The 105,729-nt window shown below is 69.3% G+C and carries 99 protein-coding genes; 45 read left to right on the top strand and 54 right to left on the bottom strand.

The window, feature by feature from the left end; all coding sequences use genetic code 11:
* The 4 genes from kstD to ACFOWZ_RS15575 all read right to left on the bottom strand — a co-directional run.
* On the bottom strand, positions 1-1,692 hold a 1,692-nt coding region (kstD, locus tag ACFOWZ_RS15560), incomplete at its 3' end, for a 3-oxosteroid 1-dehydrogenase (protein ID WP_382372963.1).
* A complete protein-coding gene (locus ACFOWZ_RS15565) occupies positions 1,689-2,144 on the bottom strand; it encodes a pyridoxamine 5'-phosphate oxidase family protein (protein ID WP_382372965.1) in 456 nt (151 codons plus the stop codon). The genes kstD and ACFOWZ_RS15565, both read right to left, overlap by 4 nt.
* Positions 2,137-3,651: an acyl-CoA synthetase gene (locus tag ACFOWZ_RS15570; RefSeq protein WP_382372967.1), complete on the bottom strand. Its 1,515-nt coding sequence runs from the start codon at positions 3,649-3,651 to the stop codon at positions 2,137-2,139. Before ACFOWZ_RS15570 ends, ACFOWZ_RS15565 begins: the two co-directional genes overlap by 8 nt.
* A gap of 25 nt (positions 3,652-3,676) precedes the next feature.
* A complete protein-coding gene (locus ACFOWZ_RS15575) occupies positions 3,677-4,705 on the bottom strand; it encodes an LLM class F420-dependent oxidoreductase (protein ID WP_382372969.1) in 1,029 nt (342 codons plus the stop codon).
* 45 nt (positions 4,706-4,750) lie between these two features.
* On the opposite strand from ACFOWZ_RS15575, the gene ACFOWZ_RS15580 reads away from it, so the two are divergent.
* The 5 genes from ACFOWZ_RS15580 to ACFOWZ_RS15600 are packed head-to-tail and all read left to right on the top strand — an operon-like array spanning position 4,751 to position 9,225.
* Positions 4,751-5,725 (top strand): Zn-ribbon domain-containing OB-fold protein, encoded by a 975-nt coding sequence (locus ACFOWZ_RS15580; protein WP_382372971.1) that lies wholly within the window; start codon positions 4,751-4,753, stop codon positions 5,723-5,725.
* Between the two features lie 7 nt (positions 5,726-5,732).
* Positions 5,733-6,788 (top strand): thiolase domain-containing protein, encoded by a 1,056-nt coding sequence (locus ACFOWZ_RS15585; RefSeq protein ID WP_382372973.1) that lies wholly within the window; start codon positions 5,733-5,735, stop codon positions 6,786-6,788.
* The gene (locus tag ACFOWZ_RS15590; RefSeq protein ID WP_382372975.1) at positions 6,789-7,931 is read left to right on the top strand and encodes a thiolase domain-containing protein; all 1,143 of its coding nucleotides are present in this window, start codon (positions 6,789-6,791) and stop codon (positions 7,929-7,931) included.
* Complete coding sequence (locus ACFOWZ_RS15595) at positions 7,928-8,788, top strand: TIGR03619 family F420-dependent LLM class oxidoreductase (protein WP_382372977.1); 861 nt, start codon at positions 7,928-7,930, stop codon at positions 8,786-8,788. The genes ACFOWZ_RS15590 and ACFOWZ_RS15595 overlap by 4 nt, the downstream gene beginning before the upstream one ends.
* Entirely contained in the window at positions 8,785-9,225 is a 441-nt protein-coding gene (locus ACFOWZ_RS15600) for a nuclear transport factor 2 family protein (RefSeq protein WP_382372979.1), read from the top strand. Before ACFOWZ_RS15595 ends, ACFOWZ_RS15600 begins: the two co-directional genes overlap by 4 nt.
* 50 nt (positions 9,226-9,275) lie before the next feature.
* On the opposite strand, the gene ACFOWZ_RS15605 is transcribed toward ACFOWZ_RS15600, so the two are convergent.
* A complete protein-coding gene (locus ACFOWZ_RS15605; protein ID WP_382372981.1) occupies positions 9,276-9,662 on the bottom strand; it encodes a hypothetical protein in 387 nt (128 codons plus the stop codon).
* Positions 9,663-9,791: 129 nt separating this feature from the next.
* On the opposite strand from ACFOWZ_RS15605, the gene ACFOWZ_RS15610 reads away from it, so the two are divergent.
* Entirely contained in the window at positions 9,792-12,527 is a 2,736-nt protein-coding gene (locus tag ACFOWZ_RS15610; protein ID WP_382372983.1) for an AfsR/SARP family transcriptional regulator, read from the top strand.
* Here ACFOWZ_RS15610 and ACFOWZ_RS15615 read toward each other — a convergent pair.
* Positions 12,514-13,740: a cytochrome P450 gene (locus ACFOWZ_RS15615; RefSeq protein ID WP_382372985.1), complete on the bottom strand. Its 1,227-nt coding sequence runs from the start codon at positions 13,738-13,740 to the stop codon at positions 12,514-12,516. The two genes, ACFOWZ_RS15610 and ACFOWZ_RS15615, sit on opposite strands and share 14 nt — an antisense overlap.
* 127 nt (positions 13,741-13,867) lie before the next feature.
* Between ACFOWZ_RS15615 and ACFOWZ_RS15620 the strand changes: the two genes are divergently transcribed.
* Positions 13,868-14,995 (top strand): steroid 3-ketoacyl-CoA thiolase, encoded by a 1,128-nt coding sequence (locus ACFOWZ_RS15620; protein ID WP_382372987.1) that lies wholly within the window; start codon positions 13,868-13,870, stop codon positions 14,993-14,995.
* Here ACFOWZ_RS15620 and ACFOWZ_RS15625 read toward each other — a convergent pair.
* Genes ACFOWZ_RS15625 through ACFOWZ_RS15635 form a run of 3 tightly spaced genes read right to left on the bottom strand, consistent with a single transcriptional unit; the run spans position 14,979 to position 17,552 of the window.
* On the bottom strand, positions 14,979-15,929 hold the full coding sequence (locus ACFOWZ_RS15625) for a hypothetical protein (protein ID WP_382372989.1): 951 nt from the start codon (positions 15,927-15,929) through the stop codon (positions 14,979-14,981). The two genes, ACFOWZ_RS15620 and ACFOWZ_RS15625, sit on opposite strands and share 17 nt — an antisense overlap.
* Positions 15,930-15,939: 10 nt before the next feature.
* Positions 15,940-16,794 (bottom strand): SDR family oxidoreductase, encoded by an 855-nt coding sequence (locus tag ACFOWZ_RS15630; RefSeq protein WP_382372991.1) that lies wholly within the window; start codon positions 16,792-16,794, stop codon positions 15,940-15,942.
* Complete coding sequence (locus ACFOWZ_RS15635; protein WP_382372992.1) at positions 16,791-17,552, bottom strand: SDR family oxidoreductase; 762 nt, start codon at positions 17,550-17,552, stop codon at positions 16,791-16,793. The genes ACFOWZ_RS15630 and ACFOWZ_RS15635 overlap by 4 nt, the downstream gene beginning before the upstream one ends.
* A 63-nt stretch (positions 17,553-17,615) precedes the next feature.
* Between ACFOWZ_RS15635 and ACFOWZ_RS15640 the strand changes: the two genes are divergently transcribed.
* The 4 genes from ACFOWZ_RS15640 to ACFOWZ_RS15655 are packed head-to-tail and all read left to right on the top strand — an operon-like array spanning position 17,616 to position 20,923.
* Entirely contained in the window at positions 17,616-18,383 is a 768-nt protein-coding gene (locus tag ACFOWZ_RS15640) for an enoyl-CoA hydratase family protein (protein ID WP_382372994.1), read from the top strand.
* Positions 18,358-19,155, top strand: a complete 798-nt coding sequence (locus ACFOWZ_RS15645; RefSeq protein ID WP_382372997.1) for a CoA transferase subunit A — start codon at positions 18,358-18,360, stop codon at positions 19,153-19,155. Before ACFOWZ_RS15640 ends, ACFOWZ_RS15645 begins: the two co-directional genes overlap by 26 nt.
* Positions 19,152-19,865 carry a CoA-transferase subunit beta gene (locus tag ACFOWZ_RS15650; RefSeq protein ID WP_382372999.1) on the top strand — a complete coding sequence of 238 codons (714 nt, stop codon included), beginning with the start codon at positions 19,152-19,154 and terminating at the stop codon, positions 19,863-19,865. Before ACFOWZ_RS15645 ends, ACFOWZ_RS15650 begins: the two co-directional genes overlap by 4 nt.
* Positions 19,862-20,923, top strand: coding sequence for an NAD(P)H-dependent flavin oxidoreductase (locus ACFOWZ_RS15655; protein WP_382373001.1), 1,062 nt, complete (start codon positions 19,862-19,864; stop codon positions 20,921-20,923). Before ACFOWZ_RS15650 ends, ACFOWZ_RS15655 begins: the two co-directional genes overlap by 4 nt.
* Here the strand turns inward: ACFOWZ_RS15655 and ACFOWZ_RS15660 are convergent.
* The 4 genes from ACFOWZ_RS15660 to ACFOWZ_RS15675 are packed head-to-tail and all read right to left on the bottom strand — an operon-like array spanning position 20,907 to position 24,490.
* The gene (locus ACFOWZ_RS15660) at positions 20,907-22,052 is read right to left on the bottom strand and encodes an acetyl-CoA C-acetyltransferase (protein WP_382373003.1); all 1,146 of its coding nucleotides are present in this window, start codon (positions 22,050-22,052) and stop codon (positions 20,907-20,909) included. The two genes, ACFOWZ_RS15655 and ACFOWZ_RS15660, sit on opposite strands and share 17 nt — an antisense overlap.
* 13 nt (positions 22,053-22,065) lie before the next feature.
* A complete protein-coding gene (locus ACFOWZ_RS15665; RefSeq protein ID WP_382373005.1) occupies positions 22,066-22,680 on the bottom strand; it encodes a TetR/AcrR family transcriptional regulator in 615 nt (204 codons plus the stop codon).
* Entirely contained in the window at positions 22,677-23,420 is a 744-nt protein-coding gene (locus ACFOWZ_RS15670) for an SDR family oxidoreductase (protein ID WP_382373007.1), read from the bottom strand. Before ACFOWZ_RS15670 ends, ACFOWZ_RS15665 begins: the two co-directional genes overlap by 4 nt.
* The gene (locus tag ACFOWZ_RS15675) at positions 23,417-24,490 is read right to left on the bottom strand and encodes an acyl-CoA dehydrogenase family protein (RefSeq protein WP_382373009.1); all 1,074 of its coding nucleotides are present in this window, start codon (positions 24,488-24,490) and stop codon (positions 23,417-23,419) included. Before ACFOWZ_RS15675 ends, ACFOWZ_RS15670 begins: the two co-directional genes overlap by 4 nt.
* A 55-nt stretch (positions 24,491-24,545) precedes the next feature.
* Here ACFOWZ_RS15675 and ACFOWZ_RS15680 point away from each other — a divergent pair, with 55 nt between their 5' ends.
* The 6 genes from ACFOWZ_RS15680 (at position 24,546) to ACFOWZ_RS15705 (ending at position 30,420) form a co-directional block, all read left to right on the top strand.
* The gene (locus ACFOWZ_RS15680) at positions 24,546-26,024 is read left to right on the top strand and encodes a FadD3 family acyl-CoA ligase (RefSeq protein ID WP_382373011.1); all 1,479 of its coding nucleotides are present in this window, start codon (positions 24,546-24,548) and stop codon (positions 26,022-26,024) included.
* On the top strand, positions 26,021-26,851 hold the full coding sequence (locus ACFOWZ_RS15685) for an enoyl-CoA hydratase (protein WP_382373013.1): 831 nt from the start codon (positions 26,021-26,023) through the stop codon (positions 26,849-26,851). The genes ACFOWZ_RS15680 and ACFOWZ_RS15685 overlap by 4 nt, the downstream gene beginning before the upstream one ends.
* Positions 26,851-27,942: an acyl-CoA dehydrogenase family protein gene (locus ACFOWZ_RS15690; protein ID WP_382373015.1), complete on the top strand. Its 1,092-nt coding sequence runs from the start codon at positions 26,851-26,853 to the stop codon at positions 27,940-27,942. Before ACFOWZ_RS15685 ends, ACFOWZ_RS15690 begins: the two co-directional genes overlap by 1 nt.
* On the top strand, positions 27,939-28,748 hold the full coding sequence (locus ACFOWZ_RS15695) for an acyl-CoA dehydrogenase family protein (protein WP_382373017.1): 810 nt from the start codon (positions 27,939-27,941) through the stop codon (positions 28,746-28,748). The genes ACFOWZ_RS15690 and ACFOWZ_RS15695 overlap by 4 nt, the downstream gene beginning before the upstream one ends.
* The gene (locus ACFOWZ_RS15700) at positions 28,745-29,689 is read left to right on the top strand and encodes an acyl-CoA dehydrogenase family protein (RefSeq protein ID WP_382373019.1); all 945 of its coding nucleotides are present in this window, start codon (positions 28,745-28,747) and stop codon (positions 29,687-29,689) included. Before ACFOWZ_RS15695 ends, ACFOWZ_RS15700 begins: the two co-directional genes overlap by 4 nt.
* 113 nt (positions 29,690-29,802) lie before the next feature.
* Positions 29,803-30,420: a hypothetical protein gene (locus ACFOWZ_RS15705; RefSeq protein WP_382373021.1), complete on the top strand. Its 618-nt coding sequence runs from the start codon at positions 29,803-29,805 to the stop codon at positions 30,418-30,420.
* A 72-nt stretch (positions 30,421-30,492) separates the two neighbouring features.
* Here ACFOWZ_RS15705 and ACFOWZ_RS15710 read toward each other — a convergent pair whose 3' ends face one another.
* On the bottom strand, positions 30,493-30,879 hold the full coding sequence (locus ACFOWZ_RS15710; RefSeq protein WP_382373023.1) for a helix-turn-helix domain-containing protein: 387 nt from the start codon (positions 30,877-30,879) through the stop codon (positions 30,493-30,495).
* A 42-nt stretch (positions 30,880-30,921) separates the two neighbouring features.
* On the opposite strand from ACFOWZ_RS15710, the gene ACFOWZ_RS15715 reads away from it, so the two are divergent.
* A complete protein-coding gene (locus ACFOWZ_RS15715; protein WP_382373025.1) occupies positions 30,922-31,743 on the top strand; it encodes a class I SAM-dependent methyltransferase in 822 nt (273 codons plus the stop codon).
* On the opposite strand, the gene hsaB is transcribed toward ACFOWZ_RS15715, so the two are convergent.
* The 8 genes from hsaB to ACFOWZ_RS15755 are packed head-to-tail and all read right to left on the bottom strand — an operon-like array spanning position 31,729 to position 39,284.
* Positions 31,729-32,280 carry a 3-hydroxy-9,10-secoandrosta-1,3,5(10)-triene-9,17-dione monooxygenase reductase subunit gene (gene hsaB, locus ACFOWZ_RS15720; protein ID WP_382373026.1) on the bottom strand — a complete coding sequence of 184 codons (552 nt, stop codon included), beginning with the start codon at positions 32,278-32,280 and terminating at the stop codon, positions 31,729-31,731. The two genes, ACFOWZ_RS15715 and hsaB, sit on opposite strands and share 15 nt — an antisense overlap.
* On the bottom strand, positions 32,280-33,182 hold the full coding sequence (gene hsaC / locus ACFOWZ_RS15725; protein WP_382373028.1) for an iron-dependent extradiol dioxygenase HsaC: 903 nt from the start codon (positions 33,180-33,182) through the stop codon (positions 32,280-32,282). The genes hsaB and hsaC overlap by 1 nt, the downstream gene beginning before the upstream one ends.
* The gene (hsaD, locus tag ACFOWZ_RS15730; protein WP_382373030.1) at positions 33,182-33,991 is read right to left on the bottom strand and encodes a 4,5:9,10-diseco-3-hydroxy-5,9,17-trioxoandrosta-1(10),2-diene-4-oate hydrolase; all 810 of its coding nucleotides are present in this window, start codon (positions 33,989-33,991) and stop codon (positions 33,182-33,184) included. Before hsaD ends, hsaC begins: the two co-directional genes overlap by 1 nt.
* Positions 33,992-34,001: 10 nt before the next feature.
* Positions 34,002-35,168, bottom strand: coding sequence for a 3-hydroxy-9,10-secoandrosta-1,3,5(10)-triene-9,17-dione monooxygenase oxygenase subunit (gene hsaA, locus ACFOWZ_RS15735; RefSeq protein WP_382373032.1), 1,167 nt, complete (start codon positions 35,166-35,168; stop codon positions 34,002-34,004).
* Entirely contained in the window at positions 35,165-36,190 is a 1,026-nt protein-coding gene (gene dmpG / locus ACFOWZ_RS15740; protein WP_382373034.1) for a 4-hydroxy-2-oxovalerate aldolase, read from the bottom strand. The genes hsaA and dmpG overlap by 4 nt, the downstream gene beginning before the upstream one ends.
* Complete coding sequence (locus tag ACFOWZ_RS15745) at positions 36,141-37,034, bottom strand: acetaldehyde dehydrogenase (acetylating) (protein ID WP_382373036.1); 894 nt, start codon at positions 37,032-37,034, stop codon at positions 36,141-36,143. The genes dmpG and ACFOWZ_RS15745 overlap by 50 nt, the downstream gene beginning before the upstream one ends.
* Positions 37,035-37,044: 10 nt before the next feature.
* A complete protein-coding gene (locus ACFOWZ_RS15750) occupies positions 37,045-37,815 on the bottom strand; it encodes a 2-keto-4-pentenoate hydratase (protein ID WP_030469790.1) in 771 nt (256 codons plus the stop codon).
* Entirely contained in the window at positions 37,809-39,284 is a 1,476-nt protein-coding gene (locus tag ACFOWZ_RS15755) for an FAD-binding protein (protein ID WP_382373038.1), read from the bottom strand. The genes ACFOWZ_RS15750 and ACFOWZ_RS15755 overlap by 7 nt, the downstream gene beginning before the upstream one ends.
* A 128-nt stretch (positions 39,285-39,412) precedes the next feature.
* Between ACFOWZ_RS15755 and ACFOWZ_RS15760 the strand changes: the two genes are divergently transcribed.
* The 5 genes from ACFOWZ_RS15760 to ACFOWZ_RS15780 are packed head-to-tail and all read left to right on the top strand — an operon-like array spanning position 39,413 to position 44,164.
* Positions 39,413-40,984: an FAD-dependent oxidoreductase gene (locus tag ACFOWZ_RS15760; protein ID WP_382373040.1), complete on the top strand. Its 1,572-nt coding sequence runs from the start codon at positions 39,413-39,415 to the stop codon at positions 40,982-40,984.
* Positions 40,981-42,123, top strand: a complete 1,143-nt coding sequence (locus ACFOWZ_RS15765; RefSeq protein WP_382373042.1) for a Rieske 2Fe-2S domain-containing protein — start codon at positions 40,981-40,983, stop codon at positions 42,121-42,123. Before ACFOWZ_RS15760 ends, ACFOWZ_RS15765 begins: the two co-directional genes overlap by 4 nt.
* Positions 42,120-42,359 (top strand): hypothetical protein, encoded by a 240-nt coding sequence (locus tag ACFOWZ_RS15770; RefSeq protein ID WP_030469794.1) that lies wholly within the window; start codon positions 42,120-42,122, stop codon positions 42,357-42,359. The genes ACFOWZ_RS15765 and ACFOWZ_RS15770 overlap by 4 nt, the downstream gene beginning before the upstream one ends.
* Positions 42,352-43,320, top strand: a complete 969-nt coding sequence (locus ACFOWZ_RS15775; RefSeq protein ID WP_382373044.1) for a 2Fe-2S iron-sulfur cluster-binding protein — start codon at positions 42,352-42,354, stop codon at positions 43,318-43,320. The genes ACFOWZ_RS15770 and ACFOWZ_RS15775 overlap by 8 nt, the downstream gene beginning before the upstream one ends.
* A 10-nt stretch (positions 43,321-43,330) precedes the next feature.
* Positions 43,331-44,164, top strand: a complete 834-nt coding sequence (locus ACFOWZ_RS15780; RefSeq protein ID WP_382373046.1) for a MaoC/PaaZ C-terminal domain-containing protein — start codon at positions 43,331-43,333, stop codon at positions 44,162-44,164.
* A 626-nt stretch (positions 44,165-44,790) separates the two neighbouring features.
* Here ACFOWZ_RS15780 and ACFOWZ_RS15785 read toward each other — a convergent pair.
* From ACFOWZ_RS15785 to ACFOWZ_RS15820, 8 genes are all read right to left on the bottom strand, one after another.
* Entirely contained in the window at positions 44,791-45,954 is a 1,164-nt protein-coding gene (locus tag ACFOWZ_RS15785) for an HNH endonuclease signature motif containing protein (RefSeq protein ID WP_382373048.1), read from the bottom strand.
* A 548-nt stretch (positions 45,955-46,502) separates the two neighbouring features.
* Positions 46,503-47,951 (bottom strand): arabinofuranosidase catalytic domain-containing protein, encoded by a 1,449-nt coding sequence (locus ACFOWZ_RS15790; RefSeq protein WP_382373050.1) that lies wholly within the window; start codon positions 47,949-47,951, stop codon positions 46,503-46,505.
* A gap of 158 nt (positions 47,952-48,109) precedes the next feature.
* On the bottom strand, positions 48,110-49,249 hold the full coding sequence (locus tag ACFOWZ_RS15795; RefSeq protein ID WP_382373052.1) for a lipid-transfer protein: 1,140 nt from the start codon (positions 49,247-49,249) through the stop codon (positions 48,110-48,112).
* Positions 49,246-49,629 carry a MaoC family dehydratase gene (locus ACFOWZ_RS15800; RefSeq protein ID WP_382373054.1) on the bottom strand — a complete coding sequence of 128 codons (384 nt, stop codon included), beginning with the start codon at positions 49,627-49,629 and terminating at the stop codon, positions 49,246-49,248. Before ACFOWZ_RS15800 ends, ACFOWZ_RS15795 begins: the two co-directional genes overlap by 4 nt.
* Entirely contained in the window at positions 49,616-50,500 is an 885-nt protein-coding gene (locus ACFOWZ_RS15805; RefSeq protein WP_382373152.1) for a Zn-ribbon domain-containing OB-fold protein, read from the bottom strand. Before ACFOWZ_RS15805 ends, ACFOWZ_RS15800 begins: the two co-directional genes overlap by 14 nt.
* Positions 50,500-51,627 carry an acyl-CoA dehydrogenase family protein gene (locus ACFOWZ_RS15810; protein ID WP_382373056.1) on the bottom strand — a complete coding sequence of 376 codons (1,128 nt, stop codon included), beginning with the start codon at positions 51,625-51,627 and terminating at the stop codon, positions 50,500-50,502. Before ACFOWZ_RS15810 ends, ACFOWZ_RS15805 begins: the two co-directional genes overlap by 1 nt.
* Positions 51,617-52,579 (bottom strand): acyl-CoA dehydrogenase family protein, encoded by a 963-nt coding sequence (locus tag ACFOWZ_RS15815; RefSeq protein ID WP_382373058.1) that lies wholly within the window; start codon positions 52,577-52,579, stop codon positions 51,617-51,619. Before ACFOWZ_RS15815 ends, ACFOWZ_RS15810 begins: the two co-directional genes overlap by 11 nt.
* Positions 52,579-54,480 carry an acyl-CoA dehydrogenase family protein gene (locus tag ACFOWZ_RS15820; RefSeq protein WP_382373060.1) on the bottom strand — a complete coding sequence of 634 codons (1,902 nt, stop codon included), beginning with the start codon at positions 54,478-54,480 and terminating at the stop codon, positions 52,579-52,581. The genes ACFOWZ_RS15815 and ACFOWZ_RS15820 overlap by 1 nt, the downstream gene beginning before the upstream one ends.
* Positions 54,481-54,639: 159 nt before the next feature.
* Here ACFOWZ_RS15820 and kstR point away from each other — a divergent pair, with 159 nt between their 5' ends.
* Positions 54,640-55,215, top strand: coding sequence for a cholesterol catabolism transcriptional regulator KstR (gene kstR, locus ACFOWZ_RS15825; protein WP_382373154.1), 576 nt, complete (start codon positions 54,640-54,642; stop codon positions 55,213-55,215).
* 85 nt (positions 55,216-55,300) lie between these two features.
* Complete coding sequence (locus ACFOWZ_RS15830; protein ID WP_382373062.1) at positions 55,301-58,615, top strand: nSTAND1 domain-containing NTPase; 3,315 nt, start codon at positions 55,301-55,303, stop codon at positions 58,613-58,615.
* Here the strand turns inward: ACFOWZ_RS15830 and ACFOWZ_RS15835 are convergent.
* Entirely contained in the window at positions 58,603-59,736 is a 1,134-nt protein-coding gene (locus ACFOWZ_RS15835; protein WP_382373064.1) for a phage tail sheath family protein, read from the bottom strand. The two genes, ACFOWZ_RS15830 and ACFOWZ_RS15835, sit on opposite strands and share 13 nt — an antisense overlap.
* A 161-nt stretch (positions 59,737-59,897) precedes the next feature.
* Between ACFOWZ_RS15835 and ACFOWZ_RS15840 the strand changes: the two genes are divergently transcribed.
* Positions 59,898-60,299, top strand: a complete 402-nt coding sequence (locus ACFOWZ_RS15840; RefSeq protein ID WP_382373066.1) for a hypothetical protein — start codon at positions 59,898-59,900, stop codon at positions 60,297-60,299.
* On the opposite strand, the gene ACFOWZ_RS15845 is transcribed toward ACFOWZ_RS15840, so the two are convergent.
* The 4 genes from ACFOWZ_RS15845 to ACFOWZ_RS15860 form a co-directional block, all read right to left on the bottom strand.
* Positions 60,300-61,871 (bottom strand): SPFH domain-containing protein, encoded by a 1,572-nt coding sequence (locus tag ACFOWZ_RS15845; RefSeq protein ID WP_382373068.1) that lies wholly within the window; start codon positions 61,869-61,871, stop codon positions 60,300-60,302.
* Complete coding sequence (locus tag ACFOWZ_RS15850) at positions 61,871-62,806, bottom strand: TIR domain-containing protein (RefSeq protein WP_382373070.1); 936 nt, start codon at positions 62,804-62,806, stop codon at positions 61,871-61,873. The genes ACFOWZ_RS15845 and ACFOWZ_RS15850 overlap by 1 nt, the downstream gene beginning before the upstream one ends.
* A 115-nt stretch (positions 62,807-62,921) precedes the next feature.
* Positions 62,922-63,251, bottom strand: a complete 330-nt coding sequence (locus ACFOWZ_RS15855) for a DUF3303 domain-containing protein (RefSeq protein WP_382373072.1) — start codon at positions 63,249-63,251, stop codon at positions 62,922-62,924.
* Positions 63,252-63,336: 85 nt separating this feature from the next.
* On the bottom strand, positions 63,337-64,944 hold the full coding sequence (locus tag ACFOWZ_RS15860) for a helix-turn-helix transcriptional regulator (protein ID WP_382373074.1): 1,608 nt from the start codon (positions 64,942-64,944) through the stop codon (positions 63,337-63,339).
* Between the two features lie 204 nt (positions 64,945-65,148).
* On the opposite strand from ACFOWZ_RS15860, the gene ACFOWZ_RS15865 reads away from it, so the two are divergent.
* From ACFOWZ_RS15865 to ACFOWZ_RS15875, 3 genes are read left to right on the top strand one after another with little or no spacing between them, the layout of a single operon-like run.
* A complete protein-coding gene (locus ACFOWZ_RS15865; RefSeq protein ID WP_382373076.1) occupies positions 65,149-65,724 on the top strand; it encodes a (2Fe-2S)-binding protein in 576 nt (191 codons plus the stop codon).
* Positions 65,724-66,701, top strand: coding sequence for an FAD binding domain-containing protein (locus ACFOWZ_RS15870; protein WP_382373078.1), 978 nt, complete (start codon positions 65,724-65,726; stop codon positions 66,699-66,701). The genes ACFOWZ_RS15865 and ACFOWZ_RS15870 overlap by 1 nt, the downstream gene beginning before the upstream one ends.
* The gene (locus ACFOWZ_RS15875) at positions 66,698-68,830 is read left to right on the top strand and encodes a xanthine dehydrogenase family protein molybdopterin-binding subunit (protein ID WP_382373080.1); all 2,133 of its coding nucleotides are present in this window, start codon (positions 66,698-66,700) and stop codon (positions 68,828-68,830) included. The genes ACFOWZ_RS15870 and ACFOWZ_RS15875 overlap by 4 nt, the downstream gene beginning before the upstream one ends.
* On the opposite strand, the gene ACFOWZ_RS15880 is transcribed toward ACFOWZ_RS15875, so the two are convergent.
* From ACFOWZ_RS15880 to ACFOWZ_RS15900, 5 genes are read right to left on the bottom strand one after another with little or no spacing between them, the layout of a single operon-like run.
* The gene (locus ACFOWZ_RS15880; protein ID WP_382373082.1) at positions 68,831-70,198 is read right to left on the bottom strand and encodes a cellulose binding domain-containing protein; all 1,368 of its coding nucleotides are present in this window, start codon (positions 70,196-70,198) and stop codon (positions 68,831-68,833) included.
* On the bottom strand, positions 70,183-71,586 hold the full coding sequence (locus ACFOWZ_RS15885; protein WP_382373084.1) for a beta-N-acetylhexosaminidase: 1,404 nt from the start codon (positions 71,584-71,586) through the stop codon (positions 70,183-70,185). The genes ACFOWZ_RS15880 and ACFOWZ_RS15885 overlap by 16 nt, the downstream gene beginning before the upstream one ends.
* The gene (locus tag ACFOWZ_RS15890) at positions 71,583-72,404 is read right to left on the bottom strand and encodes a carbohydrate ABC transporter permease (RefSeq protein WP_382373086.1); all 822 of its coding nucleotides are present in this window, start codon (positions 72,402-72,404) and stop codon (positions 71,583-71,585) included. Before ACFOWZ_RS15890 ends, ACFOWZ_RS15885 begins: the two co-directional genes overlap by 4 nt.
* A complete protein-coding gene (locus tag ACFOWZ_RS15895; RefSeq protein WP_382373088.1) occupies positions 72,401-73,348 on the bottom strand; it encodes a carbohydrate ABC transporter permease in 948 nt (315 codons plus the stop codon). Before ACFOWZ_RS15895 ends, ACFOWZ_RS15890 begins: the two co-directional genes overlap by 4 nt.
* A complete protein-coding gene (locus ACFOWZ_RS15900) occupies positions 73,345-74,580 on the bottom strand; it encodes an extracellular solute-binding protein (protein WP_382373090.1) in 1,236 nt (411 codons plus the stop codon). The genes ACFOWZ_RS15895 and ACFOWZ_RS15900 overlap by 4 nt, the downstream gene beginning before the upstream one ends.
* Positions 74,581-74,760: 180 nt before the next feature.
* Here ACFOWZ_RS15900 and ACFOWZ_RS15905 point away from each other — a divergent pair, with 180 nt between their 5' ends.
* A complete protein-coding gene (locus ACFOWZ_RS15905) occupies positions 74,761-75,522 on the top strand; it encodes a GntR family transcriptional regulator (RefSeq protein WP_382373092.1) in 762 nt (253 codons plus the stop codon).
* Here the strand turns inward: ACFOWZ_RS15905 and ACFOWZ_RS15910 are convergent, their stop codons facing one another.
* Complete coding sequence (locus ACFOWZ_RS15910; RefSeq protein WP_382373094.1) at positions 75,523-77,223, bottom strand: cation:proton antiporter; 1,701 nt, start codon at positions 77,221-77,223, stop codon at positions 75,523-75,525. It abuts the gene before it with no gap.
* A 362-nt stretch (positions 77,224-77,585) separates the two neighbouring features.
* Here ACFOWZ_RS15910 and ACFOWZ_RS15915 point away from each other — a divergent pair, with 362 nt between their 5' ends.
* Positions 77,586-78,185, top strand: a complete 600-nt coding sequence (locus ACFOWZ_RS15915) for a YdcF family protein (protein WP_382373096.1) — start codon at positions 77,586-77,588, stop codon at positions 78,183-78,185.
* 9 nt (positions 78,186-78,194) lie between these two features.
* Here the strand turns inward: ACFOWZ_RS15915 and ACFOWZ_RS15920 are convergent, their stop codons facing one another.
* Together ACFOWZ_RS15920 and ACFOWZ_RS15925 are read right to left on the bottom strand one after the other, a co-directional pair.
* Positions 78,195-80,156 carry a WD40 repeat domain-containing serine/threonine protein kinase gene (locus ACFOWZ_RS15920; protein WP_382373098.1) on the bottom strand — a complete coding sequence of 654 codons (1,962 nt, stop codon included), beginning with the start codon at positions 80,154-80,156 and terminating at the stop codon, positions 78,195-78,197.
* A 123-nt stretch (positions 80,157-80,279) separates the two neighbouring features.
* The gene (locus ACFOWZ_RS15925; protein ID WP_382373100.1) at positions 80,280-80,921 is read right to left on the bottom strand and encodes a class I SAM-dependent methyltransferase; all 642 of its coding nucleotides are present in this window, start codon (positions 80,919-80,921) and stop codon (positions 80,280-80,282) included.
* 70 nt (positions 80,922-80,991) lie between these two features.
* On the opposite strand from ACFOWZ_RS15925, the gene ACFOWZ_RS15930 reads away from it, so the two are divergent.
* Complete coding sequence (locus ACFOWZ_RS15930) at positions 80,992-81,912, top strand: helix-turn-helix domain-containing protein (RefSeq protein ID WP_382373102.1); 921 nt, start codon at positions 80,992-80,994, stop codon at positions 81,910-81,912.
* Positions 81,913-81,976: 64 nt separating this feature from the next.
* Positions 81,977-82,453 carry a GtrA family protein gene (locus tag ACFOWZ_RS15935; protein ID WP_382373104.1) on the top strand — a complete coding sequence of 159 codons (477 nt, stop codon included), beginning with the start codon at positions 81,977-81,979 and terminating at the stop codon, positions 82,451-82,453.
* Here ACFOWZ_RS15935 and ACFOWZ_RS15940 read toward each other — a convergent pair whose 3' ends face one another.
* The gene (locus tag ACFOWZ_RS15940; protein ID WP_382373106.1) at positions 82,454-82,699 is read right to left on the bottom strand and encodes a DUF2630 family protein; all 246 of its coding nucleotides are present in this window, start codon (positions 82,697-82,699) and stop codon (positions 82,454-82,456) included.
* 256 nt (positions 82,700-82,955) lie between these two features.
* On the opposite strand from ACFOWZ_RS15940, the gene ACFOWZ_RS15945 reads away from it, so the two are divergent.
* A complete protein-coding gene (locus ACFOWZ_RS15945) occupies positions 82,956-83,360 on the top strand; it encodes a PRC-barrel domain containing protein (protein ID WP_382373108.1) in 405 nt (134 codons plus the stop codon).
* On the opposite strand, the gene ACFOWZ_RS15950 is transcribed toward ACFOWZ_RS15945, so the two are convergent.
* A complete protein-coding gene (locus ACFOWZ_RS15950) occupies positions 83,357-84,925 on the bottom strand; it encodes an ArnT family glycosyltransferase (protein WP_382373110.1) in 1,569 nt (522 codons plus the stop codon). The genes ACFOWZ_RS15945 and ACFOWZ_RS15950 overlap by 4 nt on opposite strands.
* 136 nt (positions 84,926-85,061) lie before the next feature.
* Here ACFOWZ_RS15950 and ACFOWZ_RS15955 point away from each other — a divergent pair, with 136 nt between their 5' ends.
* The 5 genes from ACFOWZ_RS15955 to ACFOWZ_RS15975 are packed head-to-tail and all read left to right on the top strand — an operon-like array spanning position 85,062 to position 89,597.
* The gene (locus tag ACFOWZ_RS15955) at positions 85,062-86,027 is read left to right on the top strand and encodes a serine hydrolase domain-containing protein (RefSeq protein WP_382373112.1); all 966 of its coding nucleotides are present in this window, start codon (positions 85,062-85,064) and stop codon (positions 86,025-86,027) included.
* A gap of 30 nt (positions 86,028-86,057) precedes the next feature.
* A complete protein-coding gene (dinB, locus tag ACFOWZ_RS15960; protein ID WP_382373114.1) occupies positions 86,058-87,248 on the top strand; it encodes a DNA polymerase IV in 1,191 nt (396 codons plus the stop codon).
* A gap of 19 nt (positions 87,249-87,267) precedes the next feature.
* Positions 87,268-88,032 carry an alpha/beta fold hydrolase gene (locus tag ACFOWZ_RS15965; RefSeq protein ID WP_382373116.1) on the top strand — a complete coding sequence of 255 codons (765 nt, stop codon included), beginning with the start codon at positions 87,268-87,270 and terminating at the stop codon, positions 88,030-88,032.
* Positions 88,033-88,041: 9 nt separating this feature from the next.
* A complete protein-coding gene (locus ACFOWZ_RS15970) occupies positions 88,042-89,121 on the top strand; it encodes an NAD(P)H-dependent amine dehydrogenase family protein (RefSeq protein ID WP_382373118.1) in 1,080 nt (359 codons plus the stop codon).
* On the top strand, positions 89,118-89,597 hold the full coding sequence (locus ACFOWZ_RS15975) for a carboxymuconolactone decarboxylase family protein (protein WP_382373120.1): 480 nt from the start codon (positions 89,118-89,120) through the stop codon (positions 89,595-89,597). The genes ACFOWZ_RS15970 and ACFOWZ_RS15975 overlap by 4 nt, the downstream gene beginning before the upstream one ends.
* A 5-nt stretch (positions 89,598-89,602) precedes the next feature.
* Here ACFOWZ_RS15975 and ACFOWZ_RS15980 read toward each other — a convergent pair whose 3' ends face one another.
* Positions 89,603-91,126, bottom strand: coding sequence for a GMC oxidoreductase (locus ACFOWZ_RS15980; protein ID WP_449280282.1), 1,524 nt, complete (start codon positions 91,124-91,126; stop codon positions 89,603-89,605).
* 517 nt (positions 91,127-91,643) lie between these two features.
* Between ACFOWZ_RS15980 and ACFOWZ_RS15985 the strand changes: the two genes are divergently transcribed.
* On the top strand, positions 91,644-94,610 hold the full coding sequence (locus tag ACFOWZ_RS15985) for a TIM-barrel domain-containing protein (RefSeq protein ID WP_382373124.1): 2,967 nt from the start codon (positions 91,644-91,646) through the stop codon (positions 94,608-94,610).
* On the opposite strand, the gene ACFOWZ_RS15990 is transcribed toward ACFOWZ_RS15985, so the two are convergent.
* Positions 94,588-95,289, bottom strand: a complete 702-nt coding sequence (locus tag ACFOWZ_RS15990; protein WP_382373126.1) for a FadR/GntR family transcriptional regulator — start codon at positions 95,287-95,289, stop codon at positions 94,588-94,590. The genes ACFOWZ_RS15985 and ACFOWZ_RS15990 overlap by 23 nt on opposite strands.
* A 123-nt stretch (positions 95,290-95,412) precedes the next feature.
* Between ACFOWZ_RS15990 and ACFOWZ_RS15995 the strand changes: the two genes are divergently transcribed.
* The 3 genes from ACFOWZ_RS15995 to ACFOWZ_RS16005 are packed head-to-tail and all read left to right on the top strand — an operon-like array spanning position 95,413 to position 99,521.
* Positions 95,413-96,735 carry an SLC13 family permease gene (locus tag ACFOWZ_RS15995; protein WP_382373128.1) on the top strand — a complete coding sequence of 441 codons (1,323 nt, stop codon included), beginning with the start codon at positions 95,413-95,415 and terminating at the stop codon, positions 96,733-96,735.
* Between the two features lie 4 nt (positions 96,736-96,739).
* Positions 96,740-98,146, top strand: coding sequence for an acyl-CoA synthetase (locus tag ACFOWZ_RS16000; protein WP_382373130.1), 1,407 nt, complete (start codon positions 96,740-96,742; stop codon positions 98,144-98,146).
* Positions 98,130-99,521 (top strand): carboxyl transferase domain-containing protein, encoded by a 1,392-nt coding sequence (locus ACFOWZ_RS16005; RefSeq protein WP_382373132.1) that lies wholly within the window; start codon positions 98,130-98,132, stop codon positions 99,519-99,521. The genes ACFOWZ_RS16000 and ACFOWZ_RS16005 overlap by 17 nt, the downstream gene beginning before the upstream one ends.
* Here ACFOWZ_RS16005 and ACFOWZ_RS16010 read toward each other — a convergent pair.
* The 6 genes from ACFOWZ_RS16010 to ACFOWZ_RS16035 are packed head-to-tail and all read right to left on the bottom strand — an operon-like array spanning position 99,446 to position 103,193.
* On the bottom strand, positions 99,446-99,610 hold the full coding sequence (locus tag ACFOWZ_RS16010) for a hypothetical protein (RefSeq protein ID WP_382373134.1): 165 nt from the start codon (positions 99,608-99,610) through the stop codon (positions 99,446-99,448). The genes ACFOWZ_RS16005 and ACFOWZ_RS16010 overlap by 76 nt on opposite strands.
* 16 nt (positions 99,611-99,626) lie before the next feature.
* On the bottom strand, positions 99,627-99,929 hold the full coding sequence (locus ACFOWZ_RS16015) for a hypothetical protein (RefSeq protein ID WP_382373136.1): 303 nt from the start codon (positions 99,927-99,929) through the stop codon (positions 99,627-99,629).
* Positions 99,926-101,101 (bottom strand): cation:proton antiporter, encoded by a 1,176-nt coding sequence (locus ACFOWZ_RS16020; RefSeq protein ID WP_382373138.1) that lies wholly within the window; start codon positions 101,099-101,101, stop codon positions 99,926-99,928. Before ACFOWZ_RS16020 ends, ACFOWZ_RS16015 begins: the two co-directional genes overlap by 4 nt.
* Before the next feature lie 4 nt (positions 101,102-101,105).
* Positions 101,106-101,579, bottom strand: coding sequence for a cation:proton antiporter regulatory subunit (locus ACFOWZ_RS16025; RefSeq protein WP_382373140.1), 474 nt, complete (start codon positions 101,577-101,579; stop codon positions 101,106-101,108).
* Between the two features lie 10 nt (positions 101,580-101,589).
* On the bottom strand, positions 101,590-102,222 hold the full coding sequence (locus ACFOWZ_RS16030) for a response regulator (protein ID WP_382373142.1): 633 nt from the start codon (positions 102,220-102,222) through the stop codon (positions 101,590-101,592).
* Positions 102,219-103,193: a sensor histidine kinase gene (locus ACFOWZ_RS16035; RefSeq protein WP_382373144.1), complete on the bottom strand. Its 975-nt coding sequence runs from the start codon at positions 103,191-103,193 to the stop codon at positions 102,219-102,221. The genes ACFOWZ_RS16030 and ACFOWZ_RS16035 overlap by 4 nt, the downstream gene beginning before the upstream one ends.
* A gap of 144 nt (positions 103,194-103,337) precedes the next feature.
* Here ACFOWZ_RS16035 and ACFOWZ_RS16040 point away from each other — a divergent pair, with 144 nt between their 5' ends.
* Entirely contained in the window at positions 103,338-103,475 is a 138-nt protein-coding gene (locus tag ACFOWZ_RS16040) for a hypothetical protein (RefSeq protein WP_382373146.1), read from the top strand.
* On the opposite strand, the gene ACFOWZ_RS16045 is transcribed toward ACFOWZ_RS16040, so the two are convergent.
* Entirely contained in the window at positions 103,453-104,106 is a 654-nt protein-coding gene (locus ACFOWZ_RS16045) for a winged helix-turn-helix transcriptional regulator (protein ID WP_382373148.1), read from the bottom strand. The two genes, ACFOWZ_RS16040 and ACFOWZ_RS16045, sit on opposite strands and share 23 nt — an antisense overlap.
* A gap of 122 nt (positions 104,107-104,228) precedes the next feature.
* Here ACFOWZ_RS16045 and ACFOWZ_RS16050 point away from each other — a divergent pair, with 122 nt between their 5' ends.
* Positions 104,229-105,434 (top strand): MFS transporter, encoded by a 1,206-nt coding sequence (locus tag ACFOWZ_RS16050; RefSeq protein ID WP_382373150.1) that lies wholly within the window; start codon positions 104,229-104,231, stop codon positions 105,432-105,434.
* Positions 105,435-105,729: the final 295 nt, after the last annotated feature.

The raw sequence follows: 105,729 nt of genomic DNA on the forward strand, positions 1-105,729 counted from the left end.
GATGTACCCGAACGTCATGGCCGGCCCGATCGTCGATCCCGCACCGGCGTAGCTGTGTCCCATCACGGCCGAACTGACGTTGCCCGCCGCGTACAGGCCCGGGATCACCGAGCCGTCCGGCCGCAGCACGCGCGCACGCGCGTCCGTCACCAGGCCGCCCTTCGTCCCGAGGTCGCCCGGCACGATCTTGAACGCGTAGTACGGCGCCACCCACAGCGGCGCGAGGCACGAGTTCGGGAACACGGCCGGGTCCGTGTAGTAGTGGTCGTAGGCGCTGTCGCCGCGCTTGAAGTCCGCGTCCCTGCCGGTGAACGCCTGGTTGTTGAAGCGGCTCACGGTGTTCTTCAGGGCGGCGCCGGGGACGCCGATGGCCGACGCCAGGCCGTCGAGCGACCAATTCTTCACCACGGCACCGGACTGGTACCAGCCGTCGGGCAGCGGCAGGGTCGGGGCGATGTCGGCGAACAGGTACCTGTTGCGGTAGTTCTGGTCGACGATCAGCCACGCCGGGATGCACGGGTCGGTGGGATTCTTGTCGTACATGACGTGCACGACGTCGCTGTACGGCGCGGCCTCGTTGACGAACCGCTTACCCGCCGCGTTGATCATCAGGCCGCCGGGAAGCGTGCGTTCGGCGAGGCAGAAGTAGGGCGAGCCGGGCGTCGGGATCGCCGGACCCCACCAGGCGTCGTCCATCAGGTCCAACGCGGCGCCGGCGCGCTGGCCCGCGCGGTGGCCGTCGCCGGTGTTCTCCTTGGCGCCGACCGTCCACTGCGTACCGATCGGCTGGCGCTGGTACTGGGCGCGCATGGCCGCGTTGTGCTCGAAGCCTCCGGAACCCATGATCACGCCACGCCGTGCGCGCACGAGTCCGCGTGAGGTCACCACTCCCTTGACGGCGCCGTTCTCCACGAGCAGGTCTTCCAGCCCGGTGTTGAGCCACACCGGCACGTTCGCCTGCATCAGGCCCGCGCGCAGGCCACCGGCCAGCGCCTGGCCCATCGTCAACGGTTTCTGGCCCGCCAGCGCCGCTGCCGTGCCCCGCGCCAGCGCTGCTGCCGCCGTGGCCGCGCCCTTCGCGTTGACCAGGGCCAGCGCCAGCCACTTGTAGTCGGCGCCGTAGATGACCATGCCCGCGGGCGTGGCGAGGTACGGCGGGTTCAGGTTGGCGAGCTCGGCGCCGAGGACGCGGCCGTCGAGCATCTCCGGTTCGATCGACCGGCCCTTCGCGATGCCACCGGGGTACTCCGGGTAGTAGTCGCTGTAGCCGTCCATGTGCCGGAAGCGCAGCGGGCTGTTGCGCATGACGAACGAGATCATCTGCGGCCCGTGGGCCAGGTACGCCTGCTGTCGCGCCACGGGGATGTCGCCGACGACGGCCGCGAGGTACTGCCGGGCCTTCTCCGGGGTGTCGGGCACGCCGGCCGCGAGGATGATCTCGTTGTTGGGGATCCAGATGCCCGCGCCGGATCTGGCGGCCGAACCACCGAAGGTCGGCGCCTTCTCCAGCACCACGCAGCTCAGGCCGCGCTTGGCCGCGGTGAGGGCGGCGGTCATGCCGGCCGCGCCCGAACCGACCACCACGACGTCGAACTCGCCGAGGGGGTCCGCGGAGGCGGCGGAGGTCTTGACGAATCCAGAGGCCAGCGCGAGACCGGCTCCGGCGAGCACCTGACGGCGGTTCAGGTTCATCTTGTCGCTCCCGACATCGTCTTCCGGTGGTCCCAGCTGGCCGTCCTCGTCGGACGGAAGATCACGGCGACGCGCCTGGCCATCGCCTTCCGCAAGGCCTCACGCGCGGTCTCGTCGTCACCGACCTCACCGAAGTTGCGCGCCACCACGGCGTCCACGACCCGGCCGAGGTCCGGGGTGAACTCCGCGACGCCCTCCATGTGCACGCCGCGCAGCTGGTCGTAGGTCTCCCCCGCCTCGGCGAGCACGCTGCACCGCGGGTCGCGCCGCAGGTTGACGATCTTCTGCGACTTGCGGTCGGTGCAGAACACGATGTCGCCGTCCAGCACGGCGAACCACATCGGGGCGAGGTGCGGGAGGCCGTTGCGGCCGATCGTGGCGACGATCAACGTCTTCTGCTCACCCAGGAACGCCTCGACCTCGGCGTCCGTCATCCTGATGAGGTCACGCACGGTCGCGCAGCTTTCGCTTGTACAGCTTGCCGTTCGGATCCCGGGGCAGCTCGGCCAGGTACTCGATCGTGCGCGGCAGCTTGAACTTCGCGAGCCGGGTGCGCGCGAACTCGAGCAACTCCTCGGTCAGCGCGTCGTCCGGGACGACCCCGTCCGCGGGCTGCACGACCGCCTTGATCTCCTCGCCCCAGTCCGCGTGCGGCACGCCGAACACGGCCACGTCCGCCACCTTGGGGTGGCACACGAGCTCCCCCTCGATCTCCGCCGGGTAGACGTTCACGCCACCGGTGATGATCATGTCGTTCTTGCGGTCGCACAGGAACAGGTAGCCGTCCTCGTCCAGGTAACCGATGTCCTGCAACGTGAACAGCTTGCCCACGCGGGCGGCACGCGTCTTCTCCGCGTCCTTGTGGTACTCGAAGGTCGCGTCGCCCATCCGCATGTAGACCAGGCCGCGTTCGCCCACTGGCAGTTCGCTGCCGTCCTCGCCGAGGATCTTGATCTCCGACGTGGGCCACGGCAGGCCGACCGAGCCCGGTTTCCGCAGCCACTCCTGGGCGCTGATCGCGGTGCCGCCGCCCTCGGTGGCCGCGTAGTACTCGATCACGACCGGCCCCCACCAGTCGAGCATGCGGCGCTTCACTTCGAGCGGGCAGGGCGCGGCACCGTGGATCATCGCCCGCAACGACGACAGGTCGTACTTGGACTTCACGTCGTCGGGCAGCGCGAGCAACCGGTGGAACTGGGTCGGCACCATGTGGCTGTGGGTGACCCGGTACCGCTCGATCAGCCGCAGCATCTCCTCTGGCGACCAGTGGTCCATCAGCACGGCGGTGTGGCCGAGCTGGATGGAGATGACGACGAAGTTGAGCACGGCGGTGTGGTAGAGCGGCGACCCGCACAGGTGCACGTGCCCGTCGTGCGGCTTGATGCCGAAGATCCCGAAGAACCACGGCGCCGACGGCGGGACGACGTCCGGATCGTTGCCGGTCAACGGCCTGCGCACGCCCTTGGGCCGGCCCGTCGTGCCGGACGTGTAGAGCATCGGCGAGCCCGCGGTGCGCACGTCCGGCCGCCCCTCCGCGCCCGCGCCGAGTTCGCGCAGCGGCAGGAATCCGGGGACGTCGCCGACGGAGTACTTCGCGTTGGCGGGCAGGCTGGCCGCGGCTTCGGTCGCGGCGGCGACGAACCGTTCGTGCCCCACGAAGGCCTTCGCGCCACTGTCCTGCACGAGGTACGCGACCTCGGCGCCGGTCAGGTGCCAGTTCGCCATGACGACGTAGAGGCCGGTCTGGTAGGCGGCGAAGTACACCGCCACCAGTTCGGCGCTGTTCGGCAGCATCAGCACGATGCTGTCGCCGGGTTCCAGCCCCAAGGCCTGGAACCCGCGCCCGTAGCGGTCGGCGTCCGCCGCCAGCTCTCGGTAGGTGATCTCGCGACCGCTCGGATCGACCAGCGCGGTCAGGTCCGGCTGGTCGGCAGCGATGTTCCAGAGTCCAGTGACCACACCCTCAAATTAGAACGCGTTTCACCTACTGGCAAGCCTCCGCGACGCACCTGATCGAGGCAACGTCGCGGCAGCCGACGAGCAGCATCGTGACGCCGGCCTCCTCCCACCGCTTCACCTCGTCGCGCACGTGTTCCGCACTGCCGACGATGGTGATCTCCGAGACCAGCTCGTCCGGAACCACCTGTGCCGCCTCGTCTTTGCGCCCGGAGAGGTACAGCCTGCCGATGTCCTGCACGACCTCGCCGTATCCCATGCGGGTGAACACCTCGGCGTGGAAGTTCATGCCTGGCGCACCCATTCCGCCGATGTACAAAGCGACGAACGGCTTGAGCATGGCCCTGACGGCGACCGGATCGTCCGTCACGACGACCTGACAGGTGGCCGCGACCTCGAAGTTCTCCCTGCTGCGACCCGACTTCGCGAACCCCTCGGCCAGCCACTCGTCGTACATGCCGGCGAGCCTGGGCGCGTAGTAGATCGCGAGCCAGCCGTCCGCGATCTCCGAGGTCAGCGCCACGTTCTTCGGCCCCTCGGCGCCGAGCCAGATCGGCAGGTCGGCGCGCAACGGGTGCGTGATGGGCTTGAGCGGCTTGCCCAGACCGAGCGCGCCGGGGCCCTGGTACGGCAACGGGTAGTGCGGACCGTCGTTGGTGACCGGCGCCTCCCGCGCCATCACCTGGCGCAGGATCGACACGTACTCCCTGGTCCTGGCAAGGGGTTTCGCGAACGGGCGGCCGTACCAGCCCTCCACGACCTGCGGCCCGGACACGCCGAGCCCGAGCACGAACCGTCCACCCGAGAGGTGGTCCAGTGTCAGGGCGTGCATCGCGCAGGCGGCCGGCGTGCGCGCCGACATCTGCACCACGGAGGTGCCGAGCCGCACCCGTTGCGTCCCGGATCCCCACCACGCCAACGGAGTGAACGCATCGGAGCCCCACGCCTCGGCCGCGAACACCGCGTCGAAGCCAGATTCTTCCGCCGCCGCCACGAGTTCGGCGGCGTTCGAGGGCGGACCGGCGCCCCAGTAACCGAGCTGCAGACCGAGCTTCATGCAGCCATCTTGCCACCATTTCGAGAACCTGTTTCACTTTGATCTGTGACCAAGCCGCTGAGTGCTCCACTTGACGTCGGCTTCGACTACACGCGCTCGACCGGCCCCACGCTGGGCCGGTTCCTGTCGGATCTGCGCCGCCGGAAGGTGACCGGGATCCGCGGTTCCGACGGCCGCGTGCACGTGCCGCCGCTCGAGTACGACCCGGTGACCGCCGAGCGGTTGTCGGAGTTCGTGGACGTGGCGTCGACCGGTGTCGTGCGCGGGTGGTCGTGGATCCCCGAGCCGTTGGAGGCACAGCCGCTCGACCGGCCGTTCGCGTGGGCGCTGATCCAGCTCGACGGCGCGGACACCTCTCTGCTGCACGCCGTCGACGCCGGCTCTGCTGACCGGATGTCGACCGGTGCGCGCGTGCGGGCCCGGTGGCGTTCGGAACGCGTCGGCGCCATCACGGACATCGAGTGCTTCGAGCTCACCGACTCGGCTGAGGCGTCTGCAAGTACCACCAACTCGGTGTTGGTGGTACTTGCAGACGCCGAAGAGGTCACGATGGTGACCACGCCGGTGCACCTGCACTACACGCATTCGGCGTCCCCGACCGAGGACCCGTTCCTGCGCGGCCTCATGGACGGGCGGCTCATCGCCCAGCGCTGCCCGGCGTGCGAGAAGGTCTACTTCCCGCCACGACCGGCCTGCCCCACCGACGGCGTGCCGACGACGGACCAGATCGAGCTGTCGGACCGCGGCACGATCACGACGTTCTGCGTGGTCAACGTGCCGTTCCTCGGCCAGCGCATCCCACCGCCGTACGTCTCGGCCTACGTGCTGCTCGACGGCGCGGACATCCCGTTCCTGCACCTGCTGCTCGGCGTCGCACCCGAGGACGTGCGGATGGGCATGCGGGTGGAGGCGGTGTGGAAGCCGCGCGAGGAGTGGGGCCCGACGATGCAGAACATCGACCACTTCAGGCCTTCCGGCGAGCCGGACGCGCCCTTCGACTCCTACTCCCAGCACCTGTGAGGCTCGCATGCGTGACGTCGCGGTAGTGGGGTTCGCGCAGACGCCCTGCGTGCGCGAGACCGACGGCACCACCAACGGTGTCGAGATGCTGGTGCCGATCTTCCACGAGGTGCTCGGTTCGCTGGGACTGACGAAGTCCGACATCGGGTTCTGGTGCTCGGGCTCCTCGGACTACCTGGCGGGGCGGGCGTTCTCGTTCGTGTCGGCGGTCGACGCCATCGGCGCGTTCCCGCCGATCATGGAGTCGCACGTCGAGATGGACGCGGCGTGGGCGCTGTACGAGGCGTGGGTGAAGCTGCTGTGCGGCGAGGTCGACACCGCACTGGTCTACGGCTTCGGCAAGTCGTCGGCGGGGCAGCTGCGGCGGGTCATGGCGATGCAGCTCGACCCGTACGTCGTCACGCCGTTGTGGCCGGACTCGCTCGGCCTGGCGGGCATCCAGGCCCGGATGGGGATCGAGGCCGGGCTCTGGGACGAACGTGCGATGGCCTCGGTGGCCGCGCAGAGCCGTGCTGCCGCTCTCTCGAACCCGTTGGCACAGCTGTCCGGATCGTTCGAGGTGGACGATCTGCTGGCCGCCGAGTACGTCGTGGATCCGTTGCGGCGCCACGACTGCGCGCCGATCACCGACGGCGCCGCGACGATCGTGCTCGCCGCGGGTGATCGCGCACGGGAGCTGTGCGAGCGTCCGGCGTGGATCACCGGGTTCGAGCACCGCGTGGACTCGCCGTCGTTCGGCACGCGCGACCTGACGACGTCTCCCTCCGCGGTGGCCGCGGGCAAGGCGGCCGGAGCCGACGGGGTCGAGGTGGCGGAGCTGCACGCGCCGTTCACGCACCAGGAGATCCTGCTGCGCCAGGCGCTCGGACTCGGTGACGACGTTGTCGTGAACCCGTCCGGCGGAGTGCTGGCGGGCAACCCCATGTTCGCTGCCGGACTGGCCCGCATCGGTGAAGCCGCACGCCGGGTGCACAACGGAACGGCGTCGAAGGTGCTGGGACACGCCACGAGCGGACCGCTGCTGCAACAGAACCTCGTTTGCGTGATGGAAGGGCGGGCATAGATGCGACCGGCAGCTGTGGTCGGCACCGGCCAGACGCACCACGCCGCGAAACGCCTCGACGTGTCGATGGCGGGCCTGTGCCGCGAGGCGATCGACCGCGCGATGGCCGACGCCGGCGTGGACTGGCCGGACATCGACGCCGTGGTGCTCGGCAAGGCGCCCGACCTGTTCGAAGGCGTGATGATGCCCGAGCTCTTCCTCGCGGACGCGCTGGGAGCGGTCGGCAAACCGTTGCTGCGCGTGCACACCGCGGGCTCGGTCGGCGGCAGCACCGGCAACGTGGCGGCCTCGCTCGTCCAGTCCGGCGTGCACGACCGCGTGCTGGCGGTGGCGTTCGAGAAGCAGTCCGAGTCCAACGCGATGTGGGCGCTGTCCGTGCCGACTCCGTTCACCATGCCGGTGCACGCGGGCGCCGGTGGCTACTTCGCACCGCACGTGCGCGCGTACATCCGCCGTGCGGGCGCGCCGGAGCACGTGGGTGCGATGGTCGCCGCCAAGGACCGGCGCAACGGCGCGCTGAACCCGTACGCGCACCTGAAGCAGCCCGACATCACGGTCGAGTCGGTGCGCGCGTCGACGATGTTGTGGGACCCGATCCGTTACGACGAGACCTGTCCTTCCTCGGACGGCGCGTGTGCGGTGGTGATCTCCGCCGCGGAGACCTCCGGCCGTGCCGCGTGGATCCGGGCGACCGCGATGCGCACCGAGCCGACGACGTTCGCCGGACGCGACCAGGTCAACCCGCAGGCCGGACGTGACGCCGCCCGTGCGTTGTGGAAGCAGGCGGGGATCACCGACCCGCTGTCCGAAGTGGACGCCGCCGAGATCTACGTGCCGTTCTCGTGGTTCGAGCCGATGTGGCTCGAGAACCTCGGTTTCACCGACGCCGGGCAGGGCTGGAAGCTCACCGAGGCCGGCGAGACCGAGATCGGCGGACGGCTGCCGGTGAACCCGAGCGGCGGCGTGCTCTCGTCGAACCCGATCGGCGCCTCCGGGCTGTTGCGGTTCGCCGAGGCCGCCATGCAGGTCATGGGCACCGCCGGGGAACACCAGGTCGACGGCGTGCGGACCGCTCTGGGTCACGCGTACGGCGGCGGTTCGCAGTTCTTCGCCATGTGGGTCGTCGGATCGGAGAAACCGTGAAGTTCACCGTTGGCATCGCCATGAGCCCACTCGACCAGCTGACCGAGCTGGCGAAGTGCGCCGAGGAGTGCGGTTACGCCTCGATCGCCCTGCCGGACTCGCTCTTCTTCTCCGAGAAGGTGTCCGCCGACTACCCGTACACGCCCGACGGCTCCCGCATGTGGAACGCGGACACCCCATGGGTCGACCCGTTCGTCGCCGCCGCCGCGATGGGCGCCGTGACGTCCCGGATCCACTTCTACACGCAGGTGCTCAAACTGGGCTCCCGCAACCCGTTGCTGCTGGCGCGGCAGGTCGGTTCGGTCGCGCACATGACCGGCAACCGCTTCGGTCTCGGCGTCGGGCTCGGCTGGTCGCCGGAGGAGTTCGAGTGGTGCGGCGCGCCGTTCCGCAACCGCGGCCCGCGGGTCGACGAGATGATCGACGTGCTGAAGCTCGTGCTGGGCGGCGGAATGGTCGAGTACCACGGCGAGTACTTCGACTTCGACCGCCTGCAGATGTCGCCTGCTCCTTCCGCGCCCGTGCCGTTCTACGTCGGCGGCCACTCCCCCGCGGCGTTGAAGCGGGCCGCCCGCGTCGGTGACGGGTGGACGTCCGCGATGATCAAGTTCGCGGACCTGAAGTCGGTGATCGCGCAGCTGGAGGACCTGGGGGCGTTCGAGCGGCCGTTCGAGATCCAGGCGGTGTGCGTCGACAGGTTCGGGCTCGACGGCTACCGGCAGCTCGACGAGATCGGCGTGACGGACGTGATCGTGGTGCCCTGGTTGTTCTACGGCGTCGGGTTCGACGGCAGCCTGGAGGCCAAGAAGGACGGACTTCGGCGCTTCGCCGACGAGGTGATCGGAGAGTTCGCATGACCGCGGTGACCTGGAAGGCTTCGAAGACCGAGACCCCGGCCCGCGTGGCGTCGTGGCGCTCGATGGACGCGGTGACGCGGGGCGCGAAGGACGAGTGGCTGGCGCTGTTCGCCGAGGACGCCGTCGTCGAGGACCCGGTGGGCCCGTCGATGTTCGACGCGGAAGGCAAGGGACACCACGGCAAGGAGGCGATCGGCGCCTTCTGGGACCTCGCGATCGCGAACGTCGAACGGTTCGAGTTCGCGATGCACGACTCGTTCGCGGCCGGGTCGGAGTGCGCGAACGTCGGGACCATTTCCGCGTTCCTGCCGGGCGGGATGCGCGTGGACACCGAGGGCGTGTTCGTCTATCGCGTCGGCGAGGACGGGCTCATCCGGTCCGTGCGGGCGTTCTGGGAAACCGAACGCGCGATGGCCACCCTTCGTCAGGACGGCTGAAAGGGACTGGCACGACCCCCCAGACGTGCCAGTCCCCCGCTCGACGGTCGTCAGTCGTTGTCGAGCAGACCTTCCGCCGAGACGCTGCAACCTCGCAGCTCCAGCTGGTAGTAGCCGTACAGGCCGGGCACCCTCCCGGCGGTGAGGCCGCTGACGCCGACCGTGCCGGAGCGCACCACTGCCCTCGTGTTCACGTCGCGCACGCGGAACGGGCAGCGGGACGGGCGGCCGACGTTGTTGATCCAGTAGTCGATCCAGTGCCCGGACGGGTGGGCACCGACCACGGCGGTGGTGCAGTCGCCGCTCCACCCGACGAGGCAGCGAGAGCTGGCGGTGATCTGGATCGGGTCGGCAGCCGCTGAGGCCGGGACGGCCGTACTGGCTGTGGCAGCGGTCAGTGCGACGGCCAGGCCGGCCTTCTTGAGCGTTGAGAACATGTGGATCCCCCTCCGATGTGATCCGGTGCGTCCCCTCGACTGTGTGCCGCCGTCTCCGTGAATCTTCAGCGATTCTCAACAATCCGCTGCTCAGTGCTGATATGACCGATCGCACACGCGGAGCTGGTCATGGAACTTGTTCTTCTGGGTGGAATAGCAGCGCTCGCCGGCGACACCGCACTCGATCTGGGGCCGGCGCGGCAGCGGTGCGTGCTGGCTGCGCTCGCGGTGGACGCGGGCCGTGTGGTGTCGGTGGACCGGTTGATGCAGCGGGTGTGGGGCGACGAGCCGCCGCTGCGGGCCAGGGCGACGTTGCTGAACTACCTGTCCCGCCTGCGGTTGCTGCTCGATGGAGCCGTGGTCCGAAGACCTGGGGGCTACACGCTGGAAGTCGAGCGCTCCGACATCGATCTGCTGCGGTTCCGCGAGCTGTGCGTGCGGGCTCGCGCTGCCGACGACCGGCAGGCGGAAGCGCTGCTGAGGCAGGCGTTGGACCTGTGGCAGGGAGAAGCCCTGACCGGCGTCGAGAGCGAGTGGGCGGCAGCCGAACGCAACCGGCTGCACCAGCAGCTCCTCGACGCCGAGTGCGACCTGACCGAGGTTCAGCTGCGCCTCGGCCACGGCGAGGATCTCGTGGCCGCACTGACCGCCCGCAGCGGGCAGTGGCCGTTGGACGAACGCGTGGCAGCCCACTTCATGCTCGCCCTGCACCGGGCAGGCCGCACGGCTGACGCGCTGGCCCACTTCCGGCAACTGCGCGAGCGGCTGGTCGACGAGCTGGGCACGGATCCCGGTGCTGCACTGCAGGAGGTGCACCAACGAATCCTGGACAACGACCCTGCGCACACCCGGTCCTCGCCGGAAACGCCCGCACCCAGGCAGTTGCCGGGACGGCCGCGGTGGTTCACCGGCCGGGGCACCGAACTGGCTCGTCTGGACGAAGCGCTGGCGGACGGGAGCACCGTGGTGATCTCCGCGATCGGCGGTGCGGGTGGGATCGGCAAGACGTGGCTGGCACTCCACTGGGCACACCAGCACGCCGGACGGTTCCCCGACGGGCAGCTGTTCATCGACCTGCGCGGCTTCAACCCCACCGAACAACCCGTCGCTCCCGAGACGGCGTTGTTCGGCTTCCTCACCGCGCTGGGTGTGGCTCCGAACCGCGTACCGCCCGATCTCGACGCCAGGTCCGCGCTGTACCGCAGCCTGATCGCCGACCGGCGGCTGCTCGTGGTGCTCGACAACGCCGCCACCGCCGACCAGGTGGCGCCGCTGCTGCCCGGCGGCCCGGGCTGCACCGTGCTCGTCACCGGCCGCAGCGTGCTCGCTTCGCTGATCGACCGGCACGGCGCCCGCCACCTCCGGCTGGACGCCTTGGCCCGCACCGAGGCGCGGGCGCTGCTCGCCGCACGTCTGGGCACACGCCGCGTCGCCGCTGAAAGCGATGCCGTCGACGAGCTGATCGACCTGTGCGGCGGCTACCCGTTGGCGCTGGCGATCACCGCTCGCCACGCCGCCGACCACACTCTCGCCGAGGTGGCTGCCGAGCTTCGGGACCTGGGCCTGGAGATGCTCGACCACAGCACGGATCCCGGCGCCAGCCTGTCCGCCGTGCTGTCCTGGTCCCTGCGCCGGCTCACCGGTGAACACCGCACGGTGTTCGGACTGCTGGGCATCACGCCCGGTCCCGACACGACCCTGCCGGCCGTGGCCGCCCTCACCGGTCTGCCCTCAGCCCGCGCCCGCAAGGCGTTGTCGGCGTTGGAGGAGGCATCTCTGGTCGAGCGGCGGGACGACCGCTACGCGATGCACGACCTGATCCGCGCCTACGCCGCTACCACCGCTCACGATCTGCCCGACGACGTGCGGCAGGCGGCTCTTGTCCGGGTGATGGACTTCTACCTGCACACCGCCCAGACCGCCGACCGCCTCCTGGACCCCCACCGCCGGCTCCTGCCACCCGATCCGCCCGCGGACAGCGTCCGTCCACACCCGCTGCCCGACGCCGCAGCCGCGCTGGACTGGTTGCAGGCCGAGCACGCCACCCTCCTGGCCACCCAGCGCGCAGCCCTCGTACTCGGCCGCCACCACGTCGTCTGGTACCTGGCCTGGGCACTGGACAACTTCCACCAACGGCGGGGTCACCGGCTCGATGCGCTCGCCGCGTGGCAAGCCGCCCTGGACGCCGCCGCACACCTGCCCGACCCCGCCACCCGCAGTCGCGCGCACCGGAACCTCGGCAACGCCTGGTCCCAGCTGAATCTGCACGAGGAAGCCACCAGGCACCTGAACCAGGCCCTGGCCCAGGCCGTGCGCCACCACGACCTCGTCGAACAGGCACACACCCACCGAGCACTTGCGGCCGCCTGGGGACGTCGGGGCGACGACCAGCGGGCAATGGACCACGCCCGGCACGCCCTCGACCTCCACCGCACGCTCGACCAGCCGGTGCTGGAAGCCGAGGCGCTCAACGCGGTGGGCTGGTTCGCCGCGCGCACGGGTGACGCCGACACGGCCCGCGACCACTGCCACGCGGCCCTCGCCCTGCACCGGCAGCACCACAATCCCGCTGGTGAGGCCAACACCCTGGACAGCCTCGGGTTCATCGAGCACCTCACCGGCGATCACCACCAGGCCGTGAACCACTACCACCAGGCCCTCACCCTGCGCCGCGCCCTCGGCTACGCCTACCGGGTCGCGGACACGCTCGACAGCATGGGCCGTCCCCATCTGGCCCTCGGACAGCACGAGCGGGCCCGCGAGGTGTGGGAGGAGGCCTTGGAGCTGTACCGGGAACAGGGGCGCGACGAGGACGCCGCTCGGGTGCGGCGCCGGCTCGACGCCCTGCCGCCTACCCGTACTTGACCTGGAACTCCTTGATCCCGTTCAGCCACCCCGACCGCAGCCGCCGCGGTTCCGCCACCTGCCGGATGTTCGGCATGGCGTCGGCGATCGCGTTGAAGATCAGGTCGATCTCCAACCGGGCGAGGTTCGCGCCGATGCAGAAGTGCGCGCCGCTGCCGCCGAATCCGAGGTGCGGGTTGGGGTCGCGGGTGATGTCGAACTGCTCGGGCCGGTCGAAGACCTCCTCGTCGAAGTTCGCGGACGAGTAGAACAGCCCGACCCGCTGCCCTTCCTTGATCTCGACGCCGCTCAGCACGGTGTCCTGCATGGCGGTGCGCTGGAAGACGACCACGGGCGTGGCGAACCGGACGATCTCGTCGGCGGCCGTGGCGGGGCGTTCCGCCTTGAAGAGTTCCCACTGGTCGGGGTGGTCGAAGAACGCCTTCATGCCGTGCGTGATGGCGTTGCGCGTGGTCTCGTTGCCGGCGACGGCGAGCAGGAGCACGAAGAAGCCGAACTCCTCCGACGCGAGGCCTGCGCCGTCCACATCGGCCTCGACGAGTTTGGTGACGATGTCGTGGCGCGGGCACTTGCGGCGGTCCTCCGCCATCGTCCACGCGTAGCCGAGCAGTTCGGTGGCCGCGGCCAGCGGTTCGATCTCGAACTCGGGGTCGTCGTAGGCGATCATCTGGTTGGACCAGTCGAAGATCTTGCGGCGGTCCTCCTGCGGGATGCCGATGAGCTCGGCGATCGCCTGCAACGGCAGTTCGCACGCCACGTCCGTCACGAAGTCGCCGGTGCCCTTGGCCAGCGCCTCCGCCACGATGCGTTCCGCCCGGTCGTGCAGGGCGTCCTTCAGCGCGTTGATCGCCCTCGGGGTGAACCCTCGGGAGATGATGCCGCGCTGCTTCGTGTGCGTCGGCGGGTCCATGTTCAGCAGGAGCAACCGCTGCATCTCGATGTTGTCGCGCGGCATGTCGTCGCGGAACCGGATGATCGCGGTGTTCTCCCGGGTCGAGAACACCTCGCTGTTGCGCGAGACCTCCTTGACGTCGTGGTGCCTGGTCACCACCCAGTAACCCTCGTCGGGGAACCCGCCCTGGCCGAACGGTTTGGAGTTCCACCAGATCGGCGCGGTCCGCCGCAGCTCGGCGAGCTCCTCCACGGGCAGGCGACTCGCGTACATGTCGGGGTCGGTGAAGTCGAAGCCTTCCGGGATGCGCGGACTGCCCACAGGGACCTCCTAGATGGAACGCGTTCTATCTGATTCAAACACGCTTGCGCCTTGTGTTGAAGCCCCCAGGCCGCCAATCTGGAGCCGTACAGGAACGTGTTCTAGTTTCTAGGTGGAGGAGGCTCGCGTGGGCAGTCCGGTGATCGTGGGAGCGGTGCGCACGCCCATCGGCAGGCGCAACGGCTGGTTGTCGGGCCTGCACGCCGCCGAGCTCCTCGGTGCGGCACAACGAGGTCTGCTCGACAGGACGGGTGTAGATCCGTCCACTGTCGAACAGGTCATCGGTGGCACGGTGACGCAGGCGGGCGAGCAGTCGAACAACATCACCCGCACGTCGTGGCTGCACGCGGGCCTGCCGCAGACCACCGGCTGCACGACCGTGGACGCGCAGTGCGGCTCGGCCCAGCAGTCCACGCACCTCATCGCCGGACTGATCGCGGCAGGGGCGATCGACGCCGGCATCGCGTGCGGGGTCGAGGCGATGAGCCGGGTGCCGTTGCGGTCGAACATCGGCGAGACCGGCATGCCCCGCCCCGAGTCGTGGACGATCGACCTGCCCAACCAGTTCGTCGCCGCCGAACGGGTCGCGGCACGGCGCGGCATCGGGCGCGAGGAGGTCGACAGGTTCGGCGTCCAGTCGCAGAACCGCGCGCGGGCGGCGTGGGCGGCGGGACGGTTCACCGCCGAGGTCGTGCCGGTGAAGGTCGGCGAGGACCTGGTGGACACCGACCAGGGCCTGCGCGAGACCTCACTGGAGGCGCTGGCGGCATTGAAGCCCGTGGTGCCCGACGGGGTGCACACGGCAGGGACGTCGTCGCAGATCTCCGACGGCGCGTCGGCCGTGATGGTGGTGGACGAGGAGTTCGCGAAGGCGCACGGGTTGCGGCCGCGGGCGCGGATCGTGACGCAGTGCCTGGTCGGATCCGATCCGTACTACCACCTGGACGGACCGGTCGACGCCACCGCGCGGCTGCTGGAGCGCAGCGGCATGAAGATGGCCGACATCGACCTGTTCGAGGTCAACGAGGCCTTCGCGTCCGTCGTGCTGTCGTGGGCGGCGGTGCACCGGCCGAACCTGGACCGGGTCAACGTCAACGGCGGTGCGATCGCGATCGGTCACCCGGTGGGCAGCACCGGCACGCGGCTGATCACCACCGCGCTGCACGAGCTGGAGCGCCGCGACGCGACCACGGCGTTGATCACGATGTGCGCGGGCGGGGCCTTGGCCACCGGCACGATCATCGAACGGATCTGAGGTCTGCCGCCGGGTACGGCGTTCGCCTGCTCTCGTGCTGGAAACGGCGGTAGAAGTCCTTCATCACCGCGGCGGCCTCGTTGTGGCGGTTCAGAACGGCGGCGACCCGCGGCGGAACTCCCTGTGAGCGCAGCGCGTACGCGAACCACATGACCAGGTGCGTCGCGGTGTAGTGGCGGTCGTAGTCCTGGTTCTCGGCGAAGAACGCGATCTCCTCCTCGGACAGGTCGAACTCGGAGGAGATCGCGAGGCCGAAGTCGGCGAAGTACAGCCGTTCGCCGTCGGTCAGGACGTTCTGGAAGTGGCCGTCGAAGTGCAGGAGTCCGCGGGAGTTCATGAACTCCACGCCGGTGCGCAGCTCCCGTTCGACCATCTCACAGGCCGGTTCGAGGTCGTCCTGGCCGTTCAGCCAGTCGTGCAGGTTCTGCGGGAGGTACTCCAGGAACAGCGCGATGCTCGACGTCGACGCGCGCAGTGCCTCGAGCCGGGGACTGATCGCCGGGCCCCAGTAGCCGACCGCCCGGTGCAGTTCCTCGGGAAGTGTCTGCCCGGGGTGGGGCAGCACCCGCCAGTGGTACATCAACGGGAAGCCCTCGTGCTCGCCGGCGAGCACCCAGTTCGTCGTCATGATCTGCGCGGCGAGTTCGCGCCAGGCGCCGAAGCCCGCCGCTCCGACCAGCCCGACGCCGTAGTGCGCGTACATGGGCAGGTCGAACAGGTTCGCCGTGGACCCGACGTTCTCGGGCCTGAGCTCCAGTTCGGTCAACGGCACCCGCTTCACGAACACCGGGATGCCCTCGACCTCCAGCAACGCCGTCGGCCCGCCGATGCCCGCTCCACTCGGCCGGGCACGCTCCACCAGGTCACGGAGTTCGTGGTCGCTGAGCAACGACAGCGCGGCCGAGACGGCGGCGTGGGAGGCCAGACGGGTCACATGATCGAAGTTACTCGGCTCCGTACACCGGGACCGGGTGGTCGGCGGCGACCAGCTTGCGGACCACCTCGCCCAGCTCGTCCGGTGACCAGCGTTCGCCCTTGTCGATCTCCGGCCCGCGCTGCCAGCCGTGCACCACGCACACGCGGCCACCGTCGACCTCGAACATCCGCCCGGTCACGTCGCCGGCCTCCTCGCTGCCGAGCCACACCACCAGCGGCGAGATGTTCTCCGGCGCCATCGCGTCGAACCCCTCCTCCGGCGCCGCCATCATGTCCGCGAACGTCGCCTCGGTCATCCTCGTGCGGGCCGCCGGGGCGATGGCGTTGACCGTGACCCCGTAGCGGGCCAGTTCGGCGGCCGCGACCAGCGTCATCGAGGCGATGCCCGCCTTCGCGGCCGAGTAGTTCGCCTGTCCGACGCTGCCGAAGAGTCCCGCACCGGACGACGTGTTGATCACCCGCCCGCTCACCGCGCCACCGGCCTTGTGCACGGCACGCCAGTGCGCGGCGGCGTGGTGCAGCGTCGCGAAGTGGCCCTTCAGGTGAACGCGGACGACCTCGTCCCACTCTTCCTCGCCGCAGCCGACGATCATGCGGTCACGCACGATGCCGGCGTTGTTCACGAGCACGTCCAGCCCGCCGAACTCGGACACCGCGGTCTCGACCACCCGCTGCGCGCCTGCCCACGTGCCCACGTCGTCGGTGTTGACGACCGCCCGTGGCCCGATCAGCTCGGCGACCTCGCCCGCGACCTCCGCGGACAGGTCGTTCACCACGACCCGTGCCCCGGCGGCACCGAACGCCAGTGCGTGGGCACGACCGATGCCACGCCCGGCCCCCGTCACGATCACGACCCGGTTCATGAGGAACCCCCATCGGCTGCGGTCAGGAACGCGGGTGCTTCTCCCCCGCCATGAACGACCAAAGTCGCGCCACTCACGTAGGACGCCAACGGCGAAGCCAAGAACACCGCACACGCGCCGACCTCGTCCGGTGATGCGAGCCTGCCCAATGGCACGGTCTTCTCGACGGCGGCGATCCCGGCCTCGGAGCCGTAGTGCAGGTGCGACTGCTCGGTGCGCACCATGCCCACCGCCAACGCGTTGACCCGCACCTTCGGGGCCCACTCGACGGCCAGCGAAGCGGTCAGGTTGTCGAGTCCGGCCTTCGCGGCGCCGTAAGCAGCGGTTCCCGGTGAAGGCCGGCGGCCGGAAACACTGCTGACGTTCACGATCACACCACCCGACGGCTGGGACTGCATCACCGTGTTCGCCACCTGCGACACCAGTAGCGGTGCCAGCAGGTTCAGCTCCACGATCTTCTGGTGGAACCGCGGAGAAGCCTTGTCCGCCAACGCGAACGGCGCTCCACCCGCGTTGTTGACGACCACGTCCAACCGGCCGTGTTCTGCCACGATCCCGTTCACGAGCTGGGCGACCTGGTCCGCATCACGGACGTCACACGGCACGAACGACGCGCCCTCGACCTCAGCGGGACGCCGGGCGCAGGTCACCACCACCGCACCCGCCGAGAGGAACGCAAGGGTGATCCCGAGACCGACTCCCCGCACCCCGCCCGTCACGAGGACGACTGCTCCGTCGAGGTCCAGTTCCACAAGCACCTACCCCGGTCGCTCCGGCACTGCTAAATTACCAAGCAATCGCTTGGTTCGGAAGGCGGCGCGATGGGAATCTCCAGCAGCCACACCGAAAACGGCATCATCGAAGTCACCATCGACTATCCCCCGGTCAACGCCATCGGATCCCGCGGCTGGTTCGAGCTGGCCAAGACGATCACGTACGCGGGCGAGGACCCCGAGGCGCGGGTGGTGATCCTCAGGGCGGAGAACCGCGGCTTCTGCGCGGGCGTCGACCTGAAGGAGATCCAGCGGTCCACGGGGTACGACGCGCTCGTGGCCGCGAACAGGGGATGTGCCAAGGCTTTCGCGGCCGTCTACGACTGCGAGGTGCCGGTGATCGCCGCGGTGAACGGCTTCTGCCTCGGCGGTGGTGTCGGGCTGGTCGGCAACGCGGACGTCATCGTGGCGTCCGACGACGCCACGTTCGGACTGCCCGAGGTCGACCGCGGGGCACTCGGCGCGGCCACCCACCTGGCCCGGCTCGTGCCGCAGCACCTCATGCGGACGCTGTACTACACGGCCCGCAACGTCAGCGCGCAGACCCTGCACCACCACGGCAGCGTCATCGAGGTCGTGCCCCGCGCACAGCTCGACGACGCGGCCCGCGAGCTGGCCAAGGAGATCGCGAAGAAGGACCCCGCGGTGATCCGCGCGGCCAAGGAGGCGATCAACGGCATCGACCCGCAGCGCGTGCACACCAGCTACCGCTACGAGCAGGGCTTCACCTTCGAGCTGAACCTCACCGGTGTGTCGGACCACGCCCGGCAGGCCTTCCTGGACGGAAACCATGCGCGACAAGCGAATGACAGCTGACGAGGTCGTCGGCGAGATCAAGGACGGCATGACCGTCGGCATCGGCGGCTGGGGCTCGCGGCGCAAGCCGATGGCCCTGGTCAAGGCGATTCTGCGGTCCGCGATCAAGGACCTCACCGTCGTCACCTACGGCGGCCCGGACGCCGGGCTGCTGTGCGCGGCGGGCAAGGTGCGCAAGCTCGTCTACGGCTTCGTCTCGCTCGACTCCATCCCGTACGACCCGTGGTTCAAGCGGGCGCGCGAGACCGGCGCGATCGAGGTGCTGGAGCTCGACGAGGGCATGTTCCAGACGGGCCTGCGCGCCGCCGGGCACCGGCTGCCGTTCCTGCCGATCAGGGCAGGACTCGGTTCCGACGTGCTGAAGTACGCGCCCGAGCTCAAGACCGTTCGCTCGCCCTACGACGACGGCGAAGAGCTGGTCGCCATGCCCGCGTTGAAGCTCGACGTGGCGCTGGTGCACCTCAACCGCGCGGACAGGCACGGCAACGCCCAGTACCTCGGGCCGGACCCGTACTTCGACGACCTGTTCTGCCTGGCCGCGGACCGGCGGTACGTCTCGTGCGAGCAGATCGTCGAGACGTTCGACGGGCCGCCGCAAACCCTGCTGCTCAACCGGATGATGGTCGACGGCGTGGTGGAGGCACCGGGTGGAGCGGCGTTCACCAGCTGCGTCCCGGACTACGGCCGCGACGAGGCCCTCCAGCGCGAGTACGCCAACGCGGCCACCGATCTGGAGCAGTGGCCGGCCTTCTACGAGAGGTTCCTCGGATGAGCGACATCACGCGAGCGGAGGTCTGCGTCGCCGCCTGCGCCGACCTGTTCGCCGGTGCCGGTGAGACGCTGGCCAGCCCGATGGGTCTCATCCCGTCCCTCGGCGCGAAACTCGCCCGTCTGACGACCGAGCCCGACCTGCTGCTCAGCGACGGCGAGGCGTTCCTGCTCACCCCGGAGTCCACTGTGGAGGGCTGGCTGCCGTACCGGAAGGTGTTCGACGTCGTCGCGCACGGCCGCCGGCACGTCGTGATGGGCGCGAACCAGGTCGACAGGTTCGGCAACCAGAACATCTCCGCGATCGGCGATCACGCGAAGCCGACGCGGCAGCTGCTCGGGTTCCGCGGCGCGCCGGGCAACACCGTCAACCACCGCACCAGCTACTGGGTGCCGCGGCACAGCCCGCGCGTGCTGGTCGAGGCGGTCGACGTGGTCTCCGGCGTCGGCTACGACCGCGCCGCAGGCCCGTTCCACGACGTGCACCGGGTCGTCACGAACCTGGCCGTGCTCGACTTCGACACCCCTGACCACTCGATGCGCCTGGTCTCGACCCATCCCGGGGTGTCGGTCGACGAGGTGCAGAAGCAGACGTCGTTCCCGCTCGTGGTCGGCGAGGTCACCGAGACCCGGTTGCCGACCGACGAGGAGCTGGAGCTGATCAGGACCCGGCTCGATCCGCAGGGCAAGCGGGACAAGGAAGTCCCGTCGTGAGGACCGCGCTCACCGACCTGGTCGGGGTGAGACACCCGATCATCCAGACCGGCATGGGCTGGGTCGCCGGGCCACGCCTGGTGTCCGCGACCGCCGAGGCCGGTGGGCTCGGCATCCTCGCCTCCGCCACCATGACCTACTCCGAGCTCGAAGCCGCGATCAAGGAAACCCGAGCCCGCACGACACAACCGTTCGGCGTGAACCTCCGAGCGGACGCCCACGACGCGCCCGAACGGATCGACCTGCTGATCCGCGAGCAGGTGAAGGTCGCTTCCTTCGCACTGGCCCCGAAACCCGACATGATCGCGAAGCTCAACGACGCCGGTGTCGTCGTGATCCCGTCGATCGGCGCGGCCAGGCACGCGGAGAAGGTCGCGAAGTGGGGCGCGCACGCCGTGATCGTCCAAGGCGGCGAGGGCGGCGGCCACACCGGTGGCGTGGCAACGACGTTGCTGCTGCCGAGCGTGCTGGACGCCGTCGACATCCCGGTCGTGGCGGCCGGCGGGTTCTTCGACGGACGGGGACTCGCCGCCGCGCTCGCGTACGGCGCGGCCGGGATCGCGATGGGCACGAGGTTCCTGCTCACCCGGGAGAGCACGGTGCCGGACGCGGTGAAACAGGCTTACCTGCAACGGGATCTGAACGGCACGGTCGTGACGACCCGCGTCGACGGCCTGCCGCACCGGGTGCTGCGCAGCGATCTCGTCGAGCACCTCGAACGGTCCGGGAGGCTCAGCAGCCTCGTCCGCGCCGTCACGAACGCGGCCAGGTTCCGCGAGCACACCGGGCTGTCGTGGCGCGCGATGATCCGCGAGGGCCTGGCCATGAAGCACGGCAAGGACCTCACCTGGTCACAGGTGATCATGGCCGCGAACACGCCGATGCTGCTGCGCGCCGGACTGGTCGAGGGCAGGACCGACGCGGGCGTGCTCGCGTCGGGTCAGGTCGCCGGTCTGCTCAGCGACCTGCCGACGTGCGAGGAACTGATCAACGGCATCGTCACCGACGCCGAGAAGATCCTCGCCAGAATGGGACAGAGTCTCAGAGACGTTCGATGATCGTCACGTTCGCCTGACCGCCGCCCTCGCACATGGTCTGCAACCCGTACCGGCCACCGGTCCGCTCCAACTCGTGCAGCAACGTCGTGAACAGCTTCGTGCCGGTCGCGCCGATCGGGTGTCCGAGCGCGAGCGCTCCCCCGTTGACGTTCACGCGCGCAAGATCCACCTTGAGCTCCTTGGCCCAGGCCAGCACCACGGACGCGAACGCCTCGTTGATCTCGAACAGGTCGATGTCCGAGATCGACATCCCGGCCCGCTCCAGCGCGTGCTTCGTGGCACGGATCGGCGCGGTCAGCATGTAGATCGGGTCGGAGCCGCGGGCGGAGATGTGGTGCACCCGAGCCCGAGGCGTCAGCTTGTGCTCGCGCACCACCCGTTCCGACACGACCAGCACCGCCGAGGCACCGTCGGAGATCTGCGACGACAACGCAGCCGTCGTGCGCCCGCCCGGCCGCAACGGTTGCAGCGCCGCCATCTTCTCCGCACTGGTGTCCGGGCGCGGGCACTCGTCGGCAGCTACACCGTTGACCGGCGCGATCTCGCGGTCGAACCGGCCCTCCTTGATGGCGGTGATCGCCCGCAGGTGGCTCTGCAGCGCGTACTCCTCCATCTCGCGCCGCGACAGGTCCCACCGCACCGCGATCAGGTCGGCCGCGCGGAACTGGTTGACCTCCTCGTCGCCGTAGCGGTGCTGCCAGCCCTCACACCCCTCGAACGGGCTGGCCACCTGTGGCATGGCGGTCATGGCCGATCCGATCGGCACCTGCGACATGTTCTGCACGCCGCCCGCAACGATCACGTCGGCCGTGCCGCTCATCACCGCCTGCGCCGCGAAGTGCAGCGCCTGCTGACTCGACCCGCACTGCCGGTCGACGGTCACGCCCGGCACCTGCTCCGGGAAACCCGCGGCCAGCCACGAGGTCCGCGCGATGTCGCCCGCCTGCGGACCGACCGTGTCGACGCAGCCGAAGATCACGTCGTCCACGTCCGTCGGGTCGACGTCCACGCGGTTGAGCAGCGCCGTGATCACGTGCGCGCCGAGATCGGCGGGGTGCACGCGGCTGAGCTCCCCACCGCGCCTGCCCGCCGGAGTCCGCACAGCCTCGATGATGTACGCCTCGGCCACGAGGGCCCTCCTTCTACGTCTTCGAGTTCGTCCGGCGTCCCGTGGCGATGCCGTCGAGCAGGATTGCGAGGTACTGGTCGGCGACCGCGTCCGGGGACAGGCCGCCGTCCGGCCGATACCACCGCACCGCCACCCACACCGTGTCGCGGATGAACCGGTACGCGAGATCCACGTCGAGATCGGCGCGGAACACGCCCGCGCCCATGCCGTCCTCCAGCAGCACCGTCCAGAGCTTGCGGAACTCCACGTTGCGGTCGTCGAGGTAGGAGAACCGCTCCAGCGGCATGAGGTGCTTGGACTCGTTCTGGTAGATCGCGACCTCGGCGTGCCGGGTGTCGATCGCCTCGAACGACGCCACGACCAGCGCCTTCAGCGTCTGCTTCGGGCCGAGGCCGGCGTCGACGATCTCCCGGTACCGCGTGAACAGCTCGTCGAGGAAGCCACGCAGGATCTCGTCCACCATCGACTCCTTCGAGTCGAAGTGGTGGTAGAGGCTGCCGGACAGGATGCCCGCCGCGTCCGCGATGTCGCGCACGGTCGTCTGCCCGTACCCGCGTTCGGCGAACATCTTCGCCGCCAACGCGAGCAGCTCCGCCCTTCGGTTGCTCACCGGTCGTTCCTTCCTCATGGGTGCTGACTGCTCACCGAGACGACCTCGCCCGTCAGGTACGACGAGTAGTCGCTCGCGAGGAACACGATCACATTCGCGACCTCCCAGGGCTCGGCGGCGCGCCCGAAAGCCTCACGGGACGCCAGCTCCGTCAGCAACTCCTCACTGGTGACCTTGGCGAGGAACGGGTGCGCCGCCAAGCTCGGGGCGACCGCGTTCACCCGGATGCCGTGCTCGGCGACGTCCATCGCCGCGCACCTGGTCAACGCCATCACGCCCGCTTTCGCTGCCGCGTAGTGGGCTTGACCCTTCTGGGCGCGCCAGCCGATCACACTCGAGTTGTTGACGACGACACCGCTTCGTTGGACGACCATTTGGCGCAGCGCTGCTCTCGTGCAGCGAAACGTGCCGTTGAGCGTGACGTCCAGGACCCGCGACCACTCGTCGTCGGTCATCTCCAGCACGGACTTCTCACCGCCGAGGCCCGCGTTGTTGACCATCACGTCGATCCGGCCGAACCGCTCGACCGTCTCGTCGACCAGCGCCTGCACCTGCTGCTCGTTCGTGACGTCGCACGGGATCGCGTGGTCGGAGCCGAGCGCCTCGTGGGTCTCCTTCAGCCGGCGTTCGTGCCAGTCGCTGATGATCACGGTCGCGCCTTCTTCGAGGCACCGCTTCGCGGTCGCCGAGCCGATACCCGTACCGGCCGCGGCCGTCACGACGACGATTTTTCCCTTGAGCAGGTCGTGTCCGGTCATCGCGGCAGCCCCAGGATCCGGTGAGCGATGATCTCGCGCTGGATCTCGTCCGAGCCGCCGTAGATCGTCTCGGCCCTGCTGAACAGGAACATCCGCTGCCACTCGTTGCCGTCGATCATCGACTCCGGTCCCAGTGCGTCCATGGCGAGCTCGCCCAGCCTGCGGTGCCAGCCCGACCAGAAGAGCTTCAGCACGGACGCCTCCGGGCCGGGTTCGTCGTTCAGGGTTCTCAGCGTGTGTGAGCGCATCACGTGCAGTTCGAGCCACGCCCTGGTGAGACGTTCGTCGTCGGGGGCCAGCGCCGTGATCGCGTCGAGCTGGCGGCGGAAGCTCACCTGGTGACCGAGCATCGCGGTGCCGCGCTCGAAGCCGAGCGTGGCCATGGCGATCTTCCAGCCCTCGCCCGGCTGCCCGACGACGTTCTCCTTCGCCGTGACCGCGTTGTCGAAGAAGACCTCGTTGAACTCGGACGTGCCGGTGAGCTGGCGGATCGGCCGCACCTCGACGCCCGGCTGGTTCATGGGCACGAGCAGGTACGAGAGGCCCTGGTGCCGCTTCGAACCCGGTTCGGTGCGGCACAGGACGAAGATCCAGTCCGAGTAGTGCGCGTTCGACGTCCAGATCTTCTGGCCGTTGATCACCCACCGGTCGCCTTCGAGGGCGGCCCTCGTCTGGACCGACGCGAGGTCGGAACCGGCGTTCGGCTCGGAGTAGCCCTGGCACCACAGCTCGTCGAGGCTTTTGATCCTGGGCAGGAAGCGTTCCTTCTGCTCCGGCGTGCCGAACGCGATGAGCGTCGGGCCGAGCAGTCCTTCACCCACGATGTCGACCTTCGCGGGCGCGTCGGCCTCGGCGTACTCCTCGTGGAAGATCACCTGCTCCTCGACGCTGCGCTCGCCGGGCCAGCCGAGGCACGTCCACCCGTGCGCCGCCAGGTGCCGGTGCCACCGCAGCCTGCCCTCGAACGCCTCGTGCTCGCGGCCGGGTCCACCCAGGCCGCGCAGCTCAGCGAACTCACCGACGAGGTTGGCGGACAACCATTCCCGCACCTCGCGCCGGAAGGACTCCATGCGCCATACTCTAACCTACCAAGCACTTGCTTTGGAGGGCCCCGTGGAGGCTTCTGTGGCCGTAGATCCAAGCAGGCAAACGGTTTCAGCCGTGCTCGACCGCGCTGCTGCTTCGTACATCGACGCGGAGGCGTTGGTGGACGGGGAGGTTCGCCTCACCTGGCCGGCGCTGCGGGCGTCCGTTCTGAACGCTGCCCGCGCGCTGGTCGGCATGGGCGTACGGCCGGGCGACCGGGTGGCGTTGTGCGCCCCCAACTCGCACCACTGGGTGATCGCGGCGCTCGGGGCGTTGCACGCGGGCGCCGCGCTGGTGCCGATCAACACCAGGTTCACCGCCACCGAGACTCTCGACGTGCTGCAGCGCAGCGCCGCGCGCGCGTTGATCGTGGAAGCCGAGTTCCTCGGTCGCGACCGGCTGGCCGAACTGCGCGCGTTGTCCCCTGACCTGCCTCCGGTCCTCGTCCGGCTGCCGACCGAGTGGGTCGCTCCCGACGTGGATCTGCCCGACGTGGGGCCGGATCAGCTGTGCGACGTCATGTACACGTCCGGGACGACCGGGCGCAGCAAGGGTGCGATGAGCGCGCACCGGCAGTCGCTCGGGGTGGCCGCGGCGTGGGCCGAGTGCGGTGAGCTGACGTCCGCCGACCGGTACCTGATCGTCAACCCGTTCTTCCACACGTTCGGCTACAAGGCGGGGATTCTGGCCTGCCTGCTGACCGGCGCGACGATGGTGCCGCAGCCCGTGTTCGACGTCGTGGAGACCATGCGGCTGATCGAACGGGAACGCATCACCGTGCTGCCCGGCCCGCCGACGATCTTCCAGACGTTGCTCGACCACCCCGAGCGCGCCTCGTTCGACCTGTCGAGCCTGCGGCTGGCGGTGACCGGTGCGGCGGTGGTGCCGGTGGCGATGATCGAGCGGATGCAGTCCGAGCTGTCGCTGACCGTGCTCACCGCCTACGGGCTGACCGAGGCCGTCGTCGCCACCATGTGCCGTCCTGGCGACTCGCCGGAGACCGTCGCGCACACGTGCGGTCGGCCGTTGGCGGAGTTCGAGCTCCGGCTGGGCGAGCAGGACGAGGTGCTGCTGCGCGGCCCCAACGTGATGCTCGGGTACCTCGACGACCCGGACGCGACCGCGGCCGCGGTGGACGCGGACGGCTGGCTGCACACCGGGGACGTCGGGCGCGTGGACGAGCGCGGCTACCTCTCGATCACCGACCGGCTCAAGGACATGTACATCTGCGGCGGTTTCAACGTCTACCCGGCCGAGATCGAGCAGGCCTTGGCGCGCCTGCCGGGAGTCGCGGAGTCCGCGGTGGTCGGGATGACCGACGCACGGCTCGGAGAGGTCGGCGTGGCGCACGTCGTGACGTTGCCGGGTTTCTCGCTGACCGAGGACCAGGTCATCGAGTTCTGCCGGGAGCGGCTGGCGAACTACAAGGTGCCACGCGCGGTCCAGTTCCACCCCGTGCTCCCCCGCAACGCCGGCGGCAAGGTCCTCAAACACCAACTGCGCAAGGAGAACGCGTGACAGTCGAGTATGAGCGGCGGGACGCGGTCGCCGTCGTGACCATGAACCGCCCGGAGTACCGCAACGCGCAGAACTCGGCGATGACCTACGCGCTGGACGAGGCCTTCACCCGCGCGGTCGATGACGCCGAGGTCAAGGTGATCGTGCTGGCCGGTGCCGGCGACCACTTCTCCGCCGGTCACGACATCGGTTCGCCGGGCCGCGACGTCGACACCTCGTTCGAGCGCAAGGCCGTGATGTGGTGGGACCACGTCGGCCGTGAGGGCGGTGATCTCCGGTTCGCCCGCGAGATGGAGGTCTACCTCGGCATGTGCCGGCGGTGGCGGGAGATCCCCAAGCCGACGATCGCGATGGTGCAGGGTGCGTGCGTGGCGGGCGGCCTGATGCTGGCCTGGGTGTGCGACCTGATCGTGGCCTCCGAGGACGCGTTCTTCGCCGATCCCGTGGTGCGCATGGGGATTCCGGGCGTCGAGTACTTCGCCCACCCGTGGGTGCTCGGCCCGCGCGCCGCGAAGGAGGTGCTGTTCACCGGCGACAGGTTCTCCGCCCAGCGCGCCTACGAGTGGGGCATGGTCTCGCGCGTGGTGCCGCGGTCGTCGTTGGAGAGCAGCGTTTTCGAGCTGGCGGGACGGATTTCCGCGATGCCGCAGTTCGGGTTGGCGTTGGCCAAGAAGGCGGTGAACCAGTCCGAGGACCTGATGGGCCTGCGGGCCGGGATGGACTCGGTGTTCGGGCTGCACCACTTCGCGCACGCGCACAACGCCGAGGTCAGCCCGGACGCGTTGGCCGGCATGGACGCCCGTGCGATGAAGAAGGCCTCCGGCTGATGGATCTCTCGCTGGATGCTGCGACGGTGGAGTTCCAGGCGGAGGTGCGTTCGTGGCTGGCTGCGCACGTTCGTCCTCTGTCCTCGATGGACACTGCTTCGGGCTTCGAGGAGCACCGCGAGTGGGAACGACAGCTCGCTTCATCGCGTCTGTCGGTGGTCTCGTGGCCCTCCGAGTTCGGTGGCCGTGAGGCTTCGCTGTTGCAGTGGTTGGTCTTCGAGGAGGAGTACCACGCGGCGGGCGCGCCGGGCCGTGTCTCGCAGAACGGCATCTTCCTGCTGGCACCGACGTTGTTCGCGCACGGCACCGACGAGCAGCGTTCACGGATCCTGCCCGCGATGGCGCGCGCCGACGAGGTGTGGGCGCAGGCCTGGTCGGAGCCGGAGGCGGGGTCGGACCTGGCGTCGTTGCGCAGCACGGCAGTCCGGTGCGACGGCGGGTGGCTGCTGCGCGGCCAGAAGACCTGGAGCTCGCGGGCGGCGTTCGCGGACCGGGCGTTCGGCCTGTTCCGCACCGGCCCCGGCGAACGCCACCGCGGCCTGACCTACCTCCTGTTCGACCTGCGAGCTGAGGGCGTGTCTGTGCGTCCCATCGCGCAGCTCGACGGCGAGCCGGGGTTCGCCGAGATCTTCCTGGACGACGTGTTCGTGCCTGATCACGACGTCGTAGGTGCCGTCGGTGACGGCTGGCGCGTGGCGATGAGCACGGCGGGCAACGAACGTGGTCTGACTTTGCGCAGCCCTGGCCGGTTTCTCGCGGCTGCCGGGCGGCTGGTCGAGCTGTACCGGAAGAACCCGGACCCGGCGTTGCGCGACCGGGTTGTGGACGCGTGGATCGGGGCTCAGGCGTATCGGCTGCACACGTTCGGTGCGTTGAGCAGTCCTCTGTCGGGGCCTGCCGCCAGCGTGACGAAGGTGTTCTGGTCCGAGCTGGACGTGGCGCTGCACGAGACGGCGCTCGACCTGCTCGGCGAGGCGGCGCCGGGGTGGCGGGACGGGTGGTTGTTCTCGCTGGCCGGGCCGATCTATGCCGGGACCAACGAGATCCAGCGGAACGTGATCGCCGAGCGGATTCTGGGGTTGCCGCGATGAACTTCACGCTGTCGGAGGAGCAGACGGATCTTGCCGGGGTGCTGCACGGGTTCTTCGCTGCTGGGCGGCGGGATCTGGCCTCGGTCGTCGATGAGGTCACCGATCCGGTGGACCTGGTGGTGGTGTTCGAGGAGGTCGGGCATCACGCGGTGGCAGGGCCGTTGATCGAGACGTTGGCGGTGGTGCCGGCGCTGACGAGTGGGGTGGGCGAAGGTAGTTGGTCCGTCGCGTTCCCGCCTCTGGTCCCCCACGCCGTCGAAGCCGACCACTACCTCCTCGTCGAGGGCGACACCCTCCGCGAAGCCTCTCCCACCACCGAACTGTCCTCGGTGGACCCCACCCGCCGCCTCTTCGAACTCACCGCCGGCCCGGTCATCGCGACCGAAGTCCCCACCCACGCCTTCGACCTCGGCGTTCTGATGTGCGCGGCCCAACTCCTCGGCCTCGGCCGCGCCATGCTCGAGATGACCACCGCCCACGCCCTGGCCCGCACCCAGTTCGGCAAGCCGATCGGCCAGTTCCAGGCGGTCAAGCACCACCTCGCGAACGTCCTGATAGGCCTGGAACTGGCCCGCCCTCTGGTCCACGGCGCCGCGGTCACCATGACCACCCGTGACATCTCGGCCGCCAAGGTCGCCACCTCCGACGCGGCCTGGAACACGGCCCGCATCGCCCTCCAGCTGCACGGCGCGATCGGTTACACCGCCGAGCACGAGCTGAGCCGGTTCCTGTTGCAGACCCGCGCCCTGCGCACCGCGTGGGGTAGTCCGTCCCTGCATCGAGCGCGCGTGTTGGAGGCCTTGTGACACCGGAACAACTCGCCCTGCGTGACGCCGTCCGCAGTCTGCTCGACAAGCATTCCGACGTGCGCGCGGCCGTCGAGACTCCGCACGGCTACGACAAGGATCTGTGGGCCAGGCTGACGGAGATCGGTGTGCTCCCGATCCCCGAGCAGTACGGCGGATCCGGGGCCACGTTCGACGAAACCCGCATAGCCCTGGAAGAGCTCGGCCGGACCCTCACACCTGCGCCACTCCTCGCCTCGACGATCGCGGTCCAAGCGTTGCTGGCCACCGGCAACGACGAGGTGTGCAGCCGGCTTCTCCCGCGGATCGCCGACGGAACCGTTGCCACGCTCATCTGGCCGTGGAACGACGACCCGGCGCGGTACGTCCTCGACGGCGACCTCGCCGAGATCCTCCTGCTCTCCGACGGCACCGACCTGTACGAGGTCAGCCGAGCAACCCGCGAGCACACCCCCACGATGGACCCGACCCGCCGCCTCGCGCGCGTCGACCTGACCAACGCCGAAAAGACGAAGACAGGCCCGTGGTCCAGCCAGGTCCGTGACGTCGCACTGGCAGCCTTGAGCGCGGAACAGGTCGGCGCGGCCGCCAGAGCGCTCGAGCTGACCGTCGAGTACACGAAGACACGGGTCCAGTTCGGCAAACCGATCGGGTCGTTCCAGGCGTTGAAGCACCGCATGGCCGACCTGCACGTCCTGGTCGAGACCGCGCGGTCGGCGGCACTCGCGGCGAACGACGAGGTGTCCGCGGCCGTGGCGAAGGTCTACTGCTCCGAGGCGTTCTTCTCCGTCGCCGCCGAGATGGTGCAGCTGCACGGCGGCATCGCGATCACCTGGGAACACGACGCGCACCTGTACCTCAAACGGGCGCACGGCAGCCGCCAGTTGTTCGGCAGTCCTCAAGATCACATTCGTCGCCTCACCCGTTTCGCCCACCGGTAGTCGTTCCGGTGCCTGGACTCCGGTGGCGGAGGCAAAGCTGTTCATCCCCGTACAAGAAGAAGTCAACTACTCGACCCTGAAGGACAGGGCTCCGGCAAAGTACCCTGCGTTCGGTGCGCGAGGACTACTTCGGCGGCGAGCCGGCGCAGGCCGAGGTGACGCTGCTGCTGTCCATGGCGTACGAGAACATCGGCATCACGGCCGAGGAACGCGCGTTGATCGCGTCCACATTGGATGATCCGGACAGCCCCGACCTCGCCGCGATGCCGAGCATCGACGAGGTGCCCCCGGTGCCGTACCGCTTCAGCGCTCAGGCGCCCGCCTCCGCACCGGACCCGAGCAAGGCCGACGTCGTGCTGTCCGCCGACGCCGCCCGGCACGGTGGCCGCCGCTTGCGCCGGGCGTGGCGCGAACCGCTCGACGGCGCCCCGGACACCGCGAAGTGGGTCTACGTGCTGCAGACGTCGGAGACCGCGAACCTGCTGGGCGCGTTCGCCGGGCTCTCCGGACGGTTGTGGGTGGTGCTGAAGGAGAAGTGGCCGCTGGAGGTCGTGATCGAGGGCAGGCTGCTGCCGCCGTACCAGGCCGCCGCGGTGACGGTCGCACCGCAGATCTGGAGCCTCCAACCCAACCGTTCCGCTCCTGTTCCTGTTGGCGCGAAAAGCACGTTCGGGCGATCTAGCGGCACCAACGTCACGTTCGCGCCAAACGAGCCTGGGGAGCGAACGTGACATTCGGGCCATCTAGCAGCCCGAACGTGCTTTTCGCGCCAAAACCGGCCAGCTGGGTGTGGACCCCGGTGCTTAGGTCAGGCGTTCCAGGAGGCGCAGGAACTTCGGGCACTCCATGTGGCTCGGCGCCGCGCAGGCCGCCGCGTGCCGCAGCCCGTCCCGCATCACGGTCAGCCGCCGGATGGTCGCGTCCAGCTCGTCCGCCTTGCTCGTGAGCAACGCGCGGTCGAGCTGCGGGCGGCCGTCCGGCGCGAACATCCGCGCGATCTCGTCGAGGGTGAAGCCCGCGGCACGGCCGACCGAGATCAGCGCCAGCCGCTGGAAGACCTCCTTCCCGAACACGCGCGTGAGGCCCCGCCGGCCCACCGAGCCGATCAGCCCGCGCTCCTCGTAGTAGCGCAGGGTCGAGGCGGGGACGCCGGAGCGCCGCACCACCTCGCCGATTCCGAGTTCTTCCACCACACTTGACCTCAAGCCGACTTGAAGTAGGACGGTAGGAGCATGACACCTGAGGTCAACAGCGAACAGGCGGCACTGTGGAACGGCCCCGGCGGCCACGGCTGGGCCGCGGCGCGGGACATGGTCGACGTGGTTCTCCAGCCGTACGAGGACCTGCTCGTCGCGGCCGCGAGCGAACGCCCGCGCACCGGAGTGCTCGACGTCGGATGCGGCACCGGCGGTGTGACCAGGGCGATCGCGGCCGCGCTCGGTGACGTGCCGTGCCTCGGCGTGGACATCTCCGGTCCGCAGATCGCCGTCGCCCAGGAGACCGCGAACGCGCGGTTCGTGGAGGCGGACGCGCAGATCCACCCGTTCAAGGCCGAGTTCGACCTGATCGTGTCGCGGTTCGGGGTCATGTTCTTCGACGACCCCGTGGCGGCGTTCCGCAACCTCCGGAAGGCCGCCAAGCCCGGTGGCGAGCTGCGGGTCGTCGTCTGGCGCGACAAGGACGAGAACCCGTTCATGACGACCGCGGAACGGGCCGTCGCACCGCTGATGCCGGACCTGCCGACGTTCGCCCCCGACGGGCCGGGGCCGTACGGGCTCGCCGACCCGGATCGGGCTCGCAAGGTCCTCGACGAGAGCGGCTGGACCGGGGTCGACTTCCGCGAGGTCGACCTGACCTGCTCGATGCCAGAGGACGTGCTGCCGCAGTACCTCACGATGCTCGGACCGGTCGGCCGGGCGCTCCAGACGATGGACGAGCAAGAACGCGACGAAGTCCTCAAGACCGTGCTGCGCGCGTTCGACCCGTTCGTCAAGGACGGGCAGGTCAGTTTCCCCAGCGCCGCTTGGGAGATCAAGGCCCTAAATCCACTCTGACTGGCGCTGCCAGGTCAAGAGGTTGTCCAGGACCTCGCCCGACCAGCCACGGGTGTCGAGCTCGGCGTGCCTGGCGTAGCTGCCGCGGTAGAACAACAGCGGCTGCGCGTCCCGCACCGGCCCGAGCTCGACGACCGAGCCGATCACGATGTGGTGGTCGCCGGCGTCGTGGACCACCGACACCTCGCAGTCGACCCACGTGAGGGCGCCGTCGAGCACCGGGGCACCGGTGGCCGACGGCGTCCACGACACGCTCGCGAACTTGTCCGCGCCCGCCTTGCCGAACACCGTCGACACGTCGCGCTGGTCCTCCGCGAGCACGTTCACGCAGAACGAGCCCGCAGCCGCCATCGCCGCCCAGCTCCGCGAAGTCCGTTGTGGACAGAACAGCACCAGCGGCGGGTCCAGCGACAACGCGGCGAACGCCTGGCAGGCGAACCCGACCGGCCCGTCCGGGGACGTGCCGGTCACCACGGTCACCCCCGTGCAGAAGTGACCGAGAACGGAGCGGTAGCGGGCCGCCACTTCTGACTGCATTACTTCTGGTGGCCAACGCTGAAGTCGTGTCCCCACAGGCTCACCGCCGTGCTTTCCCGTGCGATCCAGTCCTCATCGGACACCTGCCGTCCCTCGCAACCGAACTCGACGTCGAACCCGCCGGGTGTCTTCATGTAGAACGACAACATCAGGTCGTTGACGTGTCGGCCCAAAGTCGCCGACATCGGCACCTTGCGCCGCATCGCGCGGTCCAGGGTCAGGCCGACGTCGTCGGTGTTCTCGACCTCGACCATGAGGTGGACGATGCCGGAAGGCGTCGGCATGGGCAGGAACGCGAGGCTGTGGTGCCGCGGGTTGCAGCCGAAGAACCGCAGCCACGCGGGCGGCCCGTCCGCGGGACGCCCGACGAACTGCGGTGGCAGGCGCATCGAGTCGCGCAGCCGGAAGCCGAGCACGTCGCGGTAGAAGTGCAACGCGGCTTCGTCGTCCGAAGTGGACAGAACGACGTGACCCAGGCCCTGCTCCTCGGTCACGAAGCGATGGCCGTACGGAGACACCACCCGCCGATGTTCCAACGCTGCCCCGTGGAACACCTCGAGCGTGTTGCCGGACGGGTCGTCGAACCTGATCAGCCCGTTGACCCGCCGCTCGGCCAGGTCCTCGGCGGTGCCCTCGACGTAGGACACCCCGGCCGACGCCAGCCGCTTCGCCACTTCTTCCAGTTCGGCTTCGGTCGCCGCCTCCCAGCCCGACGCCTGCAGCTGGTCCTTCTCCCCCGGCACGATCACGAGCCGCGCCGGGAAGTCGTCCATCCGCAGGTACAACGCGCCGGGCGTGGAGCCCTTGCCCTCGACCATGCCGAGGACCTTCAGTCCGAACTCGCGCCACCGGTCCACATCGGTGGCCTCGATCCGGAGGTAGCCGAGCGATCGGATGCCCATCACGCCTCCGTGAGAAAGTCGAGGGCGAGCCGGTTGAACTCGTCGAACTTCTCCAGCTGTGCCCAGTGGCCGCAGCCGCCGAACACGTGCAGCTGGGCCCGCGGGATCAGCTTCAACGCGAGCAACGCGCCGTCCAGAGGATTCACCCGGTCCTCGCGGCCCCACACGAGCAGCACGCGCTGCCGCAGCTTGTACGCCTCACGCCAGAGCATGCCCTGCTCGAAATCGGGACCGGCGAACGATTTGCCCAAAGCGGCCATGGCGCGCAACGACTCCGGCTGCCTGGCCGCCTCGAACCGTTCGTCGATCAGCTCGTCGGTGATCAGCGTCTGGTCGAACACCATGATCCGCAGGAACTCCTCGATCTTCTCCCGCGTCGGCGTGCGGGCGAACGCGCTGAGCTTGCGCACGCCCTCGGTCGGATCCGGCGAGAAGACGTTCACCGACAGGCCGCCCGGTCCCATCAGGACCAGCCGTCCGGCGCGTTTGCCGTAGTCGAGAGCGAACCGGACCGCGGTGCCGCCGCCGAGCGAGTTGCCCAGGACGTGTGCGCGTTCGACGCCCAGCTCGTCGAGCTTGTCCTTCAACGCCCGCGCCGCGAACGTGAAGTACTGGTCGTGCTCGGCGGGTTTGTCCGACTGGCCGTAGCCCGGCAGGTCGACCGCGAGCACGCGGAACGACTTCGCGAACACCGGGATGTTGCGGGCGAAGTTGCTCATCGCCGACGCGCCGGGCCCGCCGCCGTGCAGCAGGACCAGCGTCTCGGAATTGTCGGAACCGGCCTCGTGGTGGTGCAGCCGCACGTTCATCAACGCCCCCTCAGAACAGCCCGTCGCGGACCTGGATACCGAGCTCTCCCTTGCCGTACAGGACGAGCACGCGCTCCGGGTCGTTGGCCGCGTGCACGCGTGCGCCGTGCGCGTCGCGCCAGAACCGGGGCAGCGGCCCGCCGGCGTTGATCGCCTTGCCGCCCGCGCTCTCGAAGAGTCGGTCGATCGCGGAGATCGCCCGCGCGCTGCCGAGGACCTGGTCGCGGCGGGCCCGCAGACGCAGCTCCAACGGGATCTTCGTGCCGGCGACGGCGTGTTCCCACTCGTCGTTGATGTTCTTCTCCAACTGCCACCACGCGGTGTCGATGTCGTTGGACGCGGTGGCGATCCGCACCTGCGCGAACGGGTCCTCGACGGACTTCTCGCCCATGTAGGCGGCACGGACGCGTTCGCGGGTCGCGCCCACGTGCACGTCGTACGCGCCGTACGCCATGCCGATCATCGGTGCGGTGATCGCGAACGGGTGGATCGACCCGTACGGCATGCGGAACAACGGCCCGGGGTTGACGTCCTGGCCAGGGCAGATGCATCGCGCGGTGTGCAGCATGCTCAACGTGCGGTGCTCCGGCACGAACACGTCCTCGACCACGATGTCGTTGCTGCCGGTGCCGCGCAGCCCGACCGTGTCCCACACGTCGTTGATCGTGTAGTCGGCGATCGGCAGCAGGAACGTGCGGAAGTCGACGGGCTTGCCCTCTTCGTTCATCACCAGCCCGCCGAGCAGCACCCACGTGGCGTGGTCGCAGCCCGACGAGAAGCTCCACTTGCCGCTGAACCGGAACCCGCCGTCGACCGGGGTCGCCCTGCCGACCGGCGCGTACGACGACGAGATCCGGGTGTCCTGATCCTCGCCGAAGACCTCGTCCTGCGCCTTCACGTCGAACAGCCCGACGTGCCACGGGTGCACGCCCAGCACGGACGCGACCCAGCCCGTCGACCCACACGCGCTCGCGATCAGCCTGACCGCCTCGTAGAACGCGAGCGGGTGCGTCTCGAACCCGCCGTAGCGGACGGGCTGGAGCATCCGGAAGAACCCGGTCTCCTGCAACGCCTTCACCGACTCCGGCGGCACCTTGCGCAGTTCCTCCGCTTCGGCCGCGCGATCGCGCAGGGCAGGCAGCAGCTCCCGCACCTTGCCGAGGATTTCCTCGCTCATCGGACGTTCTCCCTGCTCAGCTCCAGTGCGATGTCGATCAGCTGGTCCTCTTGCCCGCCGACGAGCTTGCGTTCGCCCGCGCGGACGAGGATCTGCGCGCCGGACACGCCGTAGCGTTGTGCCTGCGTGTACGCGTGCTTGAGGAAGCTGGAGTAGACGCCCGCGTAGCCCATCATCAGCGCCATCCGGTCGAGCAGGCACTCCTCGGGCATCACAGGCCGGACGACGTCCTCGGCCGCGTCCACGATCTTGAAAAAGTCGACGCCGGTCCCGAAGCCGAGCTTGTCGCACACACCGACGAACGCCTCCAGCGGCGTGTTCCCCGCGCCCGCACCGAATCCGCGCACGCTGCCGTCGATCTGCTTCGCGCCCGCCCTCGCCGCGGCGACGGAGTTCGCGACGCTCAGCCCGAGGTTCTCGTGGCCGTGGAACCCGACCTGGGCGTCGTCCCCGAGCTCGTCGACCAGCGCCGCGACCCGGTCGGACACCTGTTCCAGCACCAGGGCTCCCGCCGAGTCGACCACGTAGACGCACTGGCAACCGGCGTCCGCCATGATCCGCGCCTGCTTCGCCAGCGCTTCCGGCGGCTGCGAGTGCGCCATCATCAGGAACCCGACGGTCTCCAGCCCGCGCTCACGGGCGAGCTGGAAGTGCTGCACCGAGACGTCGGCTTCGGTGCAGTGCGTGGCGATCCGGACGATCGACGCGCCGTTGTCCTGGGACACGAGAATGTCGTCCTTCACCCCGACACCCGGCAGCATCAGCACGGCGATCTTCGCCTGCTGCGCGGTCTCCGCCGCGACCTTGATCAGCTCCTGCTCCGGCGTGAGGCTGAAGCCGTAGTTGAACGAGGAACCGCCGAGCCCGTCGCCGTGCGTCACCTCGATCACCGGCACCCCGGCGCCGTCCAGTGCCGCCACGATCGAGCGGACGTCCTCGACCGTGAACTGGTGTCGTTTGTGGTGCGAGCCGTCACGCAGTGACGTGTCGGTCAACCGCAGTGCTGGATTCTTTTGCTGCACGAGCGATCTCCTCCCCCACCTTGGTCGCGGCGGCCGTCATGATGTCGAGGTTTCCCGCGTACGGCGGCAGGAAGTCGCCGGCGCCCTCGATCTCCACGAAGATCGCCACCCGACCGGCGTCGTACTGTGGTTCTCTCAAGAGCCGGAAACCCGGTACGTACGAACGGATGTCGGCCTCCATCCGCGCGATCGAGTCCGTGATCGCGTCGGAATCGGCGTCCTGCGGGACAGCGCAGAAGATCGTGTCGCGCATGATCATCGGCGGGTCCGCGGGGTTGAGCACGATGATCGCCTTGCCGCGCTCGGCTCCCCCGATCGCCTCGATGCCCTTGCTGGTCGTGCGGGTGAACTCGTCGATGTTGGCCCGCGTGCCCGGCCCCGCGGACACCGACGCGACGCTCGCGACGATCTCCGCGTACGACACCGGAACCACCCGGGACACCGCGTGCACCATCGGAATCGTGGCCTGGCCGCCGCACGTGATCAGGTTGATGTTGGGGGCGTCCTGGTGCTCGCCGAGGTTGACCGGCGGCACGACGTACGGCCCGACCGCCGCCGGTGTCAGGTCGATCGCCCGGATGCCTGCCTCGGCGTAGCGCGGGGCGTTGACCCGGTGCACCGCCGCGGACGTCGCCTCGAACACGATGTCCGGCAGCTCGTCCTGACGCAGCAACCACTCCGCGCCGTCGACCGAGACCTCCAGGCCCAGCGACGCCGCGCGCTGGAGACCCTCGCTGGCCGGGTCGATGCCCACCATCCAACGCGGTTCCAGCACTTCGGAACGCAAGAGCTTGTAGAGCAGGTCGGTGCCGATGTTGCCGGAGCCGACGATGGCCGCCTTCACCCGTTCACCTCTATTCGAACTTCAGGTCGACAGAACCAAGTCCGGCGAACTCGGCGTGGAACTCGTCACCAGGACGTGCGTCGATGGCGCGCGTGCAGGAACCCGGCAGCACGATGTCGCCCGCCAGCAACCGGACACCGAACGAAGCGACCTTCCCGGCGAGCCACGCCACCGCGATCGCCGGGTCGCCCAGCACCGCGTCACCACGGCCTTCGGCGACCACCTCGCCGTTGCGGCGCAACGTGGCCGCGACCGCACCGATGTCTATTTCGGACGGACGGACGCGTTCGGAGCCCAGCATGAAACCGGCCGACGACGCGTTGTCGGCGATGGTGTCCTGCAGGCCGATCCGCCAGTTCTCGATCCGGCTGTCGATCAGCTCGATGGCCGGCGCGACGAACTCGGTGGCGGCCAGCACGTCCTCGACCGTGCACCCCTCGCCCGGCAGGTCGCGGGCGAGCAGGAACGCGATCTCCACCTCGACCCGCGGATACAGGTACGCCGACGCGTCCGCCGTGCCCGCGAGCTGCATGTCGTCGAGCAGGTGGCCGTAGTCGGGCTCGTCGACGCCCATCATCTGCTGCATCGCCAGCGACGACAGGCCGACCTTGTGGCCGATCACGTCGCGGTTGCGGTGCCGGACGTTGAGCAGCTGGATCTCGTAGGCGTCCACCACGTCGATGTCCGGATACAGCTCGACCAGCGGTTTGATCGGCACGCGGTCGCGTTCGGCCACGCGCAGCAGCTCGGCCGCCGCTTCCCTGGACTGGATCGTCAGCACCTGGCCTCCTTCACCACATGAAGCCCTGCGCGGCGGCCGGAGAAGACGCAGTCGGCGAGCGAGAGCCCGCTGACGTAGGACTCCGAGCACACCCCGACGGCCGACCTGCCCGCCGCGTACAGGCCGGGAACTCCTCGCACCTCACCGGTCTCCTCGTCGACGACGAGCCCGCCGAGCGTGAGCATCGGGCAGGGATAACCGAACCCCGCGCGCACGGACACGTTGATCAACGAGTAGGGCGGCGTCCCGAACGGTTCGGGCGTGCCGATTCCCGCCTTGGCCGCCACTTCCTCGATCGTCGGCGCGGTGACCATGCCGCGGTTCAGGAAGTAACGCACCTGCCACCGCTGGAACGGCGAGGTCTGCGTCTTCACCTGTGCACGTGCGACGCGCAGGACGTCGTCGCCGACGAGCAGCCACGCCTTGCCGCCGCGTTCGATGATCTCGTTGCCGATGGCGGCGCCGTACCGGGTCGTGTCACCGAACCTGCGGCCCTCGGAATCCACGAGAACCCCGCGTTGCAACGCGCTGGGTGGCGTGATGAACCGCCACACCGAGATCTTGTCCATCCGCGCGGTCTTCCCGCCGGCCTCGACCCCGAGCCGGATTCCGCCGCCGTCGTCGCCGGGCGTACCGAGCGCGAGACCACCCCGGTAGGCGGGACCCAGCTCGCGGATCGCCGCCCGGTCGGCGATGAAACCGCCCGCCGAGATCACCACTCCGCGCCGCGCGGTCACCGTCAGCGGGCGGCCGAACCGGCGTTCCAGCAACGCCGCCAGCCCGAACAGCTTCCTGCCGACCGGCGGGTAGTAGATCCACGGCTTGGCACCGGCCCTCGACAACGCGCTGTGCAGGGCGCGCGGCAAACCCGTGAGGGTCCGGCAGCGCACACCCGCCACCCGACCGTCCTCCAGGACGAGTTCGACCGCGCGGGTCTGCGTCATGATCCGGACGCCCGCTCGCCGGGTCGCCTCCGCCAGACGAGTGAAGAAGGCCTTGCCCGACGTGCCTTTCGCCTTCGTCCGGTGCCCGCGTGGTACCGGGTCCGGCCCAGAATCGTCGAACACCGCGTCCTCACTGCCGGACTGGTAGAGGTAGTAGTCGTCGGTCGGGTACGAGGTCTTGAACGGGCACAGAGCCGAGGAGAACGGCACGCCCTGGTCCTCCAGCCAGGCCAGCGACTTGGCGCTGTCCTCGCAGAACCGCCGCAGCGTCGCCTCGGACACCGCGTCCCGGACCTCGTGCTTCAGGTAGGCGAACATCGCGTCGGCCGAGTCGGTGACACCGGCCTCGACCTGCTGCCGCGTCCCGCCGCCCGCGTACACGACGCCGCCGGACAACGCGGTCGCGCCACCACCGGCGAACCGGTCCAGGACCACCACGGACGCACCGCCCGCCGCAGCCTCGATGGCGGCGCACGCGCCGGCCGCACCGAAGCCGACGACGACCACGTCAGCGGTGACCTCCACGCAACCCTCCAGAAACAGGTTCCCAGAACGTGTTCTCAGCGAGTCGACTTGCCTGGAACTCCTACACCATAGCGCCAAACCGGCTCAGAACTATAACCTGTTCTAGTCTGAAGCCTCGGGGAGGTGCGATGTACGACGTGATCGTCGTCGGCAGCGGCGCGGCGGGCATGACAGCCGCGCTCTGCACCGCTCAACACGGCCTGCGCACCCTGGTCGTCGAGAAGGCCGAGCACTTCGGCGGCTCGACCGCACGGTCCGGCGGCGGCATCTGGGTCCCGAACAACGCGGTGCTCGCCGCCAACGGCGTACCCGACTCACCGGAGCGGGCGAGCACCTACCTGGCGCACATCGCCGGGGACGTGCCAGCAGACCTGCGCGAGGCGTTCCTCGACGCGGGACCGGCGATGCTCGCGTTCGTCTGCGCCCACACACCGCTCGAGTTCCGCTGGGTCCGCGACTACGCCGACTACTACCCGGAAGCGCCCGGCGGCCAGCCGCGCGGCCGGTCGGTCGAACCGCTGCCGTTCAACACCAAGCTCCTCGGCGAGGAGCTCAAGGACCTCGAACCGCCGTACGTGCCGACACCGGCGGGCATCGTGATCACCCAGACCGACTACCGCTGGCTGACGTTGATCGGCAGGCACCCGCGCGGCCTGGTCACCGCCGCGAAGGTGTTCGCCCGCCGGTTCCTGCCGGGCAGGCGGCTCAGCATGGGCCAGGCGCTGGCAGCAGGACTGCGAGCCGGGCTCAAGGCCCTGAACGTCGAGGTCAGGCTCAACACGGCGATGACCGACCTGCACTACGAGAACGGCGAGGTCGCCGGGATCACGGTCGGCGACAAGCTGATCCTGGCGAAGAACGTCGTGCTGGCCGCGGGCGGGTTCGAGCGCAACGAACGCCTGCGCAAACAGCACCAGGACATCGGTGCGGAGTGGACGGTCGGCGCCGAGGCCAACACCGGTGACGGCATCGAGGCCGGCATCAGGGCGGGCGCGGCGGTGGGCCTGATGGACGACGCGTGGTGGGGCCCGTCGGTCCCGTTGCCGCGCGGCCCGTACTTCCTGCTCGCCGAACGGTCCCTCCCCGGTTGTCTTCTGGTCGACAAGACCGGCCGCAGGTTCGTCAACGAGGCCGCGCCCTACATCGACGTGGTCAACGCGATGACCGGCGACACCTGGCTCGTCTTCGACCACACCTACCGCAGCCGCTACCCGTTCTGCGGCCTCCCGCCGCGCCGCCCGCTCCCCCGGCGCTGGCGCGACGCCGTGATCACCGCTCCCAGCCTCGAAGAACTCGCCCAAGAGGCCGATCTCCCCGAGCTCCTCGACACCGTCCGGCGGTTCAACACGCTCGCCTACGACGGCAAGGACTCCGACTTCCGCCGCGGCGACAGCGCGTACGACCGCTACTACGGCGACCCCCGCAACCACCCGAACCCCAACCTCGCGCCGCTCACGACCGGGCCGTTCCACGCGGTCAAGATCGTGCCCGGCGACCTCGGCACCAAGGGCGGTCTGCGCACCGACACCCGTGCGCGGGTGTTGCGCGAGGACGGTTCGGTGATCGAGGGCCTGTACGCGGCGGGCAACACCAGCGCGTCCGTCATGGGACACACCTACGCGGGCGCGGGCGCCACCCTCGGACCGGCGATGACGTTCGGTTATCTCGCCGGCCTCGACATCTCTGGAGGAACGCGATGACGCAGGACACCGTGCGGACGATCGACTCCGGCGCACCTCCGGCGCGGTTCGCACGCGGCTGGCACTGCCTCGGCCTGGCCGAGAGCTTCCGCGACGGCGAACCCCACGCCGTGGAGGCGTTCGGCACCAAGCTCGTCGTGTTCGCGAGCGAGGACGGCAAGATCAACGTGCTCGACGGGTACTGCCGGCACATGGGCGGCGACCTCACCCAGGGCACGGTCAAGGGCAACAACATCGCCTGCCCGTTCCACGACTGGCGCTGGGCGGGCAACGGCAGGTGCGTCGACATCCCTTACGCCAAAAGGGTTCCGTTGCGGGCCCGCACCCGGTCGTGGATCACGCTGGAGGAGAACAAGCAGCTCTTCGTGTGGAACGACCCGCAGGGCAACCCGCCGCCGGAGCACGTGACGATCCCGCGCATCGAGGCCGCGTTCAGCAACGAGTGGAGCAACTGGACGTGGGACTCGGTGGTGATCGACAACGCGAACTGCCGCGAGATCATCGACAACGTCGTGGACATGGCCCACTTCTTCTACATCCACTTCGCGTTCCCGACGTACTTCAAGAACGTGATGGAAGGCCACGTCGCGTCGCAGTACCTCACCACGCGCGGACGCCCGGACGTGGCGATGGGCTCGAACTACACCGGTGACGTGGAAGTCCGGTCGGAGGCCTCGTACTACGGGCCGTCCTACATGATCGACTACCTGTGGAACGACTACAAGGGCATCGAGATCGAGACGGTGCTGATCAACTGCCACTACCCGATCTCGCCGACGTCGTTCAAGCTCCAGTGGGGCGCGATCGTGAAGAAGCTGCCGGGTGTCGACGACGTGCACGCGGACAAGATCGCGGCCAAGTTCGCACGCGGCATCGGCGTCGGGTTCCTGCAGGACGTGGAGATCTGGCAGAACAAGACGCGCATCGACAACCCGTTGCTGTGCGAGGAGGACGGGCCGGTCTACCAGCTGCGGCGCTGGTACGAGCAGTTCTACGTCGACGTCGAGGACGTCACCGACGACATGGTGCGGCGCTTCGAGTTCGAGGTCGACACCTCGCGGGCGGTCGAGGTCTGGGAGAAGGAGGTCGCCGAGAACCTCGCCAGGAAACAACCGGCACCTCAGGAGCAGGCGACGTGAACGAGCGCGACGAGTTCCTGGTCGGCGGGATGGTGCCGGTCCGGTGCGACTGCGGCAACCGGGTGCTGGTGAAGAAGAACAGCCCGCAGCACACCAGCGTGCAGTGGCTGTCCGACACCCGCGACTGCCCGGAGATCTGCGGGCCCAGGTCCGCTTTCGTGCCGACCTGCCTGCGGCTGCGGGACAGCATCGAGAAGGCGGTTCGCGAGGGAACGCTGGAGGTCGCCGATGGCTGAGGTGCACCGGCTGCGGGTCGACGCCGTGATCGAGGAGACCGCCGACGCGCGCTCCTTCGTGTTGTCCGGGGCGGACTTCGCGGTGAAGCCCGGCCAGTTCCTGACCGTGCGGGCGGGTGACGTCGCGCGCTGCTACTCCCTGTCCAGCGCGCCGGGTGAGCCGTTGAAGATCACGGTCAAGCGCACGCCGGACGGGTACGGCTCGGTGTGGATGTGCTCGTCGGTCGAGGTGGGCGCGGAGCTGGACGTGCTGGCTCCGGCCGGGGTGTTCACACCGTCGTCGCTGGACTCCTCGTTGCTCGCGTTCGCGGCGGGCAGCGGGATCACGCCGGTGATGTCGATCATCCGGGCGGTGCTCGGACAGGGCTCCGGCCGCGTTTTCCTCGTGTACGCCAACCGCGACGAGGCGTCGGTGATCTTCGCTCGCGAGCTCGACGAACTGGCTCGTGCGCATCCGGACCGGCTGACCGTCGTGCACTGGCTGGAGTCGGTGCAGGGGCTGCCGCACGTGGCGGGGTTGCGGGCGTTCGTCCGGACCTGCGACGAGGCGTTCGTGTGCGGGCCCGCGCCGTTCATGGAGGCTGCGCGCAAGGCGCTGCACGACGTTGCGGTCGTGCACGTCGAGAAATTCGTGTCCCTGTCCAGCGATCCGTTCTCCGAGGTCGTGGCGGTGGCGGACGACCGGCCGGACGCCGTGGTCGAGGTCTCGCTGGACGGTGAGCACCACCGATTTCCGTGGCCCGCGCGGCAGAAGCTGCTCGACCTGTTGCTGGAGAAGGGACTCGACGCGCCGTACTCGTGCCGTGAGGGTGCGTGCAGCGCGTGCGCGTGCCGGCTCGTCGACGGCGAGGTCAAGATGCTCAACAACGACGTGCTCGACCCCGAGGACATCGCCGACGGCATCGTGCTGGCGTGCCAGTCGGTTCCGGTCACCGACACCGTGAAGATCACCTACGAGTGAGGGGCGCCTGATGCCGATCGACGTGGCTGTGGCCGTGGGGGCCGAACTCCCCGAGATCAAGTTCGCCTGGACGCAGTCCGACGTGCTGCTCTACCACCTGGCGCTGGGTGCGACGGAACTTCGTTACGTCTACGAGCAGGGGTTGCGGGTGCTGCCGACGTTCGGCGTCGTCGCGCCTCGGTTCCACGAGACCGCTCCCCCAGTCGTGTCGTTCCCCGGTGTCGACATCGACCTGGCGCGGGTGCTGCACGGGACGCAGGAGATCACCGTGCACGGTCCGCTGCCGTCCGAGGGCGAGGCGGTGCTGCGGACGCGGATCGCGGACGTGTGGGACAAGGGGAAAGCGGCGGTCATCGTGCAGGAGTCGACAGCCGTGACGCCGGACGGGACCGCCCTGTACACGACCCGGTCCAGCATCTTCGCGCGTGGCGAGGGCGGGTTCGGTGGCGACCGCGGGCCTTCCGGCAAGGTCGAGGCGCCTTCTCGTGAGCCCGACTTCGTGATCGAGACGCCGACGTTGCCCCAGCAGGCCTACCTCTACCGGTTGTGCGGTGACCGGAACCCGCTGCACGCCGATCCGGAGTTCGCCCGGCTCGCCGGGTTCGACCAGCCGATCCTGCACGGCCTGTGCACGTACGGCGTGGTGTGCAAGGCGGTGATCGACGCGGTGCTCGACGGGCCGGAACAGGTGCTGTCGTTCGGCGCGAAGTTCGCGGGCGTGGTCTACCCCGGCGAGACGCTGACGACTCGGGTCTGGAGGGACGGTCCGCGGCTCGTGCTCACGACCTCGGCCGGGGACCGTCCCGTGCTCGCTGATGCCGTGCTCACCCTTCACTGCGGGTGAATGTTCGTGCCCACCTACTCGCCATGGCTGAGCTGGATCGAGTCCGAGTTCGCCGCGCTGCGCCACTCCTTCCCAGGCGGCACCGACCCCGCAGCCACATCGAGCAGAACGCCGCGATCGCCGCCTACATCCGCTGACACAACACCCGAGCCGTGCCCAAGACCAGATTCGCCGCTGACTCACCGATCCGAACCTGGTCCCACTACCCGGCCAAGGCGGCGTGGCACACCGCTAGCCACAATGGACCGTCCTTGCTGAGTCCATCAACAGCAAGGTTGCTGCCCTTCGCCGGCGGTCAGCGTGACCTCCCAACCGTCGTACTTCGCGTCCGAATCTACGCAGCGACGTGCCAGTAGCCGTCACCGGTCACCTCTTCGAAGAGATGAGTTACTGCAACCGGTGTCAACAGGCTCCGGCCAGCTCGTCCGGCCAGTGCACGCTGCCCGGACAAGTGATCAGCTCGCTTCGCGTCCATCAGCAGAGACCAGCCACAGTGTGAACCACCACAAGCGCCCCTTGATCGCGCACTACAGATGCGAACGGTCGAATTGTCTGCTCAGCGTTGCGAGCAGAGCCACTAGTCCGCGCAAAAAAATAGGTCCGGTAGCTCTACTTCGATACAGGCGCTAGAACGGTGGCGGGTCGCCGAGTACCGGTTCGGGGTGGCGTTCGTAAGTTTTTCCGGCAGGGCTGCGGAAGCAGAACCTGCCAGGTTTCGGCTGGCTGACCTGCCAGGCCGTGCGGTGCTTCACGCGGTGGTGTCTGCGACAGAACGCGCCCAGGTTCGCCGCCGTGGTCGACCCGCGTGGGAACGGGACCGTGTGGTCCAGATCCGACTCGTGTGACGGGCGCATGCAACCTGGGAAGCGGAAAGTCCGGTCCCGCGTCCAGACGAAGCGGCGCAACGCCGCGGGTGGGCGGTACGTGGTGGCGCCGAACTCCAGAGCCTCGCCGGTGACCGGATGGGTCAGCAGCCGCCGCCACGTCGCGTCCCAGGCCAGCTCACGAGCCAGCTCAGCGGTGATCGGGCCATAGCCCGCAAGTTCACCGGGCTGCGCGGACAAGCCCATCAGAGTCGCCGCCGAGACCGTCACGTACAGCTCGACCTTGACCGCGCTGGTCTTGTCGGGCGTGGCGAGCAGCAGGTCAGCGAACACGTCCGCACGAACCTGATCCAGCGTGCGCGGATCGGACGGCGTATGGGCCTGACGCGCGATCGCATCGACCCGCGCCGAGCACGCGGCGGCCAGATGCGCGGGCAGGAAAGCCCAGATCCTGGCCATGTCGTCCTCGAGCGAGTCCAGACCGGTGCAGCGCTGTTTCTTGCGTTCTTCGGCCCGTTCCTGGTGGCCTTCCGGGTCGACCTTCATCACCACACGACGGGTCAGCTGACGCATCTGCGCACCCGTCTGGCCCGCAGCCTTGGCCAGCACCCGTTCTTCCACCTCGGCGGCCAACTCAGCCGACAGCGGCATCGTCTTCTCGTGCAGCACGCGAGCCTTGTAGAGGTCGATCTCCCCCTTCTCCAGGGCGTTCAGCGTCTGCGGCAGCTTGGACGCGAGGTCCAGGGCCAGGGTGATCTGGTCGGTGGTCCAGCGCGACGTCCAGCGCATCGCCGCCGCGATCTCGGCGTCGAAGAACTCCTCGCCCTCACACGCGATCGCGTAGTCCGCGAGCACACGCAACGACTGCGCCTGATGATAGGCAATCTGTTTGTGGTGATAATCGAGAGCATCGAGGACCTCGACCGTTTCCATGCCCACAATTTTATTCGTGATCAAAAACCGCAAAGGGGGCTCAGGGCCTCACGATCGAGTGAAAATGCGGCCAAAGCAACGAAACCCTAGCTTTCCATCCTCACGATCTGGCGCAGCAGCACGATTCCTGCCGTCCCCAGGACAGGCGGGAAGTCGCAGCCGCAGTGGCCACCGGACCTCGGATGCGAACTCCTGCCCGCAACCTCGCTGGCCAACAGGAACAGGGACGGACAGGACTTTGAGGACTGGACCCGCGTGGTGGATGAAGGGCCATCACAGGAAGTCACGAGTCAGCCGCACGGGCAACATCTCGTCGTAGGTCACCGGTTCGGTCCCGCCGGTATCGGCGATCTCGTGGACGGTGGTGCCCGGCAGGATCGGCGAGTGCGTTAGTGATCACGACCTGGCAGCCCAGTTCAGCGAGTTCGACAAGCCGGGCGAAGCCACTTTCCGTCTCCCGTGTCACGAACTGGAACTCTGGAGCAGAGTCCCGACAACGCCGTGATGCTGCCGGAGTTCCTCCTGGGCGGCGTTGCCGGGACAAACGCAGGCGACGCGGATGATCACTCTGTCACGGGTGCTCAGCCTCGCATAGCCCACTGCTGGTTCGTGCCGCCGTGGCAGTCCCAGAGGATCAGCTTCGTACCGTTGGCGGTGCCGCCTGCGTTGGCGTCCAGGCACCGGCCTGACTGCACGCCGGAGATGGTGCCGTTCGAGTTGACGTTCCACTGCTGGTTCGCACCGCCGTGGCAGTCCCAGATGATCACCTGGGTGCCGTTGGTGGTGCCCTGACCGTTGGCGTCGAGGCACTTGTTGCCGAAGACCTGCAGCCTCTTGTCCGCCGTGTAGGTGAAGCGCTGCCGGTCGGCGCTCTGGCAGTCCAGCAGTTGCACCTGGGTGCCGTTGGTGCCGGCCGGTGCGTCGACACACCGGCTGGACTGGCTGCCGACGATCTGCACGCCCGGCTGCGGGTTGCCGCCGGACGGCGCGTAACCGGCCGCGGTGATGTTGGCCTGCACGGCGTCCTCGGTCGCGTTCGTCGGGTAGCCGGAGGTGAGCACGCCCTCGAAGAACGTGCCGGCGCCGGTGACGCTGTTGTCACCGCCGATGCCGAGGAGGATCGCCCCCTGCTTCTTCATCGGGTGGTAGCCCTTGGGACGCGGACCGTCGAACATGGTCGACAGGCCGCCCGACTGCGCGTTGCCGCCGCGGATCGCCCAGTGGTTCGGCTCGCCCTTGACGATCGCCGTCACGAACCGGTGGTTGATCGTCGGGTTCCTGTTGTAGCCGGCGTTCACGCCGGAGAACAGGCCCCACTCCAGATCTGCCATGATCCACGGGCCGGGACCGTCGCCGTAGCCCCACTGCTTGCTGGATCCGAAGTAGACGGTCTCCATGATGGCGGGGCTGTCGGCGGTGTTGGTCGTCTGCGCGTTGCCGTAGTCGAAGCAGCACCACTGGTTGTAGTGCTGACCGTCGACGACGGCGTAGATGCCTTCCGGCTGGTCGCCGGTCGCGACGCCGTTCGTCTTGTTGTTGCGGTAGCCGGTGCCCGGCGTGATGCGGACGCCGTAGGCCTTCTGGCCGCCGACGGTGACCGGCGCGGCCTTCGCGTCGGCGAGCTTGTCCCATCCGCCGGGCTCGGGGCCGGGGAAGCCACCGGGTGGCGCCTGGGTGAGGTGGTTGCCGCGGCCCGACTGGTCGTAGATGATGCTGATGAGGCAGGTCGCGGTGGCGCAGAACGCGTCCTGGACGGCGCTGTCGGCGACACCGCCCGCGCTGAGCACACCGATGTCCCGCGTGGTGTTGTCCGACCTCCTGACCTGGTAAAGCGGACCGTTGTAGTTGCCGTACAACGCTCTCGTGGTGCTGTGCGCGGCCACACAGGGTGTGCCACCGGTGGCGTAGATGTCGCACGGACCGGATGCCGCCGCACGTGCGCTCGGCTCTTCAGGAAGAGCGATGCCGGAGGCGGCGAGCGCGAGTGACGCCGCAACGACGACGGTGAAGCGGCTTGATCGACCTTTCATGCCTGTCGATGCCTTCCGTGGGGTGCCCCGGGTCGAACCGGTTCGTCAAGACCCGAAGGCTAGGGCTGAGTACCGTCAACTGCACAACATCCCGCAGTTGACGGTGCTCAGCAAGACATCCACGTCGAACGAAGGCGCCTGTGGTCGAACCGGTTCGATTATCGGGCCAGCACCAGGCCGCTGGTTGGGACGCCGGTGCCCGCGGTGACCAGGACGTGCTCGACGTTCGCCACCTGGTTCACCGCGGTGCCGCGCACCTGACGCACACCCTCGGCGATGCCGTTCATGCCGTGCAGGTAGGCCTCGCCGAGCTGGCCGCCGTGCGGGTTGAGCGGCAGCGACCCGTCCAGCTCCAACGCTCCTGACGCCACGAAGTCCTTGGCCTCACCCTTGCCGCAGAAGCCCAGTTCCTCCAACTGGACCAGCACGAACGGCGTGAAGTGGTCGTAGAGCACGGCGACGTCCACATCGGACGGACCGACGCCGGACCTCTCCCACAGGCCGCGCGCCACCACGCCCATCTCCGGCAGCCCGGTCAGGTCGTCGCGGTAGTAGCTCGTCATCGTGAACTGGTCGACGCTGCTGCCCTGGGTGGCGGCCTTGACGTGCGCGGGGGTGTTGGGCAGGTCGCGGGCGCGTTCTTGGGACGTGACCACGAGTGCCACACCCCCGTCGGTCTCCTGGCAGCAGTCGAGCAGGTGGAGCGGTTCGGCGATCCACCGGGAGTTCTGGTGGTCCTCGAGGGTGATCGGCCGGTTGTGGAACCACGCGTGCGGGTTCGTGGCGGCGTGCTTGCGGTCGATCACGGCGATCCGGCCGAAGTCCTCGCTCGTGGCCCCGTACTCGTGCATGTACCGGCGGGCGAACATGGCGACCATCGCGGCCGGTGTGCCCAGCCCCATCGGGTACGACCAGCTGTTGTCGATGTTGGCCGCGGCCGCGGTCTGCACCTGGCCGAACCGGTGGCCGGAACGTTCGTTGAACGCCCGATAGCAGACGACGACCTTCGCCGCGCCGGTCTCGACGGCCATCGCGGCCTGCTGCACCGTCGCGCACGCCGCCCCGCCGCCGTAGTGGACGCGGCTGAAGAACGTCAGCTCCGGGATGCCGAGCTCCCGCGCCACCGCGATCTCGGCGTTGGTGTCCATGGTGAAGCTGACCAGACCGTCCACATCGGACGGTGTGAGCCCCGCGTCGTCGAGCGCCGCCCTGACGGCCTCGGCCGCCAGCTGGAGCTCGCTGCGGCCGGAGTCCTTGGAGAAGTCGGTCGCGCCGATTCCGACGATCGCGGCGTTCACGCGGGCACCTCGATCTTCACGGTTCCGGTGACGTGGTCGCCGTGAGCGGTCCTGCCGACCACCTCGATGGTCAGGTCCTGCTGCTCGCGTTCGACCACCTGGCCGAAGAACTTCAACGTGTCGTAGGCGAAACACGGCGCGCCCAGCCTGATGTTCACCTGACGCACCAACGCCTCCGGGCCCGCCCAGTCCGTGACGTAGCGCTGAACCAGCCCGGTCGTGGTGAGGATGTTGATGAAGATGTCCTTCGACCCGCGCTGGATCGCGAGGTCGCGGTCGTGGTGCACGTCCTGGAAGTCGCGCGTGGCGATCGCCGTGCTGATCACGAACGTGGGCGTGGCCTCGACGTGCCACTCGGGCAGCGAATCACCGATCCGCACAGGTCCTCCAGCTCGGCATCGTCAGGTCGTCGTCGACCTTGGTGAACACGACCTCGACGCGTTGCCCGATGCTCGGCTCACCGTCGAGCTCGCCCAGCATCCGCACGCCCTCGTCGAGCTCGACCAGGGCGATGACGAACGGGGTCTGCTTGCCCGGCACCTGCGGGTGGTGGTGCACGACGTAGCTGTAGATCACGCCGCGACCGTCCGAGACGAGGTACTTCGGTTTGGTGGCACCGCATTCCGGGCACATCGGGCCGGGTGGGTGGCGCAGGAGGCCACAGCCGCCGCACCGCTGGATGCGGAGTTCGTTGTTCCGGCAGCCTTCCCAGAAGTACTCGGTGTCGCGGTTGACGGAAGGCCGGATGGTTTGTGGCTTCGCGGCTTGCGGTTGAGGTGCGGGTTTCTCGGCGGGCCTGAACTTCAGCACCCGGAACCGCATCTCCGCCACCGGTTCGTCGCCGACGTACCAGGTGCTCCTGGTGGTCACGAACCAGCCTTCGCCCAGCCCGGTCCTCTTCGGCCCGGTCACGTCCTCCAGCGTCGACGTCACCGACAGGTGCTCGCCGATCTTGAGGTACCGGTGGTAGGTCTGGTCGCTGTTGGTCGCGACCACCGACGTGTACCCGGCCTCGTCGAGGATCGCCATCATCGCGCCCAGCGGGTCGTCCGCGCTGCGCTGGCCGTGCAGGCCGCCCATCGTCCACACCTGGACCATCGCGGGCGGCGCGACCTCGGTGTAGCCGGGGTGCTGGTCGCCGATCGCCTCCAGCCAGTTGTTGATCATCGGCAGGTTGACCGGGTCGCGCGCGAGCCGTGGGGCCGACTCGCCCCGTTCGGCGATGCGCGCTGCCTCTTTCTCGATGTCGATCATCGCACCACCCGTGGCAGACCGAGCCCGATGTTCGCGATCAGCTCGCGCTGGATCTCGTTCACTCCCCCGCCGAACGTCAGCACGAGGTTGCGCCGTGCCTGCACGTCCAGCCACCGGACGAGCTCCGCGTCGGCGCCGTGGCGTCCGACCAGCTCCTCCAGCACCCTGCCGACGCGTTGCGTGCGGTCGGCGGCGAACACCTTGGTGGCGCTGGCGTCCGCCACTTCGACGTCACCCGAAGCGACCTGCCAGTTGAGCAGCTCGTTCACGCGATGGACCGCTTTCGCCTCGGCCAGCGCCCGTCGCACGTCCGGCTCGTCGAGCAACTTCCGTTCGGCGGCCCAGCCGTGGACCCGTTCGATCAGCACGCCGATCCGCCCGGACGGGCCGAGCATGACGCGTTCGTGGTTGAGCTGAGTGGTGATCAGCCGCCAGCCCTTGTTCTCCTCGCCGACGCGCATGCCTTCGGGCACATGGACGTCGTTGTAGTAGGTGGCGTTGACGTGGTGCGCGCCGTCGCACGTGATGATGGGCGTCCACGAGTAGCCGGGATCCTTCGTGTCCACGATCAGGATCGTGATGCCCTTGTGCCGCGAGTCCGGCGTGCCGGTGCGGCAGGCCAGCCACACGTAGTCGGCGTCGTGCCCGCCCGTCGTGAACGTCTTCTGGCCGTTGACGACGTAGTGATCACCTTCCCGGACGGCCTTGGAGCGCAACGAGGCCAGGTCGGTGCCCGCGTCCGGCTCGGTGTAGCCGATGGCGAAGTGGAGGTCGCCCGCGAGGATGCGCGGCAGGAAGAAGTCCTTCTGCTCCTGGGTTCCGAACGCCTGCAACGTCGGTCCGACCGTCTGCAGCGTCACGTACGGCAGCGGGACGTCCGCGCGCGCCGCCTCGTTGACGAAGATCTGCTGTTCGACCGGCCCGAACCCCTTGCCGCCGTACTCCTGCGGCCAGCCGACGCCGAGTCGTCCGTCGCGGCCGAGCCTGCGCACGAGCTCCCGGTAGGTCGTGCCGTGCCGTTCGGTCAGCATCGCCTCGCGTTCCGCGTCGGACACGAGGTTCGCGAAGTACTCGCGCAGCTCGTCCCGCAGCCTGCGCTGCTCGGCGGTGAGGTCAATGAACATCGATGGCCCCCAAGCGGTGCTCCACTCCGCCGACGAACCGCGTCAGCTCCTTGGCCATGCCGTAGTACCGGTGCATCGGGTAGGTGATGTCGAGGCCGAGTCCGCCGTGCAGGTGGTGGCACGTGTGGACGGCGGGCAGCGCCTCGGCCGCGAGCCAGTAGGCCGCGGTGTCGAGGTCGTTGTCGTCGAGGCTCCAGCAGGCCGCCAGGGTGGCGAGGTGCAGGGTGCGGGAGGCGATGTAGACGTCGGCGACCTGGGACGCCGCCGCCTGGAACGTCGCCAGCGGTTTGCCGAACTGGTGGCGGGTGCCGACGTGCCGCACGGTGAGGTCGAGCGCGCCGGCGAGGACACCGTCCGCGACCGCGCAGGCCCCGGCGAGGGCGAACCGGCGCAGGTCAGCGGCCGAGCCTTTCAGCTCTTCACCGCGAGCGCCTTCGAAACGCACTGTCCCGTCCTGTGTGGACACACCTGGTTGTGCGGGATCGACGACGAAAACTCCACTGTCGGTGCTGACGAGAATTCGTCGCGCTTCGCCCGCGTGCGGCACGTTGATCTTCACGCCGGTGATCCCGTCCGGCCCGGCCGTGGTACTCGGGGTGGCCGGTAGCGGTGCCGACGGTTCGCTCAGCGCCGCTGTCAGCACGGCGTGCTGTTCGGTCACCAGTGGCAGCAAGGCGTCCTGCTGCTCCGGAGTCCCGTGCTGGACGATCGGCAGCACGCCCAGCGCGAGTGTCGCCAGCGCCGGAACGTCTGCCGCGCGCCTGCCGACCTCGGTGAGCAGGACGGCCGTCTCCAGCACGCCGAGCCCGTCACCACCAAGTCGTTCCGGAACGGCGAGGGACAGCAATCCCGCTTCCCCCAAGGCCTTCCAGGGGGTGTCGCTCTCCCTGCCCAGCACGTCGGCCGCCAGCCGGGCGATCTCCCGCTGGGTGTCGTCGAGCTCGAAATCCATCAAGACTCCCTGGGTAGACCGAGAATCCGTTCTCCAGCAAGGTTCATCAACACCTGTGTCGTCCCTCCCGCGATGCTCAGGCACCGCGTCAGCAGGAACTCGTGGACCAGCTCGCCGTCGACGGCGGCGTCCGGACCCAGCAGCTCCACGGCGAACTCGGCGACGTCCTGCCGGTGCCGCACCCCGACGAGCTTGCGCACGCTGGACTCCGCGCCGGGCTCCTGCCCGCTCAGCACCCGCAGGTTCGCCCGCAGGTCCAGCACCGACACCGCGAGACCTTCCGCGACGAGCGCGCCGAGCCGTTCCGCGTGATCCGCGGCGGCCGGAGTTTTCAGAACCTGTTCCAGCGCCTCACCCAGCGACGAACCACGGCCCATCGCCACGCGCTCGTTGGCGAGCGTCGTGCGGGCGAGCCGCCAGCCGTCGTTCACCTCGCCGACCACGCAGTCGTCCGGCACGAAAACGTCGTCCAGGAAGACCTCGTTGAACCGCGCGTCGCCGGTGATCTCCCGCAACGGCCGCACGTCGACGCCCTGCGACCGCATGTCGACGAGGAAGTACGTGATGCCCTTGTGCTTGGGCACCGAGGAGTCCGTGCGGGCCAGGCAGATCGCCCAGTCGGCCTGGTGCGCGAGCGACGTCCACACCTTCTGGCCGGTGAGCCGCCAGCCGCCGTCGACCTCGAGAGCCTTGGTGCGCAACGAGGCGAGGTCCGAACCGGCCTCCGGTTCGCTGAACAGCTGGCACCAGGTGATCTCGCCGCTCAGCGTCGGCCGGACGAACCGTTCCTGCTGCTCGGCGGTGCCGTGGCGCAGGATCGTCGGCCCCGCCCAGCCCCCGATGATCAGGTCAGGCCTGCGGACACCGGCGCGGGCGAACTCGTCGTCGATCACCATCTGCCGTGCCGGTCCGGCGTCCTGCCCGTACGGCCGGGGCCAGTGCGGCACGAGAAAACCGCTGTCCGCCAGCCGTTCCCGTTGCGCGGCGGGGTCCAGCGCGGCGATCTCCTCCGCGAACGCCCGCACCTCGGGATCGGACTCGACCTGGACGGCGTGGGACCGACGTGCCCCGGCCAGCGCCAGCTCGGCGACCCGCCGGCGCCACCGCGCGACACCGCCCGCGAGCTGTTGCAACGCCAGCGCCCGGCGCAGGTAGCGGTGCGCGTCGTGTTCCCAGGTGAAGCCGATGCCGCCCAGCACCTGGATGCAGTCCTTGGCGTTGCGCACGGCCGCGTCGAACGCCACGGCGGCCGCCACCGCCGCCGCCAGCGGGTGCTCGTCCTCGCCGACGGAACTGGCCGCGTCCCACGCGACCGAGCTCGCCTGCTCCGCGCGGCACAGCATCTCCACGCACAGGTGCTTCACGGCCTGGAACGACCCGATGACACGCCCGAACTGCTGACGTTGTTTCGCGTACTCGACGGCGGTGTTCAGGCACCACGCCGCCACCCCGCTCGCCTCGGCCGCCATCAGCGTCACCGCGAGGTCGGTCGGGTCCGCGACCTCGACACCGGGCTCGCTCGCCACCACCGAACCGAGCGAACGAGACAGGTCCACGGACTGCAGCTCGGTCACCTGACCAGCGGGAAAGAGCCGCCACGAGTCCGTTTTGACCAGCACGTGCGTCGCCTCCGCCGCGCCCACCACGTGCTCCGGCGAGAACCCGAACCCCGCGACCCCGTCGAAGTCCGGGACCAGCACCGACACCAGTGCCGTGGGCAGCAACGGCCCCGGCACGAGGTTCTCGGCGGCCCGCTCCAGCATCACCGCGAGATCGGCGACCGTGCCGCCCTCCCGCGTCACCTCGAAGAACCCGACCCGGACGAGATCAGCCCACTCGCCCTTGGCCGCGTCCACGCTGTCCCGCAACGCTCGTTGTTCCCCGGTCGTGGCGATCGGCATGCAGCCTCCTCCAATACGTGAAGGAGTTTATAGAACGTGTTCTAATTCGAGCAACAGATCATGGCTGGGAAACCGATCTAGTACGATGAGGGGGCAGCTGCAACACGTTCCAGGAGGATCATCTCCGTGTCACCTTCGAAGTCGCGCACCGACGCACTCATGGCGGGCGAGGAGCTCAGCTCCGTCGCCCAGCGCGAGCGTCGCAAGCGGATCGTCGACGCGACCATCGCGCTGGCGTCCAAGGGCGGGTTCGACGCCGTCCAGATGCGCGCGGTCGCGGACAGGGCGGACGTCGCGCTGGGCACGTTGTACCGCTACTTCCCGTCGAAGGTCCACCTGCTCGTGTCCAGCCTCGCCGTGGAGCTGGAGCGCGCGCAGGAGAAGATGGACCGCACCACCGTCCCCGGCGACAGCGCCTACGAGCGCGTGCTGTTCGTGCTCGGCCGCATCACCAGGGGCCTGCAGCGCAACCCGCACCTCACCGAGGCGATGACGCGTGCGTTCACCTTCGCCGACGCCTCCGCGGGCGCCGAGGTCGACCGCGTGGCGTGGCTCATGGAGAGCATGTTCACCAAGGCGATGAGCGAGGACGCGCCGACGGACGAGCAGAAGGCGATCGCGCGGGTGATCGGTGACGTGTGGCTGTCCAACCTGGTCGCGTGGGTTACGCGGCGGGCTACGGCGACCGATGTGGCGAACCGGCTCGAGCTGACGGTGCGGCTGCTGCTGAAGTGATCGGCGGCACGGGTCCACCTCGCCGCACAGGTCGTCCCGACCTCGCCGGTGCGCCCACTGCCCAACCGAGCAATACCCTGGGCAGGTGCAGCGGATCCGTGTGTTCCTGTCCTCCCCGGGGGACGTCGCTGACGAACGCGCGATCGCCCTGGAAGTGCTCGACCGGCTCCCGTACGAGCCGGCGTTGCGCGGACGAGTGGCGCTCGAAGTCGTCGCGTGGGACAAGCCCGGCGCCGGCGCCCCGATCCTCGCCACGCGCACCCCGCAGGCCTCGATCGACAGCGGTCTCCCGAGGCCACGGGACTGCGACGTGGTCGTGGTGCTGTTCTGGGCCAGGATGGGCACTCCGCTGCCGTTCCCCGACTACCAGCGGGCCGACGGTCAGCCGTACGCGTCGGGCACCGAGTGGGAGTTCGAGGACGGTGTCAGCGGCAGCGGCCAGGTGCTGCTCTACCGGCGCACGACCGAGGTGTCGATCAAACTCTCCGACCCGGAACGGGCCGAGAAGGAGCGCCAGTACGACCTCGTGCAGGACTTCTTCGCGCGGTTGAAGGACCCCGCGACCGGCGCGATCCTGCGGGGGCACAAGGAGTACACGGCTCCCGAGCACTTCCGCGACGAGCTCACCACCGACCTGCGCGAGGTGCTGCACCGGCTGGTCGTCGGCCCGGCCGGGAAGGACGCGGGGCCGCGGTGGCAGGGGTCGCCGTTTCCCGGGCTGCGGTCGTTCACGCCGAAGGACGCGCCGATCTACTTCGGACGCGGCCGCGAGACCGACGAACTGGTCAGCCGGGTCGACGCCAGCCGGTTCGTGGCGGTGGTCGGCGCCAGCGGTTCCGGCAAGTCCTCGCTGGTGGGCGCCGGGCTGATCCCGCGGCTGGCCGCGCGCGGGTGGACCGTGCCCGAGCACAACGGGAAGCAGTGGATCGGTCCGCGGTTCACACCCGGGGAGCTGGGCGACGACCCGTTCCTCGCGCTGGCCGCGAAGCTCGGCGGCATCCCGCGTGAGGTGGCGCGCGAGCTGAAGCGGGGTGATCTCGCCTCACACCTCGACGGAGAGACGCTGATCTTCGTCGACCAGTTCGAGGAGCTCTTCACGACCGTCGCGCCCGACCACGTCGAGCCGTTCGTGGCCCTGCTCGCGAACCCCGGGCCCGCCCACGTCGTGGCCACCGTCCGATCGGACTTCTACCACCGGTGCCTGGAGATCCCCGCGCTCGCGAAGCTGCTGGAGACCGGCCAGTTCCCGCTCTCGACCCCGACCGACACGCTGGTCGACATGATCACCAGACCCGCCGAGCGCGCCGGCCTGGAGTTCGACGAGGGACTGCCGGGCCGGATCCTGGACGACGCGGGCAAGCAACCCGGCACGCTCCCGCTGCTCGCCTACACGCTCGACGAGCTGCACCGCGTCTGCCCCGGCACGCTCACCCACAGCGCGTACGAACGGCTCGGCGGCGTGGCGGGCGCGATCGGCACCCGAGCCGAGGACGTGTTCCAGCGCAAGCTCGACGACGCCACCCGCGCCACCTTCGACGCCGTGTTCCGCGAGCTCGTCGACATCGACGAACACGGTCACGTCGCCAGGCGCCGCGCCCCACTGTCCACTGTGGTCACGGACCCGTACGCCGAGCGGCTCATCGACGTCTTCGTCGAAGCCAGGTTGCTGGTGCGCAGCGCGGACGCCGGCCAGGAACCGGTGGTGTCGGCGGCGCACGAGGCGTTGTTCGGCAGCTGGGGCCGCCTGCGTCAGTGGATCGAGCTGGCCCAGGACGACCTGGTCCTGCTGCGCCGGGTTCGTGCCGCCGCGCGGGAATGGGCCGAGGCCGGCCGTGCGGACGCCTACCTGTGGCAACACGAACGCCTCGAACCGGTGTACGAGATGATCGCCCGCCTGCAGCCGGCCCTCGATCCGGAGCTGGAGCAGTTCATCAGGCCGGAGCACGAACGTCTGCTGGCGGAGTTCACCTCACCCGCGCTGGAGGGCTACCGGCGGCAGAACATCGCCGACCGCCTCTGCGTCATCGGCGTGTACGTGGTGCCGGAACTGCTCGACGCCATGCTCACCGGCACACCGGCGGTGCGCACGGCCGCGGCGGCCGCCCTCGCGAGGCTCGCCCCGGCGTCGATCATCGGCCTGACCGAGGCGGCGGCACACCACCCCTCAGCCGACGTCCGGCTCGCCGCGCTGAGCGCGTTGCGGCAGACCACAGACCCCCAGGTCGTCCCCGCGCTCGGCCGCGCGTTGCACGACCCCGACGACCGAGTGCGCTCCCTCGCCAACGGCGGCCTGCGCGCCATCGGCGGTGCCGAGGCCCAGTCGATCCTCGCGGCCGCCGCGAGCGACGCCGACGTCGACATCCGCTGGCAGGCGATCGGCACGCTCGGCGCGTTCGGCGAGGCGGCGGTGAGCCCGTTGCTGCTCGCCATGCGCGACAACGACTTCCGCGTGCGCACCGACGCACTCCGCGCCCTGCAGGCGATCTGCGCCGACGCACCCGAACCGCTGATCAGCGCCCTGCACGACCAGAGCGCGAGCGTGCGGGCGGCGGCCACCGAGGTGCTGGGCACGCTGGACGAACGCGCGATCCCGGCGTTGCTGGCGGCGCGGTACGACCTGGACGCCGACGTGGCCTGGCGGGTGCGCGACGCGCTCGACACGTTGGGGCACACCGATCCCGTCGAAGAGTTGATCGGTCAGCTGCCGGACAGCGCCGACGCGTTGGTGCGACACGGTGAGGCTGCGGTGGCGCCGTTGCAGGCCGTCCTCACGTCGCCACGGCCCAGCGAAGGGCGGGTGGCCGCAGCACAGGTTCTGAGCAGGCTCGGCGAAGCGGGATCCCGAGCGTTGGTGGCCGCGTTGCACGACGAACGTCCACGGGTGTGGCTCAGGGCGATGGACGCCTTGGAAAGGTGGCCGGGGTCGTTCAACGACATCCTCGAACTCGAGGGACCGGCGCACGAGGCCGCGGTCGCCTTGCTGATGGAGGACTCAGCCGATCACGCCTTGTCGATGCTCCGGTACGCGGACCTGCCCACTCGCAGGGCGATGGCGGCCGCGTTCCAGGCCTGGCCTTCTCCCGCGGTGAACGCCGCCTTGGTGCAGCTGCTCAAGGACGAGGACGACGCTGTACGTCTTGTGGCCGCGCGCAGCATCGGGAAGATCGGCGCGGAGGTGTTGCCGTTGCTGGCTCCGCTGGTGAACGACCCGGACGTGCAGTACCCGCTGCAGCTGGCGCTGCGCTGGATCGGCGGCGATGCCGTGCCGTGGCTGCAGGATCTCGTCTCCCGGCCCGACCAGCGGGCACGAGAGCTGGCCGTCCGCGCCCTGTCCGAAATCGGCACACCGGCAGCCGTGTTCGGGCTGGCCGAACGCGGCGTCGACGTTCAGCCGAGGTAGTAGACCACCCGGAAGAACGACGATGCTCGCCCGACGGTGATGCCGCACTCTGCGACGATCTGGTTCGCGTCCCTGCTCTCGGCCGGGTTCGCGTCCTCGTCGCAGCGCACGGAGTAGGCCTCGGCCGCTGTCTCGCCCTCCAGCACGCCCGCCCGCCACAACAGTCCGAGAAACTCGTCCAGGGCACCTTCGATCCGCTGGAGCAGCCCTTCGTCGTGGGCGTTCTCGAAGATCACCCAACTGGTGCCCGAGACGATGTTGCGGCCGATGAAGTTCATCAGCCGCCGCCGGTTCAGCTGCCGCCACTCCGGCTCGCTCGACAGCGTGCGAGCACCCCACACCCGGATGCCGCTCGCCATGGAGACCAGGCAGTTGATTCCCCACGGCTGGAGGATGTCCTGCTCCATCTTCATGAGGTCCAGCTCCAGGCCGAGGACACCCCGGAGTTCGAGGTTCGCGGCCTGGCGGTGCGGCCCACGCAGCAGGTCCGACCGCGCGAAGGCACCCGCGACGTGACCGCACGGCGGCACGGACACCAGACCGGTGCGGTCGAAGACCCGCAGCCACGGGAAGTAGAGCGCCGCGAACTTCGAGTCGTAGCCGCGTTTGGTCCGCCAGTCCCTGACCTGCTCCGCGCCCAGCCCCGGCGGCGGGTCGAGGAGCGCGATGCGGTCGCCCATCAACTCGCAGTGCGCCATGAGGCCGATCCGCGCCTCGTGCGCCGACTCGTCGTCCTCGGGCAGGTCCGGCATGCACACCGTGGAGACGTCCTCGATGCGCTCCAGCATCGCGGAGGCCTCGTGGACGTCATCGGTCGGAATGATCCAGCACCCCGTGCCGCCGTTCTCGAAGAAGCCCTGCACGGCGCGCGGCATGTGCCTGTTCTCTTCGTAGAACTGGCGGACGTACGCGTCCCAGCTCGTCACGAACGCCGGTTCGGTGTGCTCCCCTCTGGACACACGGCCGATGAACGCGGCGACCGAGTGCTCCGCCAGCCACTTGGCGGGAATGCCCGGCTTCAACGGCCGCGACGGCTCGTAGGGACGGCGCAGCCGCGGACTCTTGAAGGAGTCCGCCTCCGTCTCTTCGACGTAGACGCCGGGACGCAGGTACAAGGGCACGCGCACATCGTGACAGCTCGGCGGCGCAAGCGTCATGATCTCGGGCGTGCGCGTGTTCCTCAGCCACCGGACCCAGAGCGAAGGGTCGTCCCGGGGAATGACACGCCGGTCACTCCAGCGAATGATGCGGGCGCGTCGTTCACCCGAATAGCGTATGCGCCGTGAAGACATTGCTCGTGGTGCTCGGCGTTGTGGCGGTCGTCGGTGGCGGGACCGTCGTCCTGGTCAACTCGTTCGGCGGCTGGAACACGCTGATCGGCAAGGCCTGGGCGATCACCTACGAGGTGTCGTCCCAGCCCGCCGAGACGGCCGTCGACGTGACGTACACCGAGTCGCCCGACCGGTACCGCAAGGAAGCGCCGCAGACCATCACGATCTCGAAGCCGCTGCCGTGGACGTACGAGGCCGTGATCAACTACGGCGAGAAGGCCGAGGTTTCCGCGACGCCCAAAGGTGATCAGGTGCTGACGTGCCGGATCCTGCTCGACGGCATCAAGGAGCTCGCCAAGGCCACCGCCGCGCCCGGTCAGCAGGTCAGCTGCAAGGCCGTGACGGCGACCTGATCACTCCTCCTCGTCCGGCCTGTCACCGGACTCGATCTGGCCGTTCTTCCTGCGGTCGAGCTGCGGCGGTTGCTCGGGGTTGAGGCTCTTGAGCGTGTCCCTGAGCATCTCCTGGCCGATGACCGTGGGGACGATGCTGCCGGCCGCCCCGACGTCACCGATGTAGGTGTTCGGGCTCTGCATCTTGGCGAGCTCGCCCATCACCTCCTTCATCCCGACGAACTCCGGTCCGAGCACTTCGGCCCTCGCCTTGATCTCGGCCACCGGGAGCGCGACCTCGATCTCGTCGGTCGCGAGACGGATGCGCCTGATCTCCTCCTCGAGCTCGGCGTTCCTGCGCTGGTAGCCCAACTCCTCCTGCCGGTCACGCTCCTCCGCCTTCCTGCGCCGCCGCTGGTCGAGCTCCGGGTTCTCGGGCTCGAAGTCGCTCAGCGTCGTGCGGCCCGCCTGCACGCCCCACTCGCCGAGGGCCTCCGCGACCCTGGACTCCAGTTCCATCCGCACCTCGTTGTGGCTCTCCAGGAACCGGAGCACCTCGTACTCCGAGGCGCAGCTGTGGAAGTACCCCTCGACGGTGCGGCCGAGCACACGTGCGACGAATCGCTGCACGGGGGTGGGGCTCTGCACGTCACCGAGCCCCGTCATGTCGGTGTCCTCACCGAACCGGCGCACCAGTCGCGGAGCCGCCTTCGCCGGGATGCGGATGATCTGGGACATCGTGAACTTGATGCGCTCACCCTCGACGTTGACGACGATCTGGCCCAGCGCGGCGTCGAACCGGTCGGTGTACTCGCCCTCCTTCCGCTCCCACTCCAGCGTCAGCTCGCGAGTGGGGATGATCGCGATGCGGGCGAACCACGGATTGATGCGGTACACACCGCCGTGCGACAACGTTTCAGCCTGCGCACCGCGGCGACCGCCGTTGGCGAGGAACTCCCACGGCTTCTGGAAGCTGGAGTGACCCTCCACCACCGGGCCGACGGTGTTGGTGTTCTCGTCCTCGTCGGGTGACTCGCCGTGCTTGGCGATGACGACCCCGGTGGCGCCTTCCGGGATGCTGATGTCCGTCAGGTCGGACCGGGTGACCTCGTACTTCTCCTCGTCTCCCAGCGTGTCGACCGTGATGACCTCGAACAGCGCCGGGTTGATGTCGTAGGAGGCACCGCCCGGCAGCACCATCGGCTGCTTGCCCATCTGCCCGCCGCGCAACAGGAACTTCCTGCCGTCCTGGAAGTAGTCGCACTCGACGTGACGGCACAGCGTCTCTTCGACGGACGGAACCGCGCCGACCTTCGCGATGACGAGGCCGATCGTGCCGGTCGGGACGTGGGTGCGGTCGACGGCCTCCACGCGGTACAGCAGCGGTGGCAGCCGGTACCGGCGATCGGCCTGGAGCGTGGTGACCTGCACGCCCTGTCCGCCGTGCACCCGCACCGGGTACTTCTCGTTCTTGAGGCTGCCGAACCGCTTGTAGACCAGGCCGATCTTGCCGGTCGGCACCGACTGGTGGCTCTTCACCCAGACGACGCCCGCGACGGCGGCGATCACAACGACGACGATCAGGAATTCCATCAGCCTCTTACCCCGCTGTTCCGCAGTCTTGTGTGCACGGCCATCACGGTGTCCGTCCACTTGTCGTGCCAGCTCTCGAACCGTTCGAGCTGGGGGTTGCGCATCGTCGGGAAGAAGCCCGGCGGGAAGAAGTCGGTGGCGACGAGTTCCTCGTAGACGGGGGAAACCTCGCCGCGCAGGCCCTTCCAGCCCACCGACAGGGCCAGCCCGAGGAAGTCGCGGTGCCTGCCGGGCGGCGCTCCGGGCGGTGGTCCGGGGTGCCGCGCCAGCTGAACGCCGAATCCCTGCTGCCCCTGGGAGAACTTCGACCAGACGGTGTCGATGTCGGCGAGCAGCCCGGTCGGCAGCCGCGCGCTGTCGGTCCGGCGCAGCCAGCCCTTGTCCAGTCGCTGCACGGCGTCGAGCAACAACGACGTAGTCAGGATGTCCGCGTGCACGAACTGGCCCTCTTCCAACGCGTTGCGCAGCTTGCGCAGCGAGGTCTCCGAGGGCACGACCGCCACCGGCACCACGGGACCCGGCCGCGGGTTCGGTGGCGGCGCGGCGTGGCCGTCCACCAGGTCGCGCAGCCTGCGGATCTCCTGCTCGCCCGGCAGCCCGCCGTCCCTCGCGTCGAAGAAGTTCGTGGCGGCCAACAGGAAGTGCCGGTACCCGCGCAGCAGGATCGGCAGGAACGGCCGACCGTAGCGCTGGCCTTCGAGGATCTCCCGTTCGACCCACTCCGACTGCTCGGAGGCAGGCGACATGATCACGATGATGGCGGGCGCCGCGGCCAGCCGGTCGCGGATCTCTCCCGGCACCCTGGTGCCCCAGCCGAGCTTGGCGTCGAGCCACACCGGGAGGTCCGCTGCCTCCAGGTGCTCGGCGAGCCGCTTCACGTACGCCGCATCGGCCTGCGTGTACGAGAGGAAGAAACCGGGTGGTCCAAACGACATGCCGCAAGCTATCCGCGGTTCGGCCAGATGGGACAGCAGAGTCCGCTGATTGTCCATCAATTGGCCAATTCGCTTCACCCTCTCGGAGCAGGATCCGCGAACTGGCCGTCGCGCGTCACGCGGTGAGCACCGGTGCGGCCGCCAGGCCCAGGGGATGTTCGGCGAACGCCTGCTCTGTCGCCACGGGGTAGCAGTGGTTCTCGCTCGCATCGCCGAGGACCATGTCGACCCAGCCCTGGACCGGTGTCAGCGAGTCCGCCTCCCACAGGCAGGTGACCTCGGTCAGGTCCTCGCTCGGGTAGAACTGGAGCACCTTCACACCGTCCGGCGCTCCGTCGCCCGAGATGAGCCGCTGCCCGCGCTGGAAAGCCGCCTCGGGGTTCTTGATGTGGTGGTGGACGACGATGTACATGGCGTGTGCCTCCTCGTTCGAGCTGATGGACACGACGCTAGGCAGGACGGGCCACGCCCCGCCTCGCTCGGATTCACCAACTCCGGCGGAACGGCATCACCAGCATTGACCACACGTCTCAGGCGAGGTGGTGTTCGTGGGCGAACGCGCCCGCCGCGGTCCGTGAGGAGACACCGAGCTTGCCGAAGATGTTCTGCAGGTGCCGGGCCACGGTGTGCTCGCTGAGGAAGAGCACCGCGGCGATCTCGCGGTTGCTGCGGCCGGTGGCGACGAGGCGCAGCACCTCGATCTCGCGGTCGCTCAGGCCGTGCCGCGACCAGTTGCCCTGCGGGAGGGACTCGACGTCCGGCCGTGCACCGAGCGCCGTGAACGTCTCCAGCGCCGCCTGCAGCTCCAGGCCGGACGACTCGTGATCGCCCAGCAGCGCGCACGCCCTGGCGATCAGCACACGGCTGCGGGCGGCGTCGTACGACGCCTCGATCCGTTGCCACGCCTGCCAAGCACGCCGTGACTCGGTCAGCGCCACCTCGGGATCACCCGCGGCCAGTGCCAGCGCGCCCCAGGCCTGCCAGGACATCGCGTCGATGGCCTCGTTCTCCTGCTGCCCGGCGATCTCGGCGAGCTCCCGGCACGCACCGGCGGCCGCGTCGAGGTCACCCGCCACCAGCACGATCTCGACGTAGGCCGGCAGCAGTGCGGCACGGGGCAACCCCCGGGACGTCTCCGCCACGACCCTGCGGATCATCGCGACCGCCGTGTCGGTCCTGCCCTGTGCCAGACGCAGCAGCGCGTGACCGGGTTGCGGTTGCCTGCCCAGGGAACTGGCCCTGCGGTAGGCGTTCTCGGCCAGAGCGAACTCTCCGCGCAGGCGGCGGACCTCGCCCTCGCGGTAGGCGGCGTCCCCGCGCGCGAGCTGGTTCAGCGCGCCTCTGGTGAGCTCCTCGCTCACGCGCCCGAGTTCCGCCAGCGCGTCGTCCCACGCCCCGCCCAGCGTCATGACCTCCGCGCGGTGCACCAGGCAAACACCCTTGTGGGCCACCATGTCCGGCTGGCGGGCACACCACCGCGTGAGTGCGGAGGTCCATTCCTTGACCCGGCGCAGCTGGTAGACCTCGCGGCAGAAGGAGATCGTGTTGCAGTACACGATCCCGGCGACGATCGGCGAGAGCTCTCCCGACGTGACCGCGACCATCGTCTCGTCGATCAACCGCAGTCCGTCCGGCAGGCGCCCGAGCCTCACGAGCGAGTGCCCCTGCTCCATCATGCCCAGCGCGACCAGGTCGTCGTCGCCGAAACGTTCGCCGACCTCCACGACCTGGGCGGCCAGCGCGCCCGCCGCCTCGATCTCGCCGTTGACCAGGTTGCCGAGCATGTCCGTCAGCAGCACGTAGCCGCGCTCGGCGACGTCACGTTCCTCCCGCTCGAACAGCCGCCGCGCACGGGCGAACCAGCCCTGCGCGGGCGCGATCTGCCCGCGGAACAACCAGCTGTGCCCGATCCAGAACGCGCACCGCACCGCCCGAGCCGGCGCACCCGCCCCCAGATGGGCTCGATGTGCCCGTTCCAGGGCGCTGACGTACTCGTCGTCCCGGCCGAGCATGTACGCGGTCTGCGCGAACAGCTCCAGGTCCGCCGCCTCCCGGGCCGTCCCGGCCAACGCGGCGTGAGCCTCTCGCCAGTTCGCCTCGGCGAAGCACCGGCGCCCGTGTTCGAGGTCAGGTTCCACGACCACCTCCGACCGCCGCGCCATCGTGGCACAGGTCAGCTCTTTCAGCCGGGTGAAACGACATGGACTCGCCAACCGGACAAATCGCCGCTATACCTCCGATGTCTTTGTACCGGGAATGCGGTTACCAGCCGGATTCGGCACGTTGGCGCCTTGACCCATCGGGTCGATACTGCTTGTGTGGCCCCGAGCACAGGGGGTCACATGACAACCAGCAGGCGGCAGTTCTTCGGCCAGGCGGCGGCGGTCTCGGCCGGAGTCGCACTGTCCACACCGGCGGTGGAGGCACTCGCCGCCGAGCCCGCGCCGGCGGGCCTCGTCGACGTGGTGTTCGAGGTCAACGGCGAACGTCAGAAGCTCCGGCTCGATCCGCGAGTGACCCTGCTGGACACCCTGAGGGAACGGCTCGGGCTCGTCGGCACGAAGAAGGGCTGCGACCGCGGGCAGTGCGGCGCGTGCACCGTCCACGTCGACGACAGACGCGTGCTGTCGTGCCTGACGCTGGCGGCGACCTTGCAGGGCAAGGAGGTCACCACCATCGAGGGCATCGCGGACGGCGACGACCTGCACCCGGTGCAGCGCGCGTTCATCGACCACGACGGGTTCCAGTGCGGCTTCTGCACGTCCGGTCAGATCATGTCCGCCGTGAAGGTCGTCGAGGAACGCGAGGTGCGCACCGACGACCAGATCCGGGAGGCCATGTCCGGCAACATCTGCCGGTGCGGCGCCTACCCGAACATCCTCGAGGCGATCAAGCAGGCCAAGGCTGGTGACCGCTGATGCACGCGTTCGACTACGCCGCGGCCTCGACGGTCCGGGGCGCGCTCGACCTCGCCGGGCCCGGCTCCGCGTTCCTCGCCGGCGGCACCACCCTGGTCGACCTGATGAAGCTCGACGTCATGACGCCGGACCGGGTCATCGACGTCAACGCCTTGCCGCTCAAGGGAATCCGGCTGCACGAAGGCGCACTGCGGATCGGGGCGCTGGAGCGGATGAGCGACGTCGCCGCCCACCCCGTCGTCAGGTCGATTCACCCGATGATCTCGAAGGCGTTGCTGCTCAGCGCCTCCGGCCAGGTGCGGAACATGGCGAGCATCGGCGGAAACCTGATGCAGCGCACCCGGTGCGACTACTTCCGCGACGTCACGTCGGCCTGCAACAAGCGCCGGCCCGGCAGCGGCTGCCCGGCGCTCACGGGCGTCAACCGCAACCACGCCGTTCTCGGCACCAGCGACTCCTGCGTCGCGACGCACGCCAGCGACGTCGCCGTCGCGTTCGTCGCGCTGGACGCCCAGGTCGTGCTCCGGAGCAGGGACGGCGACCGGGTCGTGCCGCTCGAGGAGTTCTACCGGCTGCCCGGCGGCACACCCGACCGGGAGAACGTGCTCGGGCCGGGTGAGCTGATCGCCGAGGTCGTCGTGCCGATGCTGCCGTGGGCGCGGCATTCGACGTACCTCAAGATCCGTGACCGGCAGTCCTACGAGTTCGCCCTCACGTCCGTGGCGGCGGCCGTCGACGTCAAACGCGGTGTGGTGCAGGACGTCCGTCTCGCCGCGGGCGGGGTGGCGACGAAACCGTGGCGGCTGCGCGCCGTCGAGGAGGCGCTCAGGGGCGGGGTGGCGATCGAGCGAACCTTCGCCGAGGCTGCGGAGTCCGCTGTGGACGAAGCACGACCGTTGGCGCACAACGCGTTCAAGACCATCCTGCTGAAGCGGGCCATCGTCCGCGCACTGCTCGAAACGGCAGGTGCGCGATGATCGGGCGCTCTGTCGACCGCGTCGACGGCCGCATCAAGGTCACCGGCGCGGCACCCTACGCCGCCGACACGAAGATCCCCGGCGTCACCTACGGCTACCTCGTCACCAGCACCGTTGGCCGCGGACGGCTGTTGAGCATGGACACGGCCGCCGCGCTGGCCTCCCCCGGCGTGCTCGCCGTGTACACGCCGTTCAACCCGTTGAAGCTCTTCGCGTACGTGCAGGAGCAGAACGACGAACGCTTCCCTCCGTTGCAGGACACGGAGATCCGGTTCTTCGGTCAGGCGATCGGGTTCGTCGTCGCGGAGACCTGGGAACAGGCCCGTGACGCCGCCGGTCTGGTCACCGCGACCTACGACCGGCAACCACCGGTCACCGAGTTCCCCGGCCGGACGCTCCAGGCGTTCGAGGAGGTCGAGGAAGTCATCGGCACGCAGGCCGTCGGCGACATCACCTTCACCGCGAGCTACACGACGCCGTTCCAGCACCACTGCGCGATGGAACCGCACGCGACCGTGGCTGCGTGGAACGGCGACCACCTCACGGTTCACACCGTGTCCCAGGGCGCACTTCTGGTGCAGCGCAGGCTGTCCGAGACCCTCGGCGTGGACGCGGCGAAGATCCACGTGCTCAGCCCGCACGTGGGCGGCGGGTTCGGCGGCAAGTGGGGCAACTGGGCGCAGGTGCCGCTGGCGTGCGCGGCGTCGAGAGCGCTGGGCAGGCCGGTCAAGGCGGTGCTCACCCGCGAGCAGGTGTTCGCGATGGCGGGCCACCGGCCGAGGACGAAGCAGACGCTCACGATGACGTGCACGGAGGACGGCAAGCTCACCTCGATCGTCAACGACGGCGTCACCAGCCGCGGACTGGGCGGCAACTTCTCCGAGTCCGTCGCGAACTGGACGCTCACCACCTACGCGAGCCCGAACATCCGCGTCACCAAGACGGTCGTGCCGCTCAACCTCGGCGCGGCGACCGTGATGCGCGCGCCGGGCGAGGCGAACGGGTCGTTCGCCCTGGAGAGCGCGATGGACGAGCTCGCCGGGCAGCTCGGCGTCGACCCCGTCGAGCTGCGGCTGCGCAACTACGCGACCCTCGTGCCGAACACCGGGAAACCGTGGTCCGGCAAGCACCTCGACGAGTGCTACCGCCTCGGTGCGCAGGAGTTCGGCTGGTCGAAGCGGCCGAAGCAGGTGCGCGCGACCGTCGACGGCGACTGGCTCGTCGGCACCGGCATGGCCACGGCGACCTACGGCGCCTCCCGCGGTCAAGCGTCGATCAAGGTCAGGCTGCACCCGGACGGCACGGCCTCGGTGTCCGGCACCGCGGCGGACCTGGGCACAGGCCAGTACACCGTGTTCGCGATCCTGGCCGCCGACGAGCTCGGCATCCCGGTCACCCGCGTGCGCCCGGACCTCGGCGACTCCACGTCCCCCGCCGCCGCGAACGCCGGTGGCTCGAACTCGACGTGCACCAACGGTCCCGCCGTCCAGGTCGCCGCGAAAGCCGTGCAGACCGAACTGATCACCCTGGCCACGACGAACCCCCGCTCGCCCTTCTACGGCAAGGAAGTCTCCTACCGCGACGGAAGCGTGTCCTCCGGCGGGCTGACGATGAGCTTCGGCACCCTGCTCACGACGTGCGACGTGGGCGGCGTCGAAGCGGTCGGCACCTCGCCCCGGCTGGTGGACCCCGAACACGGCTTCCGCTCGTTCGGCGCGCACTTCTGCGAGGTCCGCGTGCACCGCCTGACGGGCGAACCGAGGGTGACGCGCTGGCTGTCGGTGTGCGACGCGGGCACGATCGTCAACGCCAAGGCCGCCCGCAGCCAGATCCAGGGCGCCGTGGTCATGGGCATCGGCCAGGCGTTGCTGGAGGCCACCGAGATCGACGCCGGCGCCCGGTTCACCAACGCCAACCTCGCCTCGTACCTCGTACCGGTGCACGCCGACATCCCACGCATCGACGTCCGGTTCCTCGACCACCCGGACGCGGTGATCAGCGGGCTCGGCGCGAAGGGCATCGGCGAGCTCGGCATCGTCGGGGTGGCCGGCGCGATCGCGAACGCCGTCCACCACGCGACGGGCGTCCGGGTCCGCGATCTGCCGATCACACTGGACAAACTGCTGTGATCACACGTTGTCGACGTGCTCCACGCCGGAGCTGCGGTAGTTCTGCACCGCGGTCTTCACCTGGGCCGGGCTCAGCACCTGCCCCTTGGCGAAGTACACGTAGTCGACCTCCTGCTGGTAGGCGCGCTCGGCGCTGCTGCCCTGCAGGCCGCCGGAGATGAACCACAGGTTGAAGTTGATCGACATCGGCGTCTCCGGGTAGTACTTGTCGCCGTGGTCGGCGACCAGGACGCCGTCGATGTAGTACTTCACCCTGCCGCCACCGACCTGGAACACCAGGTCGTGCCAACCGTTGTAGCTCACGCGCTGTTCGTTGTGGACGTTGTCGGCGACCCACGGCTCGTTCTGGTAGGTCTCCCAGGTGGTCTCGTACATGACGTTGGCCGGTTCGCCCCAGCCGCCGTTGGGCAGGTACTCGAAGTCGATCTCGCCGTAGTCCGGGTCCATCGGGGCGTTGAGCGGCGTGATGGTGAAGAAGGTCTGCACGACGTGGTCGCCGTCCGGGCCGAAGACCGGCGCGTCGCTGAACTTCACCCTGGCCGCGTAGGTGCCCTCGAAGAACTTGCGCTGGTGGAACATCTCGGTCTGGCGGGCCGCGGAGCCGTTGTTCCACGAGTCGAGGCGCAGGACCTTCTGGCCGTCGACGGCCGGGAACGTCACGCGGGACGGGTCCCACTCGGCGCCGGGCACGCCGGGGCCGCCGGCGCCCGAGCGGACTGTCCAGCCGCGCTGGGCGATCCGCGAGTCGCTGGAGCTGGTGTAGCTGAAGTCGTCGAACATGGCCGGGCCGTTGGGGTTGGGCGGTGTCGAGGTCGTCGTCGTGGTGGTGGGCGGGCTGCCGCCGGGCGGGGTGCCCCACAACAAGGTGCTGCCCCGGTGGACCGTCACGCGGTTCCACGTCGAGTACGTGCTCTCGCCGCGGAACGAGTAGTCGTCGGACTGGGTGATCGGGCCCCAGTTCGTGCGGTAGAACCGCAGTTGCAGGTCGCCGGTGTCGGCGCCGGGTGCCAGAGTGCCCGCGCCGCTGGTGAATCCGACCTCCAGGTAGCGGTCGGCGGTGCCGCCGGTCAGGGTACCGAACTGGCCGGTGACGTTGCCGCAGCCGCGGACGGCCCACGAGCAGGCGAACCGGTGGCCGACGTCCGGTGTTTCGCTGCGGAAGTAGTAGCGGATCTTCACCTCCGCCAGCGGCACGCTCGTGGTGCCGGAGTTGACCAGTTTGAGCCACGGTTCGACCTGGTCGGTGGTCGCACCGGGCGCGCTGGTGCGGTACTGGGCGGTGACGGCGTCGGCGGCGAAGGCGTTCGGTGCGACGGCCAGTGCGATCGCGGTCAGCGCCGCGCAGAAAGCGGCTATGAGTGCTCGCAAGGTTCTCTCCTCACTTCGGCAGGGACGGACAGTGCGGCGAGCCTCGATGCGTGGTGACGCATCCGGGTGGTGAAGCCCTCCCACTCGGGGCGCTGTGACCAGAGGGTGTCGGCCAGCGCGGCGAGGCGAGGAAAAGCCAGGTGCTCCAGGTGTTCTCTCGTGCGGACGTGCTCGGTCCACAGCTGGCACTGGGCGCCGAGCACGCCGTCGGGCAGCGGCACGTGGTAGACGTCGCGGCTGGTCACGACGTGTCCGGGCTGGCCGGGCGGTTCGTGCGGGCCGTCGGACTGCGGGTAGTCGAGGTAGGTGGAGGTGTGCGGCGCCATCACGACGTCCTGGCCGCGCTCCAGCGCTGTTGCTGCCTGCGTCTCGTCCTTCCACGGCATCACGAGCGCTCGTGGATCACCCGTCGGTTCCCACGCCGCCGGGACCCGGCCGTGGTCCAGCAGGTGGTTGCCGGCCTGGCGGAGGAACTCGCCGTGCACGTCGGACGGGAGCAGGCACTCGTCGCCGCCGAGGTGGACGTGCGAGCCGGGGAACACCTCCAGCACCTCGGACAGCACCTCGCGGACGAACCCGATGGCGTGCAGGCCGAACGACGAGTCGCTGATGCCCCAACGGGTCCAGACCGGCAGCGGTTCTCCGGCGACGCCGAGCTCCGGATACGCGGCGAGCGCGGCACGGGCGTGGCCGGGCATCTCGATCTCCGGCATGATCCGGATGCCGCGTTCGGCGGCGTGCGCGACGAGGCCTTCCAGCTCGCCGCGGGTGTAGGCGCCGCCGTGCGGGACGCCGTCGCCGTTGGTCTCGGTGCGCCAGCCGCCGATCGACGTGAGCAGCGGGTGGCTCGGAACCGGCATGCGCCAGCCCTGGTCGTCGGTCAGGTGCAGGTGCAGGACGTTGAGCTTGTGCACGGCCATCAGGTCGATGAACCGCCTGACGACGTGCACCGGCTGGAAGTGCCGTGCGACGTCGAGCATGAACCCGCGCCACGGCAGCCTGGGCACGTCACGGATGTCGACGCCGGGCAACGTCCAGTCCACTTCGGACACCCGGCTCGGCCGGAATACCTCTGTGGGCAGCAGTTGCCGGATCGTCTGGATGCCGTGCGCAAGCCCGGCAGTGGTTCCGGCGCGCAGCAGGACGCCGTGTTCGTTGACGGTGAGCGCGTAGCCTTCCGCGCCGAGGCCGACGAGCTTGGCGTCCAGCGCGATGACGATCTGGCCGTTGTCGGCGATCGGCAACGGCAGTCCGGTTGCGGGTCTCAGCAGTGAGCGGAGCAGCCTCGCCGCGTGTTCGGCGCCGGGCGTGACCCGCACGCTCGTGGCGCGGTCCAGGGTGAAACCCTTGCTGCGCCGCACGACCCTGGTGGGGAGCGGAACGATCACCCCTTCACCGCCCCTCCGACGATGCCGGTCGTGACCCTGCCCTGGAGCACGACGAAGATCAGCAGCACCGGGAGCATGAACAGCGTCGAGGCGGCCATCGTGGCGCCCCAGTCGGTGCCGAAGGTGTTGTTGAACGACGACAGCCAGACCGGGAGCGTGCGGTCGTCCTGGTCCTTGATGATCAGCACGTTGGCGAAGGCGAACTCGTTCCACGCGGTGATGAAGCCGAACAGCGAGGTCGCGAGCAGTCCCGGCGCGAGCAGCGGGAACACCACCCGCCGGAACGCCTGTCCGCGCGAGCAGCCGTCGACCTGCGCGGCCTCCTCCAGGTCGACCGGGATCGCGGCGAGGAACCCGCGCAGCGTCACGATCGTGAACGGCAGCGTGATCATGAAGTACACCAGCGTGAGCATCCAGAGGGTGTCGAGCATGCCGGTGTCCCTGGCGATCACGTAGATCGGGATCAGCAGGGCCTCCCACGGTGTCATCTGCGCGACGAACACCATGAGCACGAACGCCCGGCGCCCCTTCCAGTGCAGGCGCGCGATGGCGAACGCGGCGAGCAGAGCGACCAGCAGCGCGAACAGGACCGCTCCCCCGGCGACCAGGAGACTGTTGCGCCAGAACGAGAAGAAGCCCTTCGCCGCGATCGCGGTGCCGAAGTGGTCGAACGTGACGGACGCCGGCAGGAACGTCGGCGTCGCGCTCTGGATGTCCTTCGTGGGCTTGAAAGCCGTGAGGACCATCCAGTACACGGGAAAGACCGAGACTGCGAAGACGAGGAGCGCCGCCGCCGTGCGGGAGATCCGTCCGATCATGCTTCGCGCTCCTGCCGGTAGAGCTGGCGGAAGTAGGCCAGCAGCGCGAGCACGAGCAGCACGACCATGAGCATCGAGACCGCCGCGCCGAGGTCGTAGCGCTGCAACGACTGCGCGACCTGGAACGCGTAGACCGGCAACGTCGTCGTGGCCTGGCCGGGACCGCCCTGGCTGATCACCCAGATCTGCACGAACGCCTTGACGACCCAGATCACCTCCAGACACGTGATCAGCCCGAACATGGCTTTCAGCATGGGGAACGTGATGGTGGAGAACACCCGCCACGCCCCCGCGCCGTCGATGCGCGCGGCCTCGTACAGCTCCTGCGGCACGGTGATCATTGCCGCGTACAGCGACAGCGCGGCGAACGGGACCGACTGCCACACGATCAGCGTCACGAGGATCCCGAACGTCGCCTCGCCGTCGGCGAACCACGTGTAGTTCCGGTACTCCTCGAAGCCGAGCGCGGCGAGCGCCCAGTTCACGACGCCGAGCCGGGACTGGAAGAGCCACTGGAACACCGTGGTGGCGGCGATGATCGGCGTCGCCCAGGTGAGCACGAGCCCGCCCATCACCAGCAGCCGCAACCACTTCCCGAGCCTGACGAGCAGCAAGGCGACCAACGTGGACAGAACCATGATCAGCACGACGTTGATCGCGGTGAACCACAACGTCCTGCGGACCACGGCCCAGAACTCGGGATCGTGCAGCACCTCGATGTAGTTCGCGAGCCCGACGAACTTCGCGTCCCCGCGCACCAGCTGCGGCAACCCGAACTCCTGCAACGAGATGACCACGTTGCGGACGAGCGGGTACAGCAGCAGGTACGCGGTGGCGACGAGCGTTGGCGCGATCAGCAGGTACGGCAGGACGTTGACCCGCTTGTGACGCTTCGGGGTGGCCGGCACGGTCGCCCGCACCGGCCGTTCGGCCACGAGCGTCATTTGCCGGAGTTGAGCGCTTGGGTGATGACCTCGTCGGCTTTGGCGGCCGCCGCCTTCGGGTCCGCGCCGGTCAGCACCGCGGTCTGGAACTCCTTGATCGGGTTGCGGGCCTCGACCGCCGCCCAGTTCGGCGAGTTCGGCGTGGCGTGCCCGTTGGCCGCACCGACGGCCATCGCCGCGGTGCCGGGATCGCCGCCGACGTCTTTGGCGAGCGACTTGCGGTTCGGCACGTAGTTCATCGCCTTCGCGAGCTCGACCTGCCACTTCTCGCCGGCGAGCGCTTTGACGACCTCGTACGCGCCTTCTTGGCGGGACGACGCGAGCGGGATGATCAGGTCGGAGCCTCCGGTGAACACCGCACCCGGCTTGTCCGCGGTCTTGCCGGGGATCGGGAAGAAGCCGATCTTGCCGTCCAGTTCGGGGTTGGCCTTGGTGACGAGCTTCGCCGCACCCGGCACCGCGATGAACTGCGCGACCTTGCCGCCCGCGACGACGTCGGTCTGCTGCGGCTTGGCCTCGTCGGAGTCCTTCGGCCCGTCGCCGAGAGCCTGGAGTTTCTTGTAGAAGTCCATGCCGGCCAACGCTTCCGGCGTGTTCAGCGCGCCCTTCCACCTGCCGCCGTCCTGCTCGGCGAGGTCACCGCCCTCGTCCCAGACGAAGCCGGAGAGCGTGTACCAGTTCTGTCCCGGCAGGTAGATTCCCTGCTGGTCGCCCTGGTCGAGCTTGGTCGTGGCCGCGATCCACTCGTCGCGGGTCTTCGGCGGCGTGACCCCGGCGGCCTCGAACAGGTCCTTGCGGTAGATCACGACCCGGTTGGCGGCGTAGAACGGGATCCCGAACTGCTTGCCGTCCACCGCGCCCGGCTCGGACAGGCCCGGAATCCAGTCGCCGCCCTGGAGTTCTTCCTTCTTGCCGGACAGGTCCGTGACGCCCTTGCTCGCCACGTACTGGGCGACCTGGGTGTTGCCGACCTCGATCACGTCCGGCGGATCGGTGCTGGCCAGAGCACTGGTCACCTTCTGCGTGATGCCGTTCCACTCCTGGATCTGGATCTTCAGGTCGAGGTTCGCGTGGTCGCGTTCGAACTCGCTCTCGAACCTCGACACGAACTCGTCGGTGGCCGTGTCCTTCATCAGCCACACGGTGATCTCCTGCTTCTCACCCCCTCCCGCGGACGTGCCGCAGGCGGACAACGTGAGCGCCAGGACGAGCAGGGCAGCGGAGCGCGACACGACTCACCTCTCGCTGGGGATGTGACCAATTGGTCAGGTCTCAACGGGTGAGGTAGAAAGTGGCACAGACCACTCTGCCGGTCAATACCCAGTTCAAGGCGGTGAGAGCGCTCTCGATCTTACACGAACTGGTTACTTACCACTGGTATGCCATACTGGCGGCCGACGAGCAGGAGAGGCATGGGCGAGGCGATCCTCAAACGCGAGCGGGTCCGCGACCACCTGCTCGAACTCATCGAGACCCACCCGGCGGGAGCTCCGATCCCCGCCGAACGCGTGCTGTGCCAGCAACTGTCGGTGTCGCGCCCCACCGTCCGCTCGGCCGTGGAGGAACTGGTCAACACGGGCCTGCTGGTCCGCCAGCACGGCCGCGGCACGTTCGTGAACCGAGCCAAGATCACCCAGGAAATGGTCTCCGGCACGGGTTCCATGTCCCTCCCCCAGGCCTCGGGCACCTGGGAGTCACGCGTCCTCGAACACGCCCGCATCCCGGCCGGCGCCCGAGTCGGCCGCCGGCTGCACCTCTCCCCCGCCGCCGAGATCCACTACATCGCCCGCCTGCGCCTGGTCGACGGCGAGCCCATGGCCCTGGAGTACCTGCACGTGCCCGCCGTTCTGGCGCCTTCGTTGACGTTGCACGACATGGAGTCCGGCGACTTCTACGAACGGCTGCGCGAGCACGGGGTGCACGTTTCCGAGGCCGTGCAGTCGATCGAGCCGACGGTGACGAACGAGTCGGAGGCGTCGCTGCTCGGGGTGCCGGTGCTGGCGCCGGCGCTGTTGTTCGAGCGGCTGACGACGGATTCGCTCGGGCGGCACGTCGAGTACGTGCACTCGATCTATCGCGGGGACAGGTATCGGATCGTGTCTCGGCTGACGCTCGGGGGATCGCCTCGGGAGACGGTGGACGTGCAGGCGCGGGTGGGCAACGACCCGTTCTGATCAAGCGGTGAACCGGGCCGACACGCTGTCGATGAACACCTGTGCCCGCTCCAACGTGTGCGAACTGAACGTCCCCCCGGCCCGAGCATCCAGCAGCGCACTCTGCTGAGCCTCCATCATCACCCGCTGCAATTCCCGCTGCTGCTGCAACCGACTGTCCGGATCCCGCTCGGAAACCATCCTGTCGATCACCTCCCCCATGACGAGACTCCGCTCCCGCGCCTTCGCCAGAACCTCGTCGTCGAACGGCTTTCCGTTGTCCCGCACCAAAGTCGGACTCTCCAGCAGCGCCTGCGCAGCCGCCACCAGCTCACCCGCGAGCCTCGCGTACTCACGGCGCGAGTGCTCCTCGTCGTTGCCGCGGATGCCGAGCCACCTGATCACCAGCGGCAGCGAGCCGCCCTGCACGACCAGGGTGAGGATCGCGACCGTGAACGCGATCAGGATCAGCTCCGCTCGGTGCGGCACGTCCGTTGGCAGCGACTGGGCTGCTGCCAGGGTCACGACGCCGCGCATGCCCGACCAGGCGAGCACTGCGCCGCCGCGCCAGCCGAGGCCTTCGCTGGCGTAGAAGTTGATGTCGGCCTGGCGGCGTTGCAGGGAGCGGGTCACCCGGTCGAACCGTTGCTCCTCGCCGGGGCGCGGGCCTCGTGCCGCGAAGCCGTCGACCAGCTCCTCCATGCGGTCCGTCAGCTGGTCGGCGCGTTTTTGCTGATGGCGCAACAAGGCGATCAGCGGGACCACGAACACTCCGCGCAGCACGACCAGGGCAAGAGTCACCAGCAGGCCGAGCACCAGGGTCCGGGCCAGGCCCTCGTCCGCCACGTCGCTGACCACCGACGTGAGTTCGAAGCCCATCAGCAGGAACACGCCGTTCTCCAGCAGCAGCTGGATCGTGCGCCAGTTGGTGCGTTCGGAGATGCGGTCGTGCGCGGCGAACCGGCGTGCGCTCTGGTGGCCCGTGATCAGGCCGGCCGTGACGACCGCGATGACGCCCGACGCGTGCAGCTCCTCGGTCGGGATGAACGCGAGGAACGGCACCACGAACGAGATCGCGGTGGTGAGCACCGGCTGGCTCTGGATCTTCGAGCGCACCCACACCGACACGACACCGACCGCACCCCCGATCACCACACCGACCACCACGGCGAAGGCGAAGTCGCCCACAGCGCTGCCGAACGAGACGGTGGTCGCGATCGCCGCGATGGCCGTGCGCATCAGCACCAACGCGGTGGCGTCGTTGACCAGGCCCTCGCCCTCCAGGATCGTCACGAGCCGCGGCGGCAGCCCGAGCCGTTTGCCGATGGACGTGGCCGCCACCGCGTCCGGCGGGCTGATCACCGCGCCGATGGCCAGCGCGGTGGCGAAGCCGATGTCCGGCAGGAGCCACCAGATCAGCAGGCCCGTGCCGAACGCCGACACCGCCACCAGCAGGACCGACAGCGAGCCGATCGTCTTGAGGTTGCGCCGGAAGTCCACGACCGGCACGTTCACCGCCGCCGCGTAGAGGATCGGCGGCAGCACCACCACCAGGATCAGCTCCGGCTCGACGAACACGCGCGGCGCGCCGGGCAACTGGCTGCACGCCATGCCCACGAGGACCAGCAGCACCGGTGCCGCCACGCCCAGCTTCGGCGCGAAGTACGACACCGCCACGATGATCAGCACGCCCGCGACGGCGAGCAACGCGAGTTCCTGCATGGCGTGCAGTTTGTCTGATGAGGACGGACCCTGCTCGTGAGGGTCAGGCGGGCAGCACGTGACGTCCTTCACGATCGGTGCTCAGGCACAGCGAGCAGATCTCGCCTCCGAGCGCGCGGGCCGTCATGTCCGGCCTCTCATAGGACTCCCCGCACACCACACGGCCATGACCCTCGGCGCTGGGAAGCCCGCGTTTCAACCGATCACCGCGACTGTGACGGCCACGGGACGCTGCGGTCGGCGCCACCGATGATCTCGTCGCGTTCATGAAGGAGCGCAGGCGCGCCGATGAAGCGGCCGCGGCCACGCTGGACCGCCACGGCATCGACGTGGCCGAACTGGAAGCGCCCTAGAGTCGCCGCGTGAGACGACGGACAGGATTGGCGATAGCCGGAGCAGTAGCCCTGGGCTGGGGCGAGTGGTTGAACTGGCGTTGGTCTCGAACACTCGTGGGGCACAGCGGGGGCGTCTCGGAGGCGGTGGTCGTGCTGGGGTACCGGAACCCCCAAGCGACGGCGAACCTCGTCAACCGCTGGCGAGTTCGTGCCGGCCTTCGCTCCATCTCCGCTGCCGACGGGCGGGACACGCGCGTGATCTTCAGCGGCGGCGTGACCGGCACCGGCGCTGCGGAGGCCCAGTTGATGGCCGACTACGCGAAGTCCGTGCTCGGGTTCGACGGCACGGTGTTCCTCGAAGACCGAAGTACGACGACCTGGGAGAACGTCACGAACGTGATCCCGCTGCTCAAGGACGTCGACCGCATCAAGATCGCCTCCCAGCCGGCTCACGCGCTCAAAGCCCGCGCGTACCTGAGGCGGCAGCGCCCTGATCTCGCCGAAAGGCTCGTGCCCGCGGACGACTACCGTCCCGGCGAGTGGCTGATCGTCAAACCGCTGCTCGCCCTGCACGGACTGTGGACGCTCCGCCGCCTGAGACACGACGAGCGAAAGGGCTCGCTCTGACCAGGTGCTCTAGAGCTTCCAGATCCTGATCGACTTGTCCGCGCCCGCGCACGCGATCCGCTCCCCCTTGGGGTCGAACGCCACGTCCTCGATCCGCGCACCGGCCCCGATGACCATCGCGCGCACCGACTTCGACGCCACGTCCCACAGCTGCACCGCGTTGCCGTGCCCCCAGGTGGCGATGGTCTTGCCGTCCGGGTGGTACAGGGCCTTCGTGATGATGTCGTCGCCCTCGGTCCGGTCGAAGACGGCTTTGCTCTGCCCGGTCGCCACGTCCCAGAGCTGCATGCTGTTCTTGCCGTCGTCATCGGGGATCGCGAGGGTCTTGCCGTCGGGGGAGAACGCCATGCCGGGAGCGGTCGAGTCGTTGATGGTCCTGACGGTCTTGCCGGTCGCCGGGTCGACCAGCTTGATCTCCTGGAACTTCGTGCCGCCGTAGGCGAGCAGCGACCCGTCCTTGCTGAACGCCAGCTCGCTGCCGCCGTCGGCCTCGGTCAGGCCGATCTTGACCTTGCGGGTGGCGACGTCCCACACCTTGAGGCCGCCGCCGTGGGTGAGGCCGACGATCGTCTTGCCGTCCGGGTGGAAGCGCAGGGTCTTCATGATGGCCCTGGCGTCCTCCAGCGTGCCGATCTGCGTGCGGTCGGCGAGGTTCCACAGGTACGTGGTGCTGTCGCCGGTGCGGTTGCCGCCCGCAGCGAGGATCTTGCCGTCGGGGCTGATCGCCACCGCGCACGCCGACGCGCCGCCCGGTCCGTCCGGGTTCTGGACGGTGCCGAGGACCTTGGCCGCCGCGACGTCCCAGATGCGGACCACGGCGCCGTCGAGGCTGTCGTCGCCGCTCACCAGGAACTTGCCGTCCGGGCTCCACGCGATCGACGTGACGGTGTCCTTGTGGTCGGAGAGCTGGACGTGCTCGGTGATCTCCTCCGGCCGTCCCGGTTGCGCCACCGACGAGGTCGTCGACTGCTCGGAACCGCCCTCCTTGTCGGAGGCGAGCTTCTTGTCGTTGGTGGAGGGCAGTTCCGCGCCTTCACCGCCGTTCTTCCTGGACATCAGCCACCACGTGGTGCCGCCGCCCGCCACCGCGAGCGCGCCGACGCCGCCCAGCAGCAGCGTGCGTCTGCTGGGGCCGGATCTGACCGGGACCGGCAGCACGACGGGCGCACCCGCGAGCAGCGCCAGGGCCTGGTCGACCGACGCGCGCTCGTACGGGTTCTTGCGCAGCAACGCTCCCAGCAACGACGAGAGGTGCCCAGCGCGCTGAGGTGGTGGCGGCTCCTGGGTCAGCAGCATCGACAGCGTCGTCATGAAGTCCTGGCCCTGGTACGGAGGCCTGCCCTCCACGGCCGCGTACAGGGTGGCGCCGAGCGACCACATGTCCGTCGCCGGGGTGATCGGGGCGCCGGTGCCCTGCTCCGGCGCCATGTAGGCGGGTGTGCCGACGATCGAGCCGTCCGTGGTCAGCGGGACGTCGCCGGTGAGCCTCGCGATGCCGAAGTCCGTGATCACCACCCGGTCGCCGGACAGCAACACGTTGGCGGGCTTGAGATCGCGGTGCACGATCCCGGCCTGGTGCGCCACCCGCAGCGCGCTCAGCATCGACGTGGCGACGTAGGCGACCTGGTCCGCGGGCAGCGCGCCGTGGGCCTTGATGGCGTCGGACAGCGAGCCGCCCCTGATGTACTCCATCACGATCATCGGGGTGCCGTTGTACTCGACGACGTCGTGCACGGTGACGATGCCGGGGTGGTTGAGCTGACCGGCCAGCTGCGCCTCGCGCATGGCGCGCTGGCACAGCACGGCCCGCTGCTGCGCGTCGAGCCCGGCGGGCAGCAGCAGTTCCTTGATGGCCACCTCACGGCCGATGACCTCGTCACGGCCGAGCCAGACCCGGCCCATGCCGCCGGTGCCGATCACCTGCACGAGCCGGTAGCGCTGCGCCACCAGACTTCCCGTCGCATCTGTCACGGCGCGCAGCTTAGATGGGAACAGGCTCCCGTTCGCGGGTATCCAGGAAGTTCGGGAAGTACCGGAACTGTTGGTACACAAGAAACATCGTGCAGATTCAATCGGTCGACAATGGACCTGTCGCTAGTGGACTGTCGCGACCTCGATCCCGACCTCCCCGAACATCCGCAGCTTGCGCCTGCGGGTCGGTTCCGCGGTGAACCCCGCCGCGACGATCCGCTTCGCCACCGCGCCGTCGACGTTGTCGAGCAGGTGCTCCTTCATCTTCCTGTGGCCGTGGTGGCCGTGGTCGTGCAGCACGGCGTCGGCGAGCACGAGCAGGCCGCCGGGCTTCAGGACGCGACGCACCTCCGCGAGCATCTCGTCCTTCGACGCGCTGTCCAGGTGGTGCAGCATCAGGCTGGAGAAGACGCGGTCGAACGAGTCGTCGGGGTGCGGCAGCTCCTGGGCGAACCCGCGGTCGAGCCGCACCGTCAACCCGCCCCTGCGGAACTTGCGCTCGGCCCTGGCGAGCATCTTCAGGTCGGGGTCCACGCCGAAGAGCTCCACGTCGCGGTGCCGCTTTCCGGTCGCCCGCAACAGGTTCCCCGTTCCGCAGCCGACGTCCAGCACCCGGTGCCCCGCGCGCAACCCGGCCGCCGTGATCATCTCCTGGTGGACGGCGCTCAGCCCGGAGACCCGGTGCACCACGTCGTAGAGGGGCAGCAGGTAGTGCTTGCCCATGCCGGGCAGGTAGTCCCGCTCCTGGGACGATGTTTCGGCCATGAACCCATTCTGACCGGCTCACCAGCAGGATTTCTGTGTCGATTCGCGGTTTGAGTGGGACGATCTGACTGTGCGAGCGCGACGACTGACACCGACCGGGGACCAGCCGGCGACCTACTCCTGGCAACCCTCCCCCGGTGAGCTGGCGGTGGCGGTCGTCCAGCTGGGCCACGCCCCCGGTATCAACGGGGCGCACGAGGCCCATTCCCACGACTTCCCCGGCATCGCCTACTTCAGCGAGCCCGGCGGCATCGTGCGCACCGGCAGGCAGGTCCGCCACGTCGAGGCCGGCGACCTGTTGGTCGTCGCGCCGGGCGACGTGATGGGCCAGGCCGCCAGCGACGACCTCGTCGGAGCGCAGGGCTGGGGCGTGTTCTTCACCGCCGACGCCCTGGGCCGGGACACCCCCGGCGCGCACCTGGCGTGGCGGACCCACCCGCTGCTGTTCCCGTTCGTCCACGGCGGGGCGACCGGCGCGTTGCGGCTCAAGGTCCCGGCCGCGCAGCGCCACGAGTGGACCGCTCGCATCGAAGCGTTGCGCGACGAGCTCGAGCACCGCCGCGACGGCTACCGGGAGGCGGTGTCGGCGCACCTGGTGCTGCTGCTCGTCGCGGTGTCACGGCTCGCCGCGGACGTCGTCGGCGACCTGCGCGAGAACGCCGAACCGCTGCTCGCCGAGGTGTTCGACGTGATCGAACGGCGTTACCCGGAACCGTTGTCGCTGCGCGAGGTCGCCGCCGCGGTGAGCATCTCCCCCGGCCACCTGACGTCGACAGTGCGCAGGCGGACCGGCCGCACGGTGCAGGACTGGATCACCGAACGCCGCATGGTGCAGGCACGGCGGCTGCTGGCCGCCACCGACCTGCCCGTGGGCGACATCGGCAGGCAGGTGGGCTTCCCGGACGCCGGGTACTTCGCCAGGACGTTCGGCAAGCGGCACGGGATGAGCCCGACGAGCTGGCGGCGGTTCAACCACCTGAACAGCGCCTGAACTCCGGCGGACCGGTGGGTGCTTCACCGGCTTCGCCCCCGCGGGTGCTGGCACTGTCGTTGTCATGATCAGCAGCACCGCGAAGGACGACGCCCTCGGAACCAGGTTCCACGACCTGATGGAAAAGGTCGTGAGGTGGCTGCCCTTCGGCCTCTCCCGCGTGGTCGCGCCCAGCTTCCTCGGGTTCGCGGCGATCAACGGGTTCACGTTCGGCGTCGACCTGCTGCTGCTCGCGGGACTCCGCAGCGGGCTGGGACTACCCGTGCCGCTCGCGTTCACGATCGCCTACGTGCTGGCGTTCGGGCTGAGCTTCGTGCTCAACCGCGCGCTCAACTTCCGCTCGCACGCGCCGGTCGGTCCGCAGGCAGGCCTGTACGCGGTGGCGATCCTGCTGAACTACCTGGCGTTCATCCTCGGCGTCGGCAGCGCGCTGACGGCGATCGGCCTGCAGTACCTGCTGTCGCGCGTCGTCGCCGGTGCCTGCGAGGCCGCGTTCATGTACAGCGTGATGCGCTGGATCATCTTCCGCGAAAGCAGGTGACTACTGCAGATACCCCTCGACCTCGCCGACCGAACGCGCGGAGACGTCGTCCGCGTCCCCGCCGAGCGACCGTGCCGACCGACGGCGGCGCAGCAGGTCCCAGCACTGGTCGAGGGCTTCCTCCAGGGAGCGCAAGCGGGCGTGCTCCTCGTCCGTGGTGATCTCACCGGCGGCGAGCTGCTCGCGCAGTTTGTGCTCCTCGTCGACCAGTTCGTTGATGCGGCTCAGCACGTTCTCGTCACTCATCCACCCGACTCTACGACGATCCGTCAGGAACTGCCGCCAGCGACAGGCTGTTCGAGTCGGGATCCAGCACCTCCACGTGCCGCACACCGTTCGAAGAACACCTCGTACCACTTCAGCGACTTCGCCTGGTCACGCACGCACATCACGCTGTACAGGTCCATGCGCGTGTTGACCCGGCACACGGCCAGAACTCATCGAGGAAGTTCCACAGCGGGGTCGGGCGGGGTACCCGGTCGGCAGACCCTAGGAGGCCGACATGCAACCAGTCCCGTTCGTCCCGTGGGTGTGGCGCGACCCGTCGTGGGCCGGCGAACCCGAGCACGACGAGCAAGAGCTCGCGCAGCGACCGGACACCGGCTTGATCGGTTACGAGGTCGAGGCCACCGACGGCGGCATCGGCAAGGTCGACGAGGACAACGCGAAGGTGCCGCACGACTGCCTGATGGTCGACACCGGGCCGTGGATCTTCGGCCGCAAGGTCGTGCTGCCGGTCGGCACGGTGCAGCGGGTGGACCACGAGGAGCGCAAGGTCTTCGTGGACCGCACGAAGGAGCAGATCAAGAACGCTCCCGAGTACGACCCGGACGACGACGAGGGCTACCGGCGTCGCACCGACGACTACTACGCGGAGAGCTACCGCCTGATGCCGCCCATGCTCTAACGGCGCAGGTAGATCGTGATGGAGTGGCCGACCTCGTCGATCGGCGTGCTGCTCGCGATCAGCGCCTTGAGCCGGTCGTCCGCCTTCGCCGCGGCCGAGTCCGACACCACGAGCAACCCGTGCACCTGGTCGGGCGGCACCTTCCGGGGATCCTCCGCGTGGATCCCGTAGTGCTCCGGCACCCCGGCTCCCTTGTAGACGAGCCAGGTCCGCCCGGCCGGGTGCTCCTTCAGGCGGTCTGCAAGACGGCCCAGGTCCTGGCCCCAGTCGACGTTCGAGTCGTGCAGGTGCAGGTGGGTCTTCTCCGGGCCGCCGAAGGCCTCGTTGGAGTATGGCAGGTAGTACGGGAACGTCCGCAGCGAGCTCACCGCGACGAACGCCAGCAGCCCCGCCACCATCCAGCGCCACCGCACGCACGCCGCCGCCACGGCCAGGAACATCGGCACGAAGATCGCGTACCGCACGCCCAGGTCGCGGCTGCCGCTCATGGCGGTCACCAGCAGCACTGCGGCGGGAACAAGAACGTACGGCACCGCCGCACGCTTGCGCGCGATGACGGCGGCGATCCCGGCGAACCACAGCACCAGCGCACCCAGCGGCGTCTTCACCAGCAGCGCGGCCGGCAGGTAGTACCAGCGCGATCCCTCGTAGTGCTCGCCGAACAGGTAGCCGCCCCACACCCGGTTCTCGAAGCCGAACTGCACGCGCATCCCGTCGCGGTACGGCTCGGGGAACGGCAGCCAGTCGACGAACGCGGCCGGCAGGCCCGGCGGGGTTTCCCAGCGCAGCAACGGATCCACGGCCAGGTAGGACGCCCACACGACGGCGAGGGCGACCAGTCCGACGACGGCCACGGCGCGCGTCCGGTGCCGAGTAAACAGTGCCGCGAGGACCAGCAGCACCGGAACCGCGGCCAGCGTGCTCATCTTCGTCGCGAGGGCCGCGCCCAACGCCAGCCCTGCCAGCGGGAGGTACAGGTCCGGACGGGTTCTGGCGCGCCACAGCAGCCAGGCCGACGTCAGCAGGAAGCCCGCCGCCGGCACGTCGAGCGTGGCCAGCGAACCGTGGGCGACGAGGTCCGGGGAGAACGCGTACAGGGCGAGCGCCACGAACCCGCCCCTGTCGCCCGTCAGGTCGCGGGCGAACAGGAACACGACGAGTCCGAACAACAGCGTCAGCACGATCATCGGCAGCCTGGCCAGCAGCAACAGCCGTCCCGGGTCGTGGCCCGACTCGTACAGCACGTACCGGCCGAGCTCGGTCTGGTCGCCGACGAAGGCGCGGGAGACGTGCACGTCGGCGAAGACCAGGCCCGTCGCCATGATCAGCTTGCCGAGCGGTGGGTGCTCGGGGTTGTACCTCAGGCTGTGCTGGTCCAGGTAGACCGCCGTCGCACCGACGTAGACCGGCTCGTCGATCGTCGGCGTCTGCTGCACGGCCGTCGTGACCATGACGATCGCCATCTGGCCGAGGAGCACCGCCACGAGCAGCCAGCCGAACCGTCGCGGAGCTGCCGGCGCGGGTACGTCGGCGGTGCGCGGTGAGGCGATCGCGGCGAGCGACAAGCGTGAAGTCCTTTCAGGCTGAACAAGCTCAATACACCGGAAACGGGATACCCGCCGGATGGGTTGTATCGCCGGACGGTCCGGTGAACGGAAAATTCGCTTCGAAGCACCCGCAGCACCGGGCTAGCCTGCGCGAATGCCGTTGGAAGACATCGAAAAGATCGCCGAGGACACCGGTTTCTCCGGTGTCGTTCAGATCGACCGCGCGGGTGAGGTCGAGTTCGCGAAGGCCTACGGGCTGGCGAACCGGGCGTACCGCGTGCCCAACACCGTCGACACCAGGTTCGGCATCGCCAGCGGCGGCAAGGGGTTCACCGCGCTGACGGTGCTCTCACTCGTCCACGAAGGCGCGCTCGGCCTCGACACGACGGCACGCTCCCTCCTCGGCGACGACCTCCCGCTGATCGCCGACGACGTCACGGTCGAGCACCTGCTCACGCACACGTCCGGCATCGGTGACTACCTGGACGAGGAAGGTGACTGGGAGGCCAACGACTACGTGATGGGCGCGGTGCACGAGCTGACCACGACCGAGTCGTTCCTGCCGCGGCTCGACGGGATCCCGACGAAGTTCAAGGCGGGTGAACGGTTCGGCTACTGCAACGGCGGCTACGTGGTCCTCGCGCTGCTGGCCGAGCGGGCGAGCGGGCAGAGCTACCACGACCTCGTCCGGGAACGGGTGCTGCGCCCGGCGGACATGACCAGGACGGACTTCCTGCGTTCCGACGAACTGCCCGGCGACGCCGCCGTGGGCTACCTGGACGGGATGGACCGCTCGAACGTCTTCCACCTGCCCGTCGTCGCGAACGGCGACGGCGGCATCCACACCACCGCGGGCGACATGTCGAAGTTCTGGCGCACGCTGTTCACCAGGGACGACGTCGACGAGTTCGTGCGGCCGCGCCTGGACGTCCCCGAGGAGTCGCTGCGCTACGGGCTCGGTTTCTGGCTGCACCAGACGTCGGACACGGTCATCCTGGCCGGGTACGACGCCGGCGCGTCGTTCAAGTCCACTCACGACCCGCACACGGGCACCACGATCACCGTGCTGTCCAACACCGCGCCCGGTGCCTGGCCGATCGCCCGCGCGCTCATGTCGTGACTGTTCTGAACGGGTGACGGATGCGAACATGTGTTCGTGAGCACCCCGATCCTGCACGCCGACCTGGACGCGTTCTACGCGTCGGTCGAGCAACGGGATGATCCGAACCTGCGCGGTCGTCCGGTGATCGTGGGCGGTGGCGTGGTGCTGGCCGCGAGCTACGAGGCCAAGGCGTTCGGGGTGCGCACCGCAATGGGTGGTGCGCGGGCGTTGAAGCTCTGTCCACGTGCGATCGTCGTGCCGCCGCGGATGTCGGCCTACTCCGCCGCGAGCAAGGCGGTGTTCGAGGTCTTCCGCGACACGACGCCGTTGGTCGAGGGACTGTCCATCGACGAGGCTTTTCTGGACGTCGGCGGCCTGTACCGGATGGCGGGGCCGCCGGAGGTGATCGCGGCCCGGCTGCGCGCACGGGTGCTCGACCAGGTCGGGCTGCCCATCACGGTCGGGGTCGCGCGGACGAAGTTCCTCGCCAAGGTCGCGAGCGGGGTCGCGAAGCCGGACGGGCTGCTGGTCGTGCCGGCGGAGGGCGAGCTCGAGTTCCTGCACCCGCTGCCGGTGGAACGGCTGTGGGGCGTCGGTGAGGTCACCGCGGCCAAGCTGCACTCGCTCGGCATCAGAACCGTCGGCGAGGTCGCCCGGCTGGACGAGAGCGACCTGGTCTCGATCCTCGGCCGGGCGGCGGGCAGGCACCTGCACGCGTTGGCGCGCAACCACGATCCACGTCCGGTCCAAACAGGACGCCGTCGCCGGTCGATCGGGTCGCAGCGGGCGTTGGGCCGCAGGGAACGCACACGGGAAGATCTCGAAGCCGTCCTCGCCTCGCTCGTCGACGGCATCTCACGACGGCTGCGCACCGCCCACCGCGCGTGCCGGACCGTGGTGCTGCGCCTGCGGTTCGCCGACTTCACGAGGGCGACCCGTTCGCACACCGTCCGGCATCCGACGACGGAGACGGAGGTGCTGCTGAACGCGGCCAGGCAGCTGCTCGACGCCGCGATGCCTCTCATCGAGAGCCGCGGCATCACGTTGCTCGGCGTTTCCCTCACCAACCTCCAGAACGACACGCCGATGCAGATGACGCTGCCGTTCGAGGAGCAGAAGCCGGGCGCGCTCGACGCAGCGCTGGACCACGTGCGGGACCGGTTCGGCACCGCCTCCGTGACGCGGGCGGCACTGCTCGGCCGCGAACCTGGAATTTCAGTACCACTGCTCCCCGACTGACCCCATACGCTCCCCGACCATGCGACTGCACGTTCACCGATGGGGCCAGGGTCCGCGGGTGGTACTGGTGCACGGCGCCGTGCTCGGCGGCCGCGAAGCCTGGCGAGCCCAGCGGCCCTTGATCGAGCGGTGGACGCTGCTGGCGCCCGACCGGCCGGGGCACGGCCAGTCACCGCCCGCGCGGCAGGACTTCGAACCGGAGGCGGCGCTCATCGCCGACCAGCTGCTCGACGAGCCGAGCCACCTCGTCGGGCTGTCCTACGGGGCGATCGTCTCGATGTACGCAGCGGCGCTGCGGCCGGAGAACGTCCTGTCGTTGACCGTCGTCGAGCCGCCGTCCACCGGGGTGGCACGCGGCGTCCCCGCGGTCGACGAGTACGCCGCCGCCGTCCGCGCGCTCGTCGAGTCCGATGTGGACCCCGTCGAGGGGTTGCGACGGTTCTTCCCCCTCGCGGGCGTGCCGGTCGAGGTGCCGGACGAGCCGCACGAGACGTTGCTGAAGGGCATGCGGCAGCTGCTGGGCGCCCGTTCACCGGACGAGGCCGAGCCACCGCTGCACGCGTTGCGCGACGCCGCTTTCCCGGTCCTCGTGGTCTCCGGCGGTCACAGCGAGGTGCAGGAGATCATCTGCGACACGATCGCCCGCGAGACCGGTGCCGCACGGGCGGTCTGCCGAGGCCGTGACCACCTCGTGCCGGAGGCGCCGGGGTTCAACGAGGTGCTGGACCGGTTTCTGGACCGTAAACCTGATGGACGCTTGAAAACTGAAACGTGTTCTAGTTAGTCTACCGGCATGATCACCACAGTGGTGTGGGGCACCGGAAACGTCGGCCGTGCCGCGATTCGCGCCGTCGAGGCTCATCCGGGACTGAAGCTGACGGCCGTGATCGTCCACGACCCCGCGAAGCAGGGCAGGGACGCCGGTGATCTCGCGGGACTGGACCACGAGCTCGGGATCACGGCCACCACTGACATCGACGCGGTGCTGGCCGCCAGCCCACGCGCCGTGGTCTACGCGGCGTCGGGTGACATCAGGCCGGACGACGCGCTCGCCGACATCACGAAGGCGATCCGCGCGGGCGCGGTGGTGGCCACGCCGTCGCTGTACGCGCTGTACGACCACCGCAGCGCGCCACCGGAGTTGCGAGAACCGGTTCTAGCCGCCATCGCGGAGGGCGGCGGATCGCTCTTCGTCTCGGGCGTCGACCCCGGCTGGGGCAACGACGTGCTGCCGTTGATGATCAGCGGTCTGGGCAGCCGGATCGACGCGGTGCGCTGCCAGGAGATCTTCGACTACTCCACCTACGACCAGCAGGACGCGGTGCGGTGGCTGATCGGTTTCGGGCAGCCGCTCGACTACCAGGCCCCGATGCTCATGCCGACGGTGCCGACCATGGTCTGGGGCGGGCAGATCCGGTTGATGGCCAGGGCGCTCGGCGTGGAGGTCGAGGAGATCCGCGAGACCGTCGACCGGCGGGCGCTCGACGCGGACGTGACGACCAGGACCATGGGCGAGTTCGCGGCGGGCACGCAGGGCGCGATCCGCTTCGAGGTGCAGGGAATCGTCGGCGGCGAACCGCTCATCGTCATCGAGCACGTCACGCGCATCCACGCCTCGTGCGCCACGGACTGGCCGATGCCGCCCTCGGGCGACGGCGCGCACAAGGTGATCATCGAGGGACGGCCGCGCATCGAGGTCTCGGTCGAGGCGGTCGACGAGGGCGAGAACCGTTCCGCTGGCGGCAACGCGACGGCGGTCGGCCGCATCGTGAACGCCATCGACTGGCTCGCCGAGGCGGAGCCCGGACTCTACGACGCGCTCGACGTCCCGTTGCGGCCTGTGGCGGGCAAGCTCGGAAGGAGCCCGCGATGAACATCGACATCCCCGAGGGCAAAGACCCCATCGGGTACGTGTGGGGCGAGATGGTGCCGGGCATCGGTGTCGCCGCGGCCGGCCTCTCACTGGCCGTGTACCAGCACACCACGCTGGGGCTGCGGGAGTTCGAGGCCGCGCGGCTGCGGATCGCGCAGATCAACGGCTGCATGTTCTGCCTGGACTGGCGGACCGAACGCGACGGCGTGAAGGTCGAGGACGACTTCATCGACGCGGTGACCCAGTGGCGCACCACCGACGCCTTCGACGACCGGGCGCGACTGGCCGCCGAGTACGCCGAGCGGTACGCACTGGATCACCACGGCCTCGACGAGGAGTTCTGGTCCCGCATGGCCGAGCACTACAGCCAGGTGGAGATCGTGGAGCTGACCATGAGCATCGGGGCCTGGCTCGCGTTCGGCAGGCTGAACCGCGTGTTCGGTCTCGACGCCATGTGCGTGCTACCGAAGTTCTGACGACGTCACAGGTCGGTAGCGATGATCTTCGCGATGTTCCTCTCGGCCAGCGCCGTGATCGTGACGAACGGGTTCACCACGGTGCTGCCGGGAATCAGCGAGCCGTCGATCACGTACAGGCCGGGATGACCGTGCAGGCGCCCGTAGTTGTCGGTGGCCTTGTCGAGGATCGCGCCACCGAGCGGGTGGTACGTCAGGTGGTCGCCCCAGACCTTGTAGACACCGAAGAGATCGGTCCGGTAGATCGTCCCCTCCTTCGAGTTGATCTTGTCGAAGATGCTCTTCGCGGCGTTGATCGACACCTGCTTCCAGGCCGTCTGCCAGTTCAGGTCGACCTTGCCCGTGGCGGCGTTCCAGGAGAACTCCGCGCGGTTCGGGGTCTTGGTGATCGACAGGTAGAACGACGCGTAGGTCTCGATCCCGGTCGGTAGCGGCGCCACCTCCGCGAACGCGCCGCCCGCCGCCCAGTTGTCGATGCCCATCGTCGGGATGGACGACTGCAGCGCCCCGGTCGGGTCCCACATGTGGTTGGCGCGGCCGCACATGACGTTGCCGTTGTCGCCCCAGCCCCTGCCGACCTCGCCGTTGAGGTTCGGCAGCGCGCCGGTCGCCTTGAGCTTCACCAGGAGCTTGCTCGTGCCGACGCTGCCCGCCGCGAAGAACACCCTGGCCGCGGTGACCTGCTTGGTGGCGATCGGGTCGCCGTTGGTGTTGAGCTGCTCGATGGTGACGGCGTAGCCACCGGCCGCGGGCGTCACCGAGACGACCCTGTGCAGCGCCGAGATGGTGACGCGGCCGGTCGCCCTGATCTTGGGCAGGTAGGACTTCTGCAGGGACTTCTTGCCGTAGTTGTTGCCGTAGAGGATTTCCCCGATCAGCGCCGACTTCGGGACGGTGCCGGCGGCCTCCTGCTCCATGTAGTCCCAGTCGTACACCGTGGGCACGAAGACGTGCGGGAAGCCGGACCGCTGGGCGTGCTTCCGGCCGACCCGCGCGTACTGGTAGCACGCGGTGGTGTCGAACCAGGCGGGGTCGATCAGCCCGACGCCGAGCTCGGCGTTGGCGCGCGGGTAGTAGACGTTGTACATCTCGTCGGCGTTGATCATCGGCAGGACGTCGCCGAAGTACTCGCGCTTCGGCGTGACCGCCATGCCGCCGTTGACGAGCGATCCGCCACCGACTCCGCGGCCCTGGTAGACGGTGATGCCGGCGAACTCCTCGGCGTCGAGGATGCCGGTGTAGCGCGGGATCGCCTTGTCGATGGGGAAACCGAGGAAGTTGCTCAGCGGCTGCTTGGTCCTGGTGCGCAGCCAGAACGAGCGCTGGTCGGGAGTCGTCGTGTTGGCGAAGATCTTGCCGTCCGCACCGGGGGTGTCCCAGGCCATGCCCATCTCGACCATGTGGACGTCGACGCCGGCCTGGGCGAGGCGCAGGGCCGCCACACAGCCGCCGTAACCGGTGCCGATCACGAGGGCCGGAACCACGGCCGCGTCGGAGATCTCAGTGGACGCTCGTGCCGCAGGAGTCACGCCGCCGAGGGCGACGGCACCAAGAATAGAACCTGTTCCTGCGATGAACGAGCGGCGGGTTGGACCCTTGAAACCGTTGTCACACGTCGTTGTGCGAGTCATGTGATCTTCCTCACTGTCGTCACATGAGAACAAGTTATACCGGTGGTTGTGGGACAAGTCACTACCTGGGAGTTCCGGTTCCTCTCGCGTGCGCAGCGCAGGTGACGGGCCCAGAACCCGGATTCGCGATCACCGGAGAACTCCGCGCGGATGCATCGCCGGGCAATGTTCGGGTCCGGACGGGCGCCCGGCAATCGAGCGATGCCGACGGTCTCCAACCAGCGTTGAGTCCGTTGTGGACGGCGGTGCGGATCGTGCCCGACTCAACATCGCGTACCGGAAACTCGCCTGGATTCGGCCCGTTCGCCGGCTGCGGCATTCGGCCTCTTGATCGCTCAACACCGTCACGCCAAGGTGAGAGACGTTCACGTACCTGAACACCTCGGAAGCCGACGGCGTCAGACGAGGAGCACGGATGCGGAAACGCGCGACAGTCGTCCCACTGCTGGCTCTGCTCAGCCTGGTTCTGCCCGCCCCAGCGACGGCCCAGCCGTCCGGCACGGTCGTGTCGGGCCAGGCCAGGTTCCAGATCCTGTCCCCCACCCTGGTGCGCACCGAGTACGCCGGGGATCGCAGATTCGAGAACGCCTCTACTTACAACGTTGTAAATCGCACCTTCCCCGGCACGGCCTACCGTTCGCGGGTCGAGGACGGCTGGCTGGTCATCACCACGTCGGCGCTGACCTTGCGCTACCGCGTGGGTTCCGGCCCGTTCCGCGCGGACAACCTCGAGCTCAGAACCGCGAGCACGACCGCGTCCCCGTGGCGGCGGGTGGTCTGTGCGACCGGGCAGCTCTGCGAAGCCGAGGACCAGCACCGAGAAGGCGTGCTCGTCGCCTCGGAGCACCCCGGCCACACCGGCGCCGGTTTCGTCGCCGGGTTCTCCTACGCCAACAACGGGGTCACCGCCACCGTGCGTGCCACGAGCTCGGGCAGGCACCGACTCGTCGTGAAGTACGCGAACGGGCGCGGCGGCGACGGCAAACACGAGGACCGCACGCTCGGTCTCAGCGTCGACGGGCAGGCACCGCGGCAGGTCACGTTGCCGGCGACCGCGGACTGGCGTGACTGGAGGCAGGTCGAGACCGAGGTCGACCTGTCCGCGGGCGAGCACCGCGTCGCTCTGACGCGGCGTGCGGCGGATTCGGGCAACGTCAACGTTGACAGCCTCGCCCTGCTCACCGCCGGTCAGGCGTATCCAGTGGTCCGGGCCGTGGACGACTGCCGGTTCGGCACGAGCTGTGAGGCCGAGAACGGCGTGCTCACGGGTGCCGCGAAGATCGCCGACGAGCACGCGGGGTTCGCGGGCACCGGGTTCGTCGCCGAGCTGGTCGGCGGCACCGGGTCGAGTCAGCGCGTGTCCGGCGTTCCGGCCGCCGGAACCTATCCGGTGGTGCTGCGCTACGCCAACGGGGTCGGCGGTGACGGCAAGCACGAGCCGCGCACCGTCCTGGTCAACGGGCAGGCGATCACGGTCCCGGTGACCGCGAACTGGGCGACGTGGGCCACCACGACCGCGCAGATCCCGTTGCCCGCAGGCACTTCCGGTCTGGACATCACCTGCCCGGACTCGGGTTGCCACGTCAACCTCGACACGATCGGGATCAGCAACTCGTCACCGCACCTGGCGCTCGGGGGCTACCGGCGCTCGCTGGACGGCTACACCGGCACCAGCGGAGATCCGCGGGTGACTCCGGGACTGACGTACCGCGACGGCTGGTACCTGCTCGACGACACGAGTTCCGCGCTGCTCAACGGAACTCCGCGGGTGGACCGGGGCGCGCAGCCCTACCAGGACGGGTACGTGTTCGGCTACGGCCAGAACCTCAAGGCCGCGCTGGGAGATCTCGCGGCGCTGACCGGCGGGCCGAAGTTGTTGCCGCGCTGGGCTTACGGCGTCTGGTACTCCGAGTACATCGACCGGACCGCGGCCGACTACCGCGACCGGATCCTGCCCGCGTTCCGGCAGCACGGCGTGCCGCTGGACGTCCTGGTCGTCGACACGGACTTCAAGGCGCACAACACGTGGAACGGCTGGCGGATGGACTCCTCGAAGTTCCCGGATCCGCAGGGGTTCCTGGACTGGGTGCACAGCGAGGGAATGCACAGCACGCTCAACATCCACCCGAGCATCCAGGGCTCCGACCCGGACTTCGCGCGGGCGCAGGCGACCGCTAAGGGCAAGCTGGCCAAGGGTTCCTGTGCCGACTGCTACGTGTTCGACTGGGCCGATCCCGACCAGCTGCGCGCGTACGTCGAACTGCACCGGAGCATGCCCACCGACTTCTGGTGGCTCGACTGGTGCTGCGACGGCTCGGGCTCGTCGCTGCGGGGCGTCACGCCGGACACGTGGATCAACGAGCAGTACGCGAAGCTCGGCGGGTTCGCGTTCTCCCGCGGGTTCGGGTCGTTGCAGGCGGGCGGCTACAGCGGCTCCGGGCCGTTGCCGACGGGCCCGTGGGCGGAGAAGCGGCACACGCTGCACTTCACCGGCGACACCTCGTCGACGTGGGGCGCGATGAAGGCGACCATCGGCTACACCTCGGGCGAGGCGGTGTCGACCGGGATGTCGGCGATCAGCCACGACATCGGCGGGCACAACGACACCACCGGTCTGCGCGGATCCGAGACGTACCTCGACAACGGTCAGCTGCGTTACACCACCAAGCTGCCGGACGACCTGTACGCGCGCTGGGTGCAGCTGGGCGCGTTCCAGCCGATCACCCGGCTGCACAGCAACCACGGCGACCGCCTGCCGTGGCAGTACGGCCCGGCCGCGCAGGCGTCGGCGACGAAGTTCCTGAACCTGAGGGAACGGCTGGTGCCGTACATCTACACGTTGGCGGAGCAGGCTCATCGGACCGGAGTACCGGTCGTGCGGCCCGCCTACGTCGAGTACCCGGGCAGTCCGGAGGCTTACTCCACAGTGGACAGCCAGTTCCTGCTCGGGCCCGACGTGCTGGTCGCACCGATCACCACACCTGGTGAGAGTGGCGAGACGCGGGTGTGGTTCCCGCCCGGTCAGTGGACCGACTACTTCACCGGGCAGGTTTACCAGGGCAACACCTGGGCAACGGTTCGCGCCAGCCTGGACACCATGCCGGTGTTCCTGCGCGCGGGCGGGATGCTGGTCGAACGTTCAGCCGATGTGGCCCACGACGTGCGCGCCGACTCGTTGACCGTGCACGTCACGGCCGGCGCTTCGGGCGAGTTCACGTTGTACGAGGACCACAGGCGCACCCGGGTCGTTCAATCTGGCGATTTCGCGTTCGTGTCTGGACTGTCCAAACGGGACTGGAAGTTCGTCGTGCACCACGCGGACGGGTCCAGCCACGTCGTGCGGGCGAAGGGTGCGGTGATCAGTCTTCGGGCACCCAGGTGAGCAGCCGCACCTTCGCGACGGTGCGGACGTGCCTGCGCATGGCGGCGGCGGCCTTCTTCGGGTCGCCCGCGGCGATGGCCTCGTAGATCGCCGTGTGCTGCGCCAGTGAGCGGGACGGACGACCCGGCTGGCGCAGCGACTCGGTGCGGCTCTCGGTGATCTGGCGGGCGATGGTCTTCATGAAGTCGGCCAGCAGCGAGCTGTGCGCGGCCGCGGTGACGGCGGCGTGGAAGCGGCGATCCCCTTCCACGCCGTTCTCGCCGCCCGCGATCTCGTCGCGCATGAAGTCGAGCGCCTGCCGGATGTCGTCGAGTTCGGCGTCGGTGCGGCGTTCGGCGGCGAGCTCGGCGAGCTTGGTCTCCAGCGCCTCGCGCGCCTCCAGCACCTCGGGGAGGCGCTTGCGGCGTTCGACGAGCTGCTCGACCGGTTCGACGTCGAGCGTGTCGCGAACGAGGTACGTGCCGCCCCCGTGCCGTGCCTCGACCAGCCCCTGGACCTCCAGCACCACGATCGCCTGCTTGACCGACGCGCGACTCACGCCGAGGCTCGCCGCGAGGTCGCGTTCGGCCGGCAGCCGGTCCCCCGCTTCGAGCCCCGCCTCGGTGACGTACGCGCGCAGCCGTTCGAGCACCTGCTCGTACAGGCGGGACTTGACCATGGGCCGCAATGCCTCGGACATGGACCCAGGATATCCGGCCAAGTGGCTCAGCCACTAGGCCACCTCTTGACAGCCGGTGGACTGCGGGCGAAAGTGGCTCAGCCACTTTGCCACTAGGACGAGCCCCAACGACGGGAGCCCTGCATGTCCGCCGAACTCATCTCGATACTCGTGTTGGTCGTGGTGTTCGTGATAGCCACGACGAGGTCGATCAACATGGGGGCGCTCGCGTTCGCCGCGGCCTTCGGGGTCGGCACGCTGGTCGCGGACATGAAGACCGACGACATCTTCAAGGGCTTCCCCGGCTCGCTGTTCGTGGTGCTGGTCGGCGTGACGTTCCTGTTCGCCATCGCCCGCGCCAACGGCACCACGGACTGGCTCGTGCACCTCGCGATCCGGCTGGTCGGCGGACGGATCGCGCTGATGCCGTGGGTGATGTTCGCGATCACCGGAGTGCTGACGGCGATCGGCGCGGTGAGCCCGGCCGCGGTCGCGATCGTCGCCCCGATCGCGATGGGGTTCGCCGCGAAGTACCGGATCAACCCGCTGCTGATGGGCGTGATGGTGGTGCACGGGGCGCAGGCCGGCGGGTTCTCGCCGATCAGCATCTACGGGACGATCGTGAACGGGATCGTGGCCAAGGAGGGGCTGCCGGGGAACGAGATCGTGCTGTTCCTGGCCAGTCTCGTGGTGAACCTGCTGATCGCGGCCGTGGTGTTCGTGGTGCTGGGCGGGATGAAGCTGGCTCGGCAGCCGGTGGAGGCGGCGGCGCTCGTGCGGGCTGGGGGCGGCGGTGCGAGCGGTGCAGGCGCGGCTGGTGGTGGGAGCGCGGGTGGCGGTGCCGTCACCGAGCCCGACGAGCGCATCTCCCTCACCGCGCCCCGCATCGCCACCCTCGTCGGCCTGGCCGTCCTCGTCGTCGCGGCCCTCGTCTTCGATCTCGACGTCGGCCTCGCCGCGATCACCGTGGCCGTGTTGCTGAGCGTCGTGTGGCCGGAGACCTCCAAGCAGGCCATCACCCAGATCACCTGGCCGACCGTGCTGCTGATCTGCGGCATCCTCACCTACGTCGCCGTGCTGCAGACGATGGGCACGATCAAGTGGGCGGGCGACTCGGTCGCGGGTGTCGGCGCTCCCCTGCTCGCCGCGTTGCTGATCTGCTACATCGGCGCGATCGTGTCGGCGTTCGCCTCGTCGGTGGGCATCATGGGGGCGCTCATTCCGCTGGCCGTGCCGTTCCTGCTGCAGGGTGAGGTCAGCGCGGTCGGGCTGATCGCGGCGCTGGCGGTGTCGGCGACCGTGGTCGACGTCAGTCCGTTCTCCACCAACGGCGCGCTGGTGCTGGCCGGTGCGCAGGACGTCGACCGCGACAGGTTCTTCAAGCAGCTCATGGTCTACGGCGGGATCATGGTCGCGGCGGCGCCGCCGCTGGTCTGGCTCGCCCTCGTCGTCCCCGGAATCTGGTGAGGTCATGTTCCCCTTGCAGTCCACCCGCGTCGCACTCCGCTTCGGCGACCGCACCCTCACCCACGCCGAGCTGGCGGCCTGTGCCGGCACGCTGGCGCGGCAGCTCACCGGGTTGCCGCGGGTGGCGGTGTGGGCGACGCCCACCATCGAGACCTGTGTGGCGGTCGTGGCGGCGCTGCTCGCCGGGGTACCCGCCGTGCCGGTCAACCCGAAGGTCGGCGAACGCGAGCTCGCGCACATCGTGGCCGACAGCGCGCCGGCGGCCGTACTCGCGGCGCCCCAGGCCCCACTGCCGGAAGGGCTGCACTCGGTGCCACGCCTGGACGTCACGCTGGACGGTGACACCCCAGAGCTGCCGGACGAGCCGGATGCCGAGGCGCCCGCGCTCATCGTCTACACCTCGGGCACCACCGGGGCGCCGAAGGGCGTGGTGCTGCCGCGCCGGGCGATCGTGTCCACACTGGACGCCGTGGCGCAGGCGTGGGAGTGGACCGGGGACGACGTGCTCGTGCACGCGTTGCCGTTGTTCCACGTGCACGGGCTGATCCTCGGCGTGCTCGGGCCGTTGCGGCGGGGCGGCACGCTGCACCACCTCGGGAAGTTCTCCACCGCCGAGCTGACGCGGGCCCTCGCCGGTGACGGCACGATGATGTTCGGCGTGCCGACGATGTACCACCGCATCGCGGAGGAGGTCGGCGAGAACGCCGAACTCGGCGCGGCGCTGGAGAAAGCCCGCTTGCTGGTGTCGGGGTCGGCGGCACTGCCGGTGCGCGACCACGAGCGGATCGCGGCGGCGACCGGGCAGCGGGTCGTCGAGCGGTACGGCATGACCGAGACGTTGATGAACACCAGCGTGCGCGCGGACGGCGACCGCAGGCCCGGTGCGGTCGGCCTGCCGTTGCCGGGGGTCGAGGTGCGGCTCGTCGACGACCACGGCGTGACGCTCGACGACACCGGTGCGGTGGGCGAGATCCAGGTGCGCGGGCCGAACCTCTTCACCGAGTACCTGAACCGGCCCGACGCCACCGCGGAGGCGTTCGCGGACGGCTGGTTCCGCACCGGCGACGTGGGCACCCGCGACGCCGACGGCTACTTCCGCATCGTCGGGCGCAAGGCGACGGACATCATCAAGAGCGGCGGGTACAAGATCGGTGCGGGCGAGATCGAGAACGCCCTGCTGGAGCACCCCGCGGTCAAGGAGGTCGCGGTGACCGGCGAGCCCGACGACGACCTGGGCGAACGGATCGTCGCCTGGATCGTGCCCTCGGGCGAAGAACCCTCCGCCGAGGAGCTCGCCGACCACGTCGCCCGGCTGCTCACCCCGCACAAACGGCCGCGCTCGGTGCGCTTCGTGGAGTCGTTGCCACGCAACGACATGGGCAAGGTGATGAAACGTGCCCTCGGAACGTGAGCCGGCCCGCGAGCTGATCGGCCGGGTGGCGTCGGCGTTCACCGAGCTGCGGCACGACCACACGCTGTCCGAAGTGGACGGACCGCTCGGTTGGCCCGGCTACGGTGAGCAGCTCACCCGAGCGGCTGACCTGACCGGTGAGTCCGAGTCCGTCGTCTGCGGTCTCGCGCGGATCGGTGACGTCACCGCGGTGGTGGTGGCGTTCGAGTTCGGGTTCCTGGGCGGATCACTCGGCACCCGCACCGGCGCGCGCATCGAGCAGGCCTTCACGCACGCACGTGAGCTGCGCGTTCCGGTCGTGTCGCTGGTCGCGACAGGCGGCAGCCGCATGCAGGAGGGCACGCTCGCGCTGATGCAGCTGCCACGGATCGCACGGCAGATCACGCTCACCCGTGAGGCGGGCCTTCCGCACATCTCCGTCCTGCGCGACCCGACCACCGGCGGCGGCTGGGCCACGCTCGGTGCGGGCGCGGACGTCGTGCTGGGCCTGCACGGCGCCCAGGTCGGGTTCGCCGGCTCCCGCGTGCGCCCGCCGGGTTACTCGGTGACACAACAGTTCGCGGCCGGTCTGGTCGACCAGCTCGTCGAACCGGACGAGCTGCGCGCACGGCTGGAACGGTGGCTGCACCTGCTCACCACGCCCGGCAACGGTCCAGCACCTGTGCCACCGGCGCTGGGCGCGACGACGTTGCCGGAAACCGGATGGGAGGCGGTACGACGTGCCCGCGCCCCGGAACGGCCGCGCGCAGGCCAGTACCTCGCGGCGTACTTCGACTGGCTCGAACCGGTGAGCGGCGATCGCAGCGGCGGAGTCGATCCCGGAGTGCTGTGCGGGTTCGGGCACCGCGACGGCAGAACGATCGCCTACGCGGCACAAGACGGCACGGCCACGCGTCCCGCCGGGTTCCGCACCGCGGCGCGCCTGGTCCGGCTGGCCGACCGGCTCGGCATCCCGGTGCTCACGCTCGTCGACACACCGGGTGCGGCCAACGACGAAGCCGCCGAGAACGCCGGTGTCGGCGCCGCCATCGCGGACATGTTCACCGCCGTCGCGGCCGCACGCGTGCCGGTGACAACGCTGCTGATCGGCGAGGGCGGTTCCGGTGGCGCACTCGCGTTCGCAGCGCCCGGCCGGACGTGGGCGACCCCGGACAGCTACCTCGCGGTGATCTCGCCGGAGCTCGCGGCAGCCATCCTCAAGCGCGACCCGGCACAGGAGAAGGAGACCGCCGACCGGCTGCGGTTGCGGCCGCAGGACCTGGCCGAGCTGGGAATCGCCCAGCTCGGCCCGTCCGCGGATCAGGCGACGGCGATGTACAGGAACGCCAGCAGCGAGCTCGGCACGCAGATGGTGACGAGACCGACCACGCCGTAGAACGGGTCCTTCCTCGTCACCATCGCGGCCAGCGCACCGACACCGGCGAGCATCGACGCGATCAGCAACACCAGCACGGCAATCGACATGTCTCAGGTCCTCAGGTCAGGGGTGGGTGGAGTCGGGAACGGACTCCCCCGGCGGTGCCCTGCTGGACCACGGACCTGAGAACGTCGTGTCGAGATGAACCGCACGCGCCGCGCCGGTGTGCACCTCCTGCCGCGGTGGCTGCGGGCCGGTCGCGGTGCCGCACAACGCCCAGCAGGCGTCGGGTGACGCCGTCGCCTGCCCGTGCACGGCCGAGACCGGCGCGTTCAGCCCCGAACCCTGCTCTCCCGCCGCGTCGTGACGCGTGCTCGTGCCGACGAACGCCAGCAGCAGAGCCAGCAGGAGCGCGGGCCACCTCACCGAGCCGCTGCCCGCCTGCGCAGGAAGAACTCGCCCACCGGTTCCACGTAACGCGCCGCGATCGGGCCGATGATCGCCATCAGCAGCACGTACGCGGTCGCGAGCGCGGCCAGCTGCGGGCTGACGTGGCCCGACGCGACGGCGAGTCCCGCGATCACGATCGAGAACTCGCCGCGCGCGACCAGTGCGGCACCGGCACGCGCCCGGCCCATCGGTCCGATGCCCTGGCGCCGTGCCGCCCACCAGCCCGTCGCGACCTTCGTCAGCGTGGTGATCACGGCCAGCAGCACGGCCATCAACAGCACCGGAGGGATCGTCCGCGGGTCGGTGTTGAGACCGAACACGACGAAGAACATCGCGGCGAACAGGTCGCGCAACGGCTCCAGCAGGCGGGTGGCGTTCTCGGCCGTGGAACCGGAGATCGCGATGCCGAGCAGGAACGCGCCCACCGCGGCGGAGACCTGGAGCTCGGACGCGATTCCGGCGACGAGCAGCGCGGAACCGAGGAGCTTGAGCAGGAACACCTCGTGGTCGGGACTGTCCACGACGGCCGAGATGACGCGGCCGTACTTGAGCGCCACCACCAGGACCACGGTGATCGCGAGCAGCGAGATCCCGACCGACGTGAGCCCGCCGAGGAAGCTGACGCCCGCGAGCACCGCCGTGAGCACCGGCAGGTAGACCGCCATCGCGAGGTCCTCGAACACCAGCACCGAGAGGATCACGGGCGTTTCGCGGTTGCCGAGCCTGCCCAGGTCGCCGAGGACCTTGGCGATGATCCCGGACGACGAGATGTAGGTGACGCCCGCCATCGCGAGCGCGCCGACCGGGCCCCAGCCGAGCAGCAGCGCGACGACCGCGCCGGGTGCCGCGTTGAGGACGATGTCGAGCACGCCCGCCATCCACGACTTCTTCAGGCCGGTGGTGAGCTCGGACGCCGAGTACTCGAGGCCCAGTAACAGGAGCAGCAGGACGACGCCGATCTCGCTGGCGAGGTGGGCGAACTCCTCGATGCCGTGCAACGGGACGAGCCCGCCGGAGCCGAACGCGAGCCCTCCGACCAGGTAGAGCGGGATGGGCGAGATGCCGAACCGCCAGGCGACGCGGCCGAGCAGACCGAGGCCGAAGAAGACCGCACCCAGCTGGATCAGCGCGATCGTGGTGTCGTGCACTGGCTCAGCCGCCCGTCAGGATGTCCGCGGCGGCATCGAGGCCCTCCGCGGTGCCGACGACGACAGCGAGGTCGCCGTTCTCGAAGAGGAAGTCCGGGCCCGGCGACGGATGCGCGTTGCCCGCCCGCACGACCGCGACGATCGACGCCCCGGTGCGCGTGCGCAGGGCGGTGTCCCCGAGTGTGCGGCTCGCGAACGCGGTGACCGGCAGCTGACGGGTCGTGATGCCGGTGATGTCGCGGTGCTGCTTCGCGAGCTGCGACACGAGCTGCGGCGCGCCGAGCAGACCGGCCAGCGTCCCCGCCTCCTCCGGGGCGAGCGGGATCGACGCGGCGGTGGCGTCCGGGTCGTCCTGTTTGGACAGGATGAGCTCGAACTTGCCGTCGCGGTAGGAGATCACCCCGATCCGGCGGCCGGCGCGGATGGAGAAGTCCTGCCTGACCCCTATGCCGGGCAGGGGCGTCACTTCGACGTTCACTCTGGGGTTCCTAGGGTTCGATGAGCCCGGCGCGGATCGCGTACCGGGTGAGTTCGAGACGGTCCTTGAGCCCGAGTTTCTGCAGCAGGTTGGCCCGGTGCCGCTCGACGGTCTTGACGCTGATCACGAGCATGTCCGCGATCCCCTTGGAGGAGTGGCCCTCCGCGACGAGCTTGAGGATCTCCTCCTCGCGGTCGGTGATGGCCTTCGGCGGCAGGCCTCGCTCCAGGTAGTTGCGGATCAACGAGTTGACCGCACCGGGATAGAGGAACGGCTCACCGCGCATCGCCGACCGGCACGCCTCCACCAGGTCGCGGTCCGCCACGGACTTGAGCACGTACCCGGACGCACCCGCCTTGAGCGCCTCGAAGAAGTACTGCTCGTTGTCGTACATCGTGAGGATCAGGATTCGCAGGTCCGGCAGCAGTCTCGACAGTTCGCGGGCCGCCTGCAGGCCGGTGAGCCGCGGCATGGCGATGTCGAGGATCGCCAGGTCCGGTTTCTCGGCGCGGGCCATGCTGATCGCCTCGGCCCCGTCGCCTGCCTCCGCGATCACGGTGAGGTCGGGTTCGTTGTCGAGGATCAGCCGGACACCGCGGCGGACGAGCGCGTGGTCGTCGGCCAGCAGGATGCGCACGGTCATCCGCGCTCCTCCTTCGCCTTGACCACCAGCGTGATCTCCGTGCCTCTCGGTGTCGCGGGCCCGACGGCGAGCTCGGCGCCGACCAGCAGTGCGCGTTCCCGCATACCTCTGATTCCCGCACCTTCCGCGTTGTCCCGTATCCCCCGGCCGTTGTCGCGCAGGCGAAGCTCCACTTCGGACGGACGGCCGCGGAGGGTGAGCTCGACCTCGTCGGCCTGCGCGTGACGAGCCGTGTTCGTGAGGCCCTCCTGGGCCACGCGGTAGACGACCAGCTCGGTCTCGGCGTCGAGCGCGGGCAGGTTCTTGTCGAACGACTGCCTGACGGTCAGGCCCGTCTCCGCCGTGAGGGCCTTGAGCGCACTGACCAGGCCGAGCTCCTCGAGCACGCCCGGCCGCAACCTGCGCGCGATGCGGCGGATCTCGTCCAGCGTGCTGCGCGTGATCTCCTGGACCTGGTGCAGCTCCTCGCGCATGTCCTGCGGCGACTGGTCCGCGACCCTCTTGAGCCCGAGCAGCACGGCCGTCAGCGACTGCCCCACCTCGTCGTGCAGCTCCTGCGCCACCCGCCGCCGTTCGGCCTCCTGCGCCGACAACGCCCTGGCCGCGCTGTACCCGCGCTCGGCCTCCAGCCGGTCGATCATGCTGTTGAACGTGGTGATCAGCTCGGCGATCTCACCGTGGCCCCTGGCTGCCAGCCGCGGCCCCGGCTTGAGCAGGTCGATGGTGGTCATGGCGCGGGTGAGCCTGCCCAGCGGCGCGAGCCCCACGCGGATCAGCACGGCGTTCGCGATGAGCATCACCACCAGCCCGGCCGCGAGCACCAGCACCTCCCGCAGGAGCGCGGGCGTCGACACGGTGACGGGCCCGAAGACGAGCAACGCGGCCGCCGCGACCAGGACCAGGGCGTTGAGCAGGAAGATCCGCCCGAACAACGACACGCGCGCCGCCTCTCCGTGATCACTTCCCGCCACGCCTGCGAGGCTGACGGGCGAGGACGCCACGTGTCCATCCGTGGCAACACCCATGTTCGCAACGCTCACGTTGGGTGGCAGGACGGATCGTCAGGGGCGTGCTCGATGACGGATGGTGGGACGCGACTCAGCTGGGAGGCGCCGATGACCCGCACCTGGCCGTTGCACGCCACCGCGGTGACTCTCGTGGCAGCCGGTCTGCTCGTGCCGCACGCTCTGCTCGTCGCCGCGGGACTGCTGCTGGCGGGCTCGGCCGCGCTCAGGCCGCCTTCGGAACCGTGAACACCCGCAGGAACGTGTCCAGCAGCTCGCGCGGCCCGACCAGGTCGACCTTCCCGGACTTCGCCGCCTTCACGAACGCCCGGTAGGACGGCACGTCGTCGGCACCGAGGCGCGCGGTCATCACGAGATCGGGCTTGCCGGGCGCCGGGCCGATGCCCGACTCGAACTCGCCGTCGGTCAGCACGGCGTACGCCACCAGGTCGCCGACGTGGATCTCCCACGACCCGGTGACGCCGGCCGCCTCCGCGGGCTGGAAGTTGGCGCGCATGTTCAGCACCGCCGCGTCCGGGCTGATCACGTCGCCCGGCCGCGGGTCGCCGAGCTGGGAGGAACCCCAACGGCCCAGTGCCAGCAGAACCGGTTCGAGGTCCTGGCCCACCGGCGTCAGCGCGTACACGACGCCGCGTTGGGGGGCCGGTGCGACGCGGCGCTCCACCACGCCCGCCTGCTCAAGTTCCTTGAGGCGCGTGGAGAGCACGTTCGTCGGGATGCCCGGCAGGCCTGCCTGCAGGTCCGTGTAGCGGCGCGGGCGGATGGTGAGGTCGCGGACGATCAGCAACGCCCAGCGCTCCCCCACCAGGTCCAGCGCGCGGGCGAGACCGCAGTACTGGCCGTAATCACGTCGCTTCACGCATCGAGCGTAGCAAGCTTGCCCATACCTAGCGAACTGTTCAAAGAAAAGTTTACTTGCAAAAACGAAGTGCACTGGTTAGCGTCGTTCTCGCTCGCATCCCCACCAGTGAAGGAACCGTCATGACCGCTGTGCTCGACCGCGCTGTCACCGCCCCGCGCCGGCCGTCCGTGTCACGGGGCATCGGCTTCGCCGGCATCTCGGCGGCCATGGTCGTGGTTCTCGTGGCGGCGGGAGCGCCGGCGCCACTGCTGCCGATCTACCAGCACCAGTGGGGTTTCCCGCCGTGGATGCTGACCCTCGCGTTCGGCGTCTACGCGTTCTCGCTGCTGGTCGCGATCATGGTGATCGGCTCGCTGTCGGACCACGTCGGACGGCGGCCCCTGATGATCGCCGCCCTCGCGATCGACCTGGTCGCGATGGTGATGTTCCTCTTCGCGCCCTCGATCGGCTGGCTGATCGCCGCCCGCGTCGTGCAGGGCGTCGCGACCGGCGCCGCGTCGAGCTCGCTCAGCGCGGCCGTCGTCGAGCTCGCGCCGGAGCGGTACAAGAAGCTCGGCGCGCAGATGACCAGCATGGCGCCGCTCGCGGGCCTGGGGATCGGCGCGCTCTTCGCAGGTGTGCTGGCCGAGTTCGCCGACAACGCCGTGTTCGACGTGTGGCTGGTGCTGGCCGTGGTGATGGCACTCGGCACGATCTTCGCGCTGGTCACACCGGAGACCGCGGCACGCAAGCCGGGCGCGCTGGCCTCGCTCAACCCGCGCGTCTCGTTGCCCGCTCAGGTGCGCCGGCTGTACTGGACGACGGTGCCGGGCATCGTCGGCGGGTTCATGACGATGACGCTCTACATGGGACTCGTGCCCGTCGTGCTGGTAGCGGTGTTCAAGGTGAACAGCCCCGTCGTCGGCGCACTGGCCGGCTTCGTCGCCCTCGGCGCCGCGGCACTGGCGTCCGGCCTCACGAGCCGGGTGCGCGCCCCTCGCCTGCGCACCGTCGGGACCACCGCGATGATCATCGGCGCGGTGCTGTTCATCGCCGGCATCGGCACCACCTCGCTGCCGCTGCTCTGGGCCGCCGCGGTGTTCGGCGGATCCGGCATCGGCTTCTCGTTCGGCGGCACCACCCGCGGGCTCGTGCCCGAGGTGGCACCGCACGAGCGCGCGGGCCTGTTCACCGCGATCTTCCTCGCCGGCTACCTCGCGATGGGTGTCTCGGCGGTCGTGTCCGGGGTGTTCATCGGTGTCGTCGGGGCGGCGGCCACGGCGGCCGGGTTTGGTGCGGTCACCGCGATCGTCGCCCTGGCCGGACTGGCCTTCACCCGGAGGTGAGGCCGTCCGTGTGGACGACCGAGACCGTGAAGGTCCGAACCCAAGCAACGCCTGCATCACCACCGGCGTGACCAGTTCAGCGTCGGCGAGCTGAGCGGGTTGCGGCTTCGCCGACCCGGCACATGCCCTCCTTCGTCGGGCCTGTGCCGGACCGAATTTCTGTGGTCACCTTGCTCTGGTCGTTGCAGGGCGTGGTCGAGTGCCGTGCGGTGGCCGCCGGTTGGGTGGTGGTTCTTAGCTTGATCTTTAACCTCGGCAGCGGTGACCTGCACCCTGGTTGATCATGAGCGCAGCC

This window comes from Lentzea rhizosphaerae, from assembly GCF_042649515.1.
In the GTDB taxonomy this organism is placed as follows: domain Bacteria; phylum Actinomycetota; class Actinomycetes; order Mycobacteriales; family Pseudonocardiaceae; genus Lentzea; species Lentzea aerocolonigenes.

What these genes read in the sequence shown, in the direction of transcription:
- ACFOWZ_RS15815 (WP_382373058.1), bottom strand. Translation starts at nt 52,579, where the DNA reads ATGGATTTCGAGCTCGACGACACCCAGCGGGAGATCGCCCGGCTGGCG.
- ACFOWZ_RS16030 (WP_382373142.1), bottom strand. Translation starts at nt 102,222, where the DNA reads ATGACCGTGCGCATCCTGCTGGCCGACGACCACGCGCTCGTCCGCCGC.
- ACFOWZ_RS15975 (WP_382373120.1), top strand. Translation starts at nt 89,118, where the DNA reads ATGAACATCGACATCCCCGAGGGCAAAGACCCCATCGGGTACGTGTGG.
- ACFOWZ_RS15970 (WP_382373118.1), top strand. Translation starts at nt 88,042, where the DNA reads ATGATCACCACAGTGGTGTGGGGCACCGGAAACGTCGGCCGTGCCGCG.
- ACFOWZ_RS15650 (WP_382372999.1), top strand. Translation starts at nt 19,152, where the DNA reads ATGAGCGACATCACGCGAGCGGAGGTCTGCGTCGCCGCCTGCGCCGAC.
- hsaA (WP_382373032.1), bottom strand. Translation starts at nt 35,168, where the DNA reads ATGAGCGAGGAAATCCTCGGCAAGGTGCGGGAGCTGCTGCCTGCCCTG.
- ACFOWZ_RS15875 (WP_382373080.1), top strand. Translation starts at nt 66,698, where the DNA reads ATGATCGGGCGCTCTGTCGACCGCGTCGACGGCCGCATCAAGGTCACC.
- ACFOWZ_RS15940 (WP_382373106.1), bottom strand. Translation starts at nt 82,699, where the DNA reads ATGAGTGACGAGAACGTGCTGAGCCGCATCAACGAACTGGTCGACGAG.
- ACFOWZ_RS15870 (WP_382373078.1), top strand. Translation starts at nt 65,724, where the DNA reads ATGCACGCGTTCGACTACGCCGCGGCCTCGACGGTCCGGGGCGCGCTC.
- ACFOWZ_RS15585 (WP_382372973.1), top strand. Translation starts at nt 5,733, where the DNA reads ATGCGTGACGTCGCGGTAGTGGGGTTCGCGCAGACGCCCTGCGTGCGC.
- ACFOWZ_RS15925 (WP_382373100.1), bottom strand. Translation starts at nt 80,921, where the DNA reads ATGGCCGAAACATCGTCCCAGGAGCGGGACTACCTGCCCGGCATGGGC.
- ACFOWZ_RS15985 (WP_382373124.1), top strand. Translation starts at nt 91,644, where the DNA reads ATGCGGAAACGCGCGACAGTCGTCCCACTGCTGGCTCTGCTCAGCCTG.
- ACFOWZ_RS15895 (WP_382373088.1), bottom strand. Translation starts at nt 73,348, where the DNA reads ATGACGCTCGTGGCCGAACGGCCGGTGCGGGCGACCGTGCCGGCCACC.
- ACFOWZ_RS15675 (WP_382373009.1), bottom strand. Translation starts at nt 24,490, where the DNA reads ATGGAGTCCTTCCGGCGCGAGGTGCGGGAATGGTTGTCCGCCAACCTC.
- ACFOWZ_RS15645 (WP_382372997.1), top strand. Translation starts at nt 18,358, where the DNA reads ATGCGCGACAAGCGAATGACAGCTGACGAGGTCGTCGGCGAGATCAAG.
- ACFOWZ_RS15945 (WP_382373108.1), top strand. Translation starts at nt 82,956, where the DNA reads ATGCAACCAGTCCCGTTCGTCCCGTGGGTGTGGCGCGACCCGTCGTGG.
- ACFOWZ_RS15640 (WP_382372994.1), top strand. Translation starts at nt 17,616, where the DNA reads ATGGGAATCTCCAGCAGCCACACCGAAAACGGCATCATCGAAGTCACC.
- ACFOWZ_RS15605 (WP_382372981.1), bottom strand. Translation starts at nt 9,662, where the DNA reads ATGTTCTCAACGCTCAAGAAGGCCGGCCTGGCCGTCGCACTGACCGCT.
- ACFOWZ_RS15890 (WP_382373086.1), bottom strand. Translation starts at nt 72,404, where the DNA reads ATGATCGGACGGATCTCCCGCACGGCGGCGGCGCTCCTCGTCTTCGCA.
- ACFOWZ_RS16010 (WP_382373134.1), bottom strand. Translation starts at nt 99,610, where the DNA reads ATGTCGATTGCCGTGCTGGTGTTGCTGATCGCGTCGATGCTCGCCGGT.
- ACFOWZ_RS16000 (WP_382373130.1), top strand. Translation starts at nt 96,740, where the DNA reads ATGTTCCCCTTGCAGTCCACCCGCGTCGCACTCCGCTTCGGCGACCGC.
- ACFOWZ_RS15630 (WP_382372991.1), bottom strand. Translation starts at nt 16,794, where the DNA reads ATGAACCGGGTCGTGATCGTGACGGGGGCCGGGCGTGGCATCGGTCGT.
- hsaD (WP_382373030.1), bottom strand. Translation starts at nt 33,991, where the DNA reads ATGAACGTGCGGCTGCACCACCACGAGGCCGGTTCCGACAATTCCGAG.
- ACFOWZ_RS15665 (WP_382373005.1), bottom strand. Translation starts at nt 22,680, where the DNA reads ATGAGGAAGGAACGACCGGTGAGCAACCGAAGGGCGGAGCTGCTCGCG.
- ACFOWZ_RS15775 (WP_382373044.1), top strand. Translation starts at nt 42,352, where the DNA reads ATGGCTGAGGTGCACCGGCTGCGGGTCGACGCCGTGATCGAGGAGACC.
- ACFOWZ_RS15865 (WP_382373076.1), top strand. Translation starts at nt 65,149, where the DNA reads ATGACAACCAGCAGGCGGCAGTTCTTCGGCCAGGCGGCGGCGGTCTCG.
- ACFOWZ_RS16050 (WP_382373150.1), top strand. Translation starts at nt 104,229, where the DNA reads ATGACCGCTGTGCTCGACCGCGCTGTCACCGCCCCGCGCCGGCCGTCC.
- hsaC (WP_382373028.1), bottom strand. Translation starts at nt 33,182, where the DNA reads ATGGGCATCCGATCGCTCGGCTACCTCCGGATCGAGGCCACCGATGTG.
- ACFOWZ_RS15810 (WP_382373056.1), bottom strand. Translation starts at nt 51,627, where the DNA reads ATGTTCATTGACCTCACCGCCGAGCAGCGCAGGCTGCGGGACGAGCTG.
- ACFOWZ_RS15955 (WP_382373112.1), top strand. Translation starts at nt 85,062, where the DNA reads ATGCCGTTGGAAGACATCGAAAAGATCGCCGAGGACACCGGTTTCTCC.
- ACFOWZ_RS15610 (WP_382372983.1), top strand. Translation starts at nt 9,792, where the DNA reads ATGGAACTTGTTCTTCTGGGTGGAATAGCAGCGCTCGCCGGCGACACC.
- ACFOWZ_RS15990 (WP_382373126.1), bottom strand. Translation starts at nt 95,289, where the DNA reads ATGTCCGAGGCATTGCGGCCCATGGTCAAGTCCCGCCTGTACGAGCAG.
- ACFOWZ_RS15790 (WP_382373050.1), bottom strand. Translation starts at nt 47,951, where the DNA reads ATGAAAGGTCGATCAAGCCGCTTCACCGTCGTCGTTGCGGCGTCACTC.
- ACFOWZ_RS15590 (WP_382372975.1), top strand. Translation starts at nt 6,789, where the DNA reads ATGCGACCGGCAGCTGTGGTCGGCACCGGCCAGACGCACCACGCCGCG.
- ACFOWZ_RS15935 (WP_382373104.1), top strand. Translation starts at nt 81,977, where the DNA reads ATGATCAGCAGCACCGCGAAGGACGACGCCCTCGGAACCAGGTTCCAC.
- ACFOWZ_RS15575 (WP_382372969.1), bottom strand. Translation starts at nt 4,705, where the DNA reads ATGAAGCTCGGTCTGCAGCTCGGTTACTGGGGCGCCGGTCCGCCCTCG.
- ACFOWZ_RS15780 (WP_382373046.1), top strand. Translation starts at nt 43,331, where the DNA reads ATGCCGATCGACGTGGCTGTGGCCGTGGGGGCCGAACTCCCCGAGATC.
- ACFOWZ_RS15845 (WP_382373068.1), bottom strand. Translation starts at nt 61,871, where the DNA reads ATGGAATTCCTGATCGTCGTCGTTGTGATCGCCGCCGTCGCGGGCGTC.
- ACFOWZ_RS15670 (WP_382373007.1), bottom strand. Translation starts at nt 23,420, where the DNA reads ATGACCGGACACGACCTGCTCAAGGGAAAAATCGTCGTCGTGACGGCC.
- ACFOWZ_RS15910 (WP_382373094.1), bottom strand. Translation starts at nt 77,223, where the DNA reads ATGCAGGAACTCGCGTTGCTCGCCGTCGCGGGCGTGCTGATCATCGTG.
- hsaB (WP_382373026.1), bottom strand. Translation starts at nt 32,280, where the DNA reads ATGCAGTCAGAAGTGGCGGCCCGCTACCGCTCCGTTCTCGGTCACTTC.
- ACFOWZ_RS15715 (WP_382373025.1), top strand. Translation starts at nt 30,922, where the DNA reads ATGACACCTGAGGTCAACAGCGAACAGGCGGCACTGTGGAACGGCCCC.
- ACFOWZ_RS16040 (WP_382373146.1), top strand. Translation starts at nt 103,338, where the DNA reads ATGACCCGCACCTGGCCGTTGCACGCCACCGCGGTGACTCTCGTGGCA.
- ACFOWZ_RS15690 (WP_382373015.1), top strand. Translation starts at nt 26,851, where the DNA reads ATGGATCTCTCGCTGGATGCTGCGACGGTGGAGTTCCAGGCGGAGGTG.
- ACFOWZ_RS15760 (WP_382373040.1), top strand. Translation starts at nt 39,413, where the DNA reads ATGTACGACGTGATCGTCGTCGGCAGCGGCGCGGCGGGCATGACAGCC.
- ACFOWZ_RS15600 (WP_382372979.1), top strand. Translation starts at nt 8,785, where the DNA reads ATGACCGCGGTGACCTGGAAGGCTTCGAAGACCGAGACCCCGGCCCGC.
- ACFOWZ_RS15995 (WP_382373128.1), top strand. Translation starts at nt 95,413, where the DNA reads ATGTCCGCCGAACTCATCTCGATACTCGTGTTGGTCGTGGTGTTCGTG.
- ACFOWZ_RS15850 (WP_382373070.1), bottom strand. Translation starts at nt 62,806, where the DNA reads ATGTCGTTTGGACCACCCGGTTTCTTCCTCTCGTACACGCAGGCCGAT.
- ACFOWZ_RS15820 (WP_382373060.1), bottom strand. Translation starts at nt 54,480, where the DNA reads ATGCCGATCGCCACGACCGGGGAACAACGAGCGTTGCGGGACAGCGTG.
- ACFOWZ_RS15695 (WP_382373017.1), top strand. Translation starts at nt 27,939, where the DNA reads ATGAACTTCACGCTGTCGGAGGAGCAGACGGATCTTGCCGGGGTGCTG.
- ACFOWZ_RS15905 (WP_382373092.1), top strand. Translation starts at nt 74,761, where the DNA reads ATGGGCGAGGCGATCCTCAAACGCGAGCGGGTCCGCGACCACCTGCTC.
- ACFOWZ_RS15765 (WP_382373042.1), top strand. Translation starts at nt 40,981, where the DNA reads ATGACGCAGGACACCGTGCGGACGATCGACTCCGGCGCACCTCCGGCG.
- kstR (WP_382373154.1), top strand. Translation starts at nt 54,640, where the DNA reads ATGGCGGGCGAGGAGCTCAGCTCCGTCGCCCAGCGCGAGCGTCGCAAG.
- ACFOWZ_RS15965 (WP_382373116.1), top strand. Translation starts at nt 87,268, where the DNA reads ATGCGACTGCACGTTCACCGATGGGGCCAGGGTCCGCGGGTGGTACTG.